This is a genomic window from Neisseria mucosa, assembly GCF_013267835.1.
In the GTDB taxonomy this organism is placed as follows: domain Bacteria; phylum Pseudomonadota; class Gammaproteobacteria; order Burkholderiales; family Neisseriaceae; genus Neisseria.
Genome location: NZ_CP053939.1, coordinates 916053 through 1030844 on the forward strand (window position 1 = coordinate 916053; position 114792 = coordinate 1030844).

The 114792-nt window shown below is 49.7% G+C and carries 116 protein-coding genes and 1 other RNA gene (2 of these 117 running past the window's edge); 66 read left to right on the forward strand and 51 right to left on the reverse strand.

Annotated elements, in window-relative coordinates:
* The 4 genes from nrdD to FOC66_RS04270 form a co-directional block, all read right to left on the reverse strand.
* A protein-coding gene (nrdD, locus tag FOC66_RS04255; RefSeq protein WP_081456502.1) for an anaerobic ribonucleoside-triphosphate reductase crosses the window boundary here: on the reverse strand, positions 1–376 show its start. Its footprint begins 1469 nt before the window's first position; 376 of the gene's 1845 nt are visible here — the first part of the coding sequence; its start codon is at positions 374–376; its stop codon lies off the left edge, out of view.
* Between the two features lie 54 nt (positions 377–430).
* The gene (gene nrdG / locus FOC66_RS04260) at positions 431–940 is read right to left on the reverse strand and encodes an anaerobic ribonucleoside-triphosphate reductase activating protein (protein ID WP_003746981.1); all 510 of its coding nucleotides are present in this window, start codon (positions 938–940) and stop codon (positions 431–433) included.
* Between the two features lie 287 nt (positions 941–1227).
* Complete coding sequence (locus FOC66_RS04265; protein ID WP_003746986.1) at positions 1228–2370, reverse strand: THUMP domain-containing class I SAM-dependent RNA methyltransferase; 1143 nt, start codon at positions 2368–2370, stop codon at positions 1228–1230.
* A 117-nt stretch (positions 2371–2487) separates the two neighbouring features.
* Positions 2488–3879: a nucleobase:cation symporter-2 family protein gene (locus FOC66_RS04270; RefSeq protein WP_003746988.1), complete on the reverse strand. Its 1392-nt coding sequence runs from the start codon at positions 3877–3879 to the stop codon at positions 2488–2490.
* Between the two features lie 335 nt (positions 3880–4214).
* On the opposite strand from FOC66_RS04270, the gene dapA reads away from it, so the two are divergent.
* The 7 genes from dapA (at position 4215) to FOC66_RS04305 (ending at position 9616) form a co-directional block, all read left to right on the forward strand.
* Complete coding sequence (gene dapA, locus FOC66_RS04275) at positions 4215–5090, forward strand: 4-hydroxy-tetrahydrodipicolinate synthase (RefSeq protein WP_003746989.1); 876 nt, start codon at positions 4215–4217, stop codon at positions 5088–5090.
* Between the two features lie 81 nt (positions 5091–5171).
* Positions 5172–6302, forward strand: a complete 1131-nt coding sequence (gene bamC, locus FOC66_RS04280) for an outer membrane protein assembly factor BamC (RefSeq protein WP_003746991.1) — start codon at positions 5172–5174, stop codon at positions 6300–6302.
* Positions 6303–6422: 120 nt separating this feature from the next.
* Positions 6423–6653, forward strand: a complete 231-nt coding sequence (locus FOC66_RS04285; protein ID WP_003746993.1) for an NGO_0222 family membrane protein — start codon at positions 6423–6425, stop codon at positions 6651–6653.
* Positions 6654–6662: 9 nt separating this feature from the next.
* Entirely contained in the window at positions 6663–7256 is a 594-nt protein-coding gene (rdgB, locus tag FOC66_RS04290) for an RdgB/HAM1 family non-canonical purine NTP pyrophosphatase (RefSeq protein WP_003746995.1), read from the forward strand.
* A 49-nt stretch (positions 7257–7305) separates the two neighbouring features.
* On the forward strand, positions 7306–7668 hold the full coding sequence (locus tag FOC66_RS04295; RefSeq protein ID WP_003746997.1) for a thioredoxin family protein: 363 nt from the start codon (positions 7306–7308) through the stop codon (positions 7666–7668).
* 97 nt (positions 7669–7765) lie between these two features.
* Positions 7766–8941 (forward strand): radical SAM family heme chaperone HemW, encoded by a 1176-nt coding sequence (gene hemW / locus FOC66_RS04300; RefSeq protein ID WP_003746998.1) that lies wholly within the window; start codon positions 7766–7768, stop codon positions 8939–8941.
* Between the two features lie 135 nt (positions 8942–9076).
* A complete protein-coding gene (locus tag FOC66_RS04305) occupies positions 9077–9616 on the forward strand; it encodes an opacity family porin (RefSeq protein ID WP_003747000.1) in 540 nt (179 codons plus the stop codon).
* Positions 9617–9720: 104 nt separating this feature from the next.
* On the opposite strand, the gene FOC66_RS04310 is transcribed toward FOC66_RS04305, so the two are convergent.
* From FOC66_RS04310 to ruvB, 7 genes are all read right to left on the reverse strand, one after another.
* Positions 9721–10089, reverse strand: coding sequence for a VanZ family protein (locus FOC66_RS04310; RefSeq protein WP_003747002.1), 369 nt, complete (start codon positions 10087–10089; stop codon positions 9721–9723).
* The gene (locus FOC66_RS04315; RefSeq protein WP_003747004.1) at positions 10086–10295 is read right to left on the reverse strand and encodes a hypothetical protein; all 210 of its coding nucleotides are present in this window, start codon (positions 10293–10295) and stop codon (positions 10086–10088) included. The genes FOC66_RS04310 and FOC66_RS04315 overlap by 4 nt, the downstream gene beginning before the upstream one ends.
* A 102-nt stretch (positions 10296–10397) precedes the next feature.
* Positions 10398–10976 (reverse strand): aminoacyl-tRNA hydrolase, encoded by a 579-nt coding sequence (pth, locus tag FOC66_RS04320; protein ID WP_003747006.1) that lies wholly within the window; start codon positions 10974–10976, stop codon positions 10398–10400.
* Between the two features lie 54 nt (positions 10977–11030).
* Positions 11031–11303, reverse strand: coding sequence for an RnfH family protein (locus FOC66_RS04325; protein WP_003747009.1), 273 nt, complete (start codon positions 11301–11303; stop codon positions 11031–11033).
* On the reverse strand, positions 11296–11727 hold the full coding sequence (locus FOC66_RS04330) for a type II toxin-antitoxin system RatA family toxin (RefSeq protein ID WP_003747011.1): 432 nt from the start codon (positions 11725–11727) through the stop codon (positions 11296–11298). Before FOC66_RS04330 ends, FOC66_RS04325 begins: the two co-directional genes overlap by 8 nt.
* Before the next feature lie 89 nt (positions 11728–11816).
* Entirely contained in the window at positions 11817–13724 is a 1908-nt protein-coding gene (locus FOC66_RS04335) for an ATP-binding cassette domain-containing protein (RefSeq protein WP_003747014.1), read from the reverse strand.
* A gap of 122 nt (positions 13725–13846) precedes the next feature.
* Positions 13847–14878: a Holliday junction branch migration DNA helicase RuvB gene (ruvB, locus tag FOC66_RS04340; protein WP_036493848.1), complete on the reverse strand. Its 1032-nt coding sequence runs from the start codon at positions 14876–14878 to the stop codon at positions 13847–13849.
* Positions 14879–15094: 216 nt separating this feature from the next.
* Between ruvB and cmk the strand changes: the two genes are divergently transcribed.
* The 10 genes from cmk to FOC66_RS04390 all read left to right on the forward strand — a co-directional run bounded on the left by cmk (position 15095) and on the right by FOC66_RS04390 (position 24889).
* A complete protein-coding gene (gene cmk, locus FOC66_RS04345) occupies positions 15095–15754 on the forward strand; it encodes a (d)CMP kinase (RefSeq protein ID WP_003747017.1) in 660 nt (219 codons plus the stop codon).
* Positions 15755–15909: 155 nt separating this feature from the next.
* Positions 15910–17595: a 30S ribosomal protein S1 gene (gene rpsA / locus FOC66_RS04350; RefSeq protein ID WP_003678994.1), complete on the forward strand. Its 1686-nt coding sequence runs from the start codon at positions 15910–15912 to the stop codon at positions 17593–17595.
* Positions 17596–17605: 10 nt separating this feature from the next.
* A complete protein-coding gene (locus FOC66_RS04355) occupies positions 17606–17920 on the forward strand; it encodes an integration host factor subunit beta (protein ID WP_003678992.1) in 315 nt (104 codons plus the stop codon).
* A 260-nt stretch (positions 17921–18180) separates the two neighbouring features.
* Positions 18181–19317, forward strand: a complete 1137-nt coding sequence (gene zapE / locus FOC66_RS04360) for a cell division protein ZapE (RefSeq protein ID WP_003747022.1) — start codon at positions 18181–18183, stop codon at positions 19315–19317.
* Positions 19318–19411: 94 nt separating this feature from the next.
* Entirely contained in the window at positions 19412–19837 is a 426-nt protein-coding gene (ndk, locus tag FOC66_RS04365) for a nucleoside-diphosphate kinase (RefSeq protein WP_003747024.1), read from the forward strand.
* A 171-nt stretch (positions 19838–20008) separates the two neighbouring features.
* Entirely contained in the window at positions 20009–21097 is a 1089-nt protein-coding gene (gene rlmN, locus FOC66_RS04370) for a 23S rRNA (adenine(2503)-C(2))-methyltransferase RlmN (RefSeq protein ID WP_003747025.1), read from the forward strand.
* An 8-nt stretch (positions 21098–21105) separates the two neighbouring features.
* Positions 21106–21861, forward strand: coding sequence for a type IV pilus biogenesis/stability protein PilW (pilW, locus tag FOC66_RS04375; protein WP_003683469.1), 756 nt, complete (start codon positions 21106–21108; stop codon positions 21859–21861).
* On the forward strand, positions 21862–22743 hold the full coding sequence (locus FOC66_RS04380; protein ID WP_003747027.1) for a helix-turn-helix domain-containing protein: 882 nt from the start codon (positions 21862–21864) through the stop codon (positions 22741–22743). It abuts the gene before it with no gap.
* 1 nt (position 22744) lies between these two features.
* On the forward strand, positions 22745–24010 hold the full coding sequence (gene ispG, locus FOC66_RS04385) for a flavodoxin-dependent (E)-4-hydroxy-3-methylbut-2-enyl-diphosphate synthase (RefSeq protein WP_036493699.1): 1266 nt from the start codon (positions 22745–22747) through the stop codon (positions 24008–24010).
* Positions 24011–24043: 33 nt separating this feature from the next.
* Positions 24044–24889, forward strand: coding sequence for a DUF817 domain-containing protein (locus tag FOC66_RS04390; RefSeq protein WP_003747031.1), 846 nt, complete (start codon positions 24044–24046; stop codon positions 24887–24889).
* 60 nt (positions 24890–24949) lie between these two features.
* Here the strand turns inward: FOC66_RS04390 and FOC66_RS04395 are convergent, their stop codons facing one another.
* Together FOC66_RS04395 and FOC66_RS04400 are read right to left on the reverse strand one after the other, a co-directional pair.
* Positions 24950–26491 (reverse strand): L-lactate MFS transporter, encoded by a 1542-nt coding sequence (locus tag FOC66_RS04395; RefSeq protein WP_003747033.1) that lies wholly within the window; start codon positions 26489–26491, stop codon positions 24950–24952.
* A 225-nt stretch (positions 26492–26716) separates the two neighbouring features.
* Entirely contained in the window at positions 26717–27298 is a 582-nt protein-coding gene (locus tag FOC66_RS04400) for a superoxide dismutase (RefSeq protein WP_003683473.1), read from the reverse strand.
* A gap of 154 nt (positions 27299–27452) precedes the next feature.
* Between FOC66_RS04400 and dnaB the strand changes: the two genes are divergently transcribed.
* The 6 genes from dnaB (at position 27453) to FOC66_RS04430 (ending at position 32324) form a co-directional block, all read left to right on the forward strand.
* A complete protein-coding gene (gene dnaB / locus FOC66_RS04405; protein WP_036493702.1) occupies positions 27453–28859 on the forward strand; it encodes a replicative DNA helicase in 1407 nt (468 codons plus the stop codon).
* A gap of 160 nt (positions 28860–29019) precedes the next feature.
* Positions 29020–29685, forward strand: coding sequence for a GspH/FimT family pseudopilin (locus FOC66_RS04410; RefSeq protein ID WP_003747038.1), 666 nt, complete (start codon positions 29020–29022; stop codon positions 29683–29685).
* 15 nt (positions 29686–29700) lie between these two features.
* Positions 29701–30366: a type IV pilus modification protein PilV gene (gene pilV / locus FOC66_RS04415; protein ID WP_003747039.1), complete on the forward strand. Its 666-nt coding sequence runs from the start codon at positions 29701–29703 to the stop codon at positions 30364–30366.
* A 2-nt stretch (positions 30367–30368) separates the two neighbouring features.
* Positions 30369–31304 carry a PilW family protein gene (locus FOC66_RS04420; protein WP_003747040.1) on the forward strand — a complete coding sequence of 312 codons (936 nt, stop codon included), beginning with the start codon at positions 30369–30371 and terminating at the stop codon, positions 31302–31304.
* On the forward strand, positions 31283–31831 hold the full coding sequence (locus FOC66_RS04425; RefSeq protein WP_003747042.1) for a pilus assembly PilX family protein: 549 nt from the start codon (positions 31283–31285) through the stop codon (positions 31829–31831). The genes FOC66_RS04420 and FOC66_RS04425 overlap by 22 nt, the downstream gene beginning before the upstream one ends.
* 4 nt (positions 31832–31835) lie before the next feature.
* Entirely contained in the window at positions 31836–32324 is a 489-nt protein-coding gene (locus FOC66_RS04430) for a PilX family type IV pilin (protein ID WP_003747044.1), read from the forward strand.
* 51 nt (positions 32325–32375) lie between these two features.
* Here the strand turns inward: FOC66_RS04430 and FOC66_RS04435 are convergent, their stop codons facing one another.
* On the reverse strand, positions 32376–32996 hold the full coding sequence (locus tag FOC66_RS04435; protein ID WP_003747047.1) for a Smr/MutS family protein: 621 nt from the start codon (positions 32994–32996) through the stop codon (positions 32376–32378).
* Between the two features lie 135 nt (positions 32997–33131).
* Here FOC66_RS04435 and FOC66_RS04440 point away from each other — a divergent pair, with 135 nt between their 5' ends.
* From FOC66_RS04440 to mutL, 10 genes are all read left to right on the forward strand, one after another.
* Positions 33132–33509 (forward strand): hypothetical protein, encoded by a 378-nt coding sequence (locus FOC66_RS04440; protein ID WP_003747049.1) that lies wholly within the window; start codon positions 33132–33134, stop codon positions 33507–33509.
* 135 nt (positions 33510–33644) lie between these two features.
* A complete protein-coding gene (trpE, locus tag FOC66_RS04445; RefSeq protein WP_003747051.1) occupies positions 33645–35120 on the forward strand; it encodes an anthranilate synthase component I in 1476 nt (491 codons plus the stop codon).
* Positions 35121–35185: 65 nt separating this feature from the next.
* Positions 35186–35797: a hypothetical protein gene (locus FOC66_RS04450; RefSeq protein WP_003747053.1), complete on the forward strand. Its 612-nt coding sequence runs from the start codon at positions 35186–35188 to the stop codon at positions 35795–35797.
* A gap of 3 nt (positions 35798–35800) precedes the next feature.
* Positions 35801–36124 (forward strand): hypothetical protein, encoded by a 324-nt coding sequence (locus FOC66_RS04455; RefSeq protein ID WP_003747054.1) that lies wholly within the window; start codon positions 35801–35803, stop codon positions 36122–36124.
* A gap of 9 nt (positions 36125–36133) precedes the next feature.
* On the forward strand, positions 36134–36754 hold the full coding sequence (locus FOC66_RS04460; protein ID WP_003747056.1) for a hypothetical protein: 621 nt from the start codon (positions 36134–36136) through the stop codon (positions 36752–36754).
* 3 nt (positions 36755–36757) lie between these two features.
* Positions 36758–38191, forward strand: coding sequence for a hypothetical protein (locus FOC66_RS04465; RefSeq protein ID WP_003747057.1), 1434 nt, complete (start codon positions 36758–36760; stop codon positions 38189–38191).
* 88 nt (positions 38192–38279) lie between these two features.
* Positions 38280–38849: an RNA 2'-phosphotransferase gene (locus FOC66_RS04470; RefSeq protein WP_003747060.1), complete on the forward strand. Its 570-nt coding sequence runs from the start codon at positions 38280–38282 to the stop codon at positions 38847–38849.
* Positions 38850–38931: 82 nt separating this feature from the next.
* On the forward strand, positions 38932–40068 hold the full coding sequence (locus tag FOC66_RS04475; protein WP_003747061.1) for a 5-(carboxyamino)imidazole ribonucleotide synthase: 1137 nt from the start codon (positions 38932–38934) through the stop codon (positions 40066–40068).
* A gap of 72 nt (positions 40069–40140) precedes the next feature.
* Positions 40141–40623 (forward strand): GNAT family N-acetyltransferase, encoded by a 483-nt coding sequence (locus tag FOC66_RS04480; RefSeq protein WP_003747064.1) that lies wholly within the window; start codon positions 40141–40143, stop codon positions 40621–40623.
* Positions 40624–40659: 36 nt separating this feature from the next.
* Positions 40660–42636: a DNA mismatch repair endonuclease MutL gene (gene mutL, locus FOC66_RS04485; protein ID WP_003747066.1), complete on the forward strand. Its 1977-nt coding sequence runs from the start codon at positions 40660–40662 to the stop codon at positions 42634–42636.
* A gap of 57 nt (positions 42637–42693) precedes the next feature.
* Here mutL and kdsA read toward each other — a convergent pair whose 3' ends face one another.
* The 3 genes from kdsA to FOC66_RS04500 all read right to left on the reverse strand — a co-directional run bounded on the left by kdsA (position 42694) and on the right by FOC66_RS04500 (position 45614).
* Positions 42694–43536 carry a 3-deoxy-8-phosphooctulonate synthase gene (kdsA, locus tag FOC66_RS04490; protein ID WP_003747068.1) on the reverse strand — a complete coding sequence of 281 codons (843 nt, stop codon included), beginning with the start codon at positions 43534–43536 and terminating at the stop codon, positions 42694–42696.
* A gap of 74 nt (positions 43537–43610) precedes the next feature.
* The gene (gene panD, locus FOC66_RS04495; protein ID WP_003678944.1) at positions 43611–43994 is read right to left on the reverse strand and encodes an aspartate 1-decarboxylase; all 384 of its coding nucleotides are present in this window, start codon (positions 43992–43994) and stop codon (positions 43611–43613) included.
* Positions 43995–44072: 78 nt separating this feature from the next.
* Positions 44073–45614 carry a YdgA family protein gene (locus FOC66_RS04500; protein ID WP_003747070.1) on the reverse strand — a complete coding sequence of 514 codons (1542 nt, stop codon included), beginning with the start codon at positions 45612–45614 and terminating at the stop codon, positions 44073–44075.
* Positions 45615–45789: 175 nt separating this feature from the next.
* Between FOC66_RS04500 and FOC66_RS04505 the strand changes: the two genes are divergently transcribed.
* Both FOC66_RS04505 and trpD read left to right on the forward strand, forming a co-directional pair.
* Positions 45790–46380 (forward strand): aminodeoxychorismate/anthranilate synthase component II, encoded by a 591-nt coding sequence (locus FOC66_RS04505; RefSeq protein ID WP_003683598.1) that lies wholly within the window; start codon positions 45790–45792, stop codon positions 46378–46380.
* An 88-nt stretch (positions 46381–46468) separates the two neighbouring features.
* Positions 46469–47497, forward strand: coding sequence for an anthranilate phosphoribosyltransferase (trpD, locus tag FOC66_RS04510; RefSeq protein WP_003747072.1), 1029 nt, complete (start codon positions 46469–46471; stop codon positions 47495–47497).
* Positions 47498–47561: 64 nt separating this feature from the next.
* Here the strand turns inward: trpD and FOC66_RS04515 are convergent, their stop codons facing one another.
* The 6 genes from FOC66_RS04515 to FOC66_RS04540 all read right to left on the reverse strand — a co-directional run bounded on the left by FOC66_RS04515 (position 47562) and on the right by FOC66_RS04540 (position 52120).
* Positions 47562–47912, reverse strand: a complete 351-nt coding sequence (locus FOC66_RS04515) for a CsbD family protein (protein ID WP_003747074.1) — start codon at positions 47910–47912, stop codon at positions 47562–47564.
* 116 nt (positions 47913–48028) lie between these two features.
* Positions 48029–48595 (reverse strand): SGNH/GDSL hydrolase family protein, encoded by a 567-nt coding sequence (locus FOC66_RS04520; RefSeq protein ID WP_003747076.1) that lies wholly within the window; start codon positions 48593–48595, stop codon positions 48029–48031.
* Between the two features lie 122 nt (positions 48596–48717).
* Complete coding sequence (locus FOC66_RS04525) at positions 48718–48975, reverse strand: thiol-activated cytolysin C-terminal domain-containing protein (RefSeq protein WP_003747080.1); 258 nt, start codon at positions 48973–48975, stop codon at positions 48718–48720.
* A 93-nt stretch (positions 48976–49068) separates the two neighbouring features.
* Positions 49069–49578 carry an SMI1/KNR4 family protein gene (locus FOC66_RS04530; protein WP_003747081.1) on the reverse strand — a complete coding sequence of 170 codons (510 nt, stop codon included), beginning with the start codon at positions 49576–49578 and terminating at the stop codon, positions 49069–49071.
* A 14-nt stretch (positions 49579–49592) separates the two neighbouring features.
* Complete coding sequence (locus tag FOC66_RS04535; protein ID WP_003747083.1) at positions 49593–51755, reverse strand: heavy metal translocating P-type ATPase; 2163 nt, start codon at positions 51753–51755, stop codon at positions 49593–49595.
* Between the two features lie 155 nt (positions 51756–51910).
* Positions 51911–52120, reverse strand: a complete 210-nt coding sequence (locus tag FOC66_RS04540; protein ID WP_003747085.1) for a heavy-metal-associated domain-containing protein — start codon at positions 52118–52120, stop codon at positions 51911–51913.
* Positions 52121–52264: 144 nt separating this feature from the next.
* On the opposite strand from FOC66_RS04540, the gene FOC66_RS04545 reads away from it, so the two are divergent.
* From FOC66_RS04545 to FOC66_RS04555, 3 genes are all read left to right on the forward strand, one after another.
* On the forward strand, positions 52265–53437 hold the full coding sequence (locus FOC66_RS04545; protein WP_003747088.1) for a sugar transporter: 1173 nt from the start codon (positions 52265–52267) through the stop codon (positions 53435–53437).
* 193 nt (positions 53438–53630) lie between these two features.
* Positions 53631–55049: an SLC13 family permease gene (locus tag FOC66_RS04550; RefSeq protein WP_003747091.1), complete on the forward strand. Its 1419-nt coding sequence runs from the start codon at positions 53631–53633 to the stop codon at positions 55047–55049.
* Positions 55050–55164: 115 nt separating this feature from the next.
* A complete protein-coding gene (locus tag FOC66_RS04555) occupies positions 55165–55674 on the forward strand; it encodes a peptidylprolyl isomerase (RefSeq protein ID WP_003747093.1) in 510 nt (169 codons plus the stop codon).
* Between the two features lie 79 nt (positions 55675–55753).
* Here the strand turns inward: FOC66_RS04555 and FOC66_RS04560 are convergent, their stop codons facing one another.
* Positions 55754–56251 carry a YbhB/YbcL family Raf kinase inhibitor-like protein gene (locus tag FOC66_RS04560; protein WP_002232090.1) on the reverse strand — a complete coding sequence of 166 codons (498 nt, stop codon included), beginning with the start codon at positions 56249–56251 and terminating at the stop codon, positions 55754–55756.
* A 186-nt stretch (positions 56252–56437) separates the two neighbouring features.
* Here FOC66_RS04560 and ypfJ point away from each other — a divergent pair, with 186 nt between their 5' ends.
* Together ypfJ and FOC66_RS04570 are read left to right on the forward strand one after the other, a co-directional pair.
* The gene (gene ypfJ, locus FOC66_RS04565; protein ID WP_003747096.1) at positions 56438–57277 is read left to right on the forward strand and encodes a KPN_02809 family neutral zinc metallopeptidase; all 840 of its coding nucleotides are present in this window, start codon (positions 56438–56440) and stop codon (positions 57275–57277) included.
* Positions 57278–57398: 121 nt separating this feature from the next.
* Positions 57399–58781: a phosphomannomutase/phosphoglucomutase gene (locus FOC66_RS04570; RefSeq protein WP_003747097.1), complete on the forward strand. Its 1383-nt coding sequence runs from the start codon at positions 57399–57401 to the stop codon at positions 58779–58781.
* 104 nt (positions 58782–58885) lie between these two features.
* Here the strand turns inward: FOC66_RS04570 and rpe are convergent, their stop codons facing one another.
* On the reverse strand, positions 58886–59566 hold the full coding sequence (gene rpe / locus FOC66_RS04575; RefSeq protein WP_003747099.1) for a ribulose-phosphate 3-epimerase: 681 nt from the start codon (positions 59564–59566) through the stop codon (positions 58886–58888).
* A gap of 277 nt (positions 59567–59843) precedes the next feature.
* On the opposite strand from rpe, the gene FOC66_RS04580 reads away from it, so the two are divergent.
* Positions 59844–60272, forward strand: a complete 429-nt coding sequence (locus FOC66_RS04580; protein WP_003747101.1) for a Spy/CpxP family protein refolding chaperone — start codon at positions 59844–59846, stop codon at positions 60270–60272.
* Between the two features lie 65 nt (positions 60273–60337).
* Here the strand turns inward: FOC66_RS04580 and FOC66_RS04585 are convergent, their stop codons facing one another.
* Positions 60338–61204 (reverse strand): ATP-binding protein, encoded by an 867-nt coding sequence (locus tag FOC66_RS04585; protein ID WP_003747102.1) that lies wholly within the window; start codon positions 61202–61204, stop codon positions 60338–60340.
* Between the two features lie 15 nt (positions 61205–61219).
* Entirely contained in the window at positions 61220–61834 is a 615-nt protein-coding gene (locus FOC66_RS04590) for a riboflavin synthase (RefSeq protein WP_003747104.1), read from the reverse strand.
* Positions 61835–61959: 125 nt separating this feature from the next.
* Here FOC66_RS04590 and FOC66_RS04595 point away from each other — a divergent pair, with 125 nt between their 5' ends.
* From FOC66_RS04595 to FOC66_RS04605, 3 genes are all read left to right on the forward strand, one after another.
* Complete coding sequence (locus FOC66_RS04595; protein ID WP_003747105.1) at positions 61960–62805, forward strand: 23S rRNA (adenine(2030)-N(6))-methyltransferase RlmJ; 846 nt, start codon at positions 61960–61962, stop codon at positions 62803–62805.
* Between the two features lie 130 nt (positions 62806–62935).
* Positions 62936–63289, forward strand: coding sequence for a hypothetical protein (locus tag FOC66_RS04600; protein ID WP_003747107.1), 354 nt, complete (start codon positions 62936–62938; stop codon positions 63287–63289).
* 66 nt (positions 63290–63355) lie between these two features.
* Entirely contained in the window at positions 63356–64330 is a 975-nt protein-coding gene (locus tag FOC66_RS04605) for a class 1 fructose-bisphosphatase (protein ID WP_003747109.1), read from the forward strand.
* A 138-nt stretch (positions 64331–64468) separates the two neighbouring features.
* Here the strand turns inward: FOC66_RS04605 and waaF are convergent, their stop codons facing one another.
* Positions 64469–65488, reverse strand: a complete 1020-nt coding sequence (waaF, locus tag FOC66_RS04610) for a lipopolysaccharide heptosyltransferase II (RefSeq protein WP_003747112.1) — start codon at positions 65486–65488, stop codon at positions 64469–64471.
* A gap of 294 nt (positions 65489–65782) precedes the next feature.
* Positions 65783–67246: an IMP dehydrogenase gene (guaB, locus tag FOC66_RS04615; protein WP_003747113.1), complete on the reverse strand. Its 1464-nt coding sequence runs from the start codon at positions 67244–67246 to the stop codon at positions 65783–65785.
* 189 nt (positions 67247–67435) lie between these two features.
* Here guaB and FOC66_RS04620 point away from each other — a divergent pair, with 189 nt between their 5' ends.
* Positions 67436–67861 (forward strand): DUF4124 domain-containing protein, encoded by a 426-nt coding sequence (locus FOC66_RS04620; RefSeq protein WP_003747116.1) that lies wholly within the window; start codon positions 67436–67438, stop codon positions 67859–67861.
* Positions 67862–67930: 69 nt separating this feature from the next.
* On the opposite strand, the gene FOC66_RS04625 is transcribed toward FOC66_RS04620, so the two are convergent.
* On the reverse strand, positions 67931–69259 hold the full coding sequence (locus FOC66_RS04625) for an anaerobic C4-dicarboxylate transporter family protein (RefSeq protein WP_003747117.1): 1329 nt from the start codon (positions 69257–69259) through the stop codon (positions 67931–67933).
* Positions 69260–69483: 224 nt separating this feature from the next.
* The gene (locus FOC66_RS04630) at positions 69484–71058 is read right to left on the reverse strand and encodes a glycosyltransferase family 2 protein (protein WP_003747120.1); all 1575 of its coding nucleotides are present in this window, start codon (positions 71056–71058) and stop codon (positions 69484–69486) included.
* 83 nt (positions 71059–71141) lie between these two features.
* Between FOC66_RS04630 and FOC66_RS04635 the strand changes: the two genes are divergently transcribed.
* Positions 71142–72107, forward strand: coding sequence for a tRNA dihydrouridine synthase (locus tag FOC66_RS04635; protein ID WP_003747122.1), 966 nt, complete (start codon positions 71142–71144; stop codon positions 72105–72107).
* Between the two features lie 41 nt (positions 72108–72148).
* Here FOC66_RS04635 and FOC66_RS04640 read toward each other — a convergent pair whose 3' ends face one another.
* From FOC66_RS04640 to FOC66_RS04650, 3 genes are all read right to left on the reverse strand, one after another.
* A complete protein-coding gene (locus FOC66_RS04640) occupies positions 72149–72874 on the reverse strand; it encodes a hypothetical protein (protein WP_003747125.1) in 726 nt (241 codons plus the stop codon).
* A gap of 161 nt (positions 72875–73035) precedes the next feature.
* Positions 73036–73509, reverse strand: a complete 474-nt coding sequence (gene dnrN, locus FOC66_RS04645) for an iron-sulfur cluster repair protein DnrN (protein ID WP_003747126.1) — start codon at positions 73507–73509, stop codon at positions 73036–73038.
* A 182-nt stretch (positions 73510–73691) separates the two neighbouring features.
* The gene (locus tag FOC66_RS04650) at positions 73692–74624 is read right to left on the reverse strand and encodes an AEC family transporter (protein WP_003747128.1); all 933 of its coding nucleotides are present in this window, start codon (positions 74622–74624) and stop codon (positions 73692–73694) included.
* 178 nt (positions 74625–74802) lie between these two features.
* On the opposite strand from FOC66_RS04650, the gene FOC66_RS04655 reads away from it, so the two are divergent.
* Positions 74803–75558 (forward strand): GNAT family N-acetyltransferase, encoded by a 756-nt coding sequence (locus FOC66_RS04655; RefSeq protein WP_003747130.1) that lies wholly within the window; start codon positions 74803–74805, stop codon positions 75556–75558.
* 57 nt (positions 75559–75615) lie between these two features.
* A complete protein-coding gene (locus FOC66_RS04660; RefSeq protein WP_003747133.1) occupies positions 75616–76365 on the forward strand; it encodes a lysophospholipid acyltransferase family protein in 750 nt (249 codons plus the stop codon).
* 53 nt (positions 76366–76418) lie between these two features.
* Here the strand turns inward: FOC66_RS04660 and gloA are convergent, their stop codons facing one another.
* Positions 76419–76832, reverse strand: a complete 414-nt coding sequence (gloA, locus tag FOC66_RS04665; protein ID WP_003685011.1) for a lactoylglutathione lyase — start codon at positions 76830–76832, stop codon at positions 76419–76421.
* 204 nt (positions 76833–77036) lie between these two features.
* Between gloA and FOC66_RS04670 the strand changes: the two genes are divergently transcribed.
* Together FOC66_RS04670 and FOC66_RS04675 are read left to right on the forward strand one after the other, a co-directional pair.
* A complete protein-coding gene (locus tag FOC66_RS04670; protein WP_003747136.1) occupies positions 77037–78137 on the forward strand; it encodes a hypothetical protein in 1101 nt (366 codons plus the stop codon).
* A gap of 85 nt (positions 78138–78222) precedes the next feature.
* Positions 78223–78687: a low molecular weight protein-tyrosine-phosphatase gene (locus FOC66_RS04675; RefSeq protein WP_036493856.1), complete on the forward strand. Its 465-nt coding sequence runs from the start codon at positions 78223–78225 to the stop codon at positions 78685–78687.
* Between the two features lie 94 nt (positions 78688–78781).
* On the opposite strand, the gene metW is transcribed toward FOC66_RS04675, so the two are convergent.
* Together metW and metX are read right to left on the reverse strand one after the other, a co-directional pair.
* On the reverse strand, positions 78782–79363 hold the full coding sequence (gene metW / locus FOC66_RS04680) for a methionine biosynthesis protein MetW (RefSeq protein WP_003747140.1): 582 nt from the start codon (positions 79361–79363) through the stop codon (positions 78782–78784).
* Positions 79360–80499 carry a homoserine O-succinyltransferase MetX gene (metX, locus tag FOC66_RS04685; protein WP_003747142.1) on the reverse strand — a complete coding sequence of 380 codons (1140 nt, stop codon included), beginning with the start codon at positions 80497–80499 and terminating at the stop codon, positions 79360–79362. Before metX ends, metW begins: the two co-directional genes overlap by 4 nt.
* Before the next feature lie 116 nt (positions 80500–80615).
* Here metX and FOC66_RS04690 point away from each other — a divergent pair, with 116 nt between their 5' ends.
* Complete coding sequence (locus FOC66_RS04690; protein WP_003747144.1) at positions 80616–80816, forward strand: protein MIGRI; 201 nt, start codon at positions 80616–80618, stop codon at positions 80814–80816.
* 68 nt (positions 80817–80884) lie between these two features.
* Here the strand turns inward: FOC66_RS04690 and nadE are convergent, their stop codons facing one another.
* Entirely contained in the window at positions 80885–81673 is a 789-nt protein-coding gene (gene nadE, locus FOC66_RS04695) for an NAD(+) synthase (RefSeq protein ID WP_003747146.1), read from the reverse strand.
* 102 nt (positions 81674–81775) lie between these two features.
* Here nadE and FOC66_RS04700 point away from each other — a divergent pair, with 102 nt between their 5' ends.
* From FOC66_RS04700 to efp, 3 genes are read left to right on the forward strand one after another with little or no spacing between them, the layout of a single operon-like run.
* A complete protein-coding gene (locus FOC66_RS04700) occupies positions 81776–82054 on the forward strand; it encodes a hypothetical protein (protein WP_003747149.1) in 279 nt (92 codons plus the stop codon).
* A 31-nt stretch (positions 82055–82085) separates the two neighbouring features.
* A complete protein-coding gene (gene earP, locus FOC66_RS04705; protein WP_003747151.1) occupies positions 82086–83243 on the forward strand; it encodes an elongation factor P maturation arginine rhamnosyltransferase EarP in 1158 nt (385 codons plus the stop codon).
* A gap of 42 nt (positions 83244–83285) precedes the next feature.
* Positions 83286–83846: an elongation factor P gene (gene efp / locus FOC66_RS04710; RefSeq protein ID WP_003747153.1), complete on the forward strand. Its 561-nt coding sequence runs from the start codon at positions 83286–83288 to the stop codon at positions 83844–83846.
* 59 nt (positions 83847–83905) lie between these two features.
* Here the strand turns inward: efp and FOC66_RS04715 are convergent, their stop codons facing one another.
* Positions 83906–84505 carry an MlaC/ttg2D family ABC transporter substrate-binding protein gene (locus FOC66_RS04715; protein WP_003747155.1) on the reverse strand — a complete coding sequence of 200 codons (600 nt, stop codon included), beginning with the start codon at positions 84503–84505 and terminating at the stop codon, positions 83906–83908.
* A 165-nt stretch (positions 84506–84670) separates the two neighbouring features.
* Here FOC66_RS04715 and FOC66_RS04720 point away from each other — a divergent pair, with 165 nt between their 5' ends.
* The 3 genes from FOC66_RS04720 to ssrA all read left to right on the forward strand — a co-directional run bounded on the left by FOC66_RS04720 (position 84671) and on the right by ssrA (position 86660).
* Positions 84671–84886 (forward strand): tautomerase family protein, encoded by a 216-nt coding sequence (locus FOC66_RS04720; RefSeq protein ID WP_003682441.1) that lies wholly within the window; start codon positions 84671–84673, stop codon positions 84884–84886.
* Between the two features lie 84 nt (positions 84887–84970).
* Positions 84971–86185, forward strand: coding sequence for a pyridoxal phosphate-dependent aminotransferase (locus FOC66_RS04725; protein ID WP_003747157.1), 1215 nt, complete (start codon positions 84971–84973; stop codon positions 86183–86185).
* Between the two features lie 112 nt (positions 86186–86297).
* Positions 86298–86660, forward strand: a transfer-messenger RNA (tmRNA) gene (gene ssrA / locus FOC66_RS04730).
* A gap of 166 nt (positions 86661–86826) precedes the next feature.
* On the opposite strand, the gene FOC66_RS04735 is transcribed toward ssrA, so the two are convergent.
* From FOC66_RS04735 to hda, 4 genes are all read right to left on the reverse strand, one after another.
* A complete protein-coding gene (locus tag FOC66_RS04735; RefSeq protein ID WP_003747159.1) occupies positions 86827–87612 on the reverse strand; it encodes an endonuclease/exonuclease/phosphatase family protein in 786 nt (261 codons plus the stop codon).
* A gap of 157 nt (positions 87613–87769) precedes the next feature.
* Positions 87770–88084 carry a TonB family protein gene (locus tag FOC66_RS04740; RefSeq protein ID WP_003747161.1) on the reverse strand — a complete coding sequence of 105 codons (315 nt, stop codon included), beginning with the start codon at positions 88082–88084 and terminating at the stop codon, positions 87770–87772.
* Positions 88085–88144: 60 nt separating this feature from the next.
* A complete protein-coding gene (locus tag FOC66_RS04745) occupies positions 88145–88813 on the reverse strand; it encodes an HAD family hydrolase (RefSeq protein ID WP_003747163.1) in 669 nt (222 codons plus the stop codon).
* Positions 88810–89478 carry a DnaA regulatory inactivator Hda gene (gene hda / locus FOC66_RS04750; protein WP_003682428.1) on the reverse strand — a complete coding sequence of 223 codons (669 nt, stop codon included), beginning with the start codon at positions 89476–89478 and terminating at the stop codon, positions 88810–88812. Before hda ends, FOC66_RS04745 begins: the two co-directional genes overlap by 4 nt.
* 218 nt (positions 89479–89696) lie before the next feature.
* Between hda and FOC66_RS04755 the strand changes: the two genes are divergently transcribed.
* The 4 genes from FOC66_RS04755 to FOC66_RS04770 are packed head-to-tail and all read left to right on the forward strand — an operon-like array spanning position 89697 to position 93966.
* On the forward strand, positions 89697–90335 hold the full coding sequence (locus tag FOC66_RS04755) for a DedA family protein (protein WP_003747165.1): 639 nt from the start codon (positions 89697–89699) through the stop codon (positions 90333–90335).
* A 46-nt stretch (positions 90336–90381) separates the two neighbouring features.
* Positions 90382–91818 carry an MBOAT family O-acyltransferase gene (locus tag FOC66_RS04760; RefSeq protein WP_003747167.1) on the forward strand — a complete coding sequence of 479 codons (1437 nt, stop codon included), beginning with the start codon at positions 90382–90384 and terminating at the stop codon, positions 91816–91818.
* A 10-nt stretch (positions 91819–91828) separates the two neighbouring features.
* Positions 91829–92857 carry a peptidoglycan O-acetyltransferase PatB gene (patB, locus tag FOC66_RS04765; RefSeq protein ID WP_003747170.1) on the forward strand — a complete coding sequence of 343 codons (1029 nt, stop codon included), beginning with the start codon at positions 91829–91831 and terminating at the stop codon, positions 92855–92857.
* Positions 92854–93966: an SGNH/GDSL hydrolase family protein gene (locus FOC66_RS04770; RefSeq protein WP_003747172.1), complete on the forward strand. Its 1113-nt coding sequence runs from the start codon at positions 92854–92856 to the stop codon at positions 93964–93966. The genes patB and FOC66_RS04770 overlap by 4 nt, the downstream gene beginning before the upstream one ends.
* 107 nt (positions 93967–94073) lie before the next feature.
* Here the strand turns inward: FOC66_RS04770 and FOC66_RS04775 are convergent, their stop codons facing one another.
* A complete protein-coding gene (locus FOC66_RS04775; RefSeq protein WP_003747173.1) occupies positions 94074–94664 on the reverse strand; it encodes a LemA family protein in 591 nt (196 codons plus the stop codon).
* Positions 94665–94805: 141 nt separating this feature from the next.
* Positions 94806–95894: a metallophosphoesterase gene (locus tag FOC66_RS04780; RefSeq protein ID WP_036493718.1), complete on the reverse strand. Its 1089-nt coding sequence runs from the start codon at positions 95892–95894 to the stop codon at positions 94806–94808.
* A gap of 103 nt (positions 95895–95997) precedes the next feature.
* On the opposite strand from FOC66_RS04780, the gene FOC66_RS04785 reads away from it, so the two are divergent.
* The 4 genes from FOC66_RS04785 (at position 95998) to recB (ending at position 106601) form a co-directional block, all read left to right on the forward strand.
* The gene (locus FOC66_RS04785) at positions 95998–96906 is read left to right on the forward strand and encodes a Dyp-type peroxidase (RefSeq protein ID WP_003747177.1); all 909 of its coding nucleotides are present in this window, start codon (positions 95998–96000) and stop codon (positions 96904–96906) included.
* 211 nt (positions 96907–97117) lie between these two features.
* Positions 97118–98785, forward strand: a complete 1668-nt coding sequence (locus FOC66_RS04790; RefSeq protein WP_003747178.1) for a ShlB/FhaC/HecB family hemolysin secretion/activation protein — start codon at positions 97118–97120, stop codon at positions 98783–98785.
* 255 nt (positions 98786–99040) lie between these two features.
* Positions 99041–102799 (forward strand): hemagglutinin repeat-containing protein, encoded by a 3759-nt coding sequence (locus FOC66_RS04795; RefSeq protein ID WP_003747182.1) that lies wholly within the window; start codon positions 99041–99043, stop codon positions 102797–102799.
* Between the two features lie 145 nt (positions 102800–102944).
* Positions 102945–106601 carry an exodeoxyribonuclease V subunit beta gene (gene recB, locus FOC66_RS04800; RefSeq protein WP_172884819.1) on the forward strand — a complete coding sequence of 1219 codons (3657 nt, stop codon included), beginning with the start codon at positions 102945–102947 and terminating at the stop codon, positions 106599–106601.
* A gap of 59 nt (positions 106602–106660) precedes the next feature.
* Here the strand turns inward: recB and FOC66_RS04805 are convergent, their stop codons facing one another.
* The 3 genes from FOC66_RS04805 to FOC66_RS04815 all read right to left on the reverse strand — a co-directional run bounded on the left by FOC66_RS04805 (position 106661) and on the right by FOC66_RS04815 (position 109693).
* Positions 106661–107392: a phosphoadenylyl-sulfate reductase gene (locus tag FOC66_RS04805; RefSeq protein WP_003747188.1), complete on the reverse strand. Its 732-nt coding sequence runs from the start codon at positions 107390–107392 to the stop codon at positions 106661–106663.
* 115 nt (positions 107393–107507) lie between these two features.
* Positions 107508–108566: a DNA polymerase IV gene (dinB, locus tag FOC66_RS04810; RefSeq protein WP_003747190.1), complete on the reverse strand. Its 1059-nt coding sequence runs from the start codon at positions 108564–108566 to the stop codon at positions 107508–107510.
* 77 nt (positions 108567–108643) lie between these two features.
* Positions 108644–109693 carry a sulfate ABC transporter substrate-binding protein gene (locus FOC66_RS04815; RefSeq protein ID WP_172884833.1) on the reverse strand — a complete coding sequence of 350 codons (1050 nt, stop codon included), beginning with the start codon at positions 109691–109693 and terminating at the stop codon, positions 108644–108646.
* Between the two features lie 387 nt (positions 109694–110080).
* On the opposite strand from FOC66_RS04815, the gene FOC66_RS04820 reads away from it, so the two are divergent.
* Positions 110081–110917, forward strand: coding sequence for a DUF4198 domain-containing protein (locus FOC66_RS04820; RefSeq protein WP_003747194.1), 837 nt, complete (start codon positions 110081–110083; stop codon positions 110915–110917).
* Between the two features lie 44 nt (positions 110918–110961).
* On the opposite strand, the gene FOC66_RS04825 is transcribed toward FOC66_RS04820, so the two are convergent.
* The 3 genes from FOC66_RS04825 to panC all read right to left on the reverse strand — a co-directional run.
* Positions 110962–111813 carry a DUF5672 family protein gene (locus FOC66_RS04825; protein ID WP_003747195.1) on the reverse strand — a complete coding sequence of 284 codons (852 nt, stop codon included), beginning with the start codon at positions 111811–111813 and terminating at the stop codon, positions 110962–110964.
* A 37-nt stretch (positions 111814–111850) separates the two neighbouring features.
* The gene (gene mutS, locus FOC66_RS04830) at positions 111851–114451 is read right to left on the reverse strand and encodes a DNA mismatch repair protein MutS (protein ID WP_003747197.1); all 2601 of its coding nucleotides are present in this window, start codon (positions 114449–114451) and stop codon (positions 111851–111853) included.
* 88 nt (positions 114452–114539) lie between these two features.
* Positions 114540–114792 carry the end of a pantoate--beta-alanine ligase gene (panC, locus tag FOC66_RS04835; protein ID WP_003747200.1) on the reverse strand. It continues 584 nt past the right edge of the window, so 253 of the gene's 837 nt are visible here — the last part of the coding sequence; its start codon lies beyond the right edge, outside the window; it ends in the stop codon at positions 114540–114542.

A 114792-nucleotide genomic window follows, 5' to 3' on the forward strand; every position in this document is an offset into this window, starting at 1 on the left:
ACAGCGTAACCGACACACAATAAGGCTTGAGGCTGGTTTCGTCGTGCACATAAATCTCATGCGCCTCAATCTGGCGGATGTACTCATCGGCAACGGATTGGTCGAAAATTTCGGCGATTTTGCGCGACACTTGGGCGCGGTTAATCTGCACAAAAAAGTCTTTCATAATTTCCGCTTCCATCGTGGCGATGTTTTTTTGCGTTACGTTGGCATTGGCGTCCATTTTCGAGCCGTCCGCCGCGTTTTGTGCGCTGATGTAGTCGCGCATGAATTGTAGTTTTCCGTTTAACTGTTCGGGATGCAGCCGAATCATGTTAATTCTCCTGTATGGTTTGGTTGATTTATTAAACAATGACGGTTGGGCCGTCTGAAACATCGCTGTCAGCGAATACAATAAATTCAATTTAAATCAGTGCAATACAGCACCGGGCTAAATTGAAGCCACTGGAAAAACTTTAGGCGCAGGTTTGTCTTTGATAAACAAGCGGTTCAACACTTCGCCCGTGTGCAAATTGATAAACTTCTGATTGGTGGCCGGACTTTCCAAACCGCCCAACTCCATCTGCCAGCGGCCGGTTTTCAGATACGTCAGATAAGGCAGGATGCCGTCTGAAACCGCCTCCAGCTCTTCACGCTCCAGGCCGGTGTACAAGCAGGCTTTCAAACCCGCCTGCGTCACGATGGCCAGCATTTTCTGCAAGGCTTCCGGCTGCCATTCTCCGCCCATAAACAACACGCACGTAATCAATCCGCGATAGCGTTTCAGACGGCCTTTTAAATAATCCTCGGTCAATTCCGTGCCGATGCCCTCTTTCCATGTATCGGCACTGTGACAGCCTTTGCAACGCAGCGGACAACCGGAAAACAGAAACGCCAGCGACACTTCGCCCGGCACTTCCTGCCAAACAATTTGCTCGATTGTGAATTTCAAACCGCTCATTGCAACGCCATAAAACACAAGATATGGTATGCATTAAAACACAATACTACTAGATATGGTATTTTATTTAACAATCCATCTTTATTTTGTAATAGGTTTTTATAATTTAATAGATTGTAAATTTCAATAATTACATCTACACGGCTCCTTTGATAAAGGCCGTCTGAAAACAATTTCAGTGCATTAATATAAAAAAAGAAAAGCAAACTCCGTTATAACAAAGACGGTTTTAACAAATCAAAAAAGGCCGTCTGAAATCATCTTTCAGACGGCCTTAATTTCAGGTTTTACCCCCGATTCGAACCTTTCACCATATCCATCAAAAACAATCGGCAATCCAAATTACCGTTAAACAAAGGAATTTTACGCTTCGGAGAAAGGCGCATAAATTTCGGCATATCGCGATCACCGGTAAACATTCCTACCAACCAGCCGGCGTAATATTGTTTCAACCATGTACCGAGTTGCGGATATAAAGCCTGCAAAGCCTGAACCTCCGCAAGGCGCACGCCATAAGGCGGATTGGAAATCATAATGCCGTGTTCGCCGTTTGGGCGCGCGGCCTGCGCATCTTGCACGTCAAAGCGGATGAAATTATCCACTTCGGCGGCTTGGGCATTGGCCAATGCGGCGCGGATCATATAACGGTCGTTGTCGCTGCCGGAAATGGGCGCGGCGGCCGGTTTGATTTGTTTTTCAGCCTCACGGCGCAACGCTTGCCATTTTTCTTTGTCGAAGTTTTGCAGTTTTTCAAAACCGAAACGGCGCATCAAGCCCGGCGCACGATGTGTCGCAATCCATGCAGCCTCAATGGCAATCGTGCCGCTGCCGCAAAACGGGTCTTGGAAAGGCTGCGTACCATCGTAGCCTGCCAAAAGCAGCAAACCTGCCGCCAAGTTCTCTCTCAATGGCGCTTCGCCGGTATCCTGACGATAGCCGCGTTTAAAGAGTGCTTCGCCGGAAGTATCGATAAAGATTTCCACATTGCGTTCATCGATAAAGGCATGAATGCGGATATCGGGGTTGATTTTGCCCACGCTCGGACGCGCATCATAAATATCGCGGAAAGCATCGCAGACGGCATCTTTGATTTTCAAACCGACAAAATCCAAGCTTTTCACATTGGCGCGCTTGCCTTCGACTTTGACTTTGAAGGTCTGCTCCAGCTTAAACCAACCTGTCCAATGCAGATTTCGTGCCAGTTTGTAGATATCATGTTCGTTGCGATAACCTCCTTTGGTCAAGCGCAGCAAAACACGGCTGGCAACGCGCGAATGCAGGTTGATGCGATACACCTGCTCCATCGTGCCTTTACATGCCACACCGCCGTCAACAGCGCGGATATCCTGACATGCCATGCTGTCGAGTTCCTGCGTCAAAGGCGCTTCCAAACCGCGAGGACAAGTGATAAAAAGTGAATAAACCGTCATATAAAACCTTTCCGGGTAGGGCTATCCGAACCACTCGGATAACAAATAAAAACAATATTATAGCCGAAAAACCAAAAGGCCGTCTGAAACTTCAGACGGCCTTTGAATAACGCTTGCTTAGTGATCCAAACTATCGGTTTCCACCTTAACCGCTTTATCGGTTTTGTCTTCCGGCAAAACCAGGTTCAACAATACCGCCATAATACCGCCTGCGGAAATTGAGTTTTGGAACAATACCGGCAGGTTTTTGAACACTTCAGGCTCAAACGCCACACCCAAACCCAAACCGACAGAAGTTGCCGCGATAACCGCTTCACGGCGGCGAATACCGTGGCTGACCAAAATCCGCACGCCGGCAATCGCAATCAGGCCAAACATCAATACCATCGCGCCACCCAAAACCGGACTCGGAATCGTGGTAAACGCACGGCCGATAACAGGGAACAAGCCCAACAACACCAAAATCGCCGCGATATATTTGCCCACATGACGCGAAGCCACGCCGGTCATTTGAATCACGCCGTTGTTTTGCGCAAACGTGGTCAAAGGCAAAGAACCCAACGCAGTCGCAATCACAGACACCAAACCATCCGCCAACACACCGCCGCGCAGACGTTTGGTATATTCTTCACCCTCGATCGGCTGCTCGGAGACCATCGCAGTCGCCGTCAAATCGCCCACTGCTTCAAATACGCTCAACAAGAAAATCGCACCGGCGACAATAAACGCGTGCCAATCAAATGCAAAGCCATATTTAAACGGAACCGGCAGGGTAATCAGCGGCAGGTTTTGCAGGGCAGAAAAATCCACTTTGCCCAAAAACAGCGCAACGATATAACCGACAATCAAACCCACCGCAATGCCGCTCATGCGCAGCAACGGATTTTTTAAGCAGTTGAAAACCAAAACAATCAGCAACACCAGCGATGCCAGACCCAAGTTTTCCATCGAGCCGAACGTACCGTCTGCTTTCGCACCGAAGCCGCCGCCAAAGTCAGTAATGCCGACATGCACCAAACTCAAGCCGATCAACATCACGACCACGCCGCTTACAGTCGGCGTAATCACTTTTTTCAGATAAGGCAAAAGCCAGGCGGAGAAGCACACCAAAAATGCGCCGACAAAGGACACGCCCAAAAGCGTTGAAATCATCGCATCTTCAGTCAAACCGCCCTCTTTCATGCCGGTACCGAGCGCAATCATCACGGTTACAAAAGAGAAATTGACCGACTGAATCGACAACATACCCGAACCGACCGGCCCGAAACGGTTGACCTGCAAATAAGTACCGACACCGGAAGCCACCATCGCCATCGACACCAAATAAGCCGTCATTTCAACCGGCAGCTCCAACGCCCCGCCGACAATCAGCGCCGGCGTAATCATCGGGACAAAAATAGCCAAAAGGTGCGTAACCGCACTCAACAACGCATTCCCAAACGGCGGCTTGTCTTCCAAACCGTAAACCAAATCAGGCGAACCGGCCTGTTTATCTGTCATTTCGGCCATAATGACCCTTTCTTAAGAATCGTTAAAAAATATTAAGATGCGCATTTTAACTAATTTAAAATGTATCAGCAAATTCAAAATCATCAGGTCGTCTGAAAGTTTTGCCCAATCATTTTCAGACGGCCTCAAACAGCCTTAACACATTTTAATCCTTGACAGTATTTTTCCATCTTAAAACAAACAAACTAATGATTTAAAAATGTATTATTCATTAAGATAATGACAAATCACGATTAAACGGCCCGGCCTCATAGCGGATATGTTTCACACAAACAACAAAGTAAGCTACAATCCGATGAATAATCCACCCACATTATAAAATTAAAGGTTTCCGTATGTTAAAAGGCAGTCTGGTTGCCCTGATTACCCCGATGAATCAAGACGGCAGCATCAACTACGAACAACTTCGCGACTTAATCGACTGGCACATTGAAAACGGCACCGACGGCATCGTCGCAGTCGGCACCACCGGCGAGTCAGCCACCCTGCCTGTCGAAGAACATTTGGCCGTTATTGAAGCCACTGTCAAACACGTCAACAAGCGCATTCCCGTTATCGCCGGCACAGGCGCCAACAATACTGTCGAAGCCATCGCCCTTTCCCAAGCCGCCGAGCAAGCCGGTGCGGACTACACCTTATCCGTCGTCCCCTATTACAACAAACCTTCCCAAGAAGGCATTTACCAACATTTCAAAGCCATCGCCGAAGCCACTTCGATTCCGATGGTTATCTACAATGTTCCCGGCCGCACCGTCGTCAGCATGAGCAACGACACTATTTTGCGCTTGGCCGAAATTCCCAATATCGTGGGTGTCAAAGAAGCCAGCGGTAAAATCGGCAGCAACATCGAATTGATCAACAGCGTTCCCGAAGGTTTTGCCGTTTTATCCGGCGACGATCCTACCGGCCTGCCCTTCATGCTGTGTGGCGGCCACGGCGTGGTAACCGTCGCAGCCAACGTTGCACCGAAACTCTTTGCCGACATGTGCCGAGCCGCCCTTGAGGGCGATATTGCGACCGCCCGTCGTCTAAACGAGCAACTTATCCCAATTTATAACACCATGTTCTGCGAGCCCAGCCCGGCCGCGCCCAAATGGGGCCTGAGCTTATTGGGCAAATGCGAACCCCATGTTCGTCTGCCTTTGGTAGCACTGACCGAAGCCGGTCAAGCCAAAGTCCGAGCCGCTCTGGAAAAATCAGGACAAATCTGATCCGGAAATAAGGCCGTCTGAATCCCAAACACCCTTTTCAGACGGCCTCCCTGTTAAGAACTTCATCCACAGGAAAACAAGATGACCTATATCAAACCCATCGTAGTAGCCCTCGCCCTGATTAGCATGACTGCCTGTTCCGGCAGCAAAAAAGAACAACCCAAACTCGACTATCAAAGTCAATCACACCGCCTGGTCAAACTGGAAGTACCACCTGATTTGAACAACCCGGACCAAGGCAACCTCTATCAATTACCGGCAGGCAGCGGCGCCGTCCGCGCCAGCGACTTCAACAAACGCCGCACTCAAGCCGTACAACAACCTGCCAATGCAGAAGTTTTGAAATCCGTTAAAGGCGTACGCCTTGAGCGTGACGGCAACCAACGCTGGTTGGTTGTCGATGGCAAATCGCCTCGCGAAATTTGGCCGTTGCTGAAAGTGTTCTGGCAAGAAAACGGTTTCGACATCAAATCCGAAGAACCGGCCATCGGCCAAATGGAAACCGAGTGGGCTGAAAACCGAGCCAAAATCCCTCAAGACAGCCTGCGCCGCCTGTTGGACAAAGTCGGCTTGGGCGGCATCTACTCCACCAGCGAACGCGACAAGTTCATCATCCGCATCGAACAAGGCAAAAACGGTTCGACCGACATCTTCTTCGCCCATAAAGGCATGAAAGAAGTTTATGCCGACCGTAAAAAAGACACCACCATGTGGCAGCCAAGCGAGAGCGACCCTAACCTCGAAGCCGCATTCCTCGCGCGCTTTATGCAATACTTGGGCGTTGACGGCCAACAAGCCGAACAGGCCCTGACCCAAAGCGTTGCCGCCCGCAGCAATGCCTCCGAGTTGGCCCGTGTGGACAACGGTACCCTGCTGCTGGCAGGCGATTACGGCCGCAACTGGCGCCGCACCGCCCTTGCGCTCGACCGCATCGGTCTGACTGTTATCGGTCAAAATGCCGAACGCCGCGCTTTCTTGGTTCAACAAGCCCCAACCGAAGGCGAAGCAGTTGCCAATAAAAAACCCGGCCTGTTCAAACGCGTATTTGGCAAAGGCAAAGCAGAAGCACCAAAAACTTATCCTGAAATCATCGTCTATGTCGAGCCAATCAACAATGGCGCACGCCTCCATCTGTTGAACAAAGACGGCAGCCCATACAAAGGCAGCGATGCCTCCACATTGTTGAGCCGCCTGCACACAGAATTGCGTTAATCCGTTATTCGACTTAAGGCCGTCTGAAATATTCAGACGGCCTTTTTAACGGATACGGCATGGTTTCAAATTCTCAATCTGACGTTATAATCAAAACATTTTCCCCTTACCCAAGCTGCCATGACCCGACAAAAAGCCTATCTGATCCTGACCGCCCTGTTTACCCTGATGTTTATCGTCCTGATTCTGTTGGGTGCTTATCTTCTGAGCATTCACAGCAAACAATTTGCCGTTGCCGCCTTTCTGTTTGCCTTTGCCGCCGTTTTTGCCCAAATCGGCAGCCTTGCCCTTTACATCCGCCACAAAGCACGCGCGCAAATGGCCCGTATGCAGCAAACCGAAACCCATTAAGGAAAAACCATGTTTGAAAAAATCGTCCTTGCCAGTGGCAACGCAGGCAAACTCAAAGAATTTTCCCGCCTCTTTACCGACTTAAACATCGAAGTCCTGCCACAATCGCAGTTCAATACGCCCGAATGTCCCGAGCCGTACCATACCTTTGTTGAAAATGCCCTGGCCAAAGCACGCCATGCCGCCAAATACAGCGCCTTACCGGCACTTGCCGATGATTCCGGCATCTGCACCAACGCCTTAAATGGCGCACCCGGCATTTTCTCCGCACGTTATGCAGGCGAAAACCCCAAATCCGATGCCGCAAACAACGCCAAACTGTCTTCCGATCTTGCCGATAAAGACGATAAAAGCTGCTACTACGTCTGCGTACTCGTCCTCGTCCGCCACGAAAACGACCCGCAACCCATCATCGCCGAAGGCATCTGGCGCGGCCAATGGCAGGCCGAAGCAGCCGGCACAAACGGCTTCGGTTACGACCCGCATTTCTATCTGGCCGAACACGGTTGCACCGCCGCCGAGCTTGCCCCTGAAATCAAAAATGCCGAAAGCCACCGCGCCCAAGCATTGCGTGAATTGTTAAGAAAAATTGAATCCTTATAGACCAAAGGCCGTCTGAAACCTTCAGACGGCCTACCTCACATTCATTCCCATGCCCAAGCCCACACCTGAAGAATTGGCAGCCTTTGCAAAATTCGTTTCTGCCTTCATTCCTACCACACCTGACGAACTTCTTCAGCTCGTTGATGGTCAAAAAACTACTATCGTCTTTTTAGGCAAACCAAGCTGTTCATACTGTCGCCGTTTTGTTGCAAAACTGTCTACCGTTTCCTTAAACAAGCAGCTTACCATCCACTTTACCGACAGCAGCAACAAAGCAGCTTTAAAAACTTTTCGTAAACAACACGGCATCAAAACTGTTCCCGCATTACTCAAAATCTCACAAGGCAAAATAAAATCCGTCTGCAATTCCAAATTATCAGAAGAAGAAATTGAAGCATTTTTGAGCGCTTAGACTTTGCAAATTTCCTACTGATTACTTTCCCAGCCGACACTTTCAGTTAAAATAACGGCCTAAAAATTTCAGACGGCCTTGAGCCTCAACACATACCATGACCCAAATCACTTTCCAACGCCCCGGACAACTCACCGCCCTACCGCCCTTGTCGCTCTACATCCACACCCCGTGGTGCATCAAAAAATGCCCGTATTGCGACTTTAATTCCCACAGCCTGAAAAACGGCCTGCCGGAAGAAGCCTATATCGATGCCCTATTAACCGACTTGCAGCTTGAATTACCCAATATTTGGGGCAGACCGGTAGAAACCATATTCTTCGGCGGCGGTACACCCAGTCTGTTTCAAGCGGAATCAATTGACCGCTTGTTAAGCGGCGTGCGTTCGCTGTTGCGTTTGCAACCCGAAGCGGAAATTACTTTGGAAGCAAACCCGGGTACATTTGAAATTGAGAAGTTTCAGGGATTTAAAGACGCAGGCATTACGCGTCTATCTATCGGCGTGCAAAGTTTTAACGACGATATGCTTGCTCGATTGGGACGCGTTCACAACGGCAAAGAAGCCCTGACAGCCATTGATACTGCCTTGAAATTATTTGAAAAAGTCAATATCGATTTGATGTATGCCCTGCCAAACCAAACGGTTCAGACGGCCTTAAACGATGTGCAAACCGCTATTGCAACAGGCGTATCGCATATCAGCGCATATCATCTGACCATGGAGCCGAACACGCCTTTTGGTCATACGCCGCCAAAAGGTTTGCCGCAAGATGAAGCAGCATTGGATATTGAAGATGCCGTACACGGCGCATTGGAAAGTGCAGGCTTTATCCACTACGAAACATCGGCTTTTGCAAAACCAGCCATGCAGTGCCGCCACAATTTGAACTACTGGCAGTTCGGCGATTATTTGGGCATCGGCGCGGGCGCACACGGAAAAATTTCCTATCCCGACCGCATCGAGCGAACTGTCCGCCGCCGCCATCCCAACGACTATCTTGCCGCCATGCAGAGTAATCCGCATGAAGCAGTTGAACGCAAAACCGTTGCTGCCGAAGACCTTCCATTCGAGTTCATGATGAACGTCCTGCGCCTGACCGACGGCGTACCTGCTGCAACGCTGCAAGAACGTACCGGCGTACCCACTGCAAAAATTATGACACAAATCGAAACCGCCAGACAAAAAGGCCTGCTTGAATCAGACCCGACCGTGTTCCGCCCGACCGAACAAGGTCGTTTGTTCTTAAACGACTTGTTACAGTGTTTTTTATAAGTGCTGTTTTACAACAGTTGAACCATTTTTAGATTTGCTTAATTTACGACAAGAAAATACAATCAGAATAATTGTTGGGAATGAACAATCCCAGCGATTATCCACTACTCCTAATCCTACATTAAGGACAAAACAATGAAAAAAGTTCTGGTAACACTGATTGCTCTTTCCCTGCCTGCATTTGCATTGGCTGATGCAACCAAAGGTTTTTATGTTCAGGCTGATGCTGGTCATGCTACTGTAAAGGGAGATGCATCAGTTAAAGGCTTTAGCCCACGCATCTCTGCCGGTTACGATTTCGGCGATTTCCGTGTTGCCGCTGACTATACCCATTATAAGTCTGAAAAAATCAATACTGCCTCATTCGATGCTGAAGGTAAATACCACAGTGCCGGCGTTTCTGCTATTTATGACTTTGATCTGCAAACTCCTGTAAAACCTTATGTAGGTGCTCGTGTGGCTATTAATCATGCTTCTGCAAAAGTTAAGACAGCTAATTCATATTATGAACGCAGTGATACTAAAACTGGTGTTGGAGCAATGGCTGGCGTAAGCTACGAAGTAACACCTAACGTTGCCTTGGATGCAGGCTATCGCTACAACTATTGGGGCAAAATGAATAGCATTAAGTTCCATACTCACGAAGTATCTGCCGGCGTACGCGTAACATTCTAATTCTTGTCTTGAAGCAATCATTGCTTCAAATATCAAGTAACAAAAGGCCGTCTGAAACCTGTTTCTCAGGATTTCAGACGGCCTTTTAACTTCTTTAAATATATCTAACTTTTTGCTGCTTTTACTTTTGCTGCAAACCATAGCGCGGCAGCCGTACCTGCCATATCGGCAATACCGTCCGCAATCGAACCTTGGCGCGTAGTAGTCAGAAATGCCTGAGCCAGCTCGCTGCCTACTGCAAACAATAAGGCGGCAAACAGAATGCCTTTATAGGGAATATTCCTATTGTCTTGAATAAATATTTTTGCACACAACCATGCCTGACCGAAAAACAGTCCGAAATGGCCGACTTTATCAAAATGGGGAAATGGTGGAGCGCTATTGCCGCCCTCTCTGAAAAGTAAGGCATAAATGGCGGCCACAAACCAGATTAAGGCAGCGGCAGTAAATTTGTTTAACGGCAAGGCTTTCATTTATCGGCCTCTTCATCCAGCCATGTTTGACAGATGTCTGCCAAGCGGACAAATTTCCCACCCCGCGCCTTCAAAATATCACGCCATTGTGCCACTTCTTCTGCATCCGGGGCATCTTCAATACTGCATTCGTAAAGGCAAAAGTCTAATGTTTCGCCAACAACGCCGGGGGCTTCGGTATGCATCAGGCTGGTCAGTTCGTTCATATTTACTGTTTCTTTAATTGGTTTATCGCTAGCCAGACTGCGCCGTCTGTTTTCAGGCCGTCTGAACTAATGTGCAAGGCTGCCCGTTTGATTTGGGCACGCTTACTTACTGTGTAAAAAACGCGTTGCCTCTTCCCATTCGCCATTCAATACGACCGGCAATCCTTGCAGAGATTTGGCGATGGCGTCATCAATTTGCTGTCTATGCTCCGCCGACGGTTTATTCAACACATAACCGACAACCAGATTACGGTCGCCCGGATGATCAATACCCAAGCGCAGGCGGTAGAAATTAGGCGTACCCAAACGAGCCTGAATGTCTTTGAGGCCGTTGTGTCCGCCGTTGCCGCCGCCAAGTTTGAATTTGATACGGCCGCATGGAATATCCAGCTCGTCATGAACCACTAAGATTTCCTCCGGCTTAATTTTGTAAAACTGAGCCAAAGCAGCAACAGCCTGACCGGATCGGTTCATAAATGTCATGGGTTTGAGCAGCCAAACATCGCCATCAGGCGTAGCAGCGCGTGCTACTTCGCCGTAAAATTTCTTTTCGTCTTTAAAATTGACTTTCCATTTCCATGCTAGTTCGTCCAACAGCCAAAAGCCGACATTGTGGCGCGTTTGTTCGTATTCTTGGCCTGGATTGCCCAAACCGACGATTAATTTAATTTTCAAGCTCATTACTGTTCTTTCAGTTTGACAGGCCGTCTGAAAAAGTTTCAGACGGCCTTCGATTTACTCTTGTCCGGCGCGTTTACGTCGCGCTTCTTTCGGATCAATCAACAATGGACGATAAACCTCAATCCGATCGCCATCTCGCAACACCGTTTCGTCTTTCACCGCCTTGCCGAAAATACCCAAAGGCGCTTGCTGCAAATCCAACTCTGGAAACTCTACCTCCAAACCGCTTTGCAGGGCGGCTTCGCGTACGGTTGTCCCTTCGGCAACGGTCATACCCTTCAACACTTGCCTATCGGCCAGTCCGTAAACAATTTCAATCTCAAGCATAGCGGCGGTCGGCCTCTTTAATAAAAGCATCCACCAGCGTGCCGGCGAGGTGGCCGAATACTGGGGAAATCATGGCAGAGAGTACGGCATTGGAGAAATCGTATTCTAATCTGAATTCGACTTTACACATATCATCGCCCAAGTCGATAAATTTCCAAGTGCCGCGCAGGGTTTTAAACGGCCCCTCGAGCAAATCCATGCGGATTTCCTGCCCCGGGATATTGTGGTTGTGCGTTGCAAACGACTGCTTGACACGCATATAGTCCATAAACAGGCGCGCTTTTAGCTCATTGCCTTTGCGTTCGATGACTTCGGTCTTGCTGTACCACGGCAAAAATTTTGGATAGTCCTCGACCTTGTCCACCAGCTCAAACATTTCCTCAGCGCTATGCAGTACCAATACGTTTTTCTCGACTTTTTTCATGTGGTTGTAGACCTTGTTTTTGAATATTTGGGGTTAGGACGGCATGATTTAGAAAAATATCCACCCTACTTTGGGACAAAATTCCCAATTTAAACCGCTTCTCCGTTTTGTTTCGCTTCCAGCCATTCCCAGCGTTCGAGCTTTTCCAAAAGCGACATCTCAATTTCTTCAGCCCTGCTTTGTAATGCACCTGCTTTTTCGTAATCTTTAAAAATTTCAGTATCGGAAAGCTGGGTATTGATTTCAGCCTGTTCGGTTTCCAAGGCGGCGATTTCGTCAGGCAGGGCATCGAGTTCGCGCTGTTCTTTGTAGGAAAGTTTGACTGTGCGGTTGGCTTTGGGTTTGACTTTCTCAGGCTCGGCAACCGCTTTAGGCGCAGAGGCCGTCTGAATTTTCTCTTCGCGCGATTTTGCGTCGATATAATCCTGATAGCCGCCGATGTATTCTTTCAGACGGCCTTGTCCTTCGAAAACAATGCTTTGGGTAATGACATTATCCAAGAACATACGGTCGTGCGAGACGAGGAATACCGTGCCTTGATAATCGCGCAGCAAGTCTTCGAGCAGCTCTTGGGTGTCGATGTCCAAGTCGTTGGTCGGTTCGTCCAAGACCAAAATATTGGCAGGACGGGTAAAGAGTTTCGCCAGCAGGAGGCGGTTGCGTTCGCCGCCGGAGAGCGATGAAACAGGGCTTTGTGCGCGGGCTGGATGGAACAGAAAATCTTCCAAATAGCTCATGACGTGTTTTTTCTTACCGCCGACTTCAACGTAATCATTGCCCTGTCCGAGCGTGTAAAACACGGTGTCGTTTTCGTTCAGCGCGCTGCGGAACTGGTCGAAATAAGCAACTTCCTGCTTGCTGCCGATACGGATTCTGCCGTAGGCCGGCTGCAATTCGCCCAAAATCAGCTTGAGGAAGGTGGTTTTGCCGATACCGTTGGGGCCGATTAAGCCGATTTTGTCGCCGCGCTGCAAAATGGCGGAGAATTTATCCATGATGACTTTGTCGCCGTAGGCAAACGAGGCGTGTTCCAGCTCAGCGATGATTTTGCCGCTTTTCTCGCCGCTGTCGAGCTTGAAGTTGACCTGCCCTTGTACATTGCGGCGTTCGGCGCGCTGGCGGCGCAGTTCTTCCAAACGGCGCACGCGACCTTCGTTACGGGTACGGCGTGCTTCGATGCCTTTGCGTATCCACGCTTCTTCCTGCGCATGGAATTTGTCGAAGAGGCGGTTGTGTTCCGCTTCAACCACCAATTCCTGCGCTTTTTTCTCGCTGTATTTGGAGAACGAGCCTGGATAGGATCGTAGAATGCCGCGGTCGAGTTCGACAATACGCGTGGCGATGTTGTCCAGAAAACGGCGGTCGTGGGTAATCACAACCAAACTGCCTTCAAACGCCTTGAGCAGGTTTTCCAGCCAGATAATCGCGTCGATGTCCAAATGGTTGGTCGGCTCGTCCAGCAGCAATACGTCGGGCTTCTGCACCCAAGCCTGCGCCAAGGCGACGCGCTTTTTCTGCCCGCCGGAGAGGTTGCCAATTTTTTCGTTTTCCGGCAAACCAAGTTCGTCCAAAGTCTGCTTTACCGCCGCATCTAATTTCCAGCCGTCCTTCGCTTCGATTTCAAGCTGCAATTCGTTGAGTTCTTTCAACAAAGCCTCACTCGAACCATTTTCCAACTCATGGCTGACGTGATGATAACGGCGCAATAAATCGCGAATTTCGCCCAAACCTTCGGCAACGGTGTCAAATACGGTTGCGTCCTTATCAAAAAAGGACTCCTGCGGCACATAAACGATTTTGAGGTTGTTGTGAACAATAATCTGCCCGTCATCGAGCTTTTGTACGCCTGCAAGGATTTTTAAAAACGAAGACTTACCCGCACCGTTGCGGCCGATTAAACCGATTTTCTCGCCGCTATCGAGTTGAAAAGAAGTTTTGTCGAGCAAGGCGACATGGCCGACGGCAAAGGAAGCGTTTTCTACGGATAAGATATTCATGGGGAAACTTCAAAAAAGAAAAGGGGGACATTTTAACCGATTATCGGCAGATATTTGCCGACAATCATATGAAATTGAAAGTATCAGGCCGTCTGAAAGCAGTTTTCAGACGGCCTTCATTATTATTCTTGAACCTTCAAACCGAAATGCAGATAGGCTCGTTCGGTTGCCACGCGTCCGCGCGGTGTACGCTGTAAAAAGCCCTGCTGAATCAGATAAGGTTCAATCACATCTTCGATGGTATCGGTCGATTCGCCAATCGCAGCAGCCACGTTTTCCAAACCGACAGGACCGCCGCTGAATTTGTGCAGAATCGCCTCAAGGAATTTCCTGTCCATCACATCCAAACCCTGACCGTCCACATCCAGCATACTCAAGGCCGCATCGGCAATTTCCGCATCAATGACGCCATTGTTTTTCACATCAGCGTAATCGCGAACTCGTCGCAAAAGGCGGTTGGCAATACGCGGCGTACCGCGGCTGCGCTTGGCCACTTCCATCGCACCCTCTTCGCCCATGTCCAACTGCAACAATTGGGCTGAACGGGCAACAATAGTCGCCAAGTCTTTGTTTTGATAAAACTCCAATCGGGACACAATACCGAAACGGTCGCGCAACGGATTGGTCAACATACCGGCACGGGTCGTTGCGCCCACCAATGTAAACGGCGGCAAATCGATTTTGACCGAACGCGCAGCCGGCCCCTCTCCAATCATGATGTCCAACTGATAATCTTCAAGCGCAGGATAAAGGATTTCTTCAACCACGGGGCTTAAACGGTGGATTTCATCAATAAACAGCACATCATGCGGCTCGAGGTTGGTCAATAACGCTGCAAGGTCGCCGGCGCGCTCTAAAACCGGGCCGCTGGTTTGACGCAAATTAACGCCCAACTCTTTGGCGATAATATGCGCCAAAGTAGTTTTGCCCAAACCCGGTGGGCCAAATAGCAAAGTGTGGTCAAGCGCTTCGCCACGTTTTTTCGCCGCCTGAATAAAAATAGCCAGCTGCTCTTTGGCCTTATCCTGCCCGATATAGTCATCCAAAGTTTTCGGACGTAAAGCGCGTTCAAGCAATTCTTCCTGAGCTGAAATATTTTGAGCAGTGATAATGCGCTGAGGTTGTGCAGAAGTAAGATTATCGGTTTGTAACATAATGTTTCTAAATTCGAAGATCATTCCCGGCCCGTTGTTTCAGACGGCCCGAACAATCAGATAAAGCGGTTAAATTATGATTTTGGCCATTATACCCGATAAGGCCGAGCCACTTTTCCCTCAAATTTAAATCACACAAAAATTTTCGTTTTCAGACGGCCAAAGCACCGTATAATAAACGGTTAATTCAAATACCTATCGCATTCAGGAGAACACATGAGCCTCAAGCAAAAAGTCATCGCCATTGACGGCCCCAGCGCATCCGGCAAAGGGACGGTTGCCTCACGCGTAGCCGAAGCCTTGGGTTTTCTTTACCTCGACTCCGGTGCGCTTTACCGCCTGACCGCGCTTTACGCACAAAAACAAAATGTCGCCTGGACAGATGAAGACGCCGTCAGCACACTGGCAGAAACTTTGCCCGCACAATTTGAAGGCAGCGTTGTATTATTAAACGGCGAAGATGTATCCGAGCAAATCCGTACCGAAGCGATCGGCATGGGCGCATCTGCCGTCGCGCAGTTGCCTAAAGTGCGTACCGCCCTTTTGCAGCGCCAACGTGATTTCTTAACCGAAAAAGGTTTGGTCGCCGACGGCCGCGATATCGGCTCGGTTATTTTCCCTGATGCCGCATTAAAAATTTTCCTGACCGCAAGTGCCGATGTCCGCGCCCAACGTCGTGCCAAACAACTTGGCATCCCATGCGAAGGGGTTGCATTCGAGCGTATTTTATCGGACATTGAAGCGCGCGACGAAGCAGACCGCCGCCGCCCTGTTGCCCCATTGAAACAGCTGCCCGACGCCCTGCTTTTAGATACTGACAACCTTTCTATCGAAGAAGCTGTAAAAAAAGTGCTTGATTGGTATCATAAAGTTTAAAATTTGGAGTATAATCGCGAAGTTTTCATTTCAGACGGCCTGTTAACCCTAATAACAAGGCCGTCTGAAAACATTTCCCAACCTGCCGCGCCAAGGACGGCAGGTCATTTCAAACCTAACCCGCACCCCTTGGCGGTGTACCGAAAAGAGTATATATGACTATGGAAAATTTTGCCCAGCTGCTGGAAGAAAGCTTTACCCTGCAAGAGATGAACCCAGGTGAAGTGATTACTGCCGAAGTAGTCGGCATCGATCAAAACTTCGTTACCGTTAACGCAGGTCTGAAATCAGAATCTCTGATTGATGTTGCTGAATTCAAAAACGCTCAGGGCGAGATTGAAGTTAAAGTTGGTGATTTCGTTACCGTTACCATCGAATCTGTTGAAAACGGCTTCGGCGAAACCAAACTGTCCCGCGAAAAAGCCAAACGCGCTGCCGACTGGATCGCTTTGGAAGAAGCTATGGAAAACGGCGACATCCTGTCCGGCGTTATCAATGGCAAAGTCAAAGGTGGTCTGACTGTTATGATCAACAGCATCCGCGCATTCCTGCCGGGTTCTTTGGTTGACGTACGTCCTGTAAAAGACACTTCTCACTTCGAAGGCAAAGAAATTGAATTCAAAGTAATCAAACTGGACAAAAAACGCAACAACGTTGTTGTGTCCCGCCGCGCTGTTCTGGAAGCTACTTTGGGCGAAGAACGCAAAGCCTTGCTGGAAAACCTGCAAGAAGGTTCAGTTATCAAAGGTATCGTTAAAAACATCACCGATTACGGTGCATTCGTTGACTTGGGCGGCATCGACGGTCTGTTGCACATCACCGACTTGGCATGGCGCCGTGTGAAACACCCAAGCGAAGTTTTGGAAGTTGGTCAAGAAGTAGAAGCCAAAGTCCTGAAATTCGACCAAGACAAACAACGCGTTTCCCTGGGTATGAAACAACTGGGCGAAGATCCTTGGAGCGGCCTGACCCGTCGTTACCCACAAGGTACCCGCCTGTTCGGTAAAGTATCCAACCTGACCGACTACGGTGCATTCGTTGAAATCGAACAAGGCATCGAAGGTTTGGTACACGTTTCCGAAATGGATTGGACCAACAAAAACGTACACCCAAGCAAAGTTGTTCAACTGGGTGACGAAGTTGAAGTCATGATTCTGGAAATCGACGAAGACCGCCGCCGTATCTCTTTGGGTATGAAACAATGCCAAGCTAACCCTTGGGAAGAATTTGCCGCCAACCACAACAAAGGCGACAAAATCTCCGGCGCAGTTAAATCCATCACTGACTTCGGTGTATTCGTAGGTCTGCCTGGCGGTATCGACGGTCTGGTTCACTTGTCTGACCTGTCTTGGACCGAAGCCGGCGAAGAAGCTGTACGCAAATACAAAAAAGGCGAAGAAGTTGAAGCCGTTGTATTGGCCATCGACGTTGAAAAAGAACGCATCTCTTTGGGTATCAAACAACTGGAAGGCGATCCGTTCGGCAACTTCATCAGCGTAAACGACAAAGGTTCTTTGGTTAAAGGTTCTGTGAAATCTGTTGACGCCAAAGGTGCCGTAGTTGCTCTGTCTGAAGAAGTTGAAGGCTACCTGCCTGCTTCTGAATTCGCCGCTGACCGCGTTGAAGACCTGACTACCAAACTGAAAGAAGGCGACGAAGTTGAAGCCGTTATCGTTACCGTTGACCGCAAAAACCGCAGCATCCGTCTGTCTGTTAAAGCCAAAGACGCTAAAGAAAACCGCGAAGCGCTGAATTCAGTTAACGCCGCTGCAACTGCCAATGCCGGTACTACCAGCTTGGGCGACTTGCTGAAAGCCAAACTGTCCGGCGACCAAGAATAAGGTTGCAGACATGACGAAGTCTGAATTGATGGTTCGCCTCGCAGAAGTGTTTGCCGAAAAAAATGGCAACCAACTGCTGGCTAAAGATGTCGAATACAGTGTAAAAGTCTTGGTTGATACCATGACTCGCTCACTGGCTCGTGGACAACGTATCGAAATCCGCGGCTTCGGCAGCTTCGACTTGAACCACCGCCCTGCCCGTATCGGGCGCAACCCTAAAACCGGCGAACGTGTGGAAGTGCCTGAAAAACATGTTCCCCACTTCAAACCGGGTAAAGAGTTGCGTGAGCGTGTAGACTTGGCATTGCAAGAAAGTGCTCATTAATACTTAGTAGCAAAACGCCGCAGAAATGCGGCGTTTTTTTGTTTTTTCAAAAAATACTAAAGCCAGCCCTTTTTGCTTGCACCTTAATCGCACACTTTTCCAACTATATTGACAACAAAGCCTTTGCAAAAAACGCAGGCCGTCTGAAATCATTTATAATAGACCGACTATTCCATAATGAGAACATCATTCCGACTACCGTCCAAATTATTGCGGATGATGTTTCGACTATCGCCAGCAAAACATAATAAAGGTTATACATGAGCAATAGAGACCAACTATTTACGCCACCGCCATTTGAAAACCACAGCCCATTGACTTGGTATCAGGCCGCCGCCGAACAACCCAACTTCATCCGTGATGAAGCACAAGCACGAGCCATTGAATATTTGGATCGCTTATGGACCGAGCTGATGATGTTCAAACGCAAACGCAACCGTTTTCTCGGCCGCAGCCTGCGTTCCCCTCAAGTACCTAAAGGACTCTATTTTTATGGCGGCGTAGGACGCGGTAAAAGTTTCCTGATGGACGCTTTTTTTGGCTGCCTCCCTTATCGCCGTAAGCGCCGCGTGCATTTCCATGCCTTTATGGCCGAAATTCATCAACGGCTGAAAGCTTTAAAGAGTGAAGCGAATCCTTTAAAAGCCGTTGCAGCAGAAATTGCCAAAGAAACACGCGTATTATGCTTTGATGAATTTCACGTCAGCGACATTGCTGATGCGATGATTTTAGGCCGTTTGTTGGAAAACCTGCTGAGCGAAGGTGTTGTTCTAGTGGCTACTTCCAACTACGCCCCATCCGAACTCTATCCTCAAGGCCAAAACCGCAGCAGCTTTCTGCCAACCATCGCCCTTATCGAATCTAACCTGACCGTTTTAAATGTAGATGGCGGCGAAGATTACCGATTGCGCACATTACGCCCTGCCGAAATTTTCTTTGTGCCCAATAATGAAGAAAACGAGCAAAAACTGGCTGCTTTATTTAAAGAAATGAGCGGAATCTCTGAATTAAACCCGGGAATCAGCATTATTCATGGACGGGAAATTCCTCATAAAGCCCAGTCGGAACGCGCCATCTGGTTTGATTTCCGTGCATTGTGTTTCGGTCCGCGCTCACAAGCAGACTATCTGTATTTGGCCGAACATTACGAGATGGTTTTTCTATCAGGATTGGAACGCCTGACCCCTCAAGAAAAAGCAGAAGCACGCCGTCTGACATGGTTGATTGACGTTTTATATGACTTCCGCGTGAAATTGTGCGCCACCAGTGCCGTTGGCGTAAACGATATTTATGTTGAAGGCGATTTTGCCGAAGAATTTACCCGTACAGCCAGCCGTATGGTCGAAATGCAGTCCGAAGTCTATTTGGAGCAACCGCACCTGACTTTAAGCAAATAATGCCTTTCCCAAAAAAGGGCAAAATTTGGTAAAATACACTCCCCTCGCCTTTGGGTTACGACAACTTACCTTTCAATAAAAACAAGGACATAATATGGCCATCGAACGTACGATTTCCATCATCAAACCCGATGCGGTAGAAAAAAACGTCATCGGCAAGATTTACAGCCGCTTTGAAGAAAACGGCCTGCGTATTATTGCAGCAAAAATGAAACAGCTGTCTGAGCGCGAAGCAAAAGAATTTTATGCCGTACATAAAGGCCGCCCTTTTTACGAAGACTTGGTTAAATTCATGACACGCAATCCCGTCATGATTCAAGTATTGGAAGGTGAAAACGCCGTTGCTAAAAATCGTGAATTGATGGGCGCAACCAATCCGGCTGATGCCGCTCCAGGCACAATCCGCGCCGACTTTGCAGAATCTGTCAGCGTCAATGCTGTGCACGGTTCTGACAGCGTGGAAAACGCTGCGATTGAAATTGCCTACTTCTTCAGCCAAAGCGAAATCTGCCCACGATAAAAGCAAAAAGCCTGTAGCCGCTATACGGCCGTCCGATTCCATATCGGACGGCAAAACTGCTTTGTATGCACTACAAATGACAGGCCGTCTGAAACCCCTAAAGGCTTTTAAAGCAAAGCTGACCGATAAGCCTCTTTACTTTAAAAGCTTTATTGAGAAACATAAAAATACATGAAAACCAATCTACTAAATTACGATTTAAACGGACTGACGCAACACTTTGCCGAAATGGGTGAAAAACCTTTCCGCGCCAAGCAAGTCATGCGTTGGATGCATCAAGCCGGTGCACAAAACTTTGAAGAAATGACTGATTTGGCCAAATCATTGCGCGCCAAGCTGAATGAACAAGCCACAATTGAAGTGCCTAAATTAATGATGGCACAAGAATCAACTGATGGCACACGCAAATGGTTGCTGGATGTCGGCACGGGCAATGGTGTAGAAACCGTCTTCATTCCCGAAGCCGAACGCGGCACTTTGTGCATCTCTTCCCAGGTAGGTTGCGCATTGGAATGCACCTTCTGCTCTACCGGACGACAAGGTTTCAACCGCAACCTGACTGCCGCAGAAATTATCGGCCAGCTTTGGTGGGCTAATAAAGCCATGGGCGTTACCCCTAAAAATGAACGCGTTATCTCCAACGTCGTGATGATGGGGATGGGCGAACCCATGGCAAACTTTGATAATGTTGTTACCGCTTTGAGCATTATGCTGGATGATCACGGCTATGGCTTGAGCCGTCGCCGCGTGACCGTTTCCACTTCGGGCATGGTTCCGCAAATGGACAGACTGCGCGACGCTATGCCTGTTGCTTTAGCCGTATCTTTACACGCCTCCAACGACGAAGTGCGCGATCAAATCGTTCCGCTGAATAAGAAATATCCGTTGAAAGAATTAATGGCGGCCTGTCAACGCTATCTGGTCAAAGCACCCCGTGACTTTATTACCTTTGAATACGTTATGCTCGACGGCATCAACGACAAGGCCCAACACGCGCGCGAATTGATTGAATTGGTTAAAGACGTACCGTGCAAATTCAATCTGATTCCGTTCAACCCTTTCCCAAATTCCGGCTACGAACGTTCTACCAACGAGAATATCCGCATCTTCCGCGATATTCTGCAACAAGCCGGCTTTGTCGTTACTGTCCGCAAAACCCGTGGCGACGACATTGATGCCGCTTGCGGACAATTGGCCGGACAAGTACAAGATAAAACACGCCGCCAACAAAAATGGCAACAAATTTTGGTCGAACAATAAGGTTAATTATGAAAATCAAGTTCGGATTCGCTTTACTTACCGCACTGACTCTTTCTGCCTGCGCTTCCTCTTCCGGACCAAGCCCCAAAGAACGTGCCATTCAGGTTTCCAATATCAAAACCCAGCTTGCCGTGGAATATATGCGTGGCCAAAACTACCGCCAAGCTACCGAAAGTATCGAAGAGGCGCTTAAATTCAATTCAAAAAACGATATTGCTTGGTTGGTACGCGCTGAAATTTATCAGTATCTGAAGGTCCGCGATAAAGCTCAGGAAAGCTTTCTTAAAGCATTGTCTTTAAAACCGGATAGTGCGGAAGTTAACAACAATTACGGTTGGTTCTTATGCAATCAAATGAATGCACCTGCCGAATCTATGGCTTATTTTGATAAGGCACTGGCCGACCCGACCTACCCGAGCCCCTTTATTGCCAATATGAATAAAGGCATTTGCAGCGCAAGATTAGGCCAATACTCTTTGGCTCAGGCCTATTTGGAAAGGTCTTTGGCAGCCAACCCACAATTCTTCCCTGCTTTCAAAGAGCTTGCCCGAACCAAAATGATGGCAGGCAATCTGAACGATGCCGACTATTATTTCCGCCAATACCAAAGCAAAGTCGATGTCCTTCAGGCTGACGATTTGCTTTTAGGCTGGCGCTTGGCCACTGCCTTGGGCAATAAACACGCTGCATACGAATATGAAGCCCAGCTTAGGGCAAACTTCCCTTATTCTGACGAACTACAAACTGTTACAACAGGCCACTAAATGGAAAATAACGATAAAATCAACTACGACACACAAGCCGCCAAAACACTGGGGGATGAATTACGCAAACACAGAACTGATGCCAAAATCGATATTGAAGATGTTGCTTCACGTTTAAAACTGTCTGCCGAACAAATTGATGCCTTGGAAAAAGGGGAATATTCAAATTTTCCGGGCCTGGTCTTCGTCTCAGGCTATCTTCGTTCATATGCACGATTCCTCAAAATCGATGAACAAACCATCACCAAACATTTGCACTCGATTACTCCGCAACTTGAAGACCATGTATATGCAGTAACACGCAGCACCAACAGCGGCTTAAGCTATGAAGATGCTGAAAAACAGGGTTTCCCCAAATGGATATTGGGTGCAGCCGCATTGGCTTTAGCAATAGGCGGTGTTTACTTTTGGCAAAGTAAATCCAGCTATGAAAACGAACAGGCAAATATTCAAAACAGCAAAGATGTTGCCGATACGATGAAAACGCCTGCTTTGAAAATGGATAATGTTGCCGTTAGCGAAATGACCGAAGAGGGCAAAAAAGAAATTACCAATAAGCCTGAAGCAGCCAATGAACAAGCAGCTTCAGCAGCTTCTGCCGTTGTAGAAGAAAAGCCTGCCGTCAAAGTTGAGAAAGACGAACTTTGGATTAAAGTCCAATACCGAAGCAATCTGATTATTGCAGACAAAGATGGAAAAGTAGTATTCAGCCGCATTGTTCCGGCCGGAAGCGAACATCGTCTGAGAGGCGGTGCGCCTTATAATGTTTGGATCGGTATTGCAGCCGGTTCGGAAGCCAATTACGGCGGCACACCAATCGAACCTTTAAAACACCGTGTTGCCGGTGAAAAATCCGCCTCTTTTGTTGCAGGAAAAAACTAAAATGACCACACCTAAACGCCGTCTGACACATCAAGTACAAATTGATCATCTCATCGTCGGATCGGATGCGCCCGTTGTTGTGCAATCTATGACCAATACCGACACCGCAGATGCAGAAGCAACCGCCCGACAGGTCAAAGAGTTGAGCGATGCCGGCTCGGAAATGGTACGCATCACGGTCAATACTCCGGAAGCGGCTTCCAAAGTCGCCGAAATCCGCAGCCGCTTAGACGATATGGGTTACACCACGCCCCTGATCGGCGACTTCCATTTCAATGGCGAACGCTTATTGGCTGAATTTCCTGAGTGCGGCAAAGCCCTGTCTAAATACCGCATCAACCCGGGCAATGTCGGCAAAGGCGCAAAAGGCGATGAGAAATTTGCCTTTATGATTCGTACAGCGGCAGAAAACAATAAAGCCGTACGCATCGGCGTGAACTGGGGTTCACTTGATCAAAGCCTTGCCAAGCGCATGATGGATGCCAACTTGGCCTCTGCCACACCGAAGCCGCCTGAAGAAATCATGAAAGAAGCTTTGATTGTTTCGGCGCTGGAGTCGGCAGAAAAAGCCGTAGCTTTGGGTTTACCCGAAGACAAAATCATTTTGTCGTGCAAGGTCAGTGCCGTACAAGACTTGATTCAGGTTTACCGCGAATTGGGCAGCCGTTGCCGCTATCCGCTCCATCTCGGTCTGACCGAGGCTGGCATGGGCAGCAAAGGTATTGTGGCATCTACCGCTGCCTTGGCTGTATTGCTGCAAGAAGGTATCGGCGACACCATTCGAATCTCCCTGACCCCTGAACCCGGCAGTTCGCGCACTCAGGAAGTCATTGTCGGTCAGGAAATCCTGCAAACCATGGGCTTGCGTTCCTTCACACCAATGGTTACAGCCTGCCCGGGCTGCGGCCGTACCACCAGTACCGTATTCCAAGAATTGGCGCAAGACGTACAAAACTATTTACGCCAAAAAATGACTATTTGGCGCACTGAGTATCCAGGCGTTGAATCATTGAACGTTGCCGTAATGGGTTGCGTAGTCAATGGCCCGGGCGAGAGCAAGCTTGCCGATATCGGTATCAGCCTGCCAGGTACAGGCGAAACTCCGGTTGCGCCGGTTTATGTAGACGGCGAACGCAAAGTGACCCTCAAAGGCGACAATATCGCTGCCGAGTTTTTGCAAATCGTTGAAGATTATGTCAAAACCAACTACTGCGAAGGTGGCGCAAAACGTAAGCAAAACCGTGTCATTCCGATTCAGTCCGCCTAAAACATTATCAAGCTAAAGAGGCCGTCTGAAAATATGCTAGGCAAACTGGATACTTGGCTGACTGAGCATCCCAAACGCAAGGATTTGCATGGTTGGCGACGCTTTATCGTTGAATTTTGGTTTTTCGGTTTGAAAGAAGCACGAGCCTGCTTATTTGCAGGCTTGTTTTTCATTGCCATGTTTCTTATTCCGAAAACAGGTTGGCTGGGAATTTCGCGCTATGACCTGCTGCTGATTTTTGCTGTCTCCGTACAAGCAGTCATGCTGTATTTCAAGCTGGAAACTTGGGACGAAGTAAAATCGATTACGCTGTTTCACTTGGTCGGCTTTGCTTTAGAGTGGTTCAAAACATCGGGTGGTATCCAATCCTGGAGCTATCCGGAAGAAGCATATACCAAAATCGGCGGCGTACCGCTGTTTGCGGGCTTTATGTATGCCGCGGTCGGCAGCTATATTATCCAAGCATGGCGGCTGTTTGATCTCAAAATCAAAAGCCATCCGCCATATTGGTTGGGCACTTTGTGCGCACTGGCGATTTATATCAATTTTTTCACTCATCACTATATCGGCGACTATCGCTGGTATCTCGCAGCCTTTGCTCTCGGCCTATACGCCCGGACGACAGTCTTGTACACGCCCTATGACACTACTCGCAAAATGCCGCTCCTGCTCGCTTTTGTCCTGATTGGATTTTTCATTTGGCTGGCGGAAAATTTAGGAACTTTATTCGGTGTTTGGCGCTATCCCAACCAAATCGGCGCGTGGGCATCGGTACACATCAGCAAATGGAGCTCATGGGCTTTGCTGGTGATGATGACTTTTACCATCGTTGCGAATTTAAAACACATTAAACATACCATCAGCGTATCGAAAGATTAATTGTTCAACATATATAAAAAGGCCGTCTGAAACTTTCAGACGGCCTTTCATTTTCAACAATCAATTAAACAAACTTAAGGCTTTCACAAACACCATAATGACACCGTAGCCCAAAGGAATGCAGACCAAAGCCCAGCGCCACCACACCCCGATACCGCCCGCTGATACTTTTTTACTAATCAGATAGGCATCGGATACAGCGGTTTCATCATCGGGATTACGGCTATGTGCCGCTACTTTAATGTCTTTCTCGTGGTGCTTTTCATGAACCGAACGGACACTCAAGTTACACAGCAAACCGACAATCAACAAACCCGCCATGATGTACATGGTAATGCTATAAGCCTCGGCAGCCGGAACGCCGCTTTCAATTTGACTTTGGCGGATATAGTTAACCAATACCGGGCCAATAACGGCCGCAGTTGACCATGCCAGCAAAATCCTGCCGTGTATTGCACCGACTTGATAAGTGCCGAACAAATCCTTCAAATACGCCGGAATCGCTGCAAAACCACCGCCATACATGGAAATAATGACGCAGAAACCAATGACAAACAAAGCCTTGTTACCGCTCCCGCCAATAGACGGAATGGCAAAATACAACAGCGAGCCAAGAACAAAGAAAATAGTATAAGTGTTTTTACGGCCGATTTTATCGGACACGCTGGACCACAAAAAGCGGCCGCCCATATTAAACAGGCTCAACAGGCTCACAAAACCTGCCGCCGCACCCGCACCAATGGCCGCTTGTTTTCCCACAGACGCCTCGGAAAACAGCTCCTGAATCATGACGGAAGCCTGTCCCAACACACCAATACCGGCCGTTACATTCAAACACAACACCCAAAACAAGAGCCAAAATTGCGGCGTTTTCATGGCTTGTGAGACATTGACATGATTGCTGCTGACCAATTTGCTTTTGTTTTTCGGCGCAACATAACCTTTAGGTTTCCAGCCATCGGCAGGTACACGGATCGTAAACGCGCCGAACATCATCAACACCAAATAAAACAATCCTAAAACCACAAAAGTCTGCGCGACGCCAACCGAAGTTTCACTGGAGAAAAAACTCATCAGCGATACCGACAAAGGCGAGGCCAACATCGCGCCGCCGCCAAAACCCATAATCGCCAAGCCTGTCGCCATGCCCGGTTTATCGGGAAACCATTTCATCAAAGTCGATACAGGCCCGATATAGCCCAAGCCCAAACCAATCCCGCCAATCACGCCATTGCCCAAATAAAGCAAAAACAGATTGTGCGTATGGACGCCAATTGCCGACACAAAAAAGCCCAAACTAAAACAGCAGGCGGCAACAAACATCGCCTTACGCGGCCCAACGCGTTCCATCCATGTACCGAACATGGCCGCAGACGCGCCCAACATTGCCAAGGCGATACTGAAAATCCAACCCACCGTGGTCAGCTTCCAATCTCCGGCAGCCGATTCAGTAATACCGATAAGCTTGGTCAGCGGCGCATTAAACACGGAATAAGCGTATATCTGCCCGATGGCAAGATGCACAGCCAAAGCGGCAGGCGGTACCAGCCAACGATTAAAGCCGGGTTTGGCAATGGTCGCCTCACGGTCTAAAAACTTCATAAAATCCTCTTATCTTATGTATGTCAAACGCTGATTCCATATCATATGAAATCGAAAAATTGTTAACAATATTGTAACATTAATCTCCCATTTTCCTTTTTGTCCTCTCCATGATAATTTTGCGCATCAGACAGAAAAAACATTCATCTAAACCATTTTCCTCATCCAATATCAACAAAAAGGCCGTCTGAAAATCTTTCAGACGGCCTTTTCATTCATATCGTTTTATGCGGCGAAGCGTTTGGCAACTTCATCCCAGTTAACGATTTCCCAAAAACCTTTCAGGTAGTTAGGACGGCTGTTGCGGTAGTCGATGTAGTAGGCGTGTTCCCATACGTCGCAAGTCAACAGCGGAGTATTTTCAGTAGTCAGCGGAGTACCTGCATTGGAAGTAGAAACCAGATCCAATTCGCCGGCAGGCGTTTTCACCAACCATGCCCAACCAGAACCGAAAGTACCGGCCGCGCAGGCATTGAACGCTTCTTGGAATTTCTCGAAGCTGCCCCATTTGGCGTCGATGGCCGCAGCCAATTCACCGGCAGGTTTGCCTTGGCCTTTAGGGGTAAATCCCAGCCAGTAGAAAGTGTGGTTCCAAGTTTGGGCAGCGTTGTTGAACATACCGCCGGAAGATTTTTTCACGATTTCTTCCAAAGGCATTTCTTCAAACTCAGTGCCTTTGATTTGATTGTTCAAGTTGGTGATGTAGGTTTGATGGTGTTTGCCGTAGTGGAACTCCAAAGTTTCTTTGGTCAGATGTGGGGACAATGCGTCCAGTTCATAAGGCAGTTGTGGCAGCTTATGTTCCATTTTTGTGCTCCTGATTGTTGATATTTATATTTTGGTAGTGTGCGTCGTCATATTGACAACATAGCTATTTTACCTGCTTTAGCCTAAACAAACCAATTGAACTTACACTGCGTTATAATAGCGGATTACAATTTTCCAGCCAGAGATGCCCGTCATGAGCAATTATTCCGACATGCCGTCTGAAGACCGTGAAATCAGTGCATTATCCTTGCCGCCGCATTCCACAGAAGCAGAGCAATCCGTTTTGGGCGGCCTGATGCTGGAAAATTCTGCTTGGGACCGTATTGCCGATGTCGTTTCCGGCGAAGATTTCTACCGCCACGAACACCGCCTGATTTTTCGTGCCATTGCCAACCTGATTAACGAAAGCCGCCCTGCCGACGTCATTACCGTTCAAGAAAGTTTGGAACGCAATGAAGAATTGGAAGCGGCAGGCGGATTCAACTATCTGATTACGCTGGCGCAAAACACGCCATCCGCTGCCAATATCCGCCGCTACGCCGAAATCGTGCGCGAACGTTCCATCATGCGCCAGCTTGCCGAAGTCGGCACGGAAATTGCACGCAGCGCCTACAATCCGCAAGGGCGCGATGCAGGCCAGCTTTTGGACGAGGCGGAAAACAAAGTATTCCAAATTGCCGAAAGTACCGCCAAATCCAAACAAGGCTTCCTTGAGATGCCCGATCTTTTGAAAGAAGTGGTCGAGCGCATCGATATGCTTTATTCGCGCGACAATCCTGACGAAGTAACCGGCATATCGACAGGTTTTATCGACCTCGACAAAAAAACATCAGGCCTCCAACCGGGCGATTTGATCATCGTTGCAGGCCGTCCGTCTATGGGTAAAACCGCCTTTTCGATCAATATTGCCGAACACGTTGCCGTAGAAAACAAATTACCTGTCGCCGTATTCTCGATGGAGATGGGCGGTGCGCAACTGGTTATGCGTATGCTGGGTTCAGTCGGACGTTTGGATCAAAGCGTTTTAAAAACCGGCAGATTGCAAGACGAACACTGGGGCCGTCTGAACGAAGCGGTCGTTAAACTTTCCGATGCGCCCATGTATATCGATGAAACTCCGGGCTTGACCGCGCTCGAACTGCGCGCCCGCGCCCGTCGCCTTGCACGCCAGTTCAACGGCAAATTGGGCTTGATCGTCATCGACTACCTGCAATTGATGTCAGGCTCCGGCCGTTCTGACAACCGCGCTTCCGAGCTTGGCGAAATTTCCCGCTCCCTCAAAGCATTGGCCAAAGAATTGCAAGTTCCCGTCATTGCCCTGTCGCAGTTGAGCCGTACCGTTGAACAGCGTACTGACAAACGCCCGATGATGTCCGATTTGCGTGAATCCGGCGCCATCGAACAAGATGCCGATTTGATTATGTTCATGTATCGTGATGAATACTACAACTCAGAATCACCCGCAAAAGGCTTGGCGGAATGTATTATCGGCAAACACCGTAACGGTCCTGTCGGGAAAGTGTTCCTCACTTGGATGGGCCAATTTACCAAATTTGATAATGCTGCCTATGTTCCAGAATCCATGTTGATGGAAGATTGAGACAGGTTATCTGAAAAACTAACCGAATTTCATATTTTATTAGTCACGCATTACAAAATCGTTTAGAATAAATCCAATAAAAGCAAAAGCATTGCCACAAGCAAATGCAAAAAGAGAAAACGTCGGTTACCCCAACACATTACTACCCAAAAAATCACTCATGTATCAGACACAAAAAGGCTTCACCCTAATTGAGTTGCTGATAGTCATTACTATTGCAGCAGTAATGGCCGTCATCGCATTTCCAAATATGAATCAATGGATTGCCTCCAGACGTGCGGCATCGCAAGCAGAGCAAATTGCCAATCTGCTGCGTTTCGCGCGAAATGAGGCCGTCCGTCTCAATCTTCCCGTTTACATCTGCCCGGTCAAAATCAAATCCGATGGCTCGCCCAATAATGGTTGCGATTCTAAATATGCCGGTAATGGTATGTTGGCCTACGCCGATAAAAACGGAGATTCCAGCTATAAAAACGATACAGTCGATTTATCCGTCCGCTCCATTATCCTTAATGGGGATACCGACAAAGTGGAATACAGCTTCAACTATATCCCTATCGGCAATGACCGTTCCACCCTCTCGACCTCAGCTTCAAAAGAAGTCTGGTGGAGATTCCTGCCCAATGGTACATTTGGCCATTCAACCGATGGCAAGAATTATCAATTTTCAGACGGCCACATCAAAATCAGCCTGACGGATAAATCCGCCGCCGATGCTGAAACCAAGAAAGCCCGTGCTACCGTACTTTTAGTCAATGGCAATGGGCATGTCGAAATCTGTGCTAAAAACGATGAGCGCAAAATATGCGAATACACTTCCAAATAATAACAACGGTATCTTATGAACATTACTAATCCTACTCATCTCAGATCATTTAAAGGCCGTCTGAAAACGGGCCCAACAAGCTTTACTCCAAAACTTCAATCAGGCATGACCCTGATTGAAGTTTTGATTGCCATGTTTGTCCTTGCCATCGGTGTGCTCGCCCTTCTAGCTGTCCAACTGCGTACAGTATCCAACGTGCGTGAGTCTGAAAATCAAACCACTGTCGCCCAAATTACACAAAATCTAATCGAAGGCATGCTCATTAACCCGACGCTCTCTGAAGAAACCGATACTGCAGGCGACAAAACCTCCCGTTATAAAAAATCCTACGATGCTTACATCACATCAAGCTCTGAACAGCTGAAAGACTCAAAGCAAACCAATGAATTTAAAGAAAAAATGACAAAAGCGCAACTTGCACAAGCTCAAATTGCCCAGTTTAAAGCCGATTTAGCCAAAGCCCTTCCCGAAGCCCAAGTCTTCTCGACCATCTGCAAAGATTCTTCCGGTGCAGAGCCGACTTACGAAAAGGGGTTTAACGCAAAATGCGATGGCAAAGGCGACACAACCATCGTGAAAGTTTTATGGTTGCAAGATGTTGAAGAAGAAAATAGCGCAAAAAATCTCAATACATCGGGGCATCACGTTGTCTATACCTACCAATCACGCGTAAGAGACTAACAATGAACAATAAACGCTTACTCAACCATATTCCCAATAAAACCGCGATGCGCGGTTTCAGCATCCTTGAATTTCTGGTTGCCAGCCTGCTCAGCATGATCGTCTTAATGGCGGTCAGCTCCACCTACTTTACTGCACGCGGATTAAACAAGTCTGCCAACACCCGTATCGGTATCCAACAAGATTTGCGCAACGCCGCCAATATGATCGTCCGCGATGCGCGTATGGCAGGCAATTTCGGCTGCTTCAATATGTCTAATTTTCCTGCCTCTGCAGTAACAGAAGACAAAAGCTCAGATGAATACACATTGAAAACGGCTGGTGTGAATAATCTATTACCGATTAAAGAAATCAATAAATTAGGCTATGCAGGCTTTGCTCAAACCGGCAAAGCCCTGCTGTTTCAATATGGAATCGACAAAGCAAACCCTGTTGTAAAAACAGCCATTGTCAGCAGCTGCTCAGGCATTGCAAAGCCTCAAACAGAAATTAAAGATTTGGATGCGGCAAAAACGGCTTTGAAAATGACCGACTCTGATCAAAACGGCAGTATCGCCATTATGAAGCATGAAATGATTGCCTACGCTGTCGGTAAACTTGGCGAAGAGAGCGGTTTGTTCCGTTTCCAATTATCAAATGATGGCTCATGGAGTAATCCGCAGCTCCTGATTAAAGGCATCACTGCTATGGATATTCACTATATCTATGAAGAATGCCCTCATTCTGAAAATACCTCTGCCAGCGGCGTAAATACAGAATCCTTTGATTACAAAACCGCATTGGATAGCTCAGCTGAAGCCAAGTCTCCCGCCTCAATCCAAATCGTACTGAATAACGGCAGTATCGACCCATCGAAAGAACAAGACAATAAAGTCGATATCTACAATATTAATGCCACCATCCGCGGAGGAAACGTATGCGCCGACCGATCACTCTAATTAAACCCGAACGGCAGCAGGGCTATGCTTTGTTTATCGTCTTAATGATGATGATCGTCATCGCCCTGCTCGTGGTTACAGCCACCCAGTCCTACAATACCGAGCAGCGTATCAGCACCAACGATGCCGACCGCAAACTGGCAACCACCCTAGCCGAAGCCGCATTGCGTGAAGGTGAAAATCAAATTTTTGATATTGAAGGGAAAAAGACTAATTTTACCAAAGAGTGTAAAGATGGTTTTTGCGCCACACCTAACGTGAAATCTGACAGCGAAGCCATCGAAGAAACCGCTACTGAAGATGCCTGGAAAAGAAAATGTGATAAAAATCAAAATCTTTGCATCGATGCCAACGGTAAAGAATACTCTCTAGGTAAAAATAGCGGCATTGCAAAAAATCCACGCTACATTATCGAATATTTAGGTAAAACTACTGAGGGTCGAATTACCTACCGCGTTACTGCCAAAGCATGGGGTAAGAATGCCAATACCCAAGTCGTCCTTCAGTCTTACGTCGCCAGCGAATAATATAATGAATACCACCTCTACCCAACAACTAGGCTTTACGCTGGTTGAGATGATGATTGCCGTCGCCATCTTAGCCATCCTGAGCGTCATTGCCATTCCGTCTTACAACCGCTACATTGAACGCGGCTACCAATCACAAGCGCATGCCGAGTTAGTCGCCATCAATTCCGCTTTTAAAAACCAGATGGTTAAAAATCCAAAGTGGAAAACTGATGAGATTAAAACCAAGTTGGATGACTTTATTTCCTCATATAAAGGCCATAAAGATTTGGCAGATAAATACAAATACTCTGCCGAAATGATTGATGCCAGTACAAGCCGTGCCTATCGTTTGAAAGCTATTCCCACAAAAACTGGCTACACCCTTTCCGTTTGGATGGATAGTTTGGGCAATGCTTACAAATGCACTGATATGGATTCCGCCAATAATTCCAAAACCACAATGACCAATGGCAAAGGTTGCGAATCGGTTTCCAAAAAGAAATCTTCTTAAACTGACAACCATAAAAAAAGCAGTGTCATTTATCGACACTGCTTTTTTATTTTACTGCTTCCAATCATCGTCTCGGCGTTGACGCTTCAACAATATCCTGACTGCACCATCATTGCCTTGTCGGGGTTCAACATAAGCCAACACATCAGGATGCTGCATCAACCAGCGGCGCGTCATATTTTTCAAAACCGGTTTATAGCCTGAAGAACCCAAGCCGCTGCCATGGACAATCTCGCCGCAAACGCCGCGTTTTTTCGTAAACTCAATAAATTCATTCAATACCTGCTGCGCTTCTTCCTGCGTATAGCCGTGCAAATCCACATCCGCCACCACAGGATAATGGCCGTTTCGCAAACGCATCAAATCATTTTTACCCTGTCCGTTTTTACTGAACGAAGCCGGCGGTTCTTCCCAGCCGCCGCTGCCCACATAAAAATAATCTTCCTGCTCCAAAGTCGCCATTTCTTTAGGTCGCGGCTTGATAGGCGATTTATCGCGGGGCTGTTCATAATAGTTGCCGGCATTTTTCAACGGTGTAACCTTACCAACCGCCTTGCTGAAATCTACATCCTCTACCTGCTTTTTAGCCTTCGCTTCCGCTTCCCGTTCCACAGCTTCCTTTTTCGCCTGTTTGCCCAAAGCCTTCAGCGTTTCTTGAAAGTTTGCCGTCATGGTTTGTCCTTTCCAAAAAATTGATTGCATACATTATAGCAAACCCGATTACAAAGCCGTCTGAAAGACTCTTATCATCGCACCTTGTTTAGGGTATAGTATTGTCGCCTTGTCAGTCTTACAAAGAGAAAAATCATGTTTAAACGCCCGGAAGAAATTATTGTTTTGGTACTTGCCCTATTATGGGTCGCACTCAGCTACTACTTCGCCGCCATCCTGATTTCAGATGCCTACACCATCCTCCTGATTACCGTATTGACCTTTATCTGGGCGATTGCATGCTTCTTCTTGTGGCAACGCAACTTAAGCCGTCATATTTGGCCGCTGTTTCTCGGCAGCCTGGTTGCCTGCTGGTGGCCCTACTTCACTTGGCTTGCAAGCGACGTTCCCGAAGGCACATGGTATTCGGGCTGGACATTCAAATCCATTATCGCCCTGATTCCCGTTATTGCCGCTTATATCTTCAAGTGGAAACGAAGCCGGAAAAACAAAATTTCCGATCCCCTTGCCTGATACCTTACGCCGTCTTTTTCAGACGGCGTTTTCCATATCTGACATGGCGCTCAGACTGTCAACAATTCCAATAAAATGCTATACTCTTCACACGATTTAACACCCTGAAACAGGCCGTCTGAAAGACTTATCAAGATGATCAGCAAACAAGAATACCAAGCCCAAGCCACACAAGGTTACAACCGCATTCCACTCGTTCAAGAGCTGCTTGCCGATTTGGATACACCGCTCTCAATCTACCTCAAACTTGCCAACAAGCCTTTCACCTACCTGCTCGAATCCGTTGTCGGTGGCGAACGCTTCGGCCGCTATTCCTTCATTGGCCTGCCTTGCAGCCACTATCTCAAAACCAGCGGCAAACATGTCGATGTGTATCAAAACGGCGAAATCGTCGAACAACACGACGGCAATCCCCTGCCCTTTATCGAAGCCTTCCACAACCGCTTCAAAACGCCCGAAATCCCAAGCCTGCCACGCTTTACCGGCGGCTTGGTCGGCTACTTCGGTTATGAAACCATCTACAATTTCGAACATTTTGCCCACCGCCTGAAACATACGGCCAAAGCCGATCCGCTCGGTACGCCCGACATCCTCCTGATGCTCTCGCAAGAGCTTGCCGTAGTGGATAACCTAAGCGGCAAAATCTACCTCATCGTTTACGCCGATCCCTCGCAGCCCAACGGCTACGAACACGCGCGCGAACGTCTTGAAGACATCCGTACCCAGTTGCGCCAAAGTTGCGCCATCCCGCTCTCGCTCGGCAGCAAACAAACTCAAGCAGTCAGTGAATTTGGCGAAGAACCTTTCAAAGCCTGTGTCAACAAAATCAAAGACTACATCTTTGCAGGCGACTGCATGCAGGTTGTCCCGAGCCAACGCATGAGCATGGAATTTACCGACAATCCGCTTGCCCTCTACCGCGCCCTGCGTACGCTAAATCCATCGCCGTATATGTTCTACTACGATTTCGGCGATTTCCATATTGTCGGCTCTTCGCCCGAAATCCTCGTCCGCCGCGAACGCGACGATGTCATCGTCCGCCCTATCGCCGGCACACGCCTGCGCGGCAAGACACCAGCCGAAGACCTCGCCAATGAGCAAGACCTGCTGAGCGATGCCAAAGAAATTGCCGAACACGTCATGTTGATTGACTTAGGACGCAACGACGTCGGCCGCATCAGCAAAACCGGCGAAGTCAAAGTCACCGACAAAATGGTGATTGAAAAATACTCCCATGTGATGCACATCGTCTCCAACGTCGAAGGCCGTCTGAAAGACGGCATGACCAACATGGACATCCTCGCCGCCACCTTCCCCGCAGGCACACTCTCCGGCGCCCCCAAAGTCCGCGCCATGGAAATCATCGAAGAAGTCGAGCCGAGCAAACGCGGCATCTACGGTGGCGCAGTCGGCGTATGGAGTTTCAACAACGACATGGACTTAGCCATTGCCATCCGCACTGCCGTGATTAAAAACAATACCCTCTTCGTCCAAAGCGGCGCAGGCGTAGTTGCCGACTCCGACCCGACATCCGAATGGCAGGAAACCCAAAACAAAGCCCGCGCCGTGATACGCGCAGCACAGATGGTTCAAGAAGGGTTGGATAAATAATTTTCAGACGGCCTTTTTGACTTAAGCTCATCTAAAAGAAAAGCTTATTTCTAAAGAAAGAAACCATGAAATACGGAATCGCAATTATATTAACTGTCGGACTGCTTTCAGCCTGTTCTTCCGTCAAAACAACGCCCGAAAAAGAAAGTAAAACCATAAATCAAAATATACAACCCACGCCTGGAAGACCAAACCTGACCGCCCCCGAAGTGCTAACCAAAGTATTGGATTTCCTGCGCCATGCCCAATCGCCCGAGGACTTCCGGATTGAAACGGCAGGAAAAGTGATGAATTTAAGGTTGCTGGAACGCACAGACGGTTATAGCGATTTTTATATCGGTAATAAGTTTGGCGACAGCGATTGGATCTGGTCAATTAATTTTACAAAAGATCAATCCGGAAAGATGCGCTTAAATTTCGGTGATGTAGGAGGGTATTCCCCTGCCACACCGATTTGCCAAATGGATTTGGACCGGTTCCATCCACTACTGGTGAAGGCAGGGTTTATCTATACAGGCAAAGGGCATTGGGGCAGACCCTTCAACGGCTATGAAAAAAAATATCCTAACGGCTACGAAGCAGATCTCCAAGTCTTTTATCGGGGAGAAAGTGCAGAAAAGGTACTGCACGACTGCATCAATGAAATCGTTTTTGAAGTTTTTAAACCAAGGTGGTAAGAAATGCACCATATCAATCCCAATCTGCAAAAAATTTTGGACGACTTTGCCCAAAGCTCGCTCCCCAACGGCAAAAACTCGAACGAATACCGCAACCTGATTGCCCCCATAACGGCATCACCCGTACTGAATAAAAGATTGAATACGGCAGCGGAAAAGGGCTATTTGGAAAAACTGGCGGTCAATAAAAATCCGAATGCCGGCGCCAGCTACAATGCGAGGAAAACTCGGATTTCCATTAATCTGTCTCAGCTGGAAACGAGGCTGCTGTTTCAGACGACATTTCCTGACAAAAGGCCGTCTGAAAGATCAGCTTCCCAGTTTTGAAAGAACCCCATGAAATACACAACCGCAACCGCATTGACCGTCGGGCTGCTGCTTTCAGCCTGTTCCACCGTAAAACACATGCCCGCAAAGGAGGAAAACATTATGAATCAAGATACACAACAGATTGCCGGAAGACCAGATCTGACCGCACCCGAAGTGCTGACCAAAGTATTGGATTTCCTGCGCTATGCCAAATCGCCTGAGGACTTTAAGATTGAAACGGCAGAGAAAGTGATGAAATTAAAGTTGTTGGAACGTAAAGACGGATATAGCGATTTTTATACAGGTAATGAATTTAGAGATAGTGATTGGGGATGGTCAATCAATTTCAAGAAAACACGATACGGTGGCGGTAGGATGGATTTACATTTTAGAAACGAGGGAGGCTATCTTCCTGCTACGCCGATTTGTCAGATGGACTTAGATCAGTTCCATCCTTTAATTGAGAAAGCTGGATTTACCTATACAGGTAAAGGGCATCAAGGTAGGCCTTTTAATAGATATATTAGAACCTATCCAAACGGCTATGAATCACATCTTCAGGTGTTTTATCAAGGAGAAAGTAAAGAAAAAGTACTACATGACTGTATTAAAGAAATTTCTTTCCTTATTTTTAAACCTGGCATATAAAAAATGAACCAAATCAATCCTAAGCTACAAACTATTTTAGACAACTTTACCCAAGACTCTCTACCAAACGGCAAAAATTCGATTGAATACCACAATCTGCTGGAAGCAGTAACAGCTTCACCCGTATTAAACGAAAGACTTAATACGGCAGTAGAAAAAGGTTACTTAGAGAAACTGTCAGTTAACCAAGATCCTAATTCCAGAGCCAGCTATACCTCAACAACAAAAGAAATTTCGATCAACTTGCAACAACTGAAAACCCCAGAAGAACAAAAATCTTTTATTTTTGTACTCGGTCATGAGATTCAACACGGCTTTTACCACTACGAACAAGGTCGTAAGGAAACAGAAAAACACGTAATTGATGAAGTTCGACAGATAGCAGCAAGTGATGTCAAACAGAAAGACTATACTCACCCTTTGAAATTATGGCTAGATACTGAACGCAAAAATGAAGCATTAGCAATGATTGCAGGCTGGAACGCAGTCACCAGCTATGAGCAAAAACAGCAAGGCAAAACCAATCTCAGCCTACAAGAAATTATAAAAGAGGGTTTCGGCTATGAGCATTTTTTCTTAGATGAGAAACAATATTACCTCTATTTAAATAATGACCCACAAGGGAAAATCACCCCAACAGCTGGTTTAAAGTTTAATGCTGACATGACCATCTCCGACAGCCAGCATGAAATCCTCGCCAAAACCTATTTCGATCGCTTACCAGACCAGACCCACCTAGGGAAACATGGTGACTCTGATTACCGCAATAGCTACGCAACTGGTCCTATCAGCTATATCGTACGCCAACATTATGCTCACAACCCTGATGCCAAACTGATTATCGATATGAAGGGTTTGGGACTAGATGAGTACTTAATCGAACGCAACGGTTTAGACTTGGGTAAAGCAAAGCGCCGAGAAGCCTATTATGATAAAACTAGCCCTGACACAAGGCAATATTTTGACCATACCATCAATGGTGAAAATCAATTCGAACATGTTCCAATTACTAACCCTAAATCTGAAACCGAAGAACAGAACCATCCTTATTCTCTCAAAAATATGCCAGAGCAGGCGCAAAAACTCCACGCGCAAATTACAGACAAATTTACTGAATTTATAAAAAAACATCATCTGCCTTATTCAGAAGACAGTATTCAGAACGGTATTGCGGCCTTAACTGCTGAAGCCTATGCTAAAAAACTCCCTGAAATTATGGCATTCAACATCACAAAAGATAACTGTCTAGGCGTCATGCATAAGGATAATGCTTTTCTCCGAATCGCTAAAGTTGATGTCAATGAAGCAATGAACATTGATTCTAGAGAAAGTTTTAAAGATATACTGAAAACTGAACAAAACTTTCAGTTAGAAGCTGAACAACGTGAAATGGAAAAACAGATGAATCATTCACAAAGTATGGGAATAGTTCGTTAATACTGTCAAAAGTAAAGCCTATAATCTCTAGAAATTTTTAGGCTACTATAACTGATCTTCTAAACTATATCAGTCTAAAATGGGCATAATGATACTAAACGAAAAACAACTAAAATCCATCAGCAAATTCCTCAGCTTTATCTTGCGTCATCATCCCGAGCAAATCGGTATTACTTTGGATAAAGACGGCTGGGTGGATATTGATACCCTACTAACGCAGGTAAACCATCCCGAGCGCGGCTTTACGGGCAATCCGCTGACCTACGAAATATTGTTGGAAGTGGTCGAAAACAACGATAAAAAACGGTTTACCCTTTCTGAGGATGGCAAACGCATCCGCGCGGCGCAAGGTCATTCGACGGCACAAGTTCAAGTAGAACACAAAGTAGCGACGCCTCCTCAGATTTTGTATCACGGTACGGCTGAGCGCTCTGTTCCGTCTATTTTGGAGCAAGGCCTGCATTCTGCCTCGCGCCATTTTGTCCATCTTTCTGCCGATGCCGCAACAGCCGTCAACGTCGGTTCCCGACACGGCAAGCCGGTTGTATTGACCATCGACACTGTCGCCATGCTTGCGGCAGGACATCAATTTTATCTGGCGGACAACGGCGTATGGTTAACTGAAAACGTTCCGCCGCAATTTATCGGCAAACTTTAAAACATCAGGCCGTCTGAAGCCGTAAACCATGTTCAGACGGCCTGCAAACACCCTACCCAATTTATTCATAAAGCGATTATCCATGAACACATCCCCCATCCTCCCTCCCGCCATGCTCGGCATCCTCGGCGGCGGACAATTAGGCAGAATGTTTACTGTTGCTGCCAAAACCATGGGCTACAAAGTAACCGTACTCGATCCCGACCCGAACGCGCCGGCAGCGGAATTTGCCGACCGCCATTTGTGCGCGCCGTTTGATGATTCGGCCGCTTTGGAAGAATTGGCAAAATGTGCGGCGGTTACGACCGAGTTTGAAAACGTCAATGCCGATGCGATGCGTTTTCTCGCCAAACACACCAATGTTTCCCCCAGCGGCGACTGCGTTACCATCGCGCAAAACCGCATTCAGGAAAAGGCATGGATACGCAAAGCAGGCCTGCAAACCGCGCCGTATCAAGCAGTTTGCAAAGCCGAAGACATCACTGAAGAAAGCGTACAATTTCTGCCCGGCATCCTGAAAACGGCTACTCTGGGCTATGACGGCAAAGGCCAAATCCGCGTCAAAACGGTGGACGAACTCAAAGCTGCATTTGCCGAACACGGCGGCGTGGATTGCGTTTTGGAAAAAATGGTGGATTTGCGCGGCGAGATTTCCGTTATCGTATGCCGTCTGAACAATGACAACGTGCAAACTTTCGACCCTGCCGAAAACATTCACGAAAACGGCATCCTCGCCTACTCCATCGTCCCAGCCCGACTGAGTGCCGACATTCAGCAACAGGCGCGGCAGATGGCGCAGCGTTTGGCTGATGAATTGAACTACGTCGGCGTATTGGCGGTAGAAATGTTTGTTGTCGGCGATACACATGAATTGGTCGTTAACGAAATCGCACCGCGTCCGCACAATTCCGGCCACCATACCATCGACGCCTGCGCGGCGGACCAATTCCAGCAACAGGTCCGCCTGATGTGCAACCTGCCTCCGGCTGACACTAAATTGCTGAGTTCTTGCTGTATGGCGAATATTTTGGGCGACGTTTGGAAAGAAGACGGCGGCGAACCCGAATGGCTGCCGCTGCAAAGCAACCCGAACGCACATCTGCATCTTTACGGTAAAAAAACCGCGCGCAAAGGCCGAAAAATGGGCCACTTCACCGTTTTGGCCAACGATGCGGACAACGCGTTCCAAACCGCACAAACCTTGCATCAAAGCCTGTAACCTTACCCACTTTTTTCAGACGGCCTTTGATTGCCAAAGGCCGTCTGAAATCAATTTTTCCGACCATCCGCCATGAGCCTTCTGACCATCCTCCGTCCGGCAACCGAAAAAGACTGCCAAGCCATACACAATGCCCATCTACATGCCGTTCAATACGCCTGCATCCGCAGTTACGACGAAACCATTATGCACGCGTGGGAAAGTCTGCTCGACATCAACAGCTATTTGGAAACCATCTCCGATAAAAACAAAGCCTTGTGGGTGGTCGAATACAAGGGGCTGATTCAAGGCTTCTTCCAAGTCGATTTCAAAGAAGCGCAACTGGACGCCTTATACGTCCATCCGCTCTTCCACAATCTCGGCTTGGGTACGGCCCTGCTCAGCCGCGCCGAAGAAATGGCCCGAAATGCAGGCCTCAGCTTTCTCAAACTGTATGCCTCGCTCAATTCCGTGCCTTTCTATCGGCTCAACCGTTATGAATCGCTCGGTACTGCCGTATTGCAGCTGAACAAAACCGTCCGCGTCGAATGCGAATTGATGCGCAAATACCTGTAATTTCCCCTTCCGCTATTGCTTTTTTGAAAGAAACCGATGTCCCGAATTGCCGCCCTGCCCGACCATCTTGTTAACCAAATCGCCGCCGGCGAAGTGGTCGAACGCCCTGCCAACGCCTTGAAAGAAATTGTTGAAAACAGTATCGATGCAGGCGCGACAGCGATTGATGTCGAGCTGGCAGGCGGCGGCATCCGCCTGATTCGCGTCAGCGACAACGGCAGCGGTATCCATCCGGACGACATCGAGCTTGCGCTCCACCGCCACGCCACCAGCAAAATCAAAACCTTAAACGATTTGGAACACGTTGCCAGCATGGGCTTTCGCGGCGAAGGCTTGGCCAGTATCGCCTCCGTCAGCCGCCTGACCCTGACCAGCCGTCAAGACGGCAGCGCGCACGCAACCCAAGTTAAAGCCGAAGACGGCAAACTCAGCAGCCCCACCGCCGCCGCCCACCCCGTCGGCACCACCATCGAAGCTGCCGAACTCTTCTTCAACACCCCCGCGCGGCGCAAGTTCCTCAAATCCGAAAACACCGAATACGCCCACTGCGCCACCATGCTCGAACGCCTCGCACTGGCGCATCCGCACATTGCATTCTCACTTAAACGCGACGGCAAACCAGTGTTCAAACTTCCTGCACAAAGCCTGCACGAACGCATAGCCGCCATTGTCGGCGATGATTTTCAGACGGCCTCGTTGGAAATTGACAGCGGCAATGGCGCATTGCGGCTCTATGGCGCGATTGCCAAGCCGACCTTTGCCAAAGGCAAAACCGACAAACAATACTGCTTCGTCAACCATCGTTTTGTCCGCGACAAAGTCATGCTCCATGCCGTCAAGCAGGCATACCGCGATGTATTGCACAACGCGCTGACGCCTGCTTTCGTCCTCTTTCTCGACCTGCCGCCCGAAGCCGTGGATGTCAACGTCCACCCGACCAAAACCGAAATCCGCTTCCGCGACAGCCAGCAAGTACACCAACTCGTGTTCCACACACTCAACAAAGCCCTTGCCGACACGCGTGCCGACTTGACCGAAAGCGTTAGCAACGCAGGCGAAGTGTTGCATGACATTACCGGCGTTACGCCTGCACCAATGCCGTCTGAAAACAACAGCGAAAATCTGTTTGATGACGTATCCAACTACCCGACAGGCAACAAATCCGACACACGCAATGCCTTTGGTTCATCAGGTAAAACCGCGCCTATGCCTTACCAAGCCGCACGCGCGCCGCAACAACGCAGCCTGTCCCTGCGCGAAAGCCGCGCGGCCATGAATACTTATGCCGAACTCTACAAAAAAACCGACGACATTGACCTTGAGTTGAGCCAATTCGAGCAGGCACGTTTCGGCAATATGCCGTCTGAAATGCCTACCCAAAAAACAGATACGCCGCTTTCAGATGGTCTTCCATCACAATCCGAACTGCCGCCGCTCGGCTTTGCCATTGCCCAATTATTAGGCATCTACATCCTTGCCCAAGCCGAAGACAGCCTGTTGCTCATCGATATGCACGCCGCTGCCGAACGCGTCAACTACGAGAAAATGAAACGCCAACGTCAGGAAAACGGCAACCTGCAAAGCCAGCGCCTGCTTATTCCCGTAACCTTTGCCGCGTCCCACGAAGAATGCGCCGCCCTCGCCGATCATGCCGAAGCACTGGCAGGCTTCGGGCTGGAACTGTCCGACATGGGCGGCAATACCCTTGCCGTCCGCGCCGTCCCCGCCATGCTCGGCAAAGCCGACGTCGTTTCACTGGCCAAAGACGTATTGGGCGAACTCGCCCAAGTCGGCAGCAGCCAAACCATCGAAGAACACGAAAACCACATCCTTGCCACCATGTCCTGCCACGGTTCCGTCCGCGCCGGCCGCCAACTTACCCTGCCGGAAATGAATGCGCTCCTGCGCGATATGGAAAATACGCCGCGCAGCAACCAATGTAACCATGGCCGTCCGACATGGGTCAAACTGACTTTAAAAGAATTGGATGCGTTGTTTTTACGCGGACAGTAACGCCGATAAAAAGGCCGTCTGAAACTGCTTTCAGACGGCCTTTTAATTGATTGACCCTTAACGAATATCCATAGGTGCAAACGATTTCACGGTTTCATCGATTGCTTTAACACGGGTCAGGAAGTCTTCCAATTGGGCAAGCGGCAATGCGCTTGGGCCATCGCATTTGGCTTGGTCGGGATTGGCATGGGATTCGAGGAACAAACCGGCCAATCGGGTTGCCATGCCGGCAAGCGCCAAGTCCAATACTTGGGCGCGCCGGCCGCCTGATGCTGCGGCACCGGATTCGCGCGTTTGCAGGGAATGGGTTACGTCAAAAATAACCGGCAGGTTGTGACACGTTTTTTTCATCACGCCAAAGCCGAGCATATCGACCACCAAGTTGTCGTAGCCGAAGTTTGCGCCGCGTTCGCACAAAATGATTTGCTCGTTGCCTGCTTCTTGGAATTTCTCGACGATGTTTTTCATTTGAGACGGGCTGAGGAATTGCGGCTTTTTGATGTTGATGACATTACCGGTTTTCGCCATTGCCACCACCAAATCAGTTTGGCGTGCCAAGAAGGCAGGCAACTGAATGACATCGCAGACTTCGGCAACCGGTTGGCATTGGTAAGGCTCGTGAACGTCGGTAATCACGGGAACGTTAAACTCGCGCTTCACCGCTTGAAAAATCTTCATGCCTTCATCCAAACCCACACCGCGGAAAGAGTGGATGGAAGAGCGGTTTGCCTTGTCGAAAGAGGCTTTGAACACGTAAGGGATGCCGAGTTTATCGGTTACTTTAACGTATTGCTCACAGGCTTTCAGCGTAGAGTCGAGGTCTTCAAGGACATTGATGCCGCCGAAAAGGGTAAAGGGCGCATCGTTGCTGACGGTGATGTTGTTGATTTGGATATTCACGGCAAAGCCTTTCAGATAAGTTGAATTTGGGAAACAGGCCGTCTGAAACGTTTCAGACGGCCTTTGTTTGAATATTACAACACGGTGTGCGGCGGCTCATAAGAAATCACGTCGCGGATTTTATTGTTCTCATCGACGAGGACGACTTTCGGCTCATGCGCTGCAATTTCGGGTTCGGACAACATGACGTAAGACATGATAATCACGATGTCGCCTTTTTGAACCAAACGCGCGGCCGCGCCATTGAGGCAAACGACGCCGCTGCCGCGTTCGCCGGGGATGGTGTAGGTTTCAAGGCGTTCGCCGTTGTTATTGTTGACGATAGCGACTTTTTCGTTCACGCAAATACCTGCCGCATCCAACAGGTCTTGGTCAACGGTAATGCTGCCGACGTAGTTGAGGTCAGCTTCGGTAACGGTGGCACGGTGGATTTTGCCGCCGAGCATGGTACGGAACATGGGTTTCCTTTTTGATTGTGGGTTGATTTGCGGTTTTAACTTCAGTGAAGCTAAAACCGCTGTTTGTGTGATTGAGGATTAGTTATTGGGAAAGTCTGATTCGTCAAACTCGGGTTCCGGGTCGCTTTGAAGGACTTTTCCGTTTAATTTCAACTCGCTGTTTTGCAGAGTCAGATGGGTTTTGACATTATCGTCTTCTAAGGTCAAATATTTTTCTCTTGCCATGCTTTTAATGGTGCTGTCTACCATCAGGCGCAAGGTCTCGTTGATATCGTCGATGCTGGCGCGGCCTGCGGCTTCATCTTCGGCATTGACGCTAAACAGGCTGCTTACTTGGTTGACGGCGAGCTGCTCCAACAATTTTTGCGGTACGCTCATGTTGAAGTCGGCTTCGGTTTTCTTCAGCATATCGCCCAGGCTGTTGAGGTCTTTGGCTGTCAAACCTTTAAAGGCAAGCTTGCCGCTGACATCGACATCACCATTAGGCATGGTAAATTTGAAGGTTTTGATGTTTAAAACCGGATTGTTGGTAAACAGGCCCGAAGCCTCGTTTTTGGCCGTCTGAAGCAAAGAAGCCTGAATTTCTTCTTCGCTCATTTTCTTCACGGACACTTCGGCAATTTTGTTTTTCAACGCCAAAAGTGATGCGGCGTCCAAATGCTCGGCGGCAACATTGATGTCCAGAGGGCCGTATTTGTCTTCGCCATAGGTCAGGCTTTCAAATTGGAAGCGGCCTTCGCTGTTGATGAATTTATCGACTGCGCCGGTCTGGGTATCGAAACGCAGTTTGTTGACTTCGATTTTAGACGGAGCAATCGTGCCGGTCGGATTGATGAATGCACCGATTTGCAGGTTAGTCACAAGGTTGACCAACTCGTTCAACTTAACGTTGTAATCGATGTTTTCTTTCCATTGCAGCAGGAATTTATCCAGCGTAATGCTGCTCTTGCCCAAAGAAAGTTTGGTCAGGCCGTCTTCCGTTTCGGATTGGAAGCGCAGGTTTTCCAAAGACACATCGCCTTTGTCGGCCAATTTGACTTGCAAAGACGGCGCAAGGTAATCGTGGCGATAGCTTTTGAAGCCTTGGCTGTAATCAGTATTGCCGCTAAAGCCTTTCCAGTTGAGCTTAATACCGGAAAGCTCTTCATAATCGAAGGCGGGGATATTGAGGCTGAGTTTGCCGTCGCCGGAAAGGTAAACCGTATTGGTCATGGTCAACGGCATTTGCTGGCCGAAGAAGCGGTCTAAAACTTTTTTGGTTTCCGGATGGTATTGGAACTCGGTTTCCACGTGGGCGCGCGTACCGAAGCCGCCGGCAAACGGGCCGTGGGTTACGTGGTTGATGACCGTAATCGGCTCTTGCAGGACGGTTTTCAAATTGTCCGGCAGGTATTTTTGCGTATTTTGAAGCAGGGTCGGCTTGAGGCGGATGACGGTCGTCTCGGTTGAACTGAACCAGCCGCGATCGTATTGGTGGGATTCAACGGTCAGGAAACCGGACTCCTGCAACAGCTTTTGTTGCTCGGTCAGGCTTTCTTCCGCTTTGACACCGAGATAGTAAGGCGTGCCGAGCGCAGCGGCGATAACGACGGCGGCAGTCGGGATAAGATACTTTTTCATCACTTCAAACAGATTAGGTTCAAAGCGTAAAGCATAGCATTTTTTAGCTGTTTTGTCTTATCCGCCGTTTCAGACGGCCTTTCAGTAAAGATTGTGATATTATGCAAACATAAACGATTTTTACACTTTTGGCAGGCCTTACCCTATCTGCCAAAATGTCATTAAAGGTTTGCAAATGCTTTTATTTATCGACAATTATGACAGCTTCACCTACAACATCGTCCAATACTTTGCCGAATTGGGGCAGGAAGTTTTGGTTCGCTGCAACGATGAAATCACCATCGAAGAAATCGAAGCCCTAAAACCGCAATATCTGGTCATCGGCCCCGGCCCTTGCTCCCCGAAAGAAGCAGGAATTTCTGTTGCAGCCATGCAGCACTTTGCCGGCAGGCTGCCCGTCATGGGCGTGTGTCTCGGCCATCAAACCATGGGCGAAGCGTTCGGCGGCAATGTCGTGCGCGCGCAAACGATGATGCACGGCAAAGTCTCCCCTGTTTTCCATCACGGCACAGGCATGTTTAAAGACCTGCCCAATCCAGTCAACTGCACGCGCTACCACAGCCTGGCCATCGACCGCGCCACCCTGCCCGACTGCCTCGAAATTACCGCATGGACGGAAGACGGAGAAATCATGGGCGTACGCCACAAAGAATATGCCGTCGAAGGCGTACAGTTCCACCCCGAAGCCCTGCTGACCGAACACGGCCACGATATGCTGAAAAACTTCTTGGAAGAATTCAAAGACTATCGTCCGCAAAAATCTTAATGAAAGGCCGTCTGAAAGGTATTTGACAATGTTCAAACCGCATTTTCAGACGGCCTGAATCACATCGGACACAAACAAAGGAAAAATCATGATTACCCCTCAACAAGCGATTGAACGCCTCATCAGCAATAACGAACTTTTCTACGATGAAATGACCGACCTCATGCGCCAAATCATGAGCGGCCAAGTTCCGCCCGAGCAAATCGCCGCCATCCTGACCGGCCTGCGGATTAAAGTTGAAACCGTTTCCGAGATTACCGCCGCAGCCAGCGTAATGCGCGAATTTGCCACCAAAGTACCGCTGGAAAATGCCGATGATTTGGTCGATATTGTCGGTACAGGCGGCGACGGTGCCAAAACCTTCAATATTTCCACAACTTCCATGTTTGTCGCGGCTGCGGCAGGCGCGAAAGTCGCCAAACACGGCGGCCGCTCCGTTTCTTCATCCAGCGGCGCTGCCGATGTCATGGAACAAATGGGCGCCAACCTCAATCTCAACCCCGAACAGGTTGCCCAAAGCATTCAGCAAACCGGCATCGGCTTTATGTTCGCGCCCAACCACCACAGCGCTATGCGCTATGTTGCCCCAGTCCGCCGTTCGCTCGGCTTCCGCAGCATCTTCAATATCTTGGGCCCACTGACCAATCCTGCCGGCGCGGCAAACCAACTCTTGGGCGTGTTCCACATCGACTTGTGCGGCATTCTTTCCCGCGTATTGCAACAGCTTGGTTCCAAGCATGTTTTGGTTGTGTGCGGCGAAGGCGGTTTGGATGAAATCACGCTGACCGGCAAAACCCGCGTTGCCGAACTGAAAGACGGCAAAATCACCGAATACGATATCAGCCCGGCCGATTTCGGCATGGAAATCCGCCGCAATTTGGACGAAATCAAAGTCGAAAACGCGCAAGAATCCCTGCAAAAAATGAACGAAGTGCTGGATGGCAAAGTCGGTGCCGCACGCGACATCGTCGTCCTCAATGCAGCCGCCGCGCTCTACGCAGGAAATGTGGTCGCATCGCTGGCGGACGGTGTCAAAGCCGCGCAAGAAGCCATCGACTCCGGCAAAGCCAAAGCCAAAAAAGACGAGTTTATCGAATTTGGCAAACAGTTTGCCTAAACTTTAAAACCATAAACAAAGGCCGTCTGAAAAATCTTTCAGACGGCCTTTTATTCTTTAAATATTAAAATTTGCTTTTAATATCATTAATCAAGCCTTCAGCTTTTTCTTTGGCTTCTTCAGCCAAGTGTGCTACTTTCTCTTTGGCTTCACCGGCTAAATGAGCTGCTTTTTCTTTAGCTTCACCTGCAAAGTTTTCTACTTTTTCTTTAGCCTCGCCTGCGAAGTGCGCCGCTTTTTCTTTGGCTTCACCTGCAAAGTTTTCTGCTTTTTCTTTAGCATCCGCAGCAACTTCTTTTGTCTTACCGACGCCTTGTTGAACTACGCCTTCAGCTTTGAGTTTGGAATCGTCAAGAACTTCGCCGGCTTTCTCTTTTACTTCACCGCTGATTTGATCTAATTTGCCAGTCATCATTTATTCCTTCTTAGTTTCATGTTGATAAGAGTAATCACTATATCCCAAAAGATATTGGGTTGCAACTTAAAGTCTGTCTCAATATTAAAAACATAATAAAAATGGATTACGTCAAGTTAGCCCATCTGTTTCGATATCGCTTCGGCTACTGCCTTGCCTATCATCTTACTGCCGAACTCATTGAAATGAAGCCCGTCGCACAGCATCACATCGGTCAAATCCTGCTCAAACATCAGGCTGTATAAATCATTGACGGCAAAACCATATTGCCTTGCCAAATCCTCCGCCACACGGTTATAGGCCTTCAAGTCGGCCAAATAGCGGCGCGAGGGTTTGACGATATTGTGTACGCTTTCCAAAAACGGCGTACTGCTCGCCCAAATAATTTTTGCCCCTGTCTGTTTCAAATAATCAAAAATTTGAATCAGGTTGCTGCGGTAGGTTTCTATATCGGCCACCGGCCCGTTACAGCCCTGATTGTGGCGGATATCGTGCAAACCGCAGTTGATGTGGATAATGTCTCTTGCAGTCGCACCCTCTATCCATTGCCCGATATGCTCTAATACATCATGCGACGAACGGCAGTTTTCCGATGGAGAAACAATATCCGCCTCAGGCAAAGCGGCGCGTGTGTAAGGCTCCGAAGCAAGCCGCACGGAATCGCCGATTAAGTAAACGGTCATTTTTGTTCTCCTCCCTTTATTTGAACCAACAGCAAGGCCGTCTGAAATATCACTTATATTATTATAAGAGTGCTATCTCAGACGGCCTTAACTTCAGTCAAGTTCTATCGTTAAATCATAAATTAACGCTGACTGTTTTTATAAAAATCAATTAATTGCTTGGCCTGCAACATGGGCAGCCCAAAACGGTCACTCACGGCTTTCCAATCCTTCCATTCCTGACCGGTCAGATTCTGCCCAACCCACTTGAGGTTTTCCGGATTGCTTTTGATTTTCTCAAAATAAGCCTGCTTGCGTTTCCAGTTGCGCGACCACACCAGCAACATGGTAAAAATACATAAAACAATCAATACAATATTGGTAAACAACATCATGTCCATACAACATACTCCCGCGTAGGTCTCAAAATCAGAAAATATGGATTGAAGGCCGTCTGAAAAACAATGTTTCAGACGGCCTCAATATTATTACACTCAATCCAACATTATCTCTTTAGCCAATACTTCAGCCAACGTATTGCCAACTGGGATAAGCTCATCACTACTTTCACCGAGATTGCCTGAAGAGCTCATCACAATCTGCGGAGGAAAGTCGGGTTGTCTGAAATCATAGCAGTAAAACACACCTCCTCCATCGAACGCGATTGGCATCAAATTAGGAGCGTAATGCCAGAACTGATAGATAAAATAAAATGATACGACTTCAGCAGGTGAAAAATAACCAAAATCCTGCTGATTCCCCAAGATACCGCCGTTTACAGAATACTGCCAAAGCTGCATCAGCTCATCTGGGATAAAAAAATGCTTTGGCAAACAAAATCCTGTGGCATTCAGTTGATCAGCATGGATTTCAAGAAGCCGTAATGAGTCTGCCCGTTCGCTCTCAGGCAGAGCAGCATGGAATGCGGCTATATCACTTGCAGTAGCTGGATTTTCTTTACTATAAAACTCAAAAGGCTGATACCACAATGCTTTATTTTCCATTCGATTTTTCCATATCACTCAATCTTCACCCGTTTCAGGCGCAAGGCGTTGCTCAACACGGAAACCGAGCTTGCTGCCATTGCCGCGCCTGCGATAACAGGGTTTAGAAAGCCGAGCGCGGCAAGCGGGATGCCCAAGATATTGTAGAAGAAGGCGAAAAACAGGTTTTGCTTGATGTTTTTCAACGTCGCCTGCGACACCAGCAGGGCATCGGCGAGCTGGTTGACCGAATGCTGCATCAGCGTGGCGGACGCGGTGTGTTCGGCAACGTCCGCGCCGCCTTTCATGGCGAAGCTGACGTTGGCGGCGGCGAGCGCGGGCGCGTCGTTGATGCCGTCGCCGACCATCGCTACGGTTTTGCCGGCAGCTTTGAGTTTCTGCACTTCGGCGGCTTTGTCGCGCGGACTCATATTGCCGAAGGCGTGTGCGATGCCCAGTTGTTTGGCGACATATTCGACCGTGCCTTGGTTATCGCCGCTCATAATATAGACATCGATATTGTGTTTTTTCAGACGGCCTATGGCTTCAGCGGTATCGGCTTTCAACGCATCGGCAAGTGCGAATGCGCCGATAGGTTTGTTATCGACCGAGACTGCAACAATGCTTGCAATGTCCCAAACGCCGTCTGAAAACTTCGGTAAGGTCAATTCGGAAAATTCGGCTTTGCCTGCTTTCACCAAACCCACGCCTTCCACTTCGGCGGTAATGCCTGCGCCGACAACGGTTTGCGCGTTTTGTGCGGCGGGAATGTCCAAACCGCGCGCTTGGGCGGCGGAAACGATGGCGCGGGCGAGCGGGTGGGCGGCGTTTTGTTCGACGGCGGCGGCGATGCGGTACAAAGCGTCTTCATCAAAGCCGCTGTCGGGAACGTAATAGACGGCGGCAACCTGCGGCCTGCCTTCGGTCAGCGTGCCGGTTTTGTCCAGCACGACGGCATCGACGTGGGCGGCTTCCTCCATCGCCGCCGCATCTTTAAACCAAATGCCGTGTTTCACCGCTTTGCCCATGCCGACCATAATCGCGGCGGGCGTTGCCAGACCGAGCGCGCACGGGCAGGCAATTACCAAAACGGCAACGGCGTGCATCAGAGCAACCGTCCAATCGCCTTTTACCAGCCAAGTGGCGATAAAAGTCAGAAGCGCGATGCCCACGACGGCAGGCACAAACACCGCCGCCGCCTTGTCTGCCACGCGCGCAATCGGCGCTTTACTGCCCTGCGCTTCGGACAGCGCGTTCATCATGTCGCCAAGCAGGGTTTGGCTGCCGAGTTGTGTGGCGCGGTACACCACGCTGCCTTCGGTCATCAACGCACCCGCCAACACTTTGCCGCCCGCTTTTTTCTCTTCGGGGTTGGATTCGCCGGTAAGATGGCTCTCATCCGCCCAACCGCTGCCGCTCTCGATGATGCCGTCGGCGGCAATGCGTTCGCCGTGGTTGGCGCGGATTAGGTCGCCGATTTGTACTTGGTCGATGGGTAGTTGCCACCATTCGCCATCGCGTTGCACGTTGACTTGGGTCGGCGTAAGTTTCAGCAGCAGGCCCAAGCTGTTCAGGCTGGATTTTTTAGTGCGGTGTTCCAAAAATTTGCCCAGAGACACAAAACCAATCACCATCACGCCCGCTTCAAAATACACATGCGCCATGCCGTGCGCCGCGTGCGGGCTGAAAAACAACATATAGACGGAATACAGGTAAATCGACACCGTGCCGATGGTAACGAGCACGTCCATATTCGCCAGTCCGCCTTTAATACTCGCCCACGCGCTTTTGTAAAACGGCACCGCCAGCCAAAGTTGAACCACGCTTGCCAGCGCAAACTGCCATACCGGCGGAATCATCCAATCGTGCCTACCGATCATCATGCCTGTCATGCCGATAAGGAACGGGACGTTGATGGCGAACAGCAGCCACAGCCGCCAGCCGATATGGTGTTCCGTTTCCGGCTGCGGCAGCGCGTCTTCCGTCTTTTCCTTCGCGCCGTAGCCGGTTTTCTCGATGATTTTGGCGATGTCGGCGGCAGAGGTTTGGCTGTCGTCAAACACCACCTGCGCCTCCTCGCTGGCAAAGTTCACCCCTGCCGATTCGACAAAATCTTTTTTGTTCAACACTTTTTCAATACGAGAAGCGCAGGCCTGACAGGTCATGCCTTCGATTTGGAAACGGACTTTTTGTTGCATGGCAAAGCCTCCTATTGATTGTTTGGCGCATGTTTTTTGTGTTTATGTATTATCAAACGAAAACGACATAATGGCAAAAAGTAAGTTATCAAAAAACAAAGGCCGTCTGAAACAGTTCAGACGGCCTTTGTTCAAGAATGCTATGCCTAATTGGGTTACAAAGCCACGTCGTAGCCGCCGTCTTCTACGGCATCAATCAGCGCGTCGGCATCTGTTTTGCTTTCATCGAAAGTAACCACGGCATTTTTATTTTCCAGGCTGACTTCTGCTTTTTCCACACCTTCTACGCCTTCCAAAAGACGGGTTACGCTTTTCACGCAGCCGCCGCAGGTCATGCCGTCGATGTTGAGGGTAACTGTTTGCATTTGTATTTCCTTTCATTCACACAAATATGGTTGCCGAACACTTTACTCCTTACGCAAACAGCTTGCAAATTCTTCATTAAGGCCGTCTGAAAAATGCAGATAGGCGTACAATAACGACCTTTGCTTCATCAAACGGACATAATAATGACTTCAACATTCAAACAATGGGTTAGCGTATGCGCACTGGCGGTGGGGGCGTTTATTTTCAATACCACCGAATACATTCCGATTGCGCTTTTGAGCGACATCGGTCAAAGCTTTGGCAAAGCGGCAACGGAAGTGGGCATGATGATTACGGTGTATGCGTGGATTGTGGCGTTGCTGTCGCTGCCGCTGATGCTGATGACGAAAAACATCGAACGGCGCAAATTATTGCTGATGCTGTTTGCACTGTTTGCGCTGTTTCACGCGCTGTCGTTCTTTTCTTGGAACTTCAACATCCTCTTGGTCAGCCGTATCGGGATTGCGCTGACACATGCGGTCTTTTGGTCGATTACGGCTTCTTTGGCGGTACGGCTTGCCCCCGCCGGCAAAACCAATCAGGCTTTGGGCCTGCTCAGTACGGGTACGGTTTTGGCGATGGTGTTGGGCATTCCGCTGGGGCGCGTGGTCGGGCAATACTTCGGCTGGCAGCTCAGCTTCCTGCTGATCGGCGTCTGCGCTGCCGGCGTAATGCTGGTGTTGGCCAAAAACCTGCCTGCTTTACCCAGCCAAAATACCGGCTCTTTAAGCAGCCTGCCGAGTTTGTTCAAACGCCGTAACCTGGTGCTGCTCTATGCCATGACGGTGTTGATTATTACAGCCCATTTCACGGCATACAGCTATATCGAGCCTTTTGTGTTGCAAGTTGGCGGATTTAAGGCAGAACAAGTTACCATCGTTTTGAGCCTGTACGGTTTGGCAGGCTTCGCCGCTTCTTATCTGTTTGGCAAATGGTTTGCCAAATCGCAACGTTTGTTTATGCTCGGCGCAGTGGCGGTCATCCTGCTCTCCGCCCTGCTGCTTCTGCCGTTTGCCTCTTTCCCTTATGCGGTGTACGCGCTGGTGTTTATTTGGGGCGTGGCCATCGTCATCGTCAGTTTGGGCATGGTATCGAAAGTTTTGGCATTTGCCTCGGATGCAACTGATGTGGCCAACTCGATTTATTCAGGTTTGTACAATGTCGGTATCGGCGGCGGTGCGCTTTTGGGGCATTACGTGACCACTTGGTTCGGCCTTTCCAATATCGGCATTGCAGGCGCGCTCTTGGCTGCGGCCGCTTTGGCCGTGTGCAGCCTACTGGTTAAAGCACAAGACAACCCGACACAAAACGTTTAAAATCCAATCACTTTCCTAATCGGACGGACAAACGGCCCTCCTGCTGCTTGTCCGTTTTTTATTTTATTTTAAAAAATAATTTACAATTTATTTACACTACATTAAATTACAAATATACTGTCGCTGTCAGGCCGTCTGAAAACGGCTGGCACAAGCGTAAAAGAAAAACCAGCAAACTTCAGAGGAACATTCTATGGATCTGCACGCAAAGGACAAAACCCAGCATCCGGAAAACGTCGAGCTGCTCAGTGCGCAAAAGCCGATTACCGACTTTAAGGGCCTGCTGACCACCATCATCTCCGCCGTCGTCTGTTTCGGCATTTACAGCGTCCTACCTTACAGCCCCGACGCCAACAAAGGCATCGCGCTGTTGATTTTCGTTGCCGCGCTTTGGTTTACCGAAGCCGTCCACATCACGGTAACCGCATTGATGGTGCCGATTCTCGCCGTCGTACTCGGCTTCCCCGACATGGACATCAAAAAGGCGATGGCGGGCTTTGCCGATCCGACGATTTACATCTTCTTCGGCGGTTTCGCACTTGCCACCGCCCTGCACATGCAGCGCCTCGACCGTAAAATCGCCGTCAGCCTGTTGCGCCTGTCGCGCGGCAATATGAAAGTGGCCGTATTGATGCTGTTTGCCGTTACCGCCTTCCTGTCCATGTGGATCAGCAATACCGCGACCGCCGCCATGATGCTGCCTTTGGCCATGGGTATGATGAGCCACCTCGATCAAGAAAAAGAACGCAAAACCTACGTTTTCGTCCTACTCGGCATCGCCTACTGCGCCAGTATCGGCGGTTTGGGCACCGTGGTCGGTTCGCCGCCAAACATGATTGCCGCCAAAGCGCTGAACTTGGACTTCGTCGGCTGGATGAAGCTCGGCCTGCCGATGATGCTGTTGATCCTGCCGCTGATGCTGTTCTCCATGTATGTCATCCTCAAACCTAATTTGAACGAGCGCGTGGAAGTTAAAGAGGAGTCTATCCCTTGGACGCTGCACCGCGTGATCGCATTGTTGATTTTCTTGGCTGCCGCCGTTGCTTGGGTATTCAGCTCCAAAATCAAAGCTGCATTCGGTATTTCCAACCCCGACACCGTCATTGCCCTGATTGCCGCCGTTGCCGTCGTCGTATTCGGCGTGGCGCAATGGAAAGAAGTCGCGCGCAATACCGACTGGGGTGTATTGATGCTCTTCGGCGGCGGTATCAGTTTGAGCGCGTTGCTGCAATCTTCCGGCGCGTCCGAAGCATTGGGTCAACAGGTTGCCTCCACCTTCTCCCACTCTCCTGCGTTGCTGGTGATTTTCGTGGTTGCCGCCTTCATCATCTTCCTGACCGAATTCACCAGTAACACCGCCTCCGCCGCGCTGCTCGTACCCATTTTCGCCAGCATCGCTACGCAAATGGGGCTGCCTGAACAAGTCTTGGTATTCGTTATCGGCATTGGCGCATCTTGCGCGTTCATGCTGCCGGTTGCTACGCCGCCTAACGCGATTGTGTTCGGTACGGGCTTGATTAAACAACGCGAAATGATGAATGTCGGCTTATTGCTGAACGTCCTCTGTATCGTATTGGTTGCGCTGTGGGCTTATTTCGTCCTGATGCCGTAAACCCGTAAACATAGTCCAGGCCGTCTGAAAGAATATTTTTCAGACGGCCTTGAAGTTTGTCGTTCAGACACAATTTAACGAATGATTAAAACCGGATTCTAACGAAAGGAAACCCATGATTATCCTGCACACCAACAAAGGCGACATCAAAATCGAACTCGATTTCGACAAAGCCCCCGTTACTGCTAAAAATTTCGAGCAATACGTTAAAGACGGCTTCTACGACGGCGTAATCTTCCACCGTGTCATCAAAGGCTTCATGATTCAAGGTGGCGGCATGGATGAAAACATGAACGAAAAAGAAACCCGCGATCCGATTCAAAACGAAGCATCCAACGGTTTGCCTAACGAAAAATACACCATCGCCATGGCGCGTACTTCCGATCCTCACTCTGCCAGCGCGCAATTCTTCATCAACACTGCCGACAACGCTTTCCTGAACTTCCGCTCTAAAGAACTGTACGGCAAAACCGTCGTCCAAGACTGGGGCTACGCCGTATTCGGTAAAGTCGTTGACGGTTTTGACGTGGTCGATGCCATCGAAGGCGTTTCTACCAAACGCCACGGCTACCACGACGATGTACCGACCGAACCCGTCATCATCACCAAAGCCGAAGTGGTTTAATTGATTTGATTTCCCATAAAAACAGCCTGTCCGAATTCAAAACGGACAGGCTGTTTTTCAATCATTAATGACGATACCTTCACACATCATAAGTACCGACCACGCATGCCGAATCCAACACATGGCCCTGCATGGCAAAATGCAGCTCATTAAAGCGGAAACCGCGCGGTAAATCCAAAACAGTGTCCAGCGCGTACACAATCAGTTCATAACGATGGCGGTTGTTCGGTGGCGCCATACCGCCGTAAAACGAAGCCTCTTCGATTTCAAACTTACCCAACGCGCTCGCCCAAGTATTCGCGCCCTGCGTAAAATCTGTTGCAGAAATACTTTCATTTTCTGCCACGGAAGTACGTTTCAAATCCGAAATCAACCAATGCGTCCATACGAAACCCGATGCTGAAATGGCATCTTTGTCTTCCAACACCACGGCAAACGATTTTGTTCCTTCAGGTGCATCTTCAATCTCAAAAGGAATCGAATAAGAAGGCATACCGCTCGGGCTGAACTGGCTGCCGCGCTTGCCGTATTTGTCTTCAAATTCGCCGTTGACAATAGCTTTACTGCTGACTTTCATCTTATATCTCCCAATAGTAGGTTTATTCATTCTAACAAACACCAAGGCCGTCTGAAAGATACTGCCTGTTTCACTTTCCCGATGTCGCATTTTCAGACGGCCTCAAGCAATATTCACAATTCGATCAAACACATTTGGCATTCCATAGTATAATCCGCCGCATGAAAACTACACAGGATACGCATTATGGATTGGAAAGGCCGTGAACAAAGCCAAAACGTCGAAGATCGCCGCGGAAGCCGTGGCGGCGGTGGCGGCAAAATGCCGGGCATACTCGGCATTATCGTGGTTTTGGTCGGCGCATATTACGGCGTGGATTTGAGCGGTTTGGTTGGCGGCTCATCTTCGATGGGCATTCCTACCCAGCAAGCTTCCCGACTCGACAGCCAACAAGAAGCCGAGTTGAAAGAACTGTCCCGTGTCGTCCTTGCTGATACCGAAAAAGCATGGAGTAAATATTTCCAGCAACACGGGCAACACTACACACCGACAACCATGGTGTTGTATGAAAGCAGTACGTCCACCGCCTGTGGTACGGGCCAATCTGCCATGGGCCCGTTTTACTGTCCGGGCGACCAAAGAGTTTATTTGGATTTGAGTTTCTACGAAGACATGCGCACCAAGCTCGAATCCGCCAGCGATGCCGCGTTTGCCTACGTTATTGCCCATGAAGTCGGCCATCACGTTCAAAACCTGCTCGGCATTCTGCCTAAAGTCCACAAAATGCAACAGCAAGTCGGCAAAAAAGAGGCCAATGCCCTTTCCGTCAAACTCGAATTGCAGGCCGACTGTTTCGCTGGTATTTGGGGACACTACGCCGTCAACAACAATATCTTCAAAACAGAAGACATTCAAAAAGCGATGCTTGCCGCCGAATCCGTCGGCGACGACCGCTTGCAGAAACAGGCTCAGGGCTATGTCGTTCCCGACAGCTTTACCCATGGCTCGTCCGAAGAACGCATGACTTGGCTCAAGCGCGGCTTGGAAAGCGGCGATATCAACCAGTGCAACACTTTCAACAATTGATTCGTCCAAACAACACTGTTCTTTGATGTAACGATAAAAGGCCGTCTGAATTCTTCAGACGGCCTTTTAGCCGTGTTAGAATAACGCCTATTATTTTCCCTTAAATTCAAAGGAAATCCACATGGCAAATATCGCCCGCGACATTTTCAAAGCCTACGACATCCGGGGCATCGTCGGTAAAACCCTGACCGACGAAGCTGCCTACTTAATCGGCAAAGCCATTGCCACCAAAGCCTTAGAAAAAGGCATTACCCGCATCGCATTCGGTCGCGACGGCCGTTTGAGCGGTCCCGGCCTGATGGCACAAATTCAACGCGGTTTCACAGACAGCGGCATCGACGTCCTCAACGTCGGCATGGTTGCCACCCCTATGCTCTACTTCGCAGCCATCAACGAATGCGGCGGCAGCGGCGTAATGATTACCGGCAGCCACAATCCGCCCGATTACAACGGTTTCAAAATGATGCTCGGCGGCGACACGCTCGCAGGCGAAGCCATTCAAGAACTTTTAGCCATTATTGAAAAAGACGGTTTTGTTGCCGCCGACAAACAAGGCAGCGTAACCGAAAAAGACATCTCCGGCGAATACCACAACAATATCGTCGGCCACATCAAGCTCAAACGCCCGATGAAAATCGCCATCGACGCGGGCAACGGTGTCGGCGGCGCATTCGCGGGTAAACTCTACAAAGGCTTGGGCAACGAAGTAACCGAACTTTTCTGCGAAGTGGACGGCAATTTCCCTAACCACCACCCCGACCCTTCCAAACCGAAAAACCTGCAAGACCTCATTGTCGAGCTCAAAAACGGCGATGCCGAAATCGGCTTGGCATTTGACGGCGATGCCGACCGCTTGGGCGTGGTTACCAAAGACGGCAACATCATCTATCCGGACCGCCAACTGATGCTTTTCGCGCAAGACGTGTTGAGCCGCAATCCTAAAGCCAAAGTGATTTTCGACGTCAAATCCACCCGCCTGCTCGCGCCTTGGATTAAAGAACACGGCGGTGATCCTGTCATGGAGAAAACCGGCCACAGCTTCATCAAATCCACCATGAAAAAGACCGGCGCACTGGTTGCCGGCGAAATGAGCGGACACATCTTCTTTAAAGAACGCTGGTTCGGCTTCGACGACGGTATGTATGCCGGCGCACGCCTCTTGGAAATCCTGTCTGCCTTCGACAATCCATCCGAAGTGTTGAACAAGCTGCCGCAAAGCATTTCCACTCCGGAACTCAACATCGACCTGCCGGAAGGCAGCAACGGCCACAAAGTGATTGAAGAGCTGGCTTCCAATGCCAAGTTTGAAGGTGCGACCGAAATCATCACCATCGACGGCTTGCGCGTTGAATTCCCCGACGGCTTCGGCCTGATGCGTGCTTCCAATACCACACCGATTTTGGTGTTGCGTTTTGAAGCGGATACACAAGAAGCAATTGAGCGTATCCAAAACCAATTCAAAGCAGTCATTGAAAGCAATCCTGCATTGAAATGGCCGCTGTAAGGGTTTAGGCTAAAACAAAAGGCCGTCTGAAAATCATTTCAGACGGCCTTTAATATTCAATATTGTTATTCCAAAGTTTCAAAACTAAGAATATCCCGGCTTAGTTACCCGATTTGCGCCAACTGTTGGCGCATTTCATCGATAACGGCTTTGTAATCCGGTTTGCCAAAAATCGCCGAACCGGCCACAAACGTATCCGCACCTGCCGCTGCAATTTCTGCAATATTGTCTGTCTTCACACCGCCATCGACTTCCAATGCGATATGGCGGCCGCTTTGCCATTCGTACTCGTCCAACATCTCGCGCACTTTGCGGATTTTCACCAGCGTATTCGGGATAAAGCTTTGTCCGCCAAAACCCGGGTTGACCGACATCAGCAACACCATATCCAGTTTATCCAAAACGTTTTCCAGAATATTGACCGGCGTAGCAGGATTCAATACCAAGCCTGCCTGACAGCCGTATTCTTTAATCAAACCCAAGCTGCGATCGACATGGCGGCTGGCTTCCGGATGAAAAGTAATGATATTGGCACCGGCTTTGGCAAACGCATGAATCAAATCGTCCACCGGCTCAACCATCAAATGCACATCGACCGGCACGGTTGCATACGGTTTCAAAGCCGCGCAAACCATAGGGCCGAAAGTCAGATTCGGCACATAATGATTGTCCATCACGTCAAAATGAATCAAATCCGCACCGGCGCGGATAACTTCGGCAACCTCTTCGCCCAAGCGGGCAAAATCGGCAGACAAAATACTGGGGGCGATACGGTAGTCGGTCATGTTTGTTCTCCTAAAGTGTGTTCCTTTGTCATTATCGCATTTTTGCCCCTATGTTGTATGCTGCCGACAACATCTCTACCGTCATTTTTATGAATTTACATTTCACATACATTAATGAAACTTAAAATCAAATTGTAAGGCTTTGAAAATAAATTATTTGAATACATACATGTGCAGAAAAATCTAACATCATTAACAAAAGTTAACTGCTTTGATACTGCCTTTCACACGCTAATCGGTTATATTTCCAAACCTGATGAAACATTAGGAAAACACCGTGTCTGTCGCACTTTCCCGCTATCCGACTTTTACTTTCTTAGCACTCGTCCTACTCTGTTCCAGCCTGCCTGCCCATGCCGGTCCGTTTCTGGCCACTTTGGACGACTTCCACCCCAATTGCGATATCCGACAGCTTAATCTATCCGCCGACCAACACGCCGCCCTGCGCCGCCTGCGTACCGACTTCAAACAAATCAACGATAAAGCCTACCGCAAAACCGTACGCTCCGACCGCAACCGCCGTCAAACCATCATCAAAATCCTCTCCGGCGACTCATTCGATTCAAACGCCGCCCGCGACTATGTTGAAAGCCGCTACCTCTCCAGCATGGACTATGCAGTGGATGAAATGGAAATCCAATACCGCCTCTATCATCTGCTCAATCCGCGCCAACGCCAGCAGTGGTTGTCTTCATGTTTGCGCTGATGGATAAATAAAAATACAAAAGGCCGTCTGAAACCATATTCAGACGGCCTTTGCTTTTTTCAGCCTTAATCCAACACTCTTTCTTCCGGCAAGCGTCCTGCCCAGTCGCAGGCAAACTGCCATGCCGAGCGGCCTGAACGGCTGCCGCGCATTTGCGCCCATTGCAACGCGGCTTTGCGCGCGGTATCGTCAAAAGGCACATTGAAATCGTCCAACCAGTTGGCTACGGCGGTCAAATAATCGTTTTGGTCGAAAGGATAAAAACTCAGCCATAAGCCGAAGCGGTCGGAAAGGGAAATTTTCTCCTCGACGGCCTCTTTCTGATGGATTTCGCCGCGAGTGCCCGTAGTACCGCCGTTTTCATCCATGTATTCGGGAATTAAATGACGGCGGTTGGAAGTTGCATAAACCAAAACATTGGTGCAACGTTGCGACAATCCGCCGTCTAAAGCAGTTTTCAAGGCTTTATAGGTTTCATCGCCGGTTTCAAACGACAAATCATCGCAGAAAACGATAAATTTCTCGGGGCGTTCGGACAACAGCGTCAACAAAGCCGGCAAGCTGATCAAATCGCTTTTATCCACTTCAATCAGTCGCAGGCCGCGCTCGGCGTATTCGTGCAACAACGCTTTAACCAAGGAAGATTTGCCCGTACCGCGTGCGCCGGTCATCAAGACATTATTTGCCGGACGGCCTGCCAAAAATTGCTCGGTATTGCGTTTCAGCCTGTCGGTTTGCGAACCGACTGCCGCCAATCGGCTCAAAGGAAACGTATGCGGACGCGGCAGACTTTCCAAAATACCTTTTTTGCCCACGCTGTGCCAACGGTAGGCCAAAGCGCGCCAGTCGGTTTTACCGGCTTCGTCAGGCAGGATTAAATCCAGACGGTTTAAAACGGAATTCGCTTTTTTCAAAAAATTAGATAATTTCATTTCGGCTTTCTTTTTTCAGACGGCCTTTTGCGCCAATACCCGCATAACGGTATCGACAACGGCTTGGGTTTGCGGATCGATTTCAATATTGATGAGGTCGCCTTCTTTGCGGCTGCCAAACAGGGTACGCTCCAAAGTCTCAGGAATCAGGTGTACGCAAAATTCGCTGTCGCTGACTTCGCCTATGGTCAGGCTGCAACCGTCCAAACCGACAAAGCCTTTGGTCAGGATGTAGGGTTTGAGGTTTTCCGGCAGCTCAAACCAAACTGTACGGTTGAACTCGCTGGATTCGATACGGGAAATTCGGGTAACCGCCATCACATGGCCGCTCATCACATGGCCGCCGATTTCATCGCCAAACCGCGCCGCGCGTTCCAAATTGACACTGTCGCCGACTTTCAAGCTGCCGAGATTGGTTTTGCGTAAGGTTTCGTCCATCAAATCAAAGCTGACTTTGTTGCCGTCGATTCGGGTAATGGTCAGGCAGCAGCCGTTGTTGGCGACAGAGGCGCCGGTTTGCAGATTGTCGGCGATTTCAGGGGGCAGCTCGACTGTGTGGGTACGAAAGTCGGGCGAAGGTTGGACGATGTCCGTAATTTTGCCCATGCCTTGTACGATGCCTGTAAACATGATGTCTTCTTTCCGATGGTACGATAAGGCGGATATTGTAGCATTTTCCAGGCACAAAGGCCGTCTGAAAGCGGTGATGGTGATGGTTTGGGGTATAATCGGATTTTTATTTCCGCCGCCCGATCATGCTCAGCTACCGCCACGCCTTCCATGCCGGCAACCATGCCGATATGCTCAAGCACTTTACCCTCTTCCTCGTCCTCGAATATTTCAACCGCAAAGACAAGCCTTATTGGTATACCGATACGCACAGTGGTGCCGGTTTGTATGATTTGAGCGGCGATGAAGCGCAAAAAGTCGGTGAATACAAACAGGGCATTGCGCTCTTGGAACAAGCTGACAAGCTGCCTGCCGAATTGGCCGAATTTGTCGGCCGTCTGAAACAAATCCTGCCGCAAGACAACCTTTACTGCGGCTCGCCTTGGCTGGCACAGGCGCTCACGCGCGACAGCGACAAAATGCGCCTCTTTGAGTTGCACCCTGCCGATTTTGTCCATTTGCAAAACAATATGCGCGAAGTCCATCCGCCGCGCAAAGTACAAGTCAGCCAAGCGGACGGTTATCAAGGTTTGATTTCACTCTTGCCTCCCCCGCCCCGCCGAGCCGCCGTCTTGATTGATCCGCCCTACGAAGAAAAACAAGACTACCGCCGTGTCGTCCAAGTTTTGAAAGATGCTTTGAAACGCTTTGAAACCGGCTGCTACATGGTTTGGTATCCTTGCCTGAGCCGCGAAGAAAGCCGCAAACTGCCTGACGAACTCAAAAAAATCGCTCCCGACAATCATCTGCACGCCGAGCTTCATGTCCATACGCCGCGCAGCGACGGCTTCGGTATGCACGGCAGCGGCATATTCGTCATCAATCCGCCCTATATGCTTGCCGAACAGTTGCAAAACAATCTGCCCGGACTTTCCAAAATTTTGGCGCAAGATGCCGGTGCGCATTATGTATTGGAAAGTAAAACGAAATAAACGCTGCCATCTGAACATAGACCCAAGCGCTTCGATTTTTTCTTCATACCTGTTCAGACGGCCTTAACCCTTTATACTTAAGCCTTTTTCCACTACAATTCACAACATAACAATTAACGGCCGTCCACTCATGAATATACGCACACCCCTAGCCTGCACGCTCCTGCTTTGCGCATGCAGCGAATCTGTAAAAAACGAATTTAAAGAAGAATTTACCCAAAGTTTCCGCACCGAATTTGTCCGCTCGGCAACCGAAGCCTGCGTAGAAAAAGCCGCAGGAAAAAGCCCGTTTGATTCCGCGACCACTGAAAAAATCTGCCGCTGTATCGGCGAAAAAACAGTTGATAAAATCAGCCCCGAAGAAGCGACCTCGCTTTTAGGCGGCAGCAATACCATGAGCGACGAGCTGAAAAAACGCATCAAGGACGTCAGCATCGCCTGCACTAAAGAAGTTTTAGGCATGGCCGAGAGCAAAACCAAATGAACACGCCGTTTTCAGACGGCCTGAAATTGAAAAATATTCGATTCAAACTTAGGAAAAGAGTGAAACATGAAGACATTGAACCAATTCTTAGCCCAACATCTGCCCGAACACAAACTGCCGCAAGAGCTGGCCGGCGTACTGGAATCCGTAGCCGCTGCCTGTTTGGACATCAACGCAAAAGTCCGCCTCGGCGCGCTTTCCGGCGTTTTGGGCATGGCCGGTACCGGCAACATCCAAGGCGAAGACCAAAAGAAACTCGATGTCATCGCCAACAACATCATGATTGATGTTTTAAAAGCCAATGCCAACATCGCAGGCCTTGCCAGCGAAGAAGAAGACACCTATGTCGCCACACACGAAAACGGCGGCTATTTGGTATTGTTTGACCCGCTGGACGGCTCTTCCAATATCGACGTCAACATCTCCGTCGGCACTATTTTCTCCGTCTTGGCCAAACCTGAAGGCGCATTGACTACCGAATCCTTCCTGCAAAAAGGCCGCGACCAAGTGGCCGCAGGTTATGTTTTATACGGTCCGCAAACCCAACTGGTACTGACTGTCGGTTACGGCGTATTCGTCTTCACTCTGGACGATGCCAACCAATTCCTGCTGACCAAAGAAAATCCGCGCGTTCCCGAATCCACTAAAGAATTCGCCATCAATATGTCCAACCAAAGACATTGGTTCGCCCCTGTTCAACAATACATTGACGAATTGCTGGCAGGCGAAACCGGCGTACGCGGCAAAAACTACAATATGCGCTGGGTAGCCAGCATGGTTGCTGAAATCCACCGCATCCTGATGCGCGGCGGCGTATTCATGTATCCGCAAGACAAACGCGACCCATCCAAACCGGGCAAACTTCGCCTGATGTACGAAGCCAACCCGATGAGCCTGATTATGGAACAGGCCGGCGGCGCATCAAACAACTCCATCGAAGCCATGCTCGACATCCAACCTACCGGCCTGCACCAACGTGTTGCCGTATTCATGGGCAGCCGCGAAGAAGTCGAATACGTTTACAATCTGCATCAAAAATAATCGGATGTATTGAAACCCAAAAAGGCCGTCTGAAATATGATTTTCAGACGGCCTTTCGTCAAAAAATAAAAGAAACAAAAAATCAAAAGGCAGACTCAAATCTGCCCTTTGCTGCTTTCCATCTAACCTTTATTGGGATTACACCGAACGAGCCAGCTCTTCCGCCGCTTTTTGCACTATATCCGGCGTCAGCTTGTTCAAACAATCCGTGTGCCCCAACGGACATTCGCGCTTGAAACAAGGCGAGCAATCCAAATTCAAGCTGACGATTTTCGCCTTTTGGCTGAGAGGCGGCGTATGGTCAGGGCTTGATGAACCGTAAACCGCAACCAATTTCCGATCAAGCGCGGCCGCAAGGTGCATCAGACCGCTGTCGTTGCACACGACCGTATCGGCGCAAGACAACAAATCAATCGCCTCCGAAAGATTGGTTTTGCCGCAAAGATTGGTACACAGGCCGTCTGAAAGCCGGTTGATTTCATCTGCAATATCGAAATCTTTTTGCGAACCAAACAGCCAAACCTGCCAACCCTTAGCCAAATAGCGGCGGCCGAGTTCGGCAAAATGACGCGCAGGCCAACGCTTGGCCGGGCCATATTCCGCACCGGGACAAAATGCCAAAATCGGTTTATCCGTCGTCAAACCATGTTTTACCAAAGCGGCTTGACGGCTTTCGGGATCAATCGTGAAACAAGGATTATCGGAATGCCCGTTAAAATCCGCTTGGGTCGGATGCGCCAGCGCAGTATAGCGGTCGACCATCAGAGGCAACGCGGCCTTATCCAACTTGCGGATATCGTTCAGCAAAAAATAGCGCGACTCGCCGACGTAGCCCGTACGCTGCTTGATGCCCGTAGCCAAGGCAATAATGGCGGATTTGAGCGAACCGGGCAAAACAATCACTTGATCATAGCCTTCTTTTCCCAATTCACACCCGATACGCCAGCGTTTTTTCAATTCCAACGCACCATGTCCAAACGGGTTTTCCATCACACGGTTGATTTCAGGCATACGCTCAAATACGGCCATCGACCATTTGGGCGCAAAAGCATCAATGGTGCAGCCGGGATGCAGCTCATGCAAACGGCGATAAAGCGGTTGGGTCATGACGCAGTCGCCAATCCAGCTTGGGGTAATAATCAGGATTTTTTTGGACATAATGGAATGTGTTTTTAATTTTGGCTTATTGTAATACGATTTTTAAAAGGCCGTCTGAAACTTGGTTTAATCGCCCGGAACAAAACTAACTATTTGATACATGTCATTTCAACAGATGTACTCTGGTTTGAGCGCATGAAGCGTTTGTCTTCCCAATTTATCTGGTAAATTCTACAAATACCCAACCTGAGACAACAGACCGAACGGCGGCAAGCAATATTCTCTTCATTTTTAAAACTTTATAAAAACAGAAAGGCCGTCTGAAATATTTTCAGACGACCTTTTTATAGTGGTTTAACGATGGTAGTTAGGCGCTTCTTTAGTGATTTGTACGTCGTGAACGTGGGATTCGCTCATACCGGCAGAAGTGATTTCCACAAATTCTGCTTTCTCGTGCATTTCAGCAATATTGGCGCAACCCAAGTAACCCATGCTGGAGCGCAGACCGCCGGTCAATTGGTGGATGATGTTCACAATCGGGCCTTTGTAAGGCACGCGACCTTCAATGCCTTCAGGAACATATTTGTCTGTGCTGTCGGTTTTGTCTTGGAAGTAGCGGTCGGCGGAGCCTTGGCTCATTGCACCCAACGAACCCATGCCGCGGTAAGACTTGTAAGAGCGGCCTTGGTAGAGTTCGATTTCGCCCGGTGCTTCTTCCGTACCGGCAAACATACCGCCGAGCATGACGCTGTATGCACCTGCTGCCAGAGCTTTGGCAATATCGCCGGAGAAGCGGATACCGCCGTCGGCAATCAGGGGAACGCCTGTACCTTTCAGGGCTTCGGAAACATTGTGAATCGCAGTCAGCTGAGGCACGCCCACGCCTGCCACGATACGGGTCGTACAAATCGAGCCCGGGCCGATACCGACTTTAACGGCATCCGCACCGGCGGCCACCAAATCCAAAGCGGCTTGGGCAGTCGCGATATTGCCGCCGATGACTTGAATGTGCGGATAGGTTTCTTTGACCCAGCGCACGCGATCGATAACGCCTTGGCTATGACCGTGGGCAGTATCGACTACAATCACGTCCACACCGGCTTCTACCAATGCTTTGACGCGCTCTTCGGTATCGCCGCCGGTACCTACCGCAGCACCGACGCGCAGACGGCCTTCGGCATCTTTGCTGGCATTAGGGAATTCGGTTGTTTTGAGAATATCTTTAACGGTAATCAGACCTTTGAGTTCGTCTTGGTCGTTCAATACCAAAACGCGTTCCACTTTGTGCGCATGCATGATCTCGCGTGCTTCATCAATGCTGGTACCTTCAGGAACGGTAACCAAACGGTTGCGGGGGGTCATGATGGCAGAAACAGGCAGATCGACACGGTTTTCAAAACGCAGGTCGCGGTTGGTCACGATACCGACCACTTTGCCGTTTTCAACAACAGGCAGACCGGACATTTTACGTTTGCGTTGTGCGCGCATTTCCAATACGTCGCGGATCAATGCGGTCGGCGCAACGGTAACGGGATCTTTCACCACGCCGCTCTCATGGCGCTTCACTTTGGAAACGGCACGCGCTTGCAACTCCGGCGTCATGTTTTTATGGATAATGCCGATGCCGCCTTCTTGAGCCATAGAGATGGCCAGACGCGCTTCGGTAACGGTATCCATTGCAGCAGAAAGTAGAGGGAGGTTGAGCGTGATATCGCGGGTGAGTTTGGTTTGAAGTTTGACATCTCGAGGCAGCACGTTTGAGTGCGCTGGAACCAACAAAACGTCGTCGAAAGTATAGGCTTTTTCTACAATACGCATGATGCTCGGTCTTTCAGTTTGTGCAAGATGCACGGCATTATATCACACCGGCTTGATGCTAACATTGGCAATACATGTTTTAACGTTATTTTTTTACATGATTTGATCTAGCGTACAAAAATATGCCAACGCATTGCAGTTTCAAGTAAAATAAGCCGCATGAGAACATCATTTACATAAGGGAAACCCATGAAATCTTCCGTACTCAAAACCTGTCTGATAGCAGCCCTTCTCTCTTCCGCCGCCCTGACCGGTGCGGCCGAGGTGTACACTTGGAAAGGCGCATCGGGCAACAGCTATTCCGATACGCCAAACCGCCTGCAACCGAAGCGTTCCGGCGTGGTCAACATCCGCACGCACAACGTCAAACCTGCCGTTGCGCCTGCTGCGGCGGCATCTGAGCCGGTTGCCGAGCAACCCAACGAACAGGTTGCGGAACAAAACAAACAAATTGAAGAACGCAATAAAAAAATCGAAGAGCAAAACCGCCAAAACAAGCTGGAAAACTGCAAAATCGCCAAAATCAACCGCCAAGTCGCTGAAAGCGCACGCTTGGCCAATCGCGACAGCCTGATTAAACAATACCAAAACGACGTCAATAAATACTGCAATTAAGTTCTCGAATATCAATATCAAAAAGGCCGTCTGAAATTTAATTTCAGACGGCCTTCATTGTTCAGTCCATCAATAATACAGTTGAACCAACAACAAACCGAAAGCCAGACTAAATGCCATGCTCAACAAGCCCGGAATCATGAAGCTGTGGTTGAAGATGTATTTGCCGATTCTGGTTGAGCCGGTTACGTCAAAGTCGATGGAAGCGATAATCGGACCGTAGTTTGGAATGAAGAAATAACCGTTTACCGCAACAAATGTGCCGATGATGATGGGCGCAGGAATACCCAGTTTGATGGCGATTGGAAACAGTGTCGCCACCGTCGCGCCTTGGCTGTTGACCAAGACCGACAAGACAAACAGGGCGAAGGCAAAGGTCCACGGTGCAGATTCGACCAAATGGCTGACGGTCGATTCCACTTCTGCCAAGTGGCCGTTCATCAAGGTATCGCCCAACCAAGCCACGCCAAACACTGCAATCACGGCACGCATACCGGCGTGGAATACCGAGCCTCGGGTAATCGCATCGCCATTGGGCTTACACGCCAAAATAATCAGCGCAGAAGCAGACAACATCACAATTTCAATCGTATGCGCCATGCCCATAGGCTTGATCGCGCCATCGTGTTCAAAAGCCGGACGCAACTCAGGCAGCGCACCCATCACAACCACCAGCAATGCCGCAGTCAAGAAAATACCGACCGACAATTTGGCTTTCGGCGAAATGGTGACATCGGTTTTTTGCTCCTCCACATCGATGTATTCTTTCACATAGTTCGGGTCTTTCAACAAAGCCTGATAATGCGGATCGTCTTTCAATTCTTTGCCCAGTTTGTTTACGAACACGCAAGCCAAACCAATACCCAAAATCGTGGATGGAACGGTAACTTTCAACACATCCGCCATCGTGATGTGTTGCGGCTCAAGCATGGAGACGCAGGCAACAACGGCAGCGGCAATCGGGCTGGCGACAATCGCAAATTGGGAAGCGATAACCGCCATTGTCAAAGGACGGGAAGGACGGATGCCATTGCGGCGGCTGACCTCGGCAATCACGGGTAAGACCGAGTAAGCCACATGGCCCGTACCTGCCAACACGGTGAAGGTGTACGTTACCGCCGGCGCGATAAAAGTGATGTATTTCGGATTGCGGTGCAACACGCGCGTGGCAATTTTAATCATATAGTCCAAACCGCCGCTGGCCTGCATGGCCGCTGCGGCAGACACTACCGCCATAATCATCAGCATAACATCAATCGGCGGGCTGGTCGGCTGAAGATGGAAACCAAAAGACAATACGGCCAAGCCGATACCGCCGAGCACGCCCAAACCAATACCGCCAACCTGCGCACCAATCAGGATACACAGCAGCACAACGGCAAACTGGATAAAAAACATAGTTGACATCACAACTCCCAAAATCCGGCCTTCGCCGAAATAAAATTACAAACGGTTGGATTATAGAGTAAACCCTCTTCCCTAACCATACTTTACCTAATTATACATACTGATCCACATCAAATAAATAATATTCTCATTTAACTAATAGACTCATCAAAAGCACAAAAAAAGCCGTCTGAAGATTTTCAGACGGCCTCTATGATTCAGATGAAATGATAAGGCTATTTTCCGGCTACTTCTTCATCTTTTATAAAATCTGATACGCCATGAACACAGCGGATTTTGCGTTCTGACAAGGTTGCCTCCAACAAAGCATCGTTTTGCGGCAAGGAATCGCGTTCCGCCTCATTGTGCCAGAGGTGGTACGCAATACCGGCAAATTTCAAATTATGGCGTTTCATCCCATTATGATAGCAACGGGCGACAAATTCGCTGTCTTCCCTGCCCCAACCGACAAAGCTATTGTCAAACCCGTTGACGGCCAGCGCATCGCTGCGGAAAAAGCCCATATTGCAGGTTTTGATGCCTTTGTGTTTGCGGTTGCCTTTGCGGCCTGCCAATTTGGCCAAACAACGGCAGCGCAGGGCGGAAAGCCGTTTTTCTATTCCCGAGCTAAACATAGACAAGGCAGGCAAATCGCCTTCATCCAAAATATCCTGCGTTTTATCCTCAGTCAAAATCACGCGGGAACCCTGTATCAGACGGCCTTTGCGGGCAATCTTCAAATGATCGGCGATAAAAGACGGATCCAAAACCATATCGCCGTCAATCAACACAATATAATCGCCTTTCGCCTGCGCCAGCGCACGGTTGCGCGATTCGGCGGCACGAAAGCCTCTATCCGGCTGCCATGAATGCTTGACCGGAATACTTGCCCTGCGGCGGATAAAATCAACCACTTCGGCGGTTTCCTGCCTTGAGCCGTCATCCGCGACAATAATCTCATCCGGCAGACGGGTTTGCGATAAAGCCGATTTCAACACCAGCTCCAGAGCATCGGGACGATTGTAGGTAGTGATGATGAGGGAGACAGTTATCGTGCGGTTGCGCTCGTAGAGTTTGACATATTTGTAATACGAACCTTGCGCGTTGGACACCGAAATCGTCAGCCCGTCCGCCCCATAGGCAAAACCGCGTTTGAGCAGGTAATTTTTCACAAACGATACGCCGCCATGCAGCAAAGCCTTAAACGGCGAACTGTCTTTCTTAAAGCGGTTTTCTTCCGCATACAGCGAGCTGTACTGCTGCATTTTTTGAATCAGCCCTTCGGCGTTTTCAAAAGAATAATGTTTCAGACGGCCATCAAGTTGTTTAACCTTGGCTTCCTGTGGCAACACCAAAGACTCATGCACCTGACGGTCGGAAAAACGGGTAAATCTGCGATGGTAAAGGCGCGGAATAATATCCGGATACCAGCCGCAGCCTTTGATCAAGCGGCCGTGGTAATGGTTCAGACGGGAAAGCGAAAAAATATGTTCCTTCTCATTTTCCAAAACGGCCGCACGAATGGCTTCAATTAAAGCCTCATCCGCCACTTCATCGCTGTCTATGCTGAAAATCCAATCGTTTTGCGCCAGCCTGGCCGCCAGATTTTTCATCGGGCCAAACCCGATAAACTCATGCTTGTAATAGCTGACATTGGGAAAGCCCTTGGCAATTTCAAAAGTACGGTCGGTCGAGCCGTTGTCCAACAGCAGGACTTCGTCAAAGTCTTTCAGCGCACTCAAAACTTCTGAAAGATAACGTTCTGAATTTTTTACCAACATGGCGGCGGTTGCCGGAATTGTGTGCATCATAAAAAGGCCGTCTGAAAAAGGAAGCTGTATTTTAACCGATATACCGCTACAATATGTCCTCCTTTTTTCAGACGGCCTGACTCATGCAGCTTATTCTTGCCCCCATGCAGGGGCTGGTGGACGATGTGATGCGCGATCTGTTGACACGCATCGGCGGATTTGACGAATGCGTCAGCGAATTTGTCCGCATTACGCACACGGTCCACTCACGCGCCACTTGGCTTAAATATGTTCCCGAAATCGCCCATGCCAACCGCACGCCGGCCGGCACGCCCTGTACTGTCCAGCTTTTGGGCAGCGATGCGGAAAACATGGCCGTCAATGCTTTGGAAGCCGTGCGTTTCGGCGCGGACAAAATCGACCTCAACTTCGGCTGCCCCGCGCCGACGGTCAACAAACACAAAGGCGGCGCGGTCTTGCTCAAAGAGCCCGACTTGATTTACCACATCGTCCGCACCCTGCGCCAACGCCTGCCGCAACACATTCCGCTGACTGCCAAGATGCGGCTCGGTTATGAAGACAAAAGTCTGGCATTGGAATGCGCCTCCGCGATTGAAAATGGCGGCGCATGCGCGTTAACCGTCCACGCGCGCACCAAGGTCGAAGGCTACGAGCCGCCGGCACATTGGGAATGGGTGCGCAAAATCCGCGATGCAGTCAGTATTCCCGTTACCGCCAACGGCGATGTGTTCAGCCTTCAGGACTATCTCGACATTAAAACCGTCAGCGGCTGCGACAGCGTGATGCTCGGGCGCGGCGCGGTTATCCGTCCAGACTTGGCGCGGCAAATCAAGCAATATGAAAACGGCGAAACAGTGAAAGACACCGACTTTGCCGAAGTCTCCTCATGGATAGTCCAGTTCTTCGACTTATGCCTTGCCAAAGAGGCCAACAACAAATATCCGGTTGCCCGTTTGAAACAATGGCTGGGCATGATGAAAAAAGAGTTTGAACAGGCGCAGGTATTGTTCGACCGTATCCGCGCCATCAAAGAAGCGGATGAAGTAAAACAGATTCTGCTGTCGTTCGAGCAAGAGATGCATTCATGATTCAAAAAGGCCGTCTGAATTTCAGACGGCCTTTAATATGATTACTGACAAATATAATCAGCCAACAGTCTGCCTTTTTCCGCACTGGCTGCATTGGCCATATTCACATGCCTGGTCTCAGGGCCATTCTTGGATTTCAGGGCTTCGCCATATTTTCTGGCAAACTCTTTATTGGCACTGGTCACCCTTGACGCGGTAGAATCCAATATGAACTCGTCCCGCAGATATTTGCCTTGCGCCGTAATAATCAAGATATTTTCAAGCGAAGGATAATCCGGAAAATTGACATAGTTGGTAACCAGCTTGTAGGAAACGCCTTTGCCGTGTTTCATATCCTGACAGATGCCGTTAGGCGCGGTAAAGACAGCATGGCCGATCCGGCCGCGTCCGAAATCGTAAAAATCGATTCTCTTCGCAGAAGCCAACAGTTCTCTATCGTTGCCGTCATTGATATTTAATGACTTGCCGTTTACCAAAAACAGGGTGGGCAACAAGGGGTTGCCATGAGAGGCTTCCAAATTATATGCTTCGCCCAACAGCTTGCCCTGACGATACACCGTCAAGACAGGCTTTTTCAGACCATTTTCCGGATTGCCGGTTTTCTTAAAAGAAATCTTCTGAACCACATTGCCAAATTCATAATAAGGTCGCGACTGCACACCTGTTTTCGTATCCTGCAGGGCGCTCCAGCTACCGTCCGTCGCTTGGGCGCATGCAGTCACGGCAGCAAACAGAATACCCGATAGTAAAACTTTAGAATGTTTCATTCATAAACTCCTTCTCAAGTAAACAAAAAAACGGATGTGTGCCTTTACTGCTTATTTTTGTTTCTTTCTTTATTAAAATTTTAGAACTATTGTACTAACTTAGCAAGGGATTAAAGAACAGGCCGTCTGAACATTCAGACGGCCTTGATTAACATCAATTCTTAAGAAGCCAAAACGCGGGGGAACAAAATCTCATTTTCCAAATGGATGTGGTCTTTCAAATCGTCCACCATCTCTTTGGCCAATGCGTACAAACGGGCCCAGCTGCCGCAAGCGCCTTCAGGAAGCTCAAAATTATTGGTCAATTCTTCCAAACGCGCGATGGCCTGATCGTGGTCTTCGTGTTCATGCATCATCACGCTGATGGGCATGGCCGCGCCGCGACCCACACCCTGATTAATCATCGGGAACAACATGCGCTCCTCTTTCATCATGTGCATCAACAGCTCGTTTTGCATATAGGCCAACAAATCAGGTACTTTGGCAGGAAAAGTGTCGGCATGAACCTGCGCCACTTTTTGCGCCAGCGGAACCAACTCTTCAAACTGGGCACGGTGGACATTGTGGTAACGCTGCAGGATATGGTCGATGGTAGAATTGAAAGGTGCGGTTTCCCAAACGGTAAAGTCGGTCATGGCTGTGTTCCTTTAAAGATTGATATTGGATGAATGTTAGGCATAAGGATACACGCTGCTTGCGGCTTTGTATAGTTTTTTAATTGCTTAATTAATTGATAATAAAAGTTATTTTCAAAATTAAAATGCCAAACAGGCCGTCTGAAACATAAAGTCAAAGTTTCAGACGGCCTGCCCTTTTCTTAAATAATCCAACGATATAAGGCAATCATTACCGGCATGGTTACCACACAAAGCAAGGTCGTCAACCCATAAATGGCACTGGCTTTTTGGGCATTTTTGCCGTAAACAACCGCCATTTGGGTAACTGTCGAAGCGGCAGGCGAAGTCGTTGCCAAAAAGCTGATTAACACAACCGTATCCGCATGCGCATCATGATGGGCAAAACCGCAGGCTTTAACGGCGAAAAGCAATAATACCGGAATCAAAATCAGCCTTAAAAAAGCAACGAGATAAAGCCTCGACGTCCACACAATCGAACGCAACGGCAAAGAGGCCAGCAGCATACCCGCCACCAACATGGCAACCGGGCCAATCATACTGCCCACCGTCGCCAAAGTATTATCGACAATGTGCGGCAGCTTGATTTGAAAGGCAAACATCAGCAGCCCGACCAACATGGATAAGATGTTGATATTGGTGAAAATGGTTTTCCAAGCCACATTGCCGCGACCGCAAATCAACAGGCGCAGATGCGTCCAAAACAAAAACGTCTGCACCAAGATAAAACCGGTGGTGTAAATCACCCATTCCGGCCCGAAGACCGACATTACCAAAGGAATAATCAGGTTGCCCGAATTGCTGTACACCGTCGCCGCGTGTTCGAGCGCATCGAGTTTGAACAAGTGTTTAAACACCCTGCCCAAAACAATCAGCACTATATGAAAAAACACCGCCAGCATAACGGAAAGCTTCAGCCCTTCGATAATCTGCGGCGCATTGTCCATCTGAAAAGCATGAATCATGACGGACGGGCTAATTAAATAAAGCGCAATGACGGAGAGCGTGTAGCTGTTTTCCGATTTCAACAGCCCGGCCTTCACCAAAGCCACGCCCATCAAAACAATCAGCGTCAGCTCGGTAATTTTTCCGGCAAGCAGAAAAGAGGTTTCCATAACAAAAAAAGCGGCAAAAACGTTGATTTTACGCTTCTACCGCTTGGCATGCCAAATTCAGACGGCCTGAAGCCTTTTTCCAACAACCCGACATAATTTGCCCTACCGCAAAGCAAACCAATATAAATCTGTCCGTATATCCGCTATAATCAGCCATTTTCTTTAAACAGGAAACATCATGTCCCCCAGCCGTTTCAATCAAACGGGCCCAAAAATCGGCCTGAGCGTACGCCTTGCAGAAACCCAAGCTGAAATCGAAGCCGCCCAAAGATTGCGCTATCAGGTTTTTGCCCAAGAATTGGGTGCGGAAATCGAAAGCAATGACGGCCGCGATGTCGATCCTTATGATGAGCATTGCCACCACCTGCTCGCGTTTGACGATGCAACCGGCGAAGTTATCGGCTGCTACCGCCTAATTACCGAAGAAACCGCAAAAAAAGTCGGCGGCTGGTACAGCGAGCATGAATTCGACCTTGAGCCTTTGAAAGACATCCTACCGCAAACCGTCGAACTCGGCCGCGCCTGCACCCACCCGGACTACCGCAACGGCGGCTTGGTCATGCTGTTGTGGACCGGCTTGGTCAAATTCATGAAAGACGAAAACCTGCGCTTTATGATTGGTTGCGGCAGTATCGAAATGCGCGACGGCGGCAGCGATGCGGCCGGCCTGTATCATGCCTTGAAAGGCAAATACCTTGCTCCGGAACAATGGCGCGTCAAACCGCTCAACCCGCTCAAATGGGACAACATCACGCCGTCTGAAAACCCGCCCGTGCCCGCACTGATCAAAGGCTATCTCAAAGCAGGCGCGTGGTTTTGCGGCGAACCTTGTGTCGATGAAGCGTTCAACTGCGCGGATGTGCTGATCATGATGGACATCAGCCATCTTTCCGACCGCTACTTGCAGCGTTTCGCCCCTAAAACCGAGTCATAATAAAAGGCCGTCTGAAACTTCAGACGGCCTGCCTCATCTTTTATAAAAACACACACAATGACCGCCAAAATCCGTTTTATCTTCCGCCTCCTTTGCATTGCCGGCTGCCTTTTGTACGGCATGGCCGAAATGTTTTTTCTGTTTCCCTTTTACAGCAGCAAACGCAAACTGCGTGCGATCCAATTATGGTCGCTGCGCGTGCTCGCTTCCTGCGGCATGAAACTGCAAACTTTCGGCACGCCGCCGCAAGAAGGCCGCGGCCAAATGCTTATCAGCAACCATATTTCATGGTTGGACATTATGGCGGTCAACGGCGCTTTCCCCGGCCGTTTCGTGGCTAAAGACGATGTGGCCAAATGGCCTGTGGTCGGTTATCTTGCCACGCAAGCGCAAACGGTTTATGTCTCGCGCAACCGCGGCATCAAAGGCAACTCCGCCAAAATCGCCGGCGTGACCGAAGCGCTGAAAAACGGCGATACCGTCACCATTTTCCCCGAAGGCACCAGTACCGAAGGCCGTGAAATCCTGCCGTTCAAACCCAGCTTTTTTCAGACGGCCTACGATGCAGGCGTACCGATTATTCCGGCACTCTGCCGCTATCCGAATCCGGACGGCAGCAGCCCCAATCCGCACACTGCCTACTACGGCGACATCAGCCTCTGGCAATCTATCTGCATGGTCATCAGCCAGCCTTCCAGCACGGTCGAGCTGCATTTCCTTGATCCGATTGAAGCGGGAGAAGACCGCTACGCTACCGCACTTCAAGTACACGCCCTGTTGAGCGAAAAGCAAAAACAGTTGGGCTGATCAAACAAAAGGCCGTCTGAATATTCAGACGGCCTTTTCCATTATCTTATGCCTTAAGATGAATATTGCACCGAATCGCTACCGCTTTTCTTTTGAATAAATTCGATTTTGTAGCCGTCCGGATCTTCGACAAACGCAATCACAGTCGTACCGTGTTTCATCGGACCGGCTTCGCGTACCACTTTGCCGCCCATTTCTTTGACACGTTCGCACGCGGCGTAAGCATCATCGACTTCAATCGCGATGTGGCCATAAGCATCGCCCAAGTCGTAAGACTCGGTATCCCAGTTGTGGGTCAGTTCCAAAACAGTATGGTCCGCCTCATCGCCATAACCGACAAAAGCCAAAGTAAAACGGCCTTCAGGATAATCGCGGCGGCGCAGCAATTGCATGTTCAATACGTTTTGATAAAAATCCAAAGAGCGTTCGAGATTGCCGACACGCAGCATAGTATGAAGCAAGCGCATGATTTTGTTCCTTTCTGAATTATGTTTGGTCATGAATTATAACACATCGGGCACCATCCTCTTCAGCCTCAAAATACCGACACTGAAACTGCATAAAAATGAAGCGTACACCCTGCCGTCATTTGAATTTCATGTATTAACAAGCACACCGACTGACTAAATTGCTATAATCGCCACACTTACAACACAACACTTCAAACCGCCATGAAAACCTTTGTTCTTCCCGATACCCGCCCTTATCCGCAAAGCCCTATCAAAAACCACCTTCTGCTCAATGCCTATCAGCTGGCGCACAACTCCTCCTCCGCATCACGCAAGCTTTCGGCCGGCCAACTGCAAACCGAAATCCGCACCATGCTCAGCCAAAACCATTACATCAACCTTTCATTGGCAATGACCATGGCGCCCGATGTCGGCACTTACACCAGCCTGATTCAAAGCGTGGGCGAAGTCCTGAAGGCAGAAAACGATAACGAAGCCCAATGGTTTGCCCTGCCTGTCGTTTTGGTTGCCGGTTGCAAAAAAGAACAAACCCTGCCGCTTACGCTGCCTACCGAAGCCCTCTTCGCCTGCCTGCAAAACTACCCCAACCTGCGCGCCCTCACGCAAAACACACAATGGCTGCCTTACCTCGTCCAATCTACCGACTTGAGCAGCGTTACCCCGGGCGAATGGTTCCAAGCCAAACAAAACGATGAAGCGGCAGGCGCATTCCTGCAAAAATTCGAATACAAACCATTGACGCTGCCCGAAGGTCAATCCGTCCATGTTGTTTACGCGCTGGGCTACGGCGATAAAAGCATTCAGACAGCCTTGGGCCTCAACCTGCAACAGGCAGGCCTGCCGCTGATGCAGGTTTGGCAAGAGCATCTCGCCCTCGACGGCGTTACCCTCTTTACCAACCCGCTCTCGCCCAATACGCCGCTTGACGCGCTGACTGAAGGCAGCCATACCCGCCAACGCATGGCCATGGACGTTTTTGCCACCAACGCCATCCGCGCCATCCGTATGCAAAGCCCGCGCGTCGGCGTTGTTGCCGCAGCCAAGGCGGACGGCAAGCTCCAGTTCAGCTTCAACGCGACCGACAGCGCGTTTGAAATCGTTCCGCAGACCTTCACTTGGGAGCTGGCCTCAACCGACAATATCGCCATCGTGCTGCAAAACTTCCTCGACCTGATGGCCGAATGCCGCATCGAGCACCTCTACCTGCTGCACAACCCACTGGGCGAAAACGAAAACATCCCTACTTATGCCCAAGCGTTGAAACTGGAAGGCCACAATCCTTTCTTCAGCAATGTAAACTAAATTGAAAATGCAACACGCAAGGCCGTCTGAAAACGGTTCAGCGCGTTGCATTGAATTTCAAACCTTACCGCTCATTTTCACAAACATGAAAACCCACAAAATCCTTTTCGTCTGCCTCGGCAACATCTGCCGCTCCCCCATGGCCGAATACGTCCTGCGCCACCGCGCCCGCGAAGCAGGCATGGGCAATGCCGTCATCACAGCCAGCGCAGGCACATCAGGTTGGCACGACGGCGAAAACATGCACGAAGGTACGCGCCGCGTGCTCAAACAACACGGCATCGACCCGTCAGGCTTTACCAGCAGCAAAATCAAACCCAGCGATGCCGAACATTTCGACTACATCATCGTGATGGACGACAACAACCTCAGAGAAACCGAAAAACAGCTCGGCTTCCACCCCGGTAAAATCTTCAAACTGACCGACCTTATCCCCGATTCAGGCTACAACCACGTTCCCGATCCGTGGTACACAGGCGACTTTGACGAAACCTACCGTCTGGTCGATGCCGGCAGTTTGGCCTTGTTGGAAAAATTGAAACAGGCTTAAACCGGCTGGAACAATAAAAGGCCGTCTGAACAGGTATCCGCAAAAGCCATGCTTTCGTGATGACCTGTTCAGACGGCCTTTATTAATCACCGCATCAACCCACGCGGTAAAACGCCAGGCTGCCCAATAAGTTCGGCAGATGTTTGACCTGCCGGTTGCCCGTCATGACCGCACGCTCAAGTACGCGGATTTTGTTTTTGGCACACAGCAAATCAAAGTCTTTGAGGGTACACCAATGGATATTGGGCGTATCGTACCAATGATACGGCATCCGCTCGGAAACCGGCATATGGCCGCCGATGGCGATTTGAAAGCGGTTGCGCCAGTAGCCGAAGTTAGGGAAACTGACAATAGCCTGTTTGGCCACGCGCATCAGGCAGCGCAGGATTTTTTCCGTGTTCTGCATGGCTTGAATGGTTTGGCTCAAGACAATCACATCAAAGCTTTGATCGCCAAACGCCGCCAAACCCTCTTCCAAGTCGGCCTGAATAACATTTACACCGCGGGTCATGGCGGCAATCACGCTGTCGGTATCGATTTCGATGCCGTAACCGGCGCAGTTTTTATGCGCCACCAGCGCGGCCAGCAGCTCGCCGTCGCCGCAACCTAAATCGAGTACGCGGCTGCCTTCGGGTATCCAATCGTAAATGAGTTGCAAATCGTCGCGCAGATTCATTGTTGGCAGTCCTTGTAAACGTTGTTCATGTAAGCGGTAACCGCGCGGATATAGGCTTCGTCTTCCATCAAGAAGGCATCATGGCCGTGATTGGATTTAACTTCGATGTACTGCACGGATTTTTGCGCGGCGATTAATGCCTTGACCAATTCATGCGAACGTTGCGGCGAGAAGCGCCAGTCGGTGCTGAAGCTGGCAACGAAGAATTTGGCCTGCACATTTTCCACGGCGCGCGTGAGGTTGTGGCCGTAATCGGCGGCCGGGTCGAAGTAGTCGAGCGCCTTGGTCATCAGCAGATAAGTGTTGGCATCAAAACGGCCGACAAACTTGTCGCCTTGATAGCGCAGATAAGATTCCACTTCAAATTCAACGCCGTAGCCGTACTGATAGCCGTCTGATTTTAAAATGCGGCCGAATTTTTTACCCAAACCGTCTTCGGCAAGATAGGTAATGTGCCCCATCATACGCGCGATACGCAAACCGCGTGAAGGAACGGTATGATGGCTGCGGTAATTACCTTCGTGGAAATCGGGATCGGTCAAAATGGCCTGACGGGCAACATCGTTAAACGCGATGTTTTGGGTGGAAAGTTTAGGTGCGGAAGCGATAACGAGCGCGTGGGCAACGCGTTCGGGCAAAGAAATCGTCCATTGCAATGCCTGCATGCCGCCCAAGCTGCCGCCGACAACGGCCGCCCATTTTTGGATGCCGAGATAATCGGCAAGCATGGCTTGGGACTTCACCCAGTCTTTGACGGTTACAACCGGGAAATCCGCACCATATTCGCGGCCGGTTTCAGGATTCTCGGACAAAGGGCCGGTGCTGCCGTCGCAGCCGCCCAAGTTGTTCAAACCGACCACAAAAAAGCGTTCGGTATCGATGGGTTTGCCGGGGCCGACCATATTGTCCCACCAACCGGCGTATTTATCCTCCGCACTGTGCTTGCCGGCAACATGATGATTGCCTGATAAGGCGTGACAGATAAGGACGGCATTGCTTTTGTCGGCATTGAGTGTGCCGTAGGTTTCAATCATCAGGTCGAAACGAGGTAAGGTTTTGCCGTTTTCCAGAGCAAGCGGTGTGTCAAACGGAATTTTCCGGGGCGTTACAATGCCCACTGAGGCATTTGTTGTCATTTGTAATTTCCAAGTGATGCGGCAAAAGGGGTATTATAACGTTTCGTTTTTGTTTTGTGCATGAGGCTTCAGACGGCCTGCCCTAATTAGAGGCAATATTTTTGGGAGGATATGGAATGATAGGCAGGCTTTTGCGATTCTTTTTCTTTTGCGCCATCGCGGCATTGATTGTGAACCGTCTGTTCAGCCGCCAACAAAAGCGCACCATTCGGGAAATCGCCAAAATCAGCGCGTGGGTATTGCTGGGGGCGGCCGCGGCTACACTGTTTTGGTATCTAATGATGCTGTTTTTCAAGCATATTCCTAATTCTTATTGAAATAAAATATAAAAGGCCGTCTGAAAACCTTAATCCAGCGTTTTCAGACGGCCTTTTGATATTCAAACTTAAAACAATTCTTCCGGAATCTTGCAAACCGGAATCGGATTGACTTTGTGCTGCATGGCTTTGTGCAACCGGGTATAGATTGCTAAAACTTCGCGCTGTCTGCCTTCAAAATCTTCAGGCTTGTGGCTGCCGTACACGCTCATCGCCCATTCGAGTTCGGGATAAGATGCACCCATTTGCTCTTCATCGGTACGCTCGGTATCCCAAAGTCCGTCTGTCGGTACGGCTTTTTGAATGTCTTCCGATACGTCCAGCTCGGCAGCCAACGCGTACACTTGAGTCTTGGTCAAATCGGCAATCGGGCTGATGTCCACGCCGCCGTCGCCGTATTTGGTGAAGAAACCGACGCCGAAATCTTCAATTTTATTGCCCGTCCCGGCCACCAGCAAACCATGCAGCTGACCGTAATAATAAAGCGTCGTCATGCGCAGGCGGCTGCGTGCATTGGCCAGTGCCAGCTGTTTGTTGGGAAATTCGGTTTCGCTGACGTCAACGGTATCGGCAAACGTATCGAACGCCGGAGTCAAATCAACGCTTTGCGCTTTTACGTTAGGATAACGCTGTTTCAGACGGCCCATGTGTTCTTGCGCGCGGTTAACTTGGTCGGATTTCTGACGAATCGGCATTTCCAACAACAAAACCGACAAACCGGTTTGCGCGGCAAGGGTGGAAACCACGGCAGAATCGATGCCGCCGGATACGCCGACGACAAAACCTTTGGCACGCGCCTGCTCGGCGTAATCTTTGAGCCATTGAACGATATGGCGGATGATGGCTTGGGTTTGCATAGGGATAAATGTTCGCTTCAAATAAACCGAATGATAGCCTGATTTGCACTTACCTGAAAGACGACAGGGTATAATGTTTCTTTTATTTCTTGCACACACACCATGTCCAAACCCATTCTTTTGCGCTGGCTCGCCGTCTGCCTGATTCCGCTCGCCACCCTTTTGTGGTTTGCCCTCAACCCGCCCGAAGACAAAACGCAACACCTCATCAACGGCATTATCCTTGCCTGCGAAGCCACGTTCCTATTTAAATTCGTCCTCTTTGACGTCATCAAACACCACCTCAAACAAGAGCCTGAATTGAAACGGCAAAGCATATGGATGTTTATTCCGATTGTTTTGCTGATTGTTTATTTGTTCCACTATTTCGGCGCATTCTGATGTTTTCAGACGGCCTTGGGCATATTTTTCCATGAACACTCCCCTACCTTATACCTGCTGGATTTTCTGCAACGTCATCGACAACTTCGGTGACATCGGCGTTTCATGGCGGCTGGCGCGTATTTTGCAACGCGAACTCGGCTGGCAAGTGCATTTATGGACAGACGATTTCCCGTCCCTTCAAGCACTTTGCCCTGATTTGGCCTCGATTCCCAATATCCATCAAAGTATCGGCATTCACGCGTGGCAAGCCGACCATGCCGAAGATACTGATACCGCCCCTACTCCCGACATCGTCATCGAAACCTTCGCCTGCGAACTGCCCGACAACGTTCAATCCATCATCCGCCGACACCGACCGCTTTGGCTCAACTGGGAATACCTCAGCGCGGAAGACAGCAACGAGAGGCTGCACTTAATGCCCTCACTCCAAGCAGGCGGCATACAGAAATATTTTTGGTTTATGGGTTTCAGCGAAAAAAGCGGCGGCCTGCTGCGCGAACGCGATTACGCCGAATCTGCCCGCTTTGATACGGAAACCTTACGCCGACAACTCAAACTTCCCGCAAAAAACGCGCCCGAATGGCTGCTTTTCGGCTATCAAAGCGATATTTGGGCAAAATGGCTGACCATGTGGCAACAGTCTGACCAACCCATTACCTTGCTGCTTGCAGGTACGCAAATCATCGCCAGCCTGAAAAACAGCGGCCTAGTGCCGCAAAACGCCCTGCTTGAAGACGGCGATGTGTATCAGAGCGGACACGTTACCCTAATCAAAATCCCTTTCGTTGCCCAACAAGATTTCGACAAACTGCTCAACCTTGCCGACGGCGCCGTCATACGCGGCGAAGACAGCTTTATTCGCGCCCAGCTCGCTGGAAAACCTTTCTTTTGGCACATCTACCCGCAAGAAGAAAATATCCATCTCGACAAGCTGCACGCGTTTTGGGACAAAGCGCATCAGGTTTATCCGGATGTTGTCGCCACGGCACACCGCCTCCTTTCCGACGAACTCAACAACGGCGAAGCACTCAGCGACAACCAACGCCTGCAGGCATGGCAAACCTTGACGGCACATCAAAACGAATGGCGCCAAAGCGCGGCAAAATGGCGGGACGGACTTTTTGCCCAAAAAAGTGCCGTCGAAAAACTTGCCGCCTTTATTTCAAAGCACAAAAAAATACGCTAAAATAGCGCGTTTTATTACAACCGATTTGATTGGAAAACCACAATGAAAACAGCACAAGAACTGCGCGCCGGCAACGTATTCATGGTCGGCAACGATCCTATGGTCGTTCAAAAAACCGAATACATCAAAGGCGGCCGCTCTTCCGCCAAAGTCAGCATGAAACTGAAAAACCTGCTGACCGGTGCCGCTACTGAAACCATTTACAAAGCCGACGACAAATTCGACGTCGTGATCCTGTCCCGCAAAAACTGTACTTACAGCTACTTTGCCGACCCAATGTACGTCTTCATGGACGAAGAATTCAACCAATACGAAATCGAAGCCGACAACATCGGCGATGCGTTGAAATTCATCGTTGACGGCATGGAAGACGTATGCGAAGTCACTTTCTACGAAGGCAACCCAATCTCCGTAGAATTGCCTACCATCATCGTTCGCGAAGTCGAATACACCGAGCCTGCCGTTAAAGGCGATACCTCCGGCAAAGTGATGAAAACCGCGCGTCTGGTCGGCGGCACTGAAATCCAAGTGATGTCTTACATCGAAAACGGCGACAAAGTCGAAATCGATACCCGTACCGGCGAATTCCGCAAACGTGCTTAATCAGCCCGTAACACAAAAAGGCCGTCTGGATATTCAGACGGCCTTTTTATCAATCTGCCTTATTGTTTCTTCAATCCCTTGGCAGCGACAGTCGCAATCGTACCGTCAATGCCTTTGCTCTTAATCAGCTCGCCAAATTGGTTGCGGTATACCGTTACCAAGCTGGTACCGTCCACGCGGATGTTGTAAATCTTATACACGCCGCCGCTTTGGTAAAGTTGGTAAGCCACTTCATACTTCGTACCTTTTTTGGTTTGAATTTCTGAGAAAACGTCAAACTTATTGCCGTTTGCCGTCATCTTTGGCAACAGGCGCACATTTGCATCCGCCGCACCAATTAACGCGGAATGCGAGTACATCGCAATGACCATGTCTTTGAATGCACGGATAAAATCGGTTTTCTGCTTGGCAGAAAATTCACGCCATGGCGCACCGACCGCCAAAGCCGAAATACGCTCATAATCCAAATAACGGTTGGCATACTGCTCAACCTGTTTCACACGTTGCGCCTCTGTCAAAGACGTATTGCGTGCGATTTTCAACACGGCATCAATGTTCTGCTGCATCTGCTTTTGCGCCGGATGCGTTTCCGCCGCCACATAAGGCGCGGCAATCACCATCGGAGCAGCCACAATCAAAGTTTGGAGAAAACGGTTCATAACGATATCCATACAAAATAAAACTGCATTGTAAAAACAATCCATTCCAAAAAACTTAATTCTTTGTAAAAGCAGGCATGATCAATGAAAAATCCTGCAATTAAATTTCAGACGGCCTAATAAAAATAAGATAACATGTGAACGCTATTTTAAAAGGAAAAAGCCATGCCCTACGTCAATATCAAAGTAACCGGCGGCAGCGAAGCCCCGAGTGCAGAGCAAAAAGCCGAATTAATCCGCGGCGTCACCGAATTACTCTCACGCGTTCTCAACAAAAACCCTGAGACAACCGTCGTCGTCATCGACGAAATCGATATGGACAACTGGGGCATAGGCGGCAAAAGCGTGACGGTTCGCCGTGCCGAAGCGCGCAATAAGTAAGCCTTGGCCGTCTGAAGCCCTTTTAATTTACCCGCAAAAAGAGTACATTTATCCCATTGTTAACAATTTTACGGAACACACATCATGGAGAAATTCCCCAAATCATCCAAACTGGACCACGTTTGCTACGACATCCGCGGCCCGGTTCACAAAAAAGCCCTGCAACTGGAAGAAGAAGGCAACAAAATCCTCAAGCTCAATATCGGCAATCCGGCTCCGTTCGGCTTTGAAGCGCCTGACGAAATCTTGGTTGACGTCATCCGCAACCTGCCGACTTCACAAGGCTATTGCGACTCCAAAGGCCTTTATTCCGCACGCAAAGCCATCGTCCACTACTACCAAACCAAAGGACTGCTCGACGTTACCGTCAACGACGTTTACATCGGCAACGGCGTCTCCGAATTGATTACCATGTCCATGCAGGCGCTGCTCAACGACGGCGACGAAATCCTGATTCCCGCACCGGACTATCCTTTGTGGACCGCCGCCGCAACACTGGCAGGCGGCACCGTCCGCCATTATCTATGCGACGAAGAAAATAACTGGTTCCCCAACCTGGCCGACATGGAAGCCAAAATTACGCCTAAAACCAAAGCCATCGTCGTCATCAACCCCAACAACCCGACAGGCGCGGTGTACAGCAAAGAAATCCTGCTCGAAATCGCCGAATTGGCACGCAAACACGGCCTGATTATTTTTGCCGACGAAATTTACGACAAAATCCTCTACGACGACGCAGTACACCACCATATCGCCGCGCTTGCCCCCGACCTCCTGACCGTGACATTCAACGGCCTCTCGAAAGCCTACCGCGTTGCCGGATTCCGTCAAGGCTGGATGATACTCAACGGCCCGAAACATCATGCAAAAGGCTATATCGAAGGCTTGGACATGCTCTCGTCTATGCGCCTTTGTGCCACCACACCCATGCAACACGCCATTCAGACGGCCTTAGGCGGATACCAAAGCATCAACGAATTCCTCCTCCCAGGCGGCCGCCTGCTCGAGCAACGCAACAAAGCATGGGAACTGGTCAACCAGATTCCGGGCATATCCTGCGTCAAACCCATGGGTGCATTGTATATGTTCCCCAAAATCGATACCGAAATGTACAGCATCCACGACGACATGAAATTCATCTACGACTTACTCGTACGTGAAAAAGTCCTGTTCGTCCAAGGCACAGGCTTCAACTGGATACGCCCCGACCACTTCCGTATCGTTACCCTGCCGCCCGTTCATCAAATTGAAGAGGCCATGGGCAAACTCGAACGCTTCCTGCAAAACTACCGTCAATAAACCTAAACAAAGAGGCCGTCTGAAAAAGCAAACCGCTGTTCAGACGGCCTTTTTAATCGAACAGCAACTTGGCAAAGCCCGCCGACATGCGTATAATCAACCCTTCCTATCTGGGGGCGATCTTGGTTTCGACGGGGGTTGCAAAGCAGATGCGGGCATACCGGGGTCTCAGATTTCCCGTTAAACACTGAATCAAAATAGTCGCAAACGACGAAACTTACGCACTGGCCGCTTAAGGCCTGCCGTTGCAGCAGTTGGTCAATGGGCTGTGTAGCGCAAGCTACCGCAACGTCATTCTACATTGACTGGTTTTCTGTCGGGTTACTTGGCAGGAAACGAGATTTAAGGTAACTGGTTCCCTGAAGGCCTGTTGGTCGGCATGATGGGGACGAGATTCTAAATAGACACAACTAAGTATGTAGAACGCTCTGTAGAGGACTTTCGGACGGGGGTTCGATTCCCCCCGCCTCCACCAGATTTAAAGCGCAAACTTTTGATTTAAAAAGGTTTGCGCTTTTTTATAAACTTAAAACAGGCCGTCTGAAACGTTTCAGACGGCCTTATTTTCTTCTCAAATATCTGAGTGAAAAACACTTTTTCTTTCAATACATTGCCAATGGTGCTTAAGAAAGATTTCAACCTTATATTTTTCTATCGGACTTCATATCCATTTTACGATGCGGTCTAACTGTTACACTCAACGGCAGATGATCTGACAAATGCTGCCAGTCTTTACTGTTGTGAATTTCAGAATCGATGACATCAAGGTTGCGCGTGTAAATGCGGTCAAGGCTGAGGATGGGCAGGCGCGAGGGGAAGGTTTTGGGGCGTTTGCCTGTATTATCGACGAATACTTCGTTCAAATCTAATGCCCTGCCCAGCTCACGTGCTGATTTTTGCCGCCAGTCATTGAAATCGCCGGCAATAATCAAGGGGCTGTCAGGGTTGATGTGGCGGTCGACATAGTCGCTGATGGCGCGGTATTGTTTGAGGCGGTCTGGCTCGCGCAGATTGAGGTGGACACACAGACACACCAGCGGATCTTCCCAACCTTCGGGTACGACCTCGCAATGCAACAGGCCGCGTTGTTCAAGTTTGTTGACACTGATGTTGAGGTTGTTTTCCGTTTTCAGCGGCAGGCGGCTGAGAATGGCGTTGCCGTGGTGTCGTTTGGGATAGACGGCATTTTTGCCGTAGCTGCGATGATAATCGAGGCTGTCGCCGATGATGTCGTAATGCGGCGCATCGGGAAAGTCGGTACGGCGGCTTCTGTTGAGATGTTGTCCTTGGACTTCTTGTAAAAACAAAACGTCCGAACCCAATGCACCCAGCGCGTCAGCCATGCGGTTGACCTGCACTTTGCGGTTGAGCGCAGACATGCCTTTGTGCATATTGTAAGAAGTAATGGTAACTGGACGGGGAGACATGATGTGTGATGAAGCGGTTTATTTGTTTTAGTATAGCACCGGAGCGTGTGGTTTTACGGCAATTTTGGTTATACTTGTTTAACGAATAAAACGGCGTTTTGAGAGGGGGTTTCCCAATCAAAACGCCTTCTGTTTTTCAGACGGCCTTGCGTCCGAATCAGTTGTTGATTACTTCAACATTGGTTTCAAAAGTAACGGTGTGTTGGTATTTAGATGCGGTTTTGCGTTTCGGATAAGGATATTTGGAAACGCTTTTCACTGCGCGTTCGTCCATTTCAGGATTGCCGCTGGATTGAATGATATTCACGCGGTCAACGTTGCCGGCAGGAGTCGTGAAAACATCCATCAAAACGGTTTTAACGCTGCCGTTTTGCGCTTTCATGGCTTCCAGAGTTTCGGTATCGGCTGCTTGTGCAGTACCGAATACAGCGGCAAACAACAGGGCTGAGGCGAGGAGTTTAGTCGTTTTCATGTTTTAGTCCTTATTAGGGTTGTGGTTAGGTTTAAATATTTCAGACGGCCTGATTGATCGTTATTTGAAATTCAAAATCGGCCAACCTTTTGCTTTGGCTTCTTTTTCCAGCTCGGCATCCGGATTGACGGCGACAGGTTCGTCCACAATACGCAGCAACGGCAAATCGTTTTTGGAGTCGCTGTAAAAATAAACCTTGCCGTAGCTTTCAAAGGTCTCGCCGCGCTCGGCAAGCCATTGGTTCAATCGGGTAATTTTGCCTTCTTTCAGGCTGGGCGTACCGACATAGTTGCCGGTATATCGGCCGTCTTCGCCGGTTTCAAGCTGCGTGCCGATAACGTTGTGAATACCGAAAAGATGGCAGATCGGGGTAATGATGAATTCGTTGGTCGAAGAAATAACCAACATTTCGTCGCCCGCCATTTGATGGCTTTGCACCAGCATACGCTGCATCGGGGAAATATACGGAACAATATACTCGGCCATAAACTCGCGATGAAACTCAGCCAATTCTTCCTTGCTGAAACGAGCCAAAGGCGCGAGATGGAATTTAAGGAAGGCATCAATATCAAGACAACCGTTTTGATAGTCTTGGTAAAACTTTTCATTTTGCGCCTCGGTTTCAGCCGCATCGACTATGCCTTTTTTAATCAGGTATTGCGGCCAGGAGTGATCCGAATCGGTATTGATCAAGGTATTGTCGAGGTCGAAAATGGCAAGGTTTTTCATTGGGTTTCCTGTTGTTTTAAAAGCTGGCGCAAAAGCGGCAAAGTAATGCGCTTGCCCATCATAACGGCATAGTTGTCGAGGGTATCGAGCATTTGCATCAGACTGTCCATATCGCGCCGCCAATGGTTCAGCAGGTATTCGAAGATTTCCGGATCGATGGTTACCTGACGGGCAGCCGCCATGCTGACGAGCGCATCGATTTTTTCCCGGTCGGTCAGCGGTTTGACTTCGTAAACCAGGCAATACGCCATGCGTGTGCGCAAGTCTTCACGGATAACGAGCTGCTGCGGCGTATATTCGGAACTCAAAAGCAAAAAACCTTTGCCGCTGTTGCGGAAGCGGTTGAAGATGGCAAATAGTAAAGCCTGTTCTTCATTATTAAGCTTTTCGATTTGGTCAATGGCAAGATATTCTGCATCCAACGCGGCTTCTGTCAGCGGCGTGGCGGCGGCGTCAATATAGAGGGCATTTCGTCCGGCATCGAGCGCCTGGGCGACCCATGCCTGCAAGAGATGGCTTTTGCCTGCGCCCTCTTCTCCCCAAACATAGATAAATTGCCCATGTTTGTGCTGCAACACATACACCAGCTCGGCATTTTCTGTTCCCAGAAATTTGTCGAAGCCGGGATAATCATGGCTGGCAAAATCGAAGATGAGCTGGTTCACAAAGGCGCACCGGTTAGGTTGAAATCGGCTTTATTTTACGTTGTTTTGCCGTCCACCATCAAGGATAAAGGCCGTCTGAAGCCTATACCTGCAACATATCTGCACTTCTAAACAGCTTACGGCATTGGTTTTATTCCGCTTTGGTTTTACAATGTCGAACTTCTCGCCGAAACATTTGTCTGTTCTTTTTCAGACGGCCTTTTTATTTGGGAACCCTAGTGATTTCTACCATTATCGATTTCATCCTCCATATCGACCAACACCTTGTCCACCTCTCCGCCCAATACGGCCCGTGGATTTACGCGATTTTGTTTGTTGTGATTTTCTGCGAAACCGGTTTGGTCGTAACGCCGTTTTTACCCGGCGACTCGCTGCTGTTTGCTGCCGGCGGTATCGCGGCCATCGGCGGCATGAACATCCACGTCATGGTATTGCTGCTGTTAGCGGCTGCCATTTTAGGCGATGCGGCCAACTTTATGATTGGCAAGTATTTTGGACAAAAACTGTTTGCCAATCCTGATTCCAAAATTTTCCGCCGTTCGTATTTGGAAAAAACCCATGCGTTCTATGAAAAACACGGCGGCAAAACCATCATCATTGCGCGCTTTGTACCGATTGTGCGGACGTTTGCGCCATTTGTCGCCGGTATGGGCGATATGCACTACGCAACGTTTATCCGTTACAACATTATCGGCGCAGTGTTGTGGGTATTGTTGTTTTCCTATGCAGGCTACTTCTTCGCCAATATCCCCGTCGTCAAAAACAATCTGGGCTTAGTCATGGCGGCAATCATCGTGATTTCGATTTTACCTGCGGTAGTCGAAATTATCCGAGCCAAACTTAATGCCAAAAAATAACAATCAATCGAAAAGTTTGAAAGTTTAAACACATCAAGGAATTGTCATGCCGTTGCTGTCTATTGAATTTGCGGTATTCTTTATCGTATTTTTGCCCTTGTACTGGGCATTTGCACGTTTGCCGCAAGTTCAAAACGTTTTACTTTTGGTTGCCGGGCTGGGCTGGCTTTACCGTATCGACCCCATTTTTGCCGCGCTGATTTTGGTTTACTCGTCTGTGGTTTACCTGATCAGCGTGCTGATGTTTTCTGAAAACGAGAATATCCGCAAATTTTGGCTGGGTTGCGGTATTTCAGCGGCATTGACTGTTTTGTGTTTCTTCAAATATTTCGACTTTTTCCGCCCGATTATTCAGCAATATACAGGACAAAGCGCCGTCATCGACATTATTTTGCCTCTGGGCTTGTCTTATTACACCTTCCAATCGCTGGCTTACTTGGTGTATTGCTACCGCGAGCCTAAAGGAGACCATTTTGAATGGCACGAGCTCCTACTGCATCTGAGCTTCTTCCCCACCATCACATCCGGCCCGATTATCCGTGCGGCCGCTTTTAAAAGCATAGACGGCGAACAAGCGGGCGCATTGGCGCAAATCCGCACCAAACAAGCACGCCAACTGATTTATCCGGCGTTGGCGGTCGGCCTGATTGTGTTGGGCATTGCCAAAAAATGGTGGCTTGCCGGCGTATTGGCGGAAGGCTGGGTATCGCCTGTTTTTGAAAATCCGGCTCAGTTCGACGGCTGGGGCGTGTTGTCTGCAATTTATGGCTACACCTTCCAACTCTTTTTCGACTTTTCCGGCTATTCGGATTTGGTCATCGGCTTGGCCATGCTGCTCGGCTTCCAGCTGCCGAAAAACTTCGCCGCGCCGCTTCGTGCCATCAACATCCGCGACTTCTGGGACAGATGGCACATCAGCCTGTCCACTTGGATTCGCGACTATATCTATATCCCTTTGGGCGGCAGCAAAAAAGGCTTCGGACGCACCCAGCTCAATCTGATGATTGCCATGTTGCTTTCCGGCATTTGGCATGGCTACGGCTGGAGCTTTTTGATTTGGGGCGCGCTGCACGGTGCGGCCTTGGTATTGCTTAACTGCGGCGACAAAATCGTCGGCCGCAATGCCTTAGGCCGTCTGAAAATCGGCAAACCGCTCGCCTGGCTGTTTACCTTCCATTTCGTTTGTTTCGCGTTTGTCGTGTTCAACAGCGCAACGCTTGCCGATACGGAAATGCTGTTCAGCGCCTTATTTGCCAATGATAAAGGTTGGAACGCGCCTCTGCCGACCGACCTCATGTTGCTGGGTGCCTTTGCACTGATGCTTTTGCTGTACCCGTATTTGCTTCGCTTATTTGAAGCATCGGTAAAAGGCTTGGACAAACTGCCTGCATGGCTGTGGTTTATCCCTATCACGCTTATCCTCGCCCTGATTATCGTCCTCGCCCCGTCCGGCATTCCCGGCTTTATTTACGCCAACTTCTAAGGAGCAGAACATGAAACGCTTTATCTCCCTGTTTGTTTCGATTCTGCTCAGTGCGGTTGCGTTGACGTGGTTTGCCCAAAACTCCATCAATGCCTATTGGCAGCAGACCTATCATGAAAACAGTCCGCTTGAGCCTTTATCCGAATACGCTTGGTGGCGTATCGGTGCGGATTGGCAACAAAAAGCCTACGAATTTTCAGACGGCCTGAAAGCTTCACTGGAAGCAGAAGACGCTTTGGTTTCGGAAGACTCTGGCATTGAAACAACAAGGCCGTCTGAAAATATGGAAAACATTGAGACATCGGACAATCAAAAAGAGACTGCTGCTTCTGATGCGGCTAACAATACGGATACCGCCGCCAGCGAGCCAAGCAATCAGGCTGATCAGTCGGCAATGCAGGTTGTATTGAAAAAAGGCAACAAAGTTTTCTTTGCCGGCGACTCGCTGATGCAGGGCGTTGCACCTTTCGTACAAAAACACCTCAAGCAAGAATATGGCGTACAATCGGTCAACCTCAGCAAACAAAGCACCGGCTTGTCCTACCCCAACTTCTTCGACTGGCCGAAAACCATCGAACAAACTTTGCAAAAAGAACCCGACATCCGCGTTTTGGTTGTATTCTTAGGCCCTAACGACCCTTGGGATTTCCCGATGGGTAAAAAATACCTGAAGTTCGCCTCCCCTGAATGGGAAGCGGAATACCTCAGCCGCGTCCGCCGTATTCTTGATGCAGCCTCCACACATGATGTCCAAGTCATTTGGCTGGGCATTCCTTACATGAAAAAAGCCAAGCTCAACGAACAGATGCGCTACCTCGACAAAATCCTGTCGGGTACGGTGTCGCCTCAAGCCATCTGGCTGCCAACTGACAAACTGTTGAGCAATGGCGCAGAAGAATATGCCGACTCTGTCAAAGTCAACGGAAAAATCATCCGTTACCGCAGCAAGGACGGCATCCACTTTTCCGCAGAAGGCCAAAAACTATTGGCCGAAAAAATTATGGAAAAAATTAATTTTACACACGATACACAACCATGAAATTAAATAAAACCTTACTCCTCACGCTTCTTGCACTCCCTATGGCCGCCTGTGCCGCCGATGACGGCCTGTTAAGCAACTACGGCTCAAACCGCCCTGCCTGGCTGAACAAACTGCAACAGCTCAACAATACTTCAGACGGCAAATTCCGCATTATTCAAGTCGGCGACTCACACACCGCCGGCGACTATTTCACCGACCGCCTGCGCCGCCGTTTGCAACAAAAATGGGGCAACGGCGGCATCGGTTGGGTTTACCCCAACACCGTCAAAGGCCAGCGCATGGCAACCGTCCGTTACAGCGGCAGCGGTTGGAACACCATCAGCAGCCGCAAATCACACAGCGATTTCTCTTTCGGCGGCATTGAAGCACGCGCCGACGGCGGCAGCGTTACCTTAAGCGCAGCCGACGGCAGCATGGACATGCAACAAATCTCCATCTTCGGCAAACCGGTTTGGTCCGAGCAAACCCTGATTGTCAACGGCCGCGAAATCCCGGCCAAACAAAACGGCTGGCAACTGTTGCATACCAACGCCTCCCTGCCGATGACCCTCAGCAGCAGCATGCCTTGGCAAATCGGCTTCATTAATATCGAACGCCCCGGACGCGGCGTAACCGTTTCCGCCATGGGCATCAACGGCGCGCAATTGTCCCAATGGTCAAAATGGCGGCCGGGCATGTGGGAAGATTTGGCACAAACCAAAGCCGATTTAATCATCCTTGCCTACGGTACCAACGAAGCCTTTTCCGGCAACCTCGATATTTCCTCTACCGAGCGGACATGGCGCAACTATATCCGTCAAATCAAAAACACCCTGCCCAACGCAGGCATCCTGATCCTCGGCGCGCCGGAATCTTTGAAAACCGCCTACGGCAGCTGCGGCAACCGCCCTGTCTTGCTCAGCGAAGTACAACAAATGCAGCAACGTGTTGCCCGTGACGAAAAAATCATGTTCTGGTCTTGGCAAGATGCAATGGGCGGAGCATGCAGCATGAAAAACTGGATGGCGCAAGGCTTGGCAGCCAAAGACGGCGTTCACTTCTCCGCACAAGGCTATGAAACTGCAGCCGATAAGCTTGCCGACAGCCTGATCCGCTTTGCCCAATAAATTGGCCAACGCCTAAGTATTTTTCATTAACAATACAAAAAAGGCCGTCTGAAATTCATATCTCAGACGGCCTTTGTTTATGGCTTATTCAATAAACTGCTTAATTTTTAAACCAACATATTGCTGCTCATTCGTTGCGTTTGGTTTTCCGTAAAACGAACCAAACTTGCCTGCTTGTCAAAACCCAATGGCTTGGCGACAAGACGGTTGGGCAATTTGTTCAAATGATGATTGTAGCTTCCGGCTCTACGGTTGTAAGCACGGCGTGCCGATGCGACTTCTGCTTCTGCGGCACCCAGCATTTCCATCAAACCGGCCAATTTCTCATCAGGATGTTGTTTCAAAAGGCTGTTGACGGCGGTTTGTAATTTTTTCAGCGCATGATTCAATGCTGTTTCGGTTTCGCACAGATGTTTGATTTTGGATTCGGAAAATGTTTTGGCAGTTTGCGCCAATGCGGTTTCAACTTCGACGCACATCTGCTGAACGTTTTGATCCGATGCAATGCCCTGCTCTTGCAGGTGTTTGCTGTATGCATCCAATACATGACGGACGGCCTGATGTCGGCAGTCGAGCGCAATGCGCAAAGAGACAAAGGATTCGCGACAGTCTTTTTTGCGGTCTTTCAACTGTTGTTTGAAATACAATAAGACGGCGGCGATTGATACAAAGATAAGTGCAAGACTGATAATGCCCATAGTGAGTTCCCTAGTTATGATGCCACTCATATCGGTGGCTGATTTTATTTACATCGATTATAATCCAATTTCAATATTTTTCCCAATTTTCATAAAAAAGGCCGTCTGAAATTCAGACGGCCTGAAGTTTATATTTCTATTTCAATGCTTTGACTTGATGTCAATCACCCACACTTCTGATTGAGAACCCAAACGAAGGGGAATGCCCCAGAAGCCGTAGCCCGAAGTGGTGAAGAAATGGCCGTTACCGATTGCCTCATAGCCGTAAGCAAGACGATAAAGCGTACGGACGATAAGGTTGGCGGGTGCGACTTGGCCGTTGTGGACATGGCCGGAAACCTGCACATCAATCGGCAGCCGGGCATGGGTTTCGATTGAAGTAGGACGGTGGTCCATCAGTAAAACCGGTAATTGGGTATTTTGACCTTCTAAAAGCTGCTCCGCACTGGGGCGTTTGTGATCCAAATCATCGCTCCGCCCCACCAGCAACACACCATTCACTTCCAAAACCTGATTGGCCAAAACCGTCAAACCTGCCGCTTCCAATTCATGTTTGATGCGTTTCTGATCACGGAACCAATCATGATTGCCCAAAGTGGCATAAACGCCCATCGGCGCAGTCAGTTTCTGCAAATGCGGTTTCATGTTTTCTTTCAGGTACGCATCGACGGTATCGTCCATCAAATCGCCCGGCAGCAACACCATGTCGACTTGTTCCTGCTTCATAATGTCGGTCAGCTTGTCCAATTGACGCGTGCCGAACAAAATCCCCAAGTGCAAATCGCTGGCCACGCCGATACGCAGCGGCTTATCCATCTTCTTATTGATGAATACAGTCTGATGGCGGATCACGGGCGTATAGGCGTTATACATCCCCAAACCGAGCAAACCGATCACAAACAAAGGCGCAAACAGCCTCAGGCTTCGAGAAAGCGGTTGGCGCGCCATAAAACGGCGCAGCAAAAGATACAGGATAAATGTCGCCAACGCGGCATACATCACAAACAGCAAGATCACCATCCAAAACGCCACCACGCGGAACATCATATGTCCCAATTCCAGCAGCAAGCCGACCAACAAGCCGTTTGTAATGAAATAGGAAATACCCATCAACCAACGTCTGCCGACTTTGCCGATCCAAGGCGCAAACAGCCATTGCAGCGAACGCCCAAGCCCGAATGTAAACACTTGCAACAGAATGACGCTCACAAAAAACATCTTGCCAAACATGCCTTTCCGCCCTAAAAAATCAAAAGGCAGATTTTAGGCCGTCTGAAACTTTCAGTGTATAATCCCCCACGTAAAAACCCATAATATTTTGAAAGGAATCATCATGAGCCACCCTCAATCAGCTATTATTCCTGATCACGCACAAGCCGGTATTTTTATCGAAGCAGATATTTCAGACGGCCGCAACGAAGACATCAAATCTGCCTGCCGCCTTTCTTTGGAATCCTTGGCCAAACTGAAAACCCGTTTTCCAAATGATATTTTGGGTTTGGCCATTGCCTTCGGCAGCCGCGCATGGCAATCGTTCGGCCATACTGACGAAGGCAGCGAAATCAAACCTTTCCCTGAATTGGGCAACGGCCTCGCCCCTTCCACCCAACACGACCTCTATATCCACATCCAAGCCACCGAGCAAAAAGCCGCCTATGCCTTGGCACAATCCGTATTAAGTGCATTCGGCGACAGCATCCGCGTAGCCACTGAAGAACACGGCCTGCGCCTGTATGAAGACCGCGGCTTGGACGGTTTTGTCGATGGCACGGAAAATCCGCAGGGCGATGACAATGTACGCAATGTTGCCATTATTCCCGAAGGCAAGCCTGATGCCGGCGGCAGCTATGTTTTGCTGCAAAAATACCTGCACGATTTGAAAAAATGGGATGCTGTTCCTACTGCCGAACAAGAAGCCAGCGTTGGCCGCAGCAAAGAAGCCAATGACGAATTCAGCAAAGACGTGCGCCTGCCCGACTCACATCTCGGCCGCGTCAATGTCAAAGAAAACGGCGTTGGTTTGAAAATCGTCCGCCGCAGCTTGCCCTTCGGCAAAATCAGCGGCGAACATGGTTTGATGTTCACTTCCTATTGCAACACGCTGCACAATATTGAAATCCAACTGCTCAATATGTTCGGCGATGCAGATGGTAAAACCGACTTACTGCTGAAATATTTGTCTAAAGCCGTATCAGGCGCCTACTATTACGCGCCTTCTGTCGAGCGTTTGCAAAATCTTTAACGGCTCAAAGGCCGTCTGAAAAAACCTGCCTTTTCAAAGGCAGGTTTTTGTTATTTAAATCCCATTAATATTTTTATGGTATCATCATAGAAATTGATTCCATTATTGCTTCATAAACCCTGATTGCAGACAACGATAAAAACCGATACGCCCCAGACAGCTATTTTCGATAAAATAAACCCGATCATTATCCCTATAAAATTACGACACCATGTATAAACCCCGCCTCCTTCCCCTGCCCGTATTGATTCTCTCCGCTCTGAACGCCTATGCGGCCAATACGCCAAATCCGCCTGATCAAATCGATAAAAACGTATCCAACCAATTCGACAAAGACTTCCGCGATAACCTCGACCAGATTCATTCGGTCGAAATCCAAAAACGCGAGCAGTCGGCATGGGATTTACAGAAAAAACAAGATAACGACGCGGTTGCACAAGAAGGGCCGTCTGAAAACAATACCGAATGCTTGGATTACACCGGTATCGAACTTTCCGGCATTACGCTCATCGATTCCAAAAAGATTGAAGCCAAGCTCCCCAAATGCATCAATCAAAACAACATCAACCAACTGAACCGAGACATCGTTGCCGAGTATATCGCTCAAGGCTATCCGCACACGCAAATCAAATTTGAAACCACGCCCGCGCGTGTTTTGAAATTGGCCGTCATCGAAGGCAAAATCCGTGAGATTACCGGCGGCTCCCGTACAGTCAACGTCGACACCCTCTTCCCCAATCATCAAGGCAAACCGCTGAACATCCAATACCTCGACCAAGGTATCGAACAGGCAAACCATGTTGCCGGCAACAACGTCAGCATCGATGTTTATCCGCATGATGACGGCACCGCCTCCATCCAACTCAACAACGATGCCGAAAAACATTGGGGCGGCAGCATCACCTTCGACAATAAAGGCAGCAAACCCAATACCACGACACTGCGCGGCAGCCTGAATATCGGCAGCCCGTTGGGATTGAGCGACTCCCTTTATCTAAACGGCTACACCAATCTAAACAACCACGACAGCCATTACAGTCGCGGCGGCAGCCTGTTCTACCAAGTTCCTTATGGCGCATGGACATTCAGCACTTACGCTGCCGCGTCGCAATCGCAAAGCATCCTAACGCCCAGCGTAACGCGCTATGCTTACCGCTCCAAATCCAAAGCGGCAGGAATCAAAGCAGACCGCGTATTCTCACGCAGTCAAAAACACATTACCTCCGCCTATGCCGGTATCGATTATGTGAAACAGACTGCAAAATTTGCCGACAGCAAACTGGAATTGCAAAGTCCGGAAATCTATTCGGCACAAGTCGGCCTGTCGCACACGGCCATCCTGCCAAACGGCATTTGGCTCAACAATATCGGCGTGGAACAAGGGTTTGCGAAAAATACCGAACACACACCGTTCGACAAACACTATACCTCTGTATCCTTGCAAAGCAATTTGATTCAAAACCGCCCATTGGGCAAATGGATCGTGCGCAACCATCACCAAATCGATGCCCAATATAGCCCGCATGATTTGTTTGCCGCCAAAGAAATGGACATCGTCGGTTATCAAAATGTACGCGGTTTCCGTTCGACTTCTTTGAGCGCAAGCAGCGCAGTCCTGTTGAGCAATACCGTTTATTTCCGCCGTAATACGCCTCACGGCATCTATATCGAACCTTATCTGGGCGCAGACATCGGCGTTGCCAAAAATCATCACGAAGGTTCGCAACGCGCCATGGGCTTAGTGGCAGGTTTGAATTTGGGCAAGGCGGACAAATGGCAGCTTTCTGCCGACTACGGCAAAGGTTTTGCGCGCATGCCCAACCAATCAAACAGCGAAAAACAGGATCATGTAACCGTTTCTTTACGCATTCCATTTTAAAATTATGTAAATATATATCCTTTTATCCAATATATAAACCGCTCATCTTAGCGTTATTAATTTCCCATTAATATCAATAGGATGAGCGGATTTTATTTGCATTTGAAATAGTGCACACAAGGTCATACTGGTGGTATGATTGTAAAAATTTCCATACCAATGTTAATACATTCAAAAGTTTTCTCAACAGAAATCCGATACCCGATATGGGATTTCTGATTCACTCTCCATCACGATAAATAAGGATTAAAATCCATGAAAATCGACACTTTATATCAGCCTAAGCTCTCAGCTTCCGGCAAAGTGACTGTCGCCGTGTGCTTTGCATTCCTGGGAAATGCAGCGGTAGCCGCCAATATCGAAGCCATCGGCCAAACTTCGGTACAGCAGCAAAACAATGTCGACATCGTCAACATTGCCGCACCGACGGCCCAAGGTCTTTCTCACAACCAATACAACAAGTACAACGTTTCCCAACACGGTGCCGTTTTGAATAACGCCCTGTCTGCCGGTAAATCCCAACTGGCCGGAAACCTGTCTGCCAACAAAAACTTCCAAGGTCAGGCCGCATCTGTGATCTTGAACGAAGTAGTCAGCAAAAACCCTTCCCTGATCTTGGGTCAGCAAGAGATCTTCGGTATTGCCGCAGACTATGTTTTGGCAAACCCTAACGGCATTACCCACAACGGCGGCAGCATCCTGAATGCCAACCGCGCATCCTTGGTTGTCGGTACGCCAACCGTTTCAGACGGCACGTTGAAATCTTTCAATATCAGCGACAATGGCAAACAACTGCAAGTAAACGGTAATTTGAGCGGCAACCGCGTAGTTGACCTGCTCGCGCCACAAGTTGTGGTCGGCAAATCAGCCAACGTCAATGCCGCCGACGCCATCAACGTTTCTTCAGGCAAAAGCAACTTCGACTACAAAACCGCACAAATCGAAGCCTTGGACGCAGCTTCAAATGCGCCGGTTCTTGACGGCCATATCTTCGGCAGTATGCGCGCCGGTACCATCCGCATCCACGCGACCGACAAACGCGCCAAACAAAACATTCAAAACGCCGCCATTACCGGCACCCGCTACCTGAATATCGACAGCAAAGGCAACCTGAGCATCCAGTCCGCCAATCTGACCAGCGCACAAATGGAATTATTTGCCCGCGATACCGACATCAAAGGCACGGTTACCAGCCATTCCGCTAATAAATCTTCCAGCGGCAAAGAAGCGCAAAATGTTCAGCACTTCCGTTCAAACCGCAACAAAACGGAAAACTTTACCGCCAGCAATATCAATGCATCCGAGTCATTGACTCTGAACAACAGCGGCAGCCTCAACCTTAGCGCAGCCAACATCAATGCCGGTGCGCTGACCGCATCTGCCACAGGCAACATCAATTCTAACGCGGTAAAAACAACCAACCGCATAGAATCCGACCATACTCAAAGCAAAGGCCTTTGGTACAACAACAACCTGAGCTCTTCTGCTGACGAAAGCCTGCATCAAACCAAAATCAATGCCGGTTCTGTCAATATTGCCACCACCGGCAAAGTTCAATTGGATGCTACCGAACTGAACTCGGCTGCTGATGCTCGCATTGCCGCCCAACAAGGAATCGTATTGAGCAGCAACAGCGAAACCGACAGCAGCTCGACTTATGTCAGCTTCAAAAACGAAACTGCCGCGCTGAAAACCGGTATCGCTACCAAATCTTCCAAAAACTCTACCGCCCATCAAACCAAAATTTCCGCAGCCGGTGATATCGGTTTGATTTCCGAAGGCGATTTGAGCACTTACGGCGCAAGCATCGCGGCAAACGGCAATGTCGTTACCGATGTCAACAACATCAACTTGGGTACGCAAACCACCATCAACACCAACAGCCTTGACGACCAGAAAAAATACTGGGGCGGCCTGTTCGGCGGTGAAAGCCAAGTTCAAAACAACCGTACCGAAAACCTGCACGGCAGCAGCATTACTGCCAACTCAAACGTAGTCTTGGGTGCAAAAAACGGCGTCAACGTTTACGGCAGTACCGTTGAAGGCCAAGCCGGTACATTCGTCAGCTCCAAAGCAGGCAATGTTGATATTAAAAACGCCACCAGCACCGATACTTCCGCACAAAGCGCGCGTAAAGGTACGATTTTCAATATCACGACCTCCAAAACCAGCAGCAACAGCAGCATTGAAAAAGTAACCGGTTCTACCCTGGTTTCCAATGCCGACCTGACCGTTGTTTCCAACAAAGACATCAATGTGATCGGCTCTGCATTGTTTGCGGCACAAAAACTGCAACTGGCTTCCGCAGGCGATTTGACCATCGATGCCGCCAAAGCGGTAGAAAACAAACAGGTCAACGAGTATTCCATCAAAGGCTACTCGGGTACCGAAACCAATAAAGAAAACGGCAGCGTGACTGCCAAAGCCGGTATCAAATTCACCGATACCCACACCGACACCCATTCTGTCGGCCTGAGCGGCAGCATTTTGACCGGTAAAAACACCCAGTTGTCTTCCAACTCAAACGTTACCGTCAGCGGCAGCCAAGTCAACGGCGAAGAATCCGTTAACATTTCCGCAGCCAATGACGTCAATGTTGTTGCCTCCAAAGGCAGCAGCACAGTGACCGAATCCGGCCGCGTAACCGATTTGGGCGTATCTGCCACCGCATACGGAAAAAATAACGCCGCAGGCGTCGGCGTATCTGTCGGCATTACCAGCACCAAAACGGATGCAACAACCGTAACGGACACATCTCATGTATCCAACATCAACACCGGCGGCAACACCACCATCACTGCCAACGGCAATATTAATCAAGAAGGTACCGTGATTAATGCGACCGGCAATGTGATTGAGTCTGCCAAAAACGTTACCCATGCAGCGGCACACAGCGGTGCGAAATCCGATGTGAAACAAAACGGCGGCGGTTTGGTCGTTTCTGCCGGCATCAGCACCAACAAAGGCATCGGCGGTGAAATCACTGCACAAGGTCAAGGCAATTCTTCGACCCACAATGAATCCACTGCAACCGTCACCACCATCAACGCAGGCAATGCCATCGTTTTGGCAAATGACAAAGTGTCTGATGAAGGTACAAAATACGATGTGACCGGTGCGATCAACATTGACGCAGGTTCATACCACAACACTGCCGCCCACAACACCAGCAACAGCAGCAGCAAACAAGGCGGCGCGTCTTTGACTGTCGGCGCATACACCAAAGACGGTTCAAACGTTGATGTGAATGCCAACCTGAACGTCAACTACGCTGATGAAAACAAAAAAGAATCTACCGCCGTCAAAGGCGATATGAATGCGACCAATGTTGTCATCAACGCCAAAGACTCTGCTGAAATCGCATCCAACATTACTGCCAACAACAACGTCAACATTACCGCAGGCAACGGCGTAACCTTCACCGAGTCAGCCAATACTGCCTCCAACCAAGGTACAGCCGTTAATGTCGGTATCGGCGCTGGTGCGACAATCAATGTTGAAACCGGTGTTGCCGTTCCTCACGTCAACGGCTCTGTCGGCGTCAACAAAACCGATAACGCTTCTTCTACCGCCACAGGCGCGAATGTAGCGGCCGGCAACGATATTAAAATCAATGCCAACAACGGCGACGTCAACCTGCACGGTACCAACTTGGTATCCAACAACTCCGTTGAAGTAGAAGGCAACAAAGTCAATACTTCCGGCGCGATCAGCAGCGTTAACGAAAAAAATCTGACCGTCAATGTCAACGGCAGCTACGCTTCAGGCAAACCAAACGGCGGCATCAACGCCAAAGGTAAAAACGACGCCAACGTAACCAATACGGCAAATGTCATCCAAAGCGACAATGTCGTTATTACTACCGGCTCTCCAACCGGTTTGAGCGTCAACAATACGGCCATCAACGGTAATAATGTTGTGCACTACTATGACAACACTAAAGCTTCTGCGGCGAACCGTTATACCTATCGTCCTCGCCAACCAAGCTACGCCAAACGCCGTTTGCGTTACTAAGATGCGCTATTGAAGTCATTTGAATAGCCATTAAGACATGCCGTCTGAAAACAGAAAGTTTTCAGACGGCATTTTTATCATTGATGCAAAACCACACACTATCTCTGTTATGATAATGCCTCGCTAATATTATTCCGTTCCAACCATGTCTTCCGCCCTTCCTTTTGACGCGCTCACCCTTTCCATCGACGGCACCAACCTCATCGAAGCCTCCGCCGGTACGGGTAAAACCTACGGCATTGCCGCGCTCTTTACCCGACTGATTGTTTTAGAAAAAAAAGACATCGAGAAAATTCTGGTCGTTACCTTTACCAAAGCGGCAACGGCAGAACTGAAAACCCGTTTGCGCGCGCGTTTGGACGAAGTGTTGCAGGTTTTGAACGAAATCCAAACCTTGGACGGCAAGCCGGAACATATTTCAGACGGCCTGAACAAATATTACGAAAAAGAGAAAAAATCCCCCGATGACTTTCTCAATCGCTTGATTCCTTTGGCTTTAGGCGAGCAAGACGGACAGGAAAGCTGCCATCGCCTGATTCTCCGCCTCAAAGCAGCACTGAGCCAGTTTGACAACGCCTCGATTTACACCATCCACGGCTTCTGTCAGCGCGTCTTGCGCGATTACGCGTTTTTGTGCGGCGCGCCTTTGGATGTCGAGCTGTCGGACGACTCGCGCGAGAGGCTGCTGATTCCTGCGCAAGACTTTTGGCGGCAGAAAGTGGCAACCGATGCCACATTGGCACAATTGGTTTTTGACCGGAAATGCACGCCCGAAGAAATGCTTGCCGAAATTAAAAGCTACACCGGCCGCCCCTATCTGAAATTCAGACGGCCTGAAGGCGATTTGCAAGAAGCTCAAGCCAAGCTTCAAGAAACATGGCAAAAAATTTGCGTCCAGTTGGAAGACTTGGAAAAAGCGTTTTGGGCAATTTTTCCCAAACTGAACGGCCAGACCTACAAAAGAAATACCTTTGAAAATGTTTTTGCCGATTTAAAAACAAACGCCGAATCCAACCGTCTGCCCCGCCTGAACAAAAAAACGCTGGAAAAATTAAACCATTTCAGTGTCGACACACTCAACAGCAAACTGAAAAAAGAATATAAAGCCGATGCCGATGCTCCGGAAATTATTCAGCTGCAAGCCTTGGCCAATCTCGGTCGTGATTTGCAGGCAATGGAAAGCGCGGAAGAAGCGGTCTTTATCTGCCTGCAACTCGACCTCCTTTCCTACATCAACCAATCTATTGCCGAACAAAAAAAATCACGCCGCGAGCGCGTGTTTGACGATTTGCTGCTGGACGTCCATCAGGCATTGACCACCAATGAACACGGCAACGCATTGGCAAAAGCGGCGGCGGCAAACTGGGAAATCGCGCTGATTGACGAATTCCAAGATACCGACCCATTGCAGTACGAAATTTTCCGCCAAATTTTTATCGAACAAGGCTGCCCGCTGTTTCTCGTTGGCGACCCCAAACAGGCGATTTACAGCTTTCGCGGTGCGGACATTTACGCCTATCTGCAAGCCGCGCAAGATGCGGACAGGCATTACACCCTCGCCGTCAACTACCGCAGCCATGCCAAGCTGATCAACGGCATCAGCGCCTTGTTCAAACAAAAAAAACACCCCTTCGTGTTGGAAAACATCGATTACAGCGAGGTCTCCGCCAGCCGCGCCGAAAGCCGGCTGTCGCCACACCGCCCCGCCATCCAAGTGCGCTGGCTCAATACGGACGATCAAACCGGCAAAGAGATTTTGCGCAGCCGAGCCGCCGAATATTGCGCCGATGAAATTGCCTTTGCGCTCAATGAAGCAGCCGAAGGCCGTCTGAATTTCAAAGGCCGCGCGTTGGAATCCGGCGACATTGCCGTCTTGGTGCGTACCAACAACGAAGCGGCGATGATTGCCGGTAAACTGAAACAGCGCCGTATCCAAAGCGTGTTGCTGTCGCGCCAGTCCGTTTTCGATTCCGCCGAGGCAGACTCGCTGTCCGCGCTGATCGGCTTTTGGCTCAACCCAAGGCAGACCGACTGGCTGCGCTTTGTCTTGACCGGCGTTTTGTTCGGCTATACCGCCAAAGAGATTTACGAACTCAACCACAACGAACATCAGCTGCTGAAATGGCTGGAGTCGTCAGCCGAGGCCATGGAAAAATGGCGGAAAGGCGGCATTTTTGCCGCCGTGCAGCAGTTTGCCGCCCGACATGACATCGAAACACGCCTGCTCAAGGGCGGCAACGAACGCAGCCTGACCAACTACTACCAAATTTTGGAGCTTTTGGCCGAAGAAGACAGCCAAAGCCGCAACCCTGCCGCCCTGCATAAATGGTTAAACGAACAAATCAGCCGCGCGCGCAGCGGCCATTTCCCGTCAGACGCGCAAACCATCCGTCTTGAAAGCGACGAAAAATTGGTCAAAATCGTTACCATGCACGCGTCGAAAGGTTTGCAATACCCTTTGGTTTACTGCCCCTTCGCGTGGGATACCAAAGACAATTCCAAAGAAAACTGGAAAATCCTACATACGGACAACCACGAAACCGAGCTGCTGGCCAAATCGCAAACCTCGGAAGCGGAACTAAGCCATCTGGCCGACGAAAAGACGGCGGAAGATTTACGCCTGCTTTATGTCGCCCTTACCCGCGCCGAAGAACAGCTCAACATCTACGCTGCCGCCAACAAAAACTGTACGCCGAACAATCCTTTTGCCTATCTGCTCGAAGGTTTGCCAGAGGCCGGCCGCGAAAGCGTCAGCCAAAGCTATCAAAGCGCGACAGATGTTGTAGAAATGCTCAAAACCAACTGGCAACGCTTTATCAAAAATGCACCCGAAAATACGGAATTCACCTTTACGGAAGAAGCCCCGCCAGAAACCATCTATCAATACAGCCGCCAACAAGACCAAGCTTTGAATGCACAGAGCATTAAACGCCGCAATTTTGACTTTATCCGCCACACCAGCTTTACCGGTTTGAGCCGGCACACCAAGTCAAGCGACGAGCAACACGAGCCTTTGCAACCTGCCATCGACCCGGCAGAAAGTGCAGACCGTGCCATGCCGTCTGAAAACCTGCCGTCCCCGCTTTCAGACGGCCTCGATATCCATCATTTCCCCCGCGGCACCAATGCCGGCGTATGTTTGCATGAAATGCTGGAAAAACTCGACTTCGCCGCCTCTGCCGAGAGCCAATCCGAAATGATTGCCGAAGTTTTACAACGCCACAGCTTTGAAGACAAATGGCTGCCGACGGTAAGTACCATGCTCGACACCTGCCGCCTGACGCCTTTAATCGGCGAGAGCCTGTCGCAGATTCCGCCGAGCCGACGCCTGCCCGAAATGGGGTTCACCCTGTACATGGACGATTTCAAACTGGACGACTTACGCCGTTGGTTTGCCTCAAGCGAAGCAAACCTGCCACCCGAATGCGTCCAAGCCGCGCAACTGCTTGATTTCCATGATTTACAAGGCTATTTGAACGGCTTTATCGATATGGTTTGCCAAGATTCAGACGGCCATGTCGTTTTAATCGACTACAAATCCAACCATTTGGGCAACGATGCAAGCGCGTACACGCAACAGGCGATGAACGAAGCCGTGGCACATCATCACTACTACCTGCAAGCCCTGATCTACGCCGTTGCCATCGCGCGCTACTATGCCCTGCGCGGCAAGCCCTTGCCCAAAATCACCATCCGCTACCTCTTCCTGCGCGGCATGGACGGCTCGGATCGAGGCATTTGGAAATGGGACATCGATACCGCCCTGCTTTCCACTTTTGTCGAGCGAAAAACAAATGCTTGATAAATCAGCTTGTTAAGCCGTCAAAAAGGCCGTCTGAAACGTTTTCAGACGGCCTTTGATTATTTGTGCAAACCGCATTCCTTACTGTCTTTGCTTTCCCACCACCATCGTCCGGCGCGGATATTTTCGCCCAGCTTGACCGGACGCGTGCAGGGTTCGCACCCGATGCTGGGATAGCCCTGATGATACAGCGCATTGAGCGGAACTTGGTGCTCGTGCGCATATGCCCAAACATCCTGCTCTTCCCAATCGAAAATAGGATTGAATTTGGCGATGTTGCGGCCTGTATCCTGCTCTTCAAAATTCAATTCGCTGCGCGTTTCGGACTGGCTGCGGCGTTGTCCGGTCAGCCATGCGGGGGCGTTGTGCAAAGCGCGGTTGAGCGGTTCGATTTTGCGGATATGGCAGCAACGGCGGCGCAACTCGACGCTGTCGTACATGGCGGTCGTGCCGAATTCAGCTTCAAATTCATCGGCGGTTTGCCGGTTGGGATAAAACACTTCCAATTCGGTTTGATAACGCGCATTGGTTTCGGCAATCAGCGCGGCGGTTTCGGGATTGAGTTTGCCCGTATTGAGCGTAATGATGCGGATGGGCAGTTTAAGACGGCAAACGGCATCGGTAATAACCATATCTTCAACCGCAAGGCTGGATGCGAACACGGCTTGCGGATAGCGCGCGGCAATGTCTTGCAAACGGCGCTCCAAAGCAGCCACCAACTCAGGCAGGCGGCGGCGTTCGGCATCATTGGTTTCGGGAATTTTCCAAAATTGAGGACGGAATAAAGACATGGCTGGTTGTTCCTAATAATTTTCAGACGGCCTGTTGAAACGGCTGTCGATATGGTTATGGAACGATATTGTCCTGCGCCCTATCTTCAAACGGAAAGAATGCTTTTCTATTTCTTTATAACCAAAGCGTCTGCTGCTGGTTTTTCGGCAGCAAATGACTCACGCCGATGCCGATCAGGCGGAAGGCGTCTTCGCGTTGCGGCGGTATGCGTTGCAGCAAAGTATGCGCCGCCTGAAGCAGCGAGGCACTGTCGGGAAGGACGGAAGAATACGTCAGCGAACGCGTGATAATGCGGAAATCGTGGGTTTTGAGTTTGAGGGTAACGCCTTTGGCTTCGACGTTTTTGCGTTCGATTTGTCGCCAGAGATCTTCGGCAAGGTGCGGCAAATGGCTTGAAGCCTGCGCCAGAGACAAATCTTCGGGCAAAGTGATTTCGGTTGAGATTTGCAGGCGTTCGCGTTCGGCTTTGACCGGCCGCTCGTCGATACCGCGTGCCAAATCATAAAGGCGGTAGCCGTAGCGGCCGAAATGGTTTAAAAGTTCGCCGCGCTCAAAACGGCGCAAATCGCCGGCAGTCTGCATACCGAGGGCGTTCATCTTTTTCAGCGTAACTTTGCCGACACCGGGAATCTTACCCAACGGCAGGCTCTCCAAAAACGCCATGATTTTGGGCGGCGGCAGCACAAACTGTCCGTTTGGCTTGCGCCAGTCGGACGCGATTTTAGCCAAAAACTTATTGGGCGCGATGCCTGCGGAAGCAGTCAAACCGGTTTCTTCAAAAATTTCGGCGCGAATGCGTTTGGCCACCTCGCTGGCGTACGGGATATTTTTAAAATTTTGAGTAACATCCAAATAAGCTTCGTCCAAAGACAAAGGCTCGATCAAATCGGTATAACGCCGAAACACGGCATGAATCTGCGCCGACACTTGGCGGTACAAATCGAAATGCGGCGGTACAAACACCGCCTGCGGACACAGCCTTTTCGCCGTCGCTACCGACATGGCCGAGTGCAAACCGAATTTGCGCGCTTCATAAGAAGCGGCACAAATGACCGACCGCGTACCGTCCCACGCCACAACGACGGGCAGCCCTTTCAAGTGCGGCTGCTCGCGCAGTTCTACCGAGGCGTAGAATGCGTCCATATCGATATGGATGATTTTGCGTTGGGACATGGGAAAAGGTGGATAAGGAAAAGGCTTATTGTAACAAAAGGCCGTCTGAAATTTCAGACGGCCTCTATGTTCAAACCTTATTTTTTACCGGAAAGCTGATCAAACAATCCGCCGTCGGCAAAGAATTTTTTCATGATGTCCGACCAAGCGCCGAACTTCTCATTCGGATTAAAGGTTTCAATATCGGGGAAATCGGCTTTGTGTTTCGCCAATACTTCGGCATTGCGCGGACGCAGGTAAAGATTGGCGGCCAACTCTTGAGCCGGTTCACTCCAGAGGTTTTGCAGATAGGCTTCGGCAGCGGCTCGTGTGCCTTTTTTGTCGACCACACTGTCCACGACGGCAACCGGCGCTTCGGAAAGAATGGTGTAGCTTGGATAGACGATTTCAAATTGGTCTTGGGTCAGCTTTTTGCTGACGTAGTTGGCCTCATTTTCAAAGGTAACCAAGACATCTCCGATATGGCGTTGGCTGAAGGTCGTCGTTGCCGCGCGGCCGCCGTTTTCAAACACAGGCGTGTTTTTCAACAATGCGGCCACAAAGTCTTTGGTTTTGCCTTCATCGCCGTTGTTGACTTTCAAGCCGTAGCCGTACGCACCTAAAAAGGCGTAGCGGCCGTTACCAGTGGTTTTCGGATTGGCCAAAACGATTTGCACGCCGTCTTTAGCCAAATCGCCCCAGTCTTGGATGTGTTTCGGATTACCTTTGCGTACCAAGAAAACGACGTTGCTGGTATAAGGCACGGCATTGTCCGGCAGGCGCGTGTTCCAATCGTCTTTAATCAGGCCTTTTTTCACCAAAAGCTCGATATCGGAAGTCTGGTTCATGGTCACTACATCAGCAGCCAAACCGTTGGCGACAGCCAAAGCCTGCTTGCTGGAGCCGCCGTGCGACTGTTGGACTTCAACCGTCTGTCCGCCGTTTTTTGCGGCAAACTCTTTGACAAATAACGGATTGTATTCTTTATAAAAATCGCGGGCGACATCGTAGGAAACATTCAGCAATTTGACTTCGCCCCCCTTACCTCCGGCAGCTTGAGAAGCATTGTCGGCGGATTGTTCGGCTTTTGGCGAGCACGCGCTCAAAGCCAGCGCGGCGGTCAATGCGGCAAAAGAAAGCGTACGGATATTCATGGTCGGCTCCTGTTAAAAATATGGGAGCACTTTATCGGGATTGGATGCAAACTGGAAATAATGTTTGCTTTCACGTTTATCAGTTTTGGTTATATACAATCCGGGCGGAAATCGGGAAAAAATGCCCACCCAGATAAACATCACAATAAACTATATATAAATTAATTAGATAAAGATTAAAGTTGCTATTTATACAGGATAAACATACGTTGCAAACAGCATTACCCAATACGTCAGGCCGTCTGAAAACCCAATATAAATAATTATTTATAATTAAAAAATATAGTTCTTATTATTTACAAAAAATGCAAATAAGAGTAATGTTTCTACTCGCCAAAATACAAGGCCTTTCATTCAACAACAAAATGGAGTGTAGAAACTATGAAACAGTGGATGCTTTTAGGATTGCTGGGATTGGGCGCAGCGGCGCAGGCGCACGATGTTTGGGTGGCCGCACCGGCACATCAGCCTGCCGGTAAAATCCTGCATGCGGATTTGGGTTACAGCCACGACTTCCCCAATGTCGAAAAAATCGCCGACGACCGCGTGCATATTTTCAAACCGCTGCAATTGACCGACAGCTCAAAGAAAACCGTTGATTTGGTGAATAAGGGCGAAAACTATCAATACGTTTCCAAAGCCGCCCTGCCCGCAGGCTCCTACTGGGTCAGCGCAACCTACAAACCGACTTTCTGGTCGAAAAACCAAGACGGCTGGAAACAGCAAACCTTGAAACAGCTGGCCGGTGCCACCTATTGCGAACAATCGCAAATGTTCGGCAAGAGTTTCGTCCACGTGGGCAACGGCGCAGTCGATGAAGCGGTATTGACCCGCCCTATCGGCCAAGAGCTGGAACTGGTTCCGCTGAAAAATCCGAACGCAGTCAAAGCCGGCGGTATTTTGCCGGTCAAAGTCCTGTACAAAGGCGAGCCTTTGGTTAAAGCCACTGTTACCGCCAGCTCCGACACTTTGGCCGAAATGGACTTGGAATCAACCCATGACCACCGCGAGCCTCAAGGCTTCTCCGGCAAAACCGATAAAAACGGCGTGGTCAATGTGATTACGCTGATTGACGGTTTGTGGAAAATCAAAGTGGTGAACGAGACCGATTACAGCGATAAAAGCGTATGTCAGAAAGACAATACTTACGCAACGCTGATTGTGCCTGTCGGTACCAAACGCGCGGCTGCACGCCATGCCCACCATCATCAACATTAACAACCATTAAAAAAAGGCCGTCTGAACTTTCAGACGGCCTTTATTTATTCTAATTCATAACCCAAATTTCTAAAAAAACGGGATAATGTTTCCAACTCATCACCATTTAATTGGGCAAAACGGACACGGTTGCAGCCGGTCAAAGCCACACTGCCCGTCCAGTGCGCCCCAAAGACGCGCTCTAAAGGGACATTCCTCATTCGATTGATAAACGGTACTTCTGAAGAAAATTGTGTCGCAATATTCGGAGGCGCGAATTTCAGACCCAAGTCCTGCAATCTATAACGGTGTTGCGCCGTCAAAAACATATCCTCGTGGTGCAGCCGCACCAGCCATTCCATACCGGCCATTTTCCCGTCTTTCGGCGGCAAAGGCGGCCGGATTTCTACATTTAGGCCCAGTTGCCGAGGCATGGTTAAAAGCCGCTTGCTGCGCAGGCTGAAACCGCCGTTCTGCGGCTCGTCCAAATTCGGGGAAGTCTGAATCAGATGCTGTTTGGCCAAATATTGGTCGGTCCCCTTCAGGAAAAACTGCCCGTCGGCTTCGGTTTCCAACAAAATCGGCAAAGGTGCGCCGATGTAGTCATATTCCCGATAGGCATCCTGCCAGTTTTGACCGTTCAACACCCAGCCGTCATTTTGAACAATCAAACAATAATCGGTTTCGATGTAATACATCAGTTGGTACAAAACAAACAGATTGTATTCCAGATAACCGAATGGCCGGCAAGGCTGATGCAGGATATTTTCCGGCAAACCTTGCGGACGGCTCGGGCTGATCAGCAATCCGCTGCTTCCGGGCAATTCGGCGCAACTGCGGGCAACGGCGTACATCGTGCCCTCGGTATAAGAATCTGCGCCGGTAATACCCACCACGGTAATGTCAGCAAAACTCATTATATGTTTCCCCTGTTTCAGACGGCCTTTGCCTTGTTTACGACACCTTGTTGCAGATTTCTTTCAAACGGTACAAGGCATCCAAGGCTTCGCGCGGCGTGAGGTTGTCGGGCTGGATTTGCGCCAACGCTTCGGCCAATTCATTGGTCTGCAAATTATCAATAGGCTCAACTTCTTGTGCTTTCCCTTCCTCATCTTCCCTATTTTCAGACGGCATGGCGCTGAAAATATCCAACTGCGGACGGTTGGCGGCGGCTTGGTTTTCCAAATCGTTTAAATGCTTTTGAGCCGCTTTCAAAGCACGGTTGGGCAGGCCGGCGAGTTTGGCGACGGCGATACCGTAGCTTTTGCTGGCGGGGCCGGGTTCGATGTGGTGGAGGAAGACGATGTCTTGTCCTTGTTCGAGCGCGGAGAGGTGCATATTGACTGCCGTTGCGTGGGCTTCAGGCAGGCGGGTCAGCTCGAAATAGTGGGTGGCAAAGAGGCTGAAGGATTTGTTTTTTTGCAGCAGGTGTTCGGCGATGGCGTGCGCAAGGGCGAGGCCGTCAAAGGTGGAGGTGCCGCGACCGACTTCGTCCATGAGGACGAGGGATTGGTCGGTGGCGTGGTGGAGGATGTAGGCGGTTTCGCTCATTTCGACCATGAAGGTAGAGCGGTTGGAGGCGAGGTCGTCGGAGGCGCCGATACGGGTGAAGATTTGGTCGATGGGGCCGATTTGAGCTGAATCGGCAGGGACGAAGCTGCCGGTGTGCGCCATGAGGACGATGTGGGCGACTTGGCGCATGTAGGTGGATTTGCCGCCCATGTTGGGGCCGGTCAGGAGCATGAGGCGGTGTTTGTGGTCGAGGCGGGTGTGGTTGGCGGTGAAGTGGCGCACTTGTTGCTCGACGACGGGATGGCGGCCGTTTTCGATATGGATAATGGGGTAGTCGGCGAACTCAGGACAAACGAAGCCGCGTTCGGCGGCGGTGGCGGCGAAGGTGGAGAGTACGTCCAGCGCAGCGGCGGCTTTTGCTGCTTTTTGAAGCTGTGGAAGGGTCGTCTGAATGTCTTTGAGCAGGGCTTCAAACAGGCGTTTCTCCAATGCCAATGCCTGCTCTTGCGCGGTCAGGACTTTGTCTTCGAAGGTTTTGAGTTCGGGGGTGATGAAGCGTTCGGCGTTTTTGAGGGTCTGGCGGCGTTGGTAGTCGGCGGGGGCTTGTTCGGCCTGGACTTTGGATAGCTCGATGTAGAAGCCGTGGACGCGGTTGAACTCGACTTTGAGGGTGGAAAGGCCGGTGAGTTCGCGTTCGCGCGCTTCGAGGTCGAGCAGGAATTCGTCGCCGTGGTTTTGGATGTGGCGTAACTCGTCGAGTTCTGCGCAATAGCCTTGGTTGATGACGCCGCCGTCTTTGAGCCAGACGGCGGGTTCGGGCATCACGGCGGCTTTGAGGGTTTCGGCGACGGGCAGGGTTTCGGGGAAAACGGCTTTGAGGGTTTCTAAGAGACTGTTGCCCTCGGCGGACAGTTCGATTTCGGACAGGGCAAACAGGCTGTCGCGCAGGGCGGCGAGGTCGCGCGGGCGGGCGTTGCCGACGGCGATGCGGGCGGCGATGCGTTCGATGTCCGCGATGTTTTTCAGACGGCCTTGCAGGGTTTCGTATTGCGAACCCAGCGCGGCAACGGCTTCTTGGCGGGCGCGGATGTGGGCGCGGCTGCGTAAGGGGTGGTGCAGCCAGAGTGCCAAGAGGCGGCTGCCCATGTGGGTGGCGCAGCCGTCGAGTATGGAAAACAGGGTCGGCGATTTTTTGCCGGAGAGGGTTTGCGTGATTTCGAGATTGCGGCGCGTGGCGGCGTCCATGCCGATATATTGGCTGTCGGTTTCGAGCGAAATGCCGTCGAGGTGTTGCGGCATCAGGTTTTGCGTCAGGCGGATGTAGTTCAACAACGCGCCCGCCGCGCCGACGGCGGCTTCGTGTTCTTTGCCGTCCAAACCGAAGCCGTGCAGGTCTTGGCAGCCGAAGTATTCGGTCAACAATTTCGCGCCGGCGTCGGCGGCAAACTGCCATGAGTTCAGGCGCGTGATGTTGGCAGAGGTTGCCTGAAAACCGTCAGGCAGGCTTTTGCCTTCGGGCAACAGGATTTCCGCCGCCTGCAAACGCGCCAGCTCGTCGGCGAGTTTGTCCGCCGTCGTCAGCTTGGTTTTGAATTCGCCGCTTTGCAAAGAAGCCCATGCAATGGCAACGTTTTTCTTGTCTGCATTTACCGCCACAATGCGGTTGGTTTCCTTGTCTTCCAAAAACGCCGCGTCGGTCAGCGTGCCGGGCGTTACGATGCGCACGACTTTGCGCTCCACCGGCCCTTTGCCCGCACCGACTTCGCCCACCTGCTCGCACACCGCCACGCTTTTGCCCATCTTTACCAGTCGCGCCAGATACTGCTCCGCCGCGTGAAACGGCACGCCCGCCATCTTAATCGGCACGCCGTCCATCTGCCCGCGCGTGGTCAGGGTGATGTCCAGCAGCTTCGCCGCTTCCACCGCATCATCCAAAAACAACTCGTAGAAGTCGCCCATACGGTAAAACACCAGCTTGTCGGCGTGTTGCGATTTGATGGCGAGATACTGCTGCATCATCGGGGAAACGGTGGGTTTGGACATGGAAAAGCCTTAGAAATGCAAAAGCGTTATTGTAACAAAAGGCCGTCTGAAAAACAGGTTTCAGACGGCCTTTAACAGCAGCTTGGTTTTAAGCCAAAGCCACTTCCAAATTATCAATCAGGCGCGTGGTACCCAAACGGGCGGCGGCAAGCACCACCAATTCTTTATCGCCGACATGAGCTACTGCCAAGCTGTGTGCATGGCGGATTTCAACGTAATCAACCACCCAGCCGGCGTCGGTCAAACGGCGGATACATTCGGCCTCGAGTTGGGCGTAATCCAGATTGCCGTTTTTCAAGGCGGTGGCAATGTTTTGCAACTCTTGATAGAGGCGGGGCGCT

What these genes read in the sequence shown, in the direction of transcription:
- FOC66_RS04625 (WP_003747117.1), bottom strand. Translation starts at nt 69,259, where the DNA reads ATGTTTTTTATCCAGTTTGCCGTTGTGCTGCTGTGTATCCTGATTGGT.
- FOC66_RS04310 (WP_003747002.1), bottom strand. Translation starts at nt 10,089, where the DNA reads ATGAAAGCCTTGCCGTTAAACAAATTTACTGCCGCTGCCTTAATCTGG.
- FOC66_RS04515 (WP_003747074.1), bottom strand. Translation starts at nt 47,912, where the DNA reads ATGATGACTGGCAAATTAGATCAAATCAGCGGTGAAGTAAAAGAGAAA.
- FOC66_RS04410 (WP_003747038.1), top strand. Translation starts at nt 29,020, where the DNA reads ATGTATCAGACACAAAAAGGCTTCACCCTAATTGAGTTGCTGATAGTC.
- FOC66_RS04540 (WP_003747085.1), bottom strand. Translation starts at nt 52,120, where the DNA reads ATGCAAACAGTTACCCTCAACATCGACGGCATGACCTGCGGCGGCTGC.
- FOC66_RS04395 (WP_003747033.1), bottom strand. Translation starts at nt 26,491, where the DNA reads ATGAAGTTTTTAGACCGTGAGGCGACCATTGCCAAACCCGGCTTTAAT.
- FOC66_RS04585 (WP_003747102.1), bottom strand. Translation starts at nt 61,204, where the DNA reads ATGAAATTATCTAATTTTTTGAAAAAAGCGAATTCCGTTTTAAACCGT.
- FOC66_RS04315 (WP_003747004.1), bottom strand. Translation starts at nt 10,295, where the DNA reads ATGAACGAACTGACCAGCCTGATGCATACCGAAGCCCCCGGCGTTGTT.
- FOC66_RS04425 (WP_003747042.1), top strand. Translation starts at nt 31,283, where the DNA reads ATGCGCCGACCGATCACTCTAATTAAACCCGAACGGCAGCAGGGCTAT.
- FOC66_RS04725 (WP_003747157.1), top strand. Translation starts at nt 84,971, where the DNA reads ATGGAGAAATTCCCCAAATCATCCAAACTGGACCACGTTTGCTACGAC.
- FOC66_RS04535 (WP_003747083.1), bottom strand. Translation starts at nt 51,755, where the DNA reads ATGCAACAAAAAGTCCGTTTCCAAATCGAAGGCATGACCTGTCAGGCC.
- FOC66_RS04355 (WP_003678992.1), top strand. Translation starts at nt 17,606, where the DNA reads ATGACGAAGTCTGAATTGATGGTTCGCCTCGCAGAAGTGTTTGCCGAA.
- mutS (WP_003747197.1), bottom strand. Translation starts at nt 114,451, where the DNA reads ATGTCCAAACCCACCGTTTCCCCGATGATGCAGCAGTATCTCGCCATC.
- FOC66_RS04330 (WP_003747011.1), bottom strand. Translation starts at nt 11,727, where the DNA reads ATGAAAAAAGTCGAGAAAAACGTATTGGTACTGCATAGCGCTGAGGAA.
- metX (WP_003747142.1), bottom strand. Translation starts at nt 80,499, where the DNA reads ATGACAACAAATGCCTCAGTGGGCATTGTAACGCCCCGGAAAATTCCG.
- panD (WP_003678944.1), bottom strand. Translation starts at nt 43,994, where the DNA reads ATGTTCCGTACCATGCTCGGCGGCAAAATCCACCGTGCCACCGTTACC.
- FOC66_RS04430 (WP_003747044.1), top strand. Translation starts at nt 31,836, where the DNA reads ATGAATACCACCTCTACCCAACAACTAGGCTTTACGCTGGTTGAGATG.
- FOC66_RS04530 (WP_003747081.1), bottom strand. Translation starts at nt 49,578, where the DNA reads ATGGAAAATAAAGCATTGTGGTATCAGCCTTTTGAGTTTTATAGTAAA.
- FOC66_RS04545 (WP_003747088.1), top strand. Translation starts at nt 52,265, where the DNA reads ATGACTTCAACATTCAAACAATGGGTTAGCGTATGCGCACTGGCGGTG.
- dnrN (WP_003747126.1), bottom strand. Translation starts at nt 73,509, where the DNA reads ATGACCGACTTTACCGTTTGGGAAACCGCACCTTTCAATTCTACCATC.
- FOC66_RS04325 (WP_003747009.1), bottom strand. Translation starts at nt 11,303, where the DNA reads ATGCTTGAGATTGAAATTGTTTACGGACTGGCCGATAGGCAAGTGTTG.
- hemW (WP_003746998.1), top strand. Translation starts at nt 7,766, where the DNA reads ATGACCCAAATCACTTTCCAACGCCCCGGACAACTCACCGCCCTACCG.
- pth (WP_003747006.1), bottom strand. Translation starts at nt 10,976, where the DNA reads ATGAGCTTGAAAATTAAATTAATCGTCGGTTTGGGCAATCCAGGCCAA.
- FOC66_RS04520 (WP_003747076.1), bottom strand. Translation starts at nt 48,595, where the DNA reads ATGACCGTTTACTTAATCGGCGATTCCGTGCGGCTTGCTTCGGAGCCT.
- FOC66_RS04760 (WP_003747167.1), top strand. Translation starts at nt 90,382, where the DNA reads ATGCCGTTGCTGTCTATTGAATTTGCGGTATTCTTTATCGTATTTTTG.
- FOC66_RS04505 (WP_003683598.1), top strand. Translation starts at nt 45,790, where the DNA reads ATGCTTTTATTTATCGACAATTATGACAGCTTCACCTACAACATCGTC.
- FOC66_RS04390 (WP_003747031.1), top strand. Translation starts at nt 24,044, where the DNA reads ATGCTAGGCAAACTGGATACTTGGCTGACTGAGCATCCCAAACGCAAG.
- FOC66_RS04470 (WP_003747060.1), top strand. Translation starts at nt 38,280, where the DNA reads ATGATACTAAACGAAAAACAACTAAAATCCATCAGCAAATTCCTCAGC.
- mutL (WP_003747066.1), top strand. Translation starts at nt 40,660, where the DNA reads ATGTCCCGAATTGCCGCCCTGCCCGACCATCTTGTTAACCAAATCGCC.
- cmk (WP_003747017.1), top strand. Translation starts at nt 15,095, where the DNA reads ATGAGCCTCAAGCAAAAAGTCATCGCCATTGACGGCCCCAGCGCATCC.
- FOC66_RS04335 (WP_003747014.1), bottom strand. Translation starts at nt 13,724, where the DNA reads ATGAATATCTTATCCGTAGAAAACGCTTCCTTTGCCGTCGGCCATGTC.
- pilV (WP_003747039.1), top strand. Translation starts at nt 29,701, where the DNA reads ATGAACATTACTAATCCTACTCATCTCAGATCATTTAAAGGCCGTCTG.
- pilW (WP_003683469.1), top strand. Translation starts at nt 21,106, where the DNA reads ATGAAAATCAAGTTCGGATTCGCTTTACTTACCGCACTGACTCTTTCT.
- FOC66_RS04675 (WP_036493856.1), top strand. Translation starts at nt 78,223, where the DNA reads ATGAAAACCCACAAAATCCTTTTCGTCTGCCTCGGCAACATCTGCCGC.
- FOC66_RS04670 (WP_003747136.1), top strand. Translation starts at nt 77,037, where the DNA reads ATGAAAACCTTTGTTCTTCCCGATACCCGCCCTTATCCGCAAAGCCCT.
- dinB (WP_003747190.1), bottom strand. Translation starts at nt 108,566, where the DNA reads ATGTCCCAACGCAAAATCATCCATATCGATATGGACGCATTCTACGCC.
- ndk (WP_003747024.1), top strand. Translation starts at nt 19,412, where the DNA reads ATGGCCATCGAACGTACGATTTCCATCATCAAACCCGATGCGGTAGAA.
- FOC66_RS04440 (WP_003747049.1), top strand. Translation starts at nt 33,132, where the DNA reads ATGTTTAAACGCCCGGAAGAAATTATTGTTTTGGTACTTGCCCTATTA.
- FOC66_RS04595 (WP_003747105.1), top strand. Translation starts at nt 61,960, where the DNA reads ATGCTCAGCTACCGCCACGCCTTCCATGCCGGCAACCATGCCGATATG.
- trpD (WP_003747072.1), top strand. Translation starts at nt 46,469, where the DNA reads ATGATTACCCCTCAACAAGCGATTGAACGCCTCATCAGCAATAACGAA.
- recB (WP_172884819.1), top strand. Translation starts at nt 102,945, where the DNA reads ATGTCTTCCGCCCTTCCTTTTGACGCGCTCACCCTTTCCATCGACGGC.
- FOC66_RS04795 (WP_003747182.1), top strand. Translation starts at nt 99,041, where the DNA reads ATGAAAATCGACACTTTATATCAGCCTAAGCTCTCAGCTTCCGGCAAA.
- FOC66_RS04420 (WP_003747040.1), top strand. Translation starts at nt 30,369, where the DNA reads ATGAACAATAAACGCTTACTCAACCATATTCCCAATAAAACCGCGATG.
- FOC66_RS04700 (WP_003747149.1), top strand. Translation starts at nt 81,776, where the DNA reads ATGTCCAAACCCATTCTTTTGCGCTGGCTCGCCGTCTGCCTGATTCCG.
- FOC66_RS04400 (WP_003683473.1), bottom strand. Translation starts at nt 27,298, where the DNA reads ATGGAACATAAGCTGCCACAACTGCCTTATGAACTGGACGCATTGTCC.
- patB (WP_003747170.1), top strand. Translation starts at nt 91,829, where the DNA reads ATGAAACGCTTTATCTCCCTGTTTGTTTCGATTCTGCTCAGTGCGGTT.
- FOC66_RS04600 (WP_003747107.1), top strand. Translation starts at nt 62,936, where the DNA reads ATGAATATACGCACACCCCTAGCCTGCACGCTCCTGCTTTGCGCATGC.
- FOC66_RS04480 (WP_003747064.1), top strand. Translation starts at nt 40,141, where the DNA reads ATGAGCCTTCTGACCATCCTCCGTCCGGCAACCGAAAAAGACTGCCAA.
- FOC66_RS04265 (WP_003746986.1), bottom strand. Translation starts at nt 2,370, where the DNA reads ATGACGGTTTATTCACTTTTTATCACTTGTCCTCGCGGTTTGGAAGCG.
- FOC66_RS04715 (WP_003747155.1), bottom strand. Translation starts at nt 84,505, where the DNA reads ATGAACCGTTTTCTCCAAACTTTGATTGTGGCTGCTCCGATGGTGATT.
- FOC66_RS04720 (WP_003682441.1), top strand. Translation starts at nt 84,671, where the DNA reads ATGCCCTACGTCAATATCAAAGTAACCGGCGGCAGCGAAGCCCCGAGT.
- guaB (WP_003747113.1), bottom strand. Translation starts at nt 67,246, where the DNA reads ATGCGTATTGTAGAAAAAGCCTATACTTTCGACGACGTTTTGTTGGTT.
- metW (WP_003747140.1), bottom strand. Translation starts at nt 79,363, where the DNA reads ATGAATCTGCGCGACGATTTGCAACTCATTTACGATTGGATACCCGAA.
- FOC66_RS04690 (WP_003747144.1), top strand. Translation starts at nt 80,616, where the DNA reads ATGATAGGCAGGCTTTTGCGATTCTTTTTCTTTTGCGCCATCGCGGCA.
- dapA (WP_003746989.1), top strand. Translation starts at nt 4,215, where the DNA reads ATGTTAAAAGGCAGTCTGGTTGCCCTGATTACCCCGATGAATCAAGAC.
- rdgB (WP_003746995.1), top strand. Translation starts at nt 6,663, where the DNA reads ATGTTTGAAAAAATCGTCCTTGCCAGTGGCAACGCAGGCAAACTCAAA.
- FOC66_RS04805 (WP_003747188.1), bottom strand. Translation starts at nt 107,392, where the DNA reads ATGTCTTTATTCCGTCCTCAATTTTGGAAAATTCCCGAAACCAATGAT.
- dnaB (WP_036493702.1), top strand. Translation starts at nt 27,453, where the DNA reads ATGAGCAATTATTCCGACATGCCGTCTGAAGACCGTGAAATCAGTGCA.
- FOC66_RS04630 (WP_003747120.1), bottom strand. Translation starts at nt 71,058, where the DNA reads ATGATGCACACAATTCCGGCAACCGCCGCCATGTTGGTAAAAAATTCA.
- gloA (WP_003685011.1), bottom strand. Translation starts at nt 76,832, where the DNA reads ATGCGCTTGCTTCATACTATGCTGCGTGTCGGCAATCTCGAACGCTCT.
- FOC66_RS04570 (WP_003747097.1), top strand. Translation starts at nt 57,399, where the DNA reads ATGGCAAATATCGCCCGCGACATTTTCAAAGCCTACGACATCCGGGGC.
- FOC66_RS04450 (WP_003747053.1), top strand. Translation starts at nt 35,186, where the DNA reads ATGAAATACGGAATCGCAATTATATTAACTGTCGGACTGCTTTCAGCC.
- FOC66_RS04790 (WP_003747178.1), top strand. Translation starts at nt 97,118, where the DNA reads ATGTATAAACCCCGCCTCCTTCCCCTGCCCGTATTGATTCTCTCCGCT.
- FOC66_RS04455 (WP_003747054.1), top strand. Translation starts at nt 35,801, where the DNA reads ATGCACCATATCAATCCCAATCTGCAAAAAATTTTGGACGACTTTGCC.
- rpe (WP_003747099.1), bottom strand. Translation starts at nt 59,566, where the DNA reads ATGACCGACTACCGTATCGCCCCCAGTATTTTGTCTGCCGATTTTGCC.
- FOC66_RS04525 (WP_003747080.1), bottom strand. Translation starts at nt 48,975, where the DNA reads ATGGACATGATGTTGTTTACCAATATTGTATTGATTGTTTTATGTATT.
- nrdG (WP_003746981.1), bottom strand. Translation starts at nt 940, where the DNA reads ATGAGCGGTTTGAAATTCACAATCGAGCAAATTGTTTGGCAGGAAGTG.
- FOC66_RS04270 (WP_003746988.1), bottom strand. Translation starts at nt 3,879, where the DNA reads ATGGCCGAAATGACAGATAAACAGGCCGGTTCGCCTGATTTGGTTTAC.
- FOC66_RS04555 (WP_003747093.1), top strand. Translation starts at nt 55,165, where the DNA reads ATGATTATCCTGCACACCAACAAAGGCGACATCAAAATCGAACTCGAT.
- FOC66_RS04560 (WP_002232090.1), bottom strand. Translation starts at nt 56,251, where the DNA reads ATGAAAGTCAGCAGTAAAGCTATTGTCAACGGCGAATTTGAAGACAAA.
- FOC66_RS04460 (WP_003747056.1), top strand. Translation starts at nt 36,134, where the DNA reads ATGAAATACACAACCGCAACCGCATTGACCGTCGGGCTGCTGCTTTCA.
- FOC66_RS04635 (WP_003747122.1), top strand. Translation starts at nt 71,142, where the DNA reads ATGCAGCTTATTCTTGCCCCCATGCAGGGGCTGGTGGACGATGTGATG.
- efp (WP_003747153.1), top strand. Translation starts at nt 83,286, where the DNA reads ATGAAAACAGCACAAGAACTGCGCGCCGGCAACGTATTCATGGTCGGC.
- ypfJ (WP_003747096.1), top strand. Translation starts at nt 56,438, where the DNA reads ATGGATTGGAAAGGCCGTGAACAAAGCCAAAACGTCGAAGATCGCCGC.
- FOC66_RS04780 (WP_036493718.1), bottom strand. Translation starts at nt 95,894, where the DNA reads ATGTTTGGCAAGATGTTTTTTGTGAGCGTCATTCTGTTGCAAGTGTTT.
- FOC66_RS04285 (WP_003746993.1), top strand. Translation starts at nt 6,423, where the DNA reads ATGACCCGACAAAAAGCCTATCTGATCCTGACCGCCCTGTTTACCCTG.
- FOC66_RS04660 (WP_003747133.1), top strand. Translation starts at nt 75,616, where the DNA reads ATGACCGCCAAAATCCGTTTTATCTTCCGCCTCCTTTGCATTGCCGGC.
- FOC66_RS04620 (WP_003747116.1), top strand. Translation starts at nt 67,436, where the DNA reads ATGAAATCTTCCGTACTCAAAACCTGTCTGATAGCAGCCCTTCTCTCT.
- FOC66_RS04550 (WP_003747091.1), top strand. Translation starts at nt 53,631, where the DNA reads ATGGATCTGCACGCAAAGGACAAAACCCAGCATCCGGAAAACGTCGAG.
- FOC66_RS04735 (WP_003747159.1), bottom strand. Translation starts at nt 87,612, where the DNA reads ATGTCTCCCCGTCCAGTTACCATTACTTCTTACAATATGCACAAAGGC.
- bamC (WP_003746991.1), top strand. Translation starts at nt 5,172, where the DNA reads ATGACCTATATCAAACCCATCGTAGTAGCCCTCGCCCTGATTAGCATG.
- ruvB (WP_036493848.1), bottom strand. Translation starts at nt 14,878, where the DNA reads ATGTTACAAACCGATAATCTTACTTCTGCACAACCTCAGCGCATTATC.
- FOC66_RS04650 (WP_003747128.1), bottom strand. Translation starts at nt 74,624, where the DNA reads ATGGAAACCTCTTTTCTGCTTGCCGGAAAAATTACCGAGCTGACGCTG.
- FOC66_RS04465 (WP_003747057.1), top strand. Translation starts at nt 36,758, where the DNA reads ATGAACCAAATCAATCCTAAGCTACAAACTATTTTAGACAACTTTACC.
- waaF (WP_003747112.1), bottom strand. Translation starts at nt 65,488, where the DNA reads ATGTCCAAAAAAATCCTGATTATTACCCCAAGCTGGATTGGCGACTGC.
- FOC66_RS04435 (WP_003747047.1), bottom strand. Translation starts at nt 32,996, where the DNA reads ATGACGGCAAACTTTCAAGAAACGCTGAAGGCTTTGGGCAAACAGGCG.
- FOC66_RS04590 (WP_003747104.1), bottom strand. Translation starts at nt 61,834, where the DNA reads ATGTTTACAGGCATCGTACAAGGCATGGGCAAAATTACGGACATCGTC.
- trpE (WP_003747051.1), top strand. Translation starts at nt 33,645, where the DNA reads ATGATCAGCAAACAAGAATACCAAGCCCAAGCCACACAAGGTTACAAC.
- FOC66_RS04745 (WP_003747163.1), bottom strand. Translation starts at nt 88,813, where the DNA reads ATGAAAAACCTTGCCATTTTCGACCTCGACAATACCTTGATCAATACC.
- FOC66_RS04740 (WP_003747161.1), bottom strand. Translation starts at nt 88,084, where the DNA reads ATGAAAACGACTAAACTCCTCGCCTCAGCCCTGTTGTTTGCCGCTGTA.
- FOC66_RS04640 (WP_003747125.1), bottom strand. Translation starts at nt 72,874, where the DNA reads ATGAAACATTCTAAAGTTTTACTATCGGGTATTCTGTTTGCTGCCGTG.
- zapE (WP_003747022.1), top strand. Translation starts at nt 18,181, where the DNA reads ATGAGCAATAGAGACCAACTATTTACGCCACCGCCATTTGAAAACCAC.
- FOC66_RS04475 (WP_003747061.1), top strand. Translation starts at nt 38,932, where the DNA reads ATGAACACATCCCCCATCCTCCCTCCCGCCATGCTCGGCATCCTCGGC.
- FOC66_RS04775 (WP_003747173.1), bottom strand. Translation starts at nt 94,664, where the DNA reads ATGGGCATTATCAGTCTTGCACTTATCTTTGTATCAATCGCCGCCGTC.
- FOC66_RS04380 (WP_003747027.1), top strand. Translation starts at nt 21,862, where the DNA reads ATGGAAAATAACGATAAAATCAACTACGACACACAAGCCGCCAAAACA.
- nadE (WP_003747146.1), bottom strand. Translation starts at nt 81,673, where the DNA reads ATGCAAACCCAAGCCATCATCCGCCATATCGTTCAATGGCTCAAAGAT.
- FOC66_RS04295 (WP_003746997.1), top strand. Translation starts at nt 7,306, where the DNA reads ATGCCCAAGCCCACACCTGAAGAATTGGCAGCCTTTGCAAAATTCGTT.
- FOC66_RS04655 (WP_003747130.1), top strand. Translation starts at nt 74,803, where the DNA reads ATGTCCCCCAGCCGTTTCAATCAAACGGGCCCAAAAATCGGCCTGAGC.
- FOC66_RS04785 (WP_003747177.1), top strand. Translation starts at nt 95,998, where the DNA reads ATGAGCCACCCTCAATCAGCTATTATTCCTGATCACGCACAAGCCGGT.
- rlmN (WP_003747025.1), top strand. Translation starts at nt 20,009, where the DNA reads ATGAAAACCAATCTACTAAATTACGATTTAAACGGACTGACGCAACAC.
- FOC66_RS04825 (WP_003747195.1), bottom strand. Translation starts at nt 111,813, where the DNA reads ATGAGTTTTGCTGACATTACCGTGGTGGGTATTACCGGCGCAGATTCT.
- ispG (WP_036493699.1), top strand. Translation starts at nt 22,745, where the DNA reads ATGACCACACCTAAACGCCGTCTGACACATCAAGTACAAATTGATCAT.
- FOC66_RS04500 (WP_003747070.1), bottom strand. Translation starts at nt 45,614, where the DNA reads ATGAAAAAGTATCTTATCCCGACTGCCGCCGTCGTTATCGCCGCTGCG.
- earP (WP_003747151.1), top strand. Translation starts at nt 82,086, where the DNA reads ATGAACACTCCCCTACCTTATACCTGCTGGATTTTCTGCAACGTCATC.
- rpsA (WP_003678994.1), top strand. Translation starts at nt 15,910, where the DNA reads ATGACTATGGAAAATTTTGCCCAGCTGCTGGAAGAAAGCTTTACCCTG.
- FOC66_RS04770 (WP_003747172.1), top strand. Translation starts at nt 92,854, where the DNA reads ATGAAATTAAATAAAACCTTACTCCTCACGCTTCTTGCACTCCCTATG.
- FOC66_RS04605 (WP_003747109.1), top strand. Translation starts at nt 63,356, where the DNA reads ATGAAGACATTGAACCAATTCTTAGCCCAACATCTGCCCGAACACAAA.
- FOC66_RS04820 (WP_003747194.1), top strand. Translation starts at nt 110,081, where the DNA reads ATGAAACAGTGGATGCTTTTAGGATTGCTGGGATTGGGCGCAGCGGCG.
- FOC66_RS04305 (WP_003747000.1), top strand. Translation starts at nt 9,077, where the DNA reads ATGAAAAAAGTTCTGGTAACACTGATTGCTCTTTCCCTGCCTGCATTT.